Genomic DNA, 113,269 nt, shown 5'->3' with positions numbered 1-113,269 from the left:
GCGCTCACCGGAGAGGCGGCGGGCGATGAGCCAGCTGCCGCCAACTATCAGGAGGGCGAAGAGCAGGAGGCCGGCGCCTAGAAGGGTGACAATCCAGAGGCGGTCGGCTAGGCGGAGATTGCCGTTCAGGGAGATGTTCAGGGAGCCGACGGCGAAGGCGATGACGGCCGCGAAGATCGAGACGACCTCGATGGTGCGCAGCATCGAGTTGCGCACGGTGTCGGCCATTCCGGCGATGGAGTGCTCGTGGTGTTGTACGCGTTCGCGGTCGGCCGCAGCGCGGTGCGCTTCGGTGCGTCCGTTGAGGATCGCTTCGCGTTTGGTCAGATATTGGCCTTGCAGTAGCTCGTGGCTGACTCGCCAGCCGATCGCGGGCAGCAGTCGCAGGGCCGTGTCGATGCTGTTCAGCGCGGCATCGTGGGCGCCGCACAGGTATTGGCCGGTGGCGAGTCGGTAGTAGAAGATGTGGTTGTCGGGGTGCTCGGCCAGCGCTGCTTCGGCGTGGGCGCGCAGTAGTTCGCCCTGGCCAGCGAAGGGAACGCCGACGGCAAGCCCGTTGAGCGCGATATCGGTTGCCGCGTAGCTCCGGTTGGCCGCGGTCCATGCGCGGTCGAACAAGCTGCGCGCGTACTCCTCGGTGAACCGGCGGCTGCCGAACGCCGCGAAGGCTTGCAGTGCGACGAAAAGTGGTGTCTCGCGGTGTGATCCGGCGGCCATGGTCAGCGGCGAGGACTGCAGGAACTGGTTGAGCTCGTCGAAGCAGAAGTTCGCGCGCAGCTTTCCCGCGTGATACAGCGTGGCGAAATAGGCTCGGCTGCACTCCTGGTCGTCGTTGGCGACGATGTCACGGGTCGCGTCGGCAACCTCGTCCAGCGACTCCACCGAGTCGCGGGTGATGAACGCGTAACCGAGAGCCCACTTTTCGCGTATCGCGGTGCGGCAGCCCGGCGCGACGTGCTCGCGGAGCCACCCCGCGCATTCGACAGCGGTCTGCAGGGTCGGTTCGGCCGCCATCCGGTGGTTCCAGTATCGGTCGGCACAGATGAAGTAGGGGTCGCTGCCGAAATCCACTGAGCTGACATCGAACTGCGGTTCCACCCCTTCGGCGATATACCGCCGCGCGTAGCGATCGCAGTCGCGGTCCAGCTGTCGCGAACCCGAGGTCGCAAGTGCCGCGAGTGCCTGTTCGACAACTACGTGATCCATCCGTGCCCCTACCTCCCGACGACCCCAGCGTGCCCGAGCTCACTGCCTACCACATCCGGACCATGATCGTCACGATGGCACACTGCTCGATATGCGGGTAGAGGTCGTCACAGCGGTGCACGCCGAGTATGCCCGCTACCTGCCAGCAGCGTGGCGGTCACTGCGGGCGCAAACCCATCCGGACTGGCACTGGCTGGTGCAGGTCGACGGCGACGCCGCGGCGGTGCGCGCGATGCTGATCGACTGCGGCGCCGCGGACGATCCACGAACCCGCCTGGCGTTCAACGGCACCCGCGAAGGCCCGGCCATCACCCGGAACGTCGCGCTCGGTCGCGCCGCCGCGGCCCTGATTCAGAATCTCGACGCCGACGATGAACTCGAACCGACAGCCTTGGCCGTACTCAGCGCCGCACTGCACCGGCACCCGTCCGCCGGTTTCGCCGTCGGCACGGCTAGCGACCTGCTGAATTCCGGTGAGCTGGTGGATGTTCCGATCTCGTTCGCGCCAGGCCTGCTCCCCCGAGGGGCACTGATCGACGCGTGGACGACCGACCGCTTACCTGTACACCCCGCCGGTGTGATGTGGCACCGCGACCTCCTGCTCGCCACCGGAGGCTGGGCGGCTATGCGCGGCATGGAAGATACGGGCCTGCTCATGTCCGCCTCTGCCTTGTCCCCCGGCGCGATCGTAGACTCCCGCACGTTGCGCTACCGCCGCCACCGCAACCAACGCTCCACTCAGACGTCGCTTTTCACAGGGGGGGGGGATCAGATTTCGCTGATTCGCCAGCGCGCCGCGACACTTCGAGCCGGACCCGGCTGGTTCGGTCTACTCCCCCAGCGATGAGTGACATGACTGCGGCGATTGCCGAGCGAGGCTCTCGATGGTGTGCCATAGGACGGCGCAACTCGGCCCCGGTGTCCGAAAGGGGTACCGGGGCCGAGGGTTTCGGGCGTTACTGGACGGAGAATTGGCGGGCCAGGGCCCAGATCACCAGGACGTCGATGGCGATGATGACCAGGGCCCAGAACGGGTAGATGGGGGCGAAGAGGAAGTTGTCGAGAATGCTGATCGAGGCCATCACGATGCCGGCCAGGTAGCCCCAGGTTTTGCCGGTGACGATGCCGAAGCCGGCGATCAGCATCAGGACGGCGATTACCAGGTGGATCCAACCCCATGCGGAGACGTCGACGAGGAAGACCTGGTCTTTGGTGACGACGAAGATATCGCGGCCGGCGATGGCGGCTATCGCGGACAGCAGATGCAGTAGGCCGGTGATGAGGATGAGGACGCCGGCGAAGATGGTCATGTCATTGAGCACGGGGCCGGGCCGGGCGGGACCGGGACTGGTCATAACACACACTCCTTCCGAAACGCGTGGCACACCTTTCGGCCCAACGTAGCCCGTGAACAGGCGAAATCGGCGCAGATCGGCGGGCGGGTCACCGGGTCGTGACGACCCCCGGTCCGGGTCCGGCAAACGTGTCGCGCCTCGTTCATCCGGTGGTGCCCGCTCGCCGCGGGGCACGAGCAGTTCGCAAGCAAACAATGAGCGATCTCGCGCGGCGCGCCAGCACCGATGTGGCTGTTCGCGCGATCGTGACGCAGAATAGGGGCCGCACGCGATGGCTCCCGGCGTATCTCGCCTCGGTGACACGCATCGCAGCGACACAAGGTGTTGTGCTGCACGGACTTGTCACCCCCAAGGAGTAGTGTCCGGGGGAGAGAAAATCCGTCACGGCAGCGGGCTCGGGAAAGGTGTGGAGGCAGGATGAAACTGATCGATCGGGTATCGGCCATCAACTGGAATCGGGTGCCCGACGAAAAGGATGCCGAGGTCTGGGACCGGCTGACCGGCAACTTCTGGCTGCCCGAGAAGGTTCCGGTGTCCAACGACATCCCCTCGTGGGGCACGTTGACCCCGGATGAGAAGCAGCTGACCATGCGGGTCTTCACCGGCCTCACGCTGCTGGACACCATCCAGGGCACGGTCGGCGCGGTGAGCCTGATCCCGGACGCGCTCACTCCGCACGAGGAGGCGGTGTACACCAACATCGCGTTCATGGAGTCGGTGCACGCCAAGAGCTACAGCTCGATCTTCTCCACGCTGTGCTCCACGCGTGAGATCGACGACGCGTTCCGCTGGTCGGAGGAAAACCGCAACCTGCAGCGCAAAGCAGAGATCGTGCTGGACTACTACAACGGCGACGATCCGCTCAAGCGCAAGGTGGCCTCGACGCTGCTGGAGAGCTTCCTCTTCTACTCCGGCTTCTACCTGCCGATGTACTGGTCCTCGCGGGCCAAGCTCACCAATACCGCGGACCTGATCCGGCTGATCATCCGCGACGAGGCCGTGCACGGCTACTACATCGGCTACAAGTACCAGAAGGGCCTGGAGCTGGTCAGCCAGGCCGAGCGCGAGGAGCTGAAGAACTACACCTTCGAGCTGCTGTTCGAGCTGTACGACAACGAGGTCGAGTACACCCAGGACCTCTACGACGAGGTCGGCCTCACCGAGGACGTCAAGAAGTTCCTGCGCTACAACGCGAACAAGGCGCTGATGAACCTCGGCTACGAGGGCCTGTTCCCGAAGGACGAGACCGAGGTGAATCCGGCCATCCTGTCGGCGCTTTCGCCGAACGCGGACGAGAACCACGACTTCTTCTCCGGGTCGGGTTCGAGCTATGTGATCGGCAAGGCCGTGAACACCGAAGACGAAGACTGGGAGTTCTGAGCGACTCACCCGGTGACAACGGCGGCGGATTCTTCCGCCGCCGTTTCGCGTCCCGGGATGGTGCGCGGCGACGCTTGCGTTGACACCGGCGACAACGTTTAGCGTGGCCGTGACGGTCGCTCGGAGGAGGTCGGATGCTGATCGGTGAGCTGGCGCAACAGGCCGGAACGAGTACCCGCACCCTGCGGTACTACGAGCAGCACGGGCTGGTGCGGGCGCGACGCTCCACCAACGGGTATCGCGTCTACGACGAGACGGAACTGCCGGTGGTCCGGAAGATTCGGACGCTGCTAGAGGACGGTTTCGACCTCGACGACATCCGCCCGTTCGTCACCTGCCTGCGGGCGGGCAGCAGCTCCGGTGACGGTTGCCCGGACTCGGTCGCGGTGCTGCGGCGCAAGCTCGACGAGGTGGACGAGGCGCTCACCAGGCTGACCGCGCTGCAGGCGGAACTCCGGCATCGGCTGGCCGGTGCCGAGCCTGCCTGCGAATTCGGGTAACCACCTGTCCGGCAACCGGTTTCGATAGACCGGTGGCGCGATCGTCCGCTGCCCACGTCACCCGAGGAACGCTCGATGAAGTTTGCGATCAGTTACAGCGCACCGTATTACGGAGCAGACCCCGACCGGATCATCGCCTTCGCCAAGCACGCCGAAGCCTGTGGATTCGAAGGGCTGTATCTCCCGGACCACATCGCGTTGTATCCCGGCGCGAAGGTCGGCAATTTCGAGATGCCCCCCACCCTGCCCTACCCCGATCCACTCGACTGCCTGAGCTTCGTCGCCGCGGCCACAGACCGGATCCTGCTCGGCACAGGCGTACTACTGCTGCCGTATCGGCACCCGGTGGTCTTGGCCAAACGGCTCGCGACCATCGATGTGCTGTCCCGCGGCCGCATGCGGTTGCTGACCGTCGGCCTCGGCACCTTGCCCGGCGAAGCCACCGCGACAGGAGTCGACTTCGCCACCCGCGGCCGACGAACCGACGAGGCGATCGATGTGCTGCGACTGCTGTGGTCCGGCGGCGCGGACGGCGTCAGCTTCGACGGCGAGTTCTTCACCTTCGACTCACTGGTCAGTTTCCCGAAACCCCATGGGGTGCCCCAGTTACCGATCCACATCGGCGGCTCCAGTCGCGCCGCCGCCCGAAGGGCCGGCCGACGCGGCGACGGCTACTTCCCCGGCGGCATGCTAGGCCCCCTCGAACGCGCCGGCCAACTAGACCTCGCCAAAGCGGAAGCCATTGCCGCAGCCCGAGATCCGGCGGCACTCGAGTACACAAGGTGGGGTTCGATCGACATGCCCGCCGAACGCGTCGAAGGGCTCGCCGCCGAGGGCGTGACCCGAATCGTCATCGGCAGCATCGATCCCGAGCACCTATTCGACGAAATGTCCCGCTTCGCCGAACGTTTCGACCTCGGCACCTAACCAGCCACCACCCGATCTCGGGCAAAACCAGACCAAGCGACAGATAGGTCAACTCCGCATACCTGCTTCTTCTTTCACATACCCCTCAACGGTACCCGGCTTTCTCTGCCGCGGCCTGGCATGGGCAACGCGTAGGTCCCAGCGTGAGGACTGGCTGTGGTCCCGTTGAGGGATCTTCCGCAATCGAGGTGAGTCAAAGGTCGTCCTCGATCATCGACGTGAGTCAAAAGGTTGCTTTACAAGGTCTTTTGGCGACCATATGACTCACGTCGATGGGGGCTCTCACCTGCGTGGCGGCCCGGCCGGTCGCGCCGAGCTCGGCGGCTAGCGCGGGAGCACCGGCGACCTCGTTAATGGCTGCGGTCAACGCCCGCTCGCAGCCTCGGGCGCGCTCCGGTCGGAGTGCACCCGCCGCCCCGGGGCCGTCGAGGTGTTCGGCCTTCCAGGCCGTCGCGGCTCCCGCGAATGCGCGGTCAATGCGTGTGGGTGCCGTACAGCGTGGCCGCGCGGTGCCCGGCACTCCCCTCCGAGTGCCGGGGCAGAGCACTGTCCGCGGCGAGACACTTTCGGTCGCCATTTCATGCCCTCGACGACTTGCAAATAAGCCCTTTCCGAAAAGGAATTGCCATTCTGGATTGTTCCTGTTGCGGTGCGGCACTGGGTAATTCGGCAATTTCGTGCACAACCATTACAGTCAGCTGATTGTATGAGCACGGAGGCCGATTGGGGTCGGCTTTCACACGACCAGTGCAATATCGCAGCGAAACAGTGGAACATTCCAGAACTGAGCTCGCCAGCATTTCTGGAATGTTCCACGGTTGCTGCCACCTATGCGTTCCATTACTGACCACCTCTTCAGCAACCCTTCGGAGATGCAGCCATGACGACTGGTTCGACCCTTCCGCGCAGGCTACTGGCCCGCGAGCTCCGCAACGCCCGTGCGGCCGCGCGTATGAGCTCGGAAGCCGCGCGGAATCAGATCGGTGTCAGCAAACAAACATTCTGGCGCATGGAGAACGGAATCCCGACCCGGTTGAACCCGTTGTTCGTCAAGCGGTTATGCGAAATCTACGGGGTATCGGCCGAACTGACGCAGGTACTGCTGACGCTCGTCGAAGAGACGAGGGACAAAGGGTGGTGGCATGCGTTCGACGATGCTATCCCCAAGAGCTTCGAGCTGTTCCTCGGATTGGAGGACGCGGCGCACCGGATTATTTCTTATCAGACAACGTTCCTGCCCGGAATGTTGCAAACCAACGAGTACCGCCGCGCGATGCTGTGGCTCGAGAACCCGAGCAGGCCGAAATCGAATGTCGAGACGACGATCGATATCGTGACCCTGCGACGGGCTCGACTTTTCAGTGATGCCAATCCACTGACACTGGATGTTTTCCTCGACGAGTCGGCGCTACGCCGCTCGACCGGAAACTCGGGAGTCATGGCCAGCCAGTTGACGCATCTCGCCGAAACCGCACAGCGACAGAATGTTTCGGTGCGTGTGGTGCCGACTTCGGCAGGCACCTATCAGGCTCTGACGTTCGGCACCTTCGTCCTACTCGAGTTTCCCCCGCATCCCACCACGCATCTGACAGAGCCACCGGTGGTCTACGTCCAAGGCTTCACCGACGATCTATATTTGGAGCGTCCCGAGGAGATTTCGGCGTACCGATCCGCGCACACCGACCTCGAACGCCTGGCATTGACCGAGGCCGACAGCCACGCTCTCATCCTCGATATAGCAAAGGAGTTCGGCGTATGACCATCGATATAACTCACGCACGATGGTTCAGGTGCACACGCGGTGGTGGTTCGGCGGTCGTCCACGACAGTCTCATCCGCCCATAGACATACCGACCGTACGAGGCCCCCACTGCCGGTGGGGGCCTCGTACGCTATTTCGAACTACTTGTCGCCGTTGGGCTTCCGTAAAATATGCAGAATCTGCGCGACATCGGACTTGATGTAGCCGACATCCGACTCCATAGACTCCAGCCGAGTCCCCATGCGCTCTTGCTGAGCTTCCATAGACCCTTGCCGAGTCTCCATAGACCCTTGCCGGGTCTCCATCGACTCCTGCCGAGACAGCAGGTTACCGATGTCGATACTCATCGATATCAACCGGGACGCAACCGAGCGCCCGTCCAAATCGCCGATACGGCTGTCCAAGACACCGATACGGCTGTCCAAGACGCCGATGCTGGCGCGAATCTCACCCAGGCTGGCGTGGACGGCGTCGAACTTCTCCTCGAATCCGGTCACTGTGACAGTATCGCGCGTGATTTGCTGATCCCGCCACCGTTCTAGCTCATGCACACGATATTCCAAAGACTTCCCGCTGCTGCTCATGGGTCGAGCCCTCCCCTCGTCCGCTACCGCATCGAAAAATACGACCGGATCATATCTTCGGGCACCGACACCTAATCGCTTCGGCGAGATCGGGTTTCACACCGTGGGTGCTCGACGCACGGCATCGGCGATGGTTTCGTGACCGTCGGCGGCGAGTCCGGAGTACACGCCGTCGATGTCGGCGGCGGGGCGATTTTGGCTGAGCTTGAACTTGGCCTCGATGCGGGTGATCGCCAGTTCGACTCCGACGATCGCCCGCAGCTGACCCGAGATGAACTGTGCCGGCGCGTCGTCGACGGACCACGGTTGCGGGCGCCCCGACTCGTGCTTTTCGGTCAGGTCACGGACGAGCCGTTCGACCCAGGCTGGGTCGTCGTGCACGGTGAGCCGTCCGTAGACGTGCGCGGTGACGTAGTTCCAGGTGGGGACCACCCGCCCGTGTTCGGCCTTGCTCGGATACCAGGCCGGGGAAACGTAGGCGTCCGGACCGCGCACGATGACCAGTGCGTCACCGAGCGCAGTCCGCCGCCACTGATCGTTGTTGCGGGCGAGGTGACCGCGAAGCGTCTGCGCGCCAGCGTCGTAGACGAACGGCAGCATGGTGGCGACCATGCCGTCCGCCGTCGCGGTGATCAGATCGGCGGCGCCGTGCCGGCTGAGCAGGTCGTTGACGGCCTGCTCATCGGCAGCGAAATGTGCGGGGACGTACATGCTTTCCAGCATTGCCTGCCGCACCGACGTTCACCAGTACCACTTGGTCGACGTTCACCAGTGCCACTTCAGTGGAACCACTACTGGTCAGTGGCCGACTACGACCAGCACGAACTGCTGGGTCGGGTTGTTCTGAGCAGTGCGGCTCACTACGCCGTAGTCCTTCTCGGCGTATTCATGGGCATCCACGTAGCGGTTGTTGGAGGCCTGCTGGATCGTGTACTTGCCTGCGCCGATGGAATTGATGTGCCACACCTGGGTGGGGTTGTTCTGGGCGGGGCGGGTGACCAGGTGGTAGTCGAGGGACTCGATCTCGTGGGCGTCGAGGTAGCGATGGCTGCTCACTTGCTGCACGGTGCCGGTCCCGGTGCCGCTCTGATCCCAGTGGATGCGCCACTGCTGGCTGGCGTCGCCCTGCTTCGGCCGGGTGACCACGTTGTAGTCGTGCGAGCCGTCGGCCCACGCGTCCACGTAGCGGCCACTGGACACCTGCTGGATCGTGACGATGTCGTCCGGCTGCGCGGCGTTCGCGGTGGCGGGAACAGCGACAATGCCGGCGACGGTCACAGTTCCGAAGAACAGTCCCGCGGCGGCGCGGCTGATGAAGTGTGTCAAAGTCGAATCCCTCTGGTGAAAGTTGTTGCGTTGCTTGTCTGAACCAATGTTCGAGCAAACGCGACCACTCCATAAGGCACCCTTGGGAGGTAGCTGAGCCGCAACGGGGTGCGGAAATCACCCCCGAGGGTGGTACCTCCGGTCAGCCGATGGCGGCTAGATATTCGCCGTAGAAGAGCATCAGCCCGACGGCGGAGGCGATGCCTGCCAGCAACCAGAAGCGGATGATGACGGTGGTTTCGGCCCAGTTGCTGAGTTCGAAATGGTGGTGGAAGGGGGCCAGTTTGAACAGTCGGTTGCCGGTGGTGCGGAAGACGACGATCTGGAGCAGGACGGAGAGGATCTCGGCGAAGAAGAGCGCGCCGACTACCGCGGTGAGCAGTTCGGTGCGGGTGGTGATGGACAGCCCGGCGAGCATTCCGCCGAGGGCCAGCGAACCGGTGTCGCCCATGAATATCTTGGCCGGTGCCGCGTTCCACCACAGGAATCCCATGCAGGCGCCCGCGCCCGCGGCGCAGACCACCGCGAGGTCGAGTGGATCGCGGACGTCGTAGCAGCCGGCGTTCGGGGTGGCCGCACAGGAATTGGTGTACTGCCAGAAGGTGATGATCACGTAGGCGCCGAGCGCGAAGCTCATCGATCCGGCGGCGAGCCCGTCGAGGCCGTCGGTGATGTTCGCCGCGTTGGACCAGGCCACCACCAGGAAACTGACCACGAGCAGGAACCCGACCAGCCCGAACGACACGGTCTCCACATCACGCACGTAGGACATGTGCCGACTGCCCGGCGTCAGCCCGGTGCTGTCCGGAAACCGCAACGCGAGCACCCCGAAGACGACCGCGGCGGCAAGCTGGCCGATGTACTTGCCGGTCGCGGTCAACCCTAGGTTGCGTCGCTTGTGGATCTTGATGAAGTCGTCGAGGAAACCCACCACACCCAGCGCGGTGGCCAAGCCGAGCACGAGCAGCCCCGACACGGAAATCCCCTCCGCATCGTGGCGGATGCCGATCAGGTGCGCGCCGAGATACCCCGCCCACATACCGATCAGGATCGCGATGCCACCCATCTGCGGCGTGCCGCGCTTGGCCTGGTGGCTGGCCGGTCCCTCGGCCCGGATTTCCTGCCCGATCTTCAGCCTGGTCATCACCTTGATCAGCAAGGGTGTCAAGGTGATCGAGACCGCCAGCGCGATCATCGCCGAGTACAAAATCTGTCTCATGCGCCCCTCATGCGGCCGTCAACGGAAAAGTCGAGTAATTGAAACATCAACGCACGGGCACCTTTTCACTGCCCGGCCTGGTCGATACCCGACGCACGCTCGTGCCGCTGCCGTCCACCGAACCCCGCCGTCGTCCCTCGCGAATCGCTCCGACGTTAGCAAGTCGAACGGATTTATGCGGACTCCTGAAGGTGAACTAAACGGCTCCCCTCAGATACCGAGGACCAGCTTGGCGGTGGTGAAGTAGATGATCAGGCCGGTGGCGTCGACGAGGGTGGTGACCATGGGCGCGGACACCACCGCGGGGTCGATGCGCAACTTCTTGGCGAGCAACGGCATGGTGCCGCCGATGGTCGCGGCCCAGCCACAGATCAGCACCAGGGTGATGCCGACGACCACCGCGACACGCGGACCGACGAACAGCCCGCCGATCACCAATCCCGCTGCGGCGAGCATGGATCCGAGCACCAGACCGACCCGGCATTCGCGCCAGATCACCTTGAAAAGGTCGGTCACCCGCACCTCGCCGACGGCGAGCGCACGCACACAGGAGGTGGCGGCCTGCGCCCCCGCGTTGCCGCCCGCGCCGATGAGCAGCGGAATGAACAGCGCGAGGTGCGCGGCCTGCTGCAGCGTGCCCTCGAACATGTCGGTGACGCTGACGGTGAGCGTCGCGGCGAACAGCAACAGCAGCAACCACATCGCGCGATAGCGGGCCAGCTGGAACACGCCCGCGGCCATGTAGTGGCCCTCCCACGGCGCCGAACCCGCCTGCCTGGCCACGTCCTCGCTGTCCGCGGCCTCGATGACCTCGACGGCGTCGTCGATGGTGAGCAGGCCGACGAGCCGATTCTCGCTGTCCACCACGGGCATGTTGAGGTCGTTGGTCTCGCGCATCAGCCGAGCCGCCTTCTCGGCGGAATCGGTGGCGCGGGCGCAGGCCGGTTCGGTGACGACCAGTTCGGCGATCATCGTGTCCGGCTTGCTGAGCACCAGCTCGCGCAGTTCGACGATGCCGGTCAGTCGCCTGCCCGCGTCGACGACGGGCAGCGTGTAGACGGTTTCGGCGGTGGCGCCCTTGGCGCGCACCATGGTCAGCGCCTCGGCGACGGTCAGGTTCTGTGGCAGCGCGACGACCTCGGGGGTCATGTACTGGCCCGCCGAACCCTCCGGGTAGCCGAGCAGCGCGGCGGTCATCCGCCGCTCGCGCGGGCTCAGCCCGGCGAGCACCTTCTTGGCGACCTTCGCGGGCGCCTCCCGCAGCATGCGGGCGCGGTCGTCGGGCGCCATGCCCTCGATCAGGTCGCGGAAGCTCTGGTCCCGCAGGCCCTGCAGGATCTGCTGCTGGTCGACCGGTTCGAGCTCTTCGAAGACGGCCAGCGCCAGGTCCTTGTCGAGCAGCCGGAACGCTATCCCGGCCTGGACGGCGTCCATCCGGGCGAGCTGGTCGGCGATGACGTGCGGCGGGTGATTGTCGAGCCAGGCGAGTGCGGCGTCGACGCGGTGGCTGTCGGCGATGTCCTGCAGTGACTCGGACAGCGTCGGACGTACTTCGATGACATCGGTCTGCGACATGGGGTGTCCTCAGCGATATGCGTGAGTGAATGGGAGCGCGAGATTCACACCGCGGGCGCCCGCCCCAACCGTCGCTGACTACTCAGGAGTGCGAAGGGGCGACGCCGCGCGGCCTTCGACTGGGAGGTTCGCTGCGCATGCAACCCCACCTCCTTCTCGTCGCTGCCGCAGACCTGACTCGCCTGCACCATCAGTGAAACGTTGATCGGATGCGAAAGCATCCCTGTGCAGAATACAGGCAATCGGTTGAAGTGTTGACCATGAACGATCGCGCTGGTCAGTCGACCAGCGTGGCTGTGACAGCCGCCTCCGCATCGGGCCAAGCCCGCACATGGCACAGCCAGTCGGGAGCCTGCTCCGATTGCGCGCCGAACAGGTAGAGATGCGGCACCAGATCGCGCAGCGCGTAATGCACATCGATCCGGTCGTCGATCATGTGCGTGATGCCGAGTTCGGCGCAGTGGCCTGCCTTGTCCGCGCGCTTGCGGCAGAAGCGCAGGTTGTCGCGCGGGATCCCGGTGCGGTCGTAGAAGTCGTGGTGGTCGAGCCATTGCCGGGTACGCTGTTCGATCCGCTCCCCGCATTTGGAGATCACCCACGCTCTGCCCTCGAACAGCTGGACCAGCCGGGGCAGCACGTCGAAAGCGTTGGGGCTGGGCGGGGTTCGCAATGCCTCGGTGAGTCCGCCGGAGAGGAATACCGTGTCCGCGGCACCGGCCCGCAAGGCCGCCCCCTGGATGACCCGGCCGAAATCGACGCCGAGTCTTGGTTGTCTATCTATCGTCATTTCCGTCCAAGCATGACTCGGACAGCCGTGTCGAGGCGAGCGAATTTCCTTCCCGCGCAGCGGGTCAGATCGGCGGCATCGGGTCGTACTGGATGAGGCGGCGCACCTCTTCGGCGCGCTCGGCGCTTGCCAGCCGCCGAACCAGGTGCAGTGCCATGTCGATGCCCGCGGAGACGCCCGCCGAGGTGATGATGTCGCCGTCGTCGACATATCGCTGCTCGGCGTCGACCTGGATGGTGGGGTCGAGTTCGGCCAGCCGATCGAGTGACTTCCAGTGCGTGGTCGCCGGCCGCCCGGCCAGCAGGCCCGCCGATGCGAGGACCAGCGAGCCGGTGCACACGCTGGCGATCAGCGGTGTCGTTGCGCGTTGCGCCCGGGTCCAGGTCAGCATCGCCTCGTCGTCGATCATCGGCCGGGTGCCCCGGCCGCCGGGGAAGATCAGCACGTCGCGGCGCGGCGCGGTGTCGAACGAGTACTCCGCCTCGATCGTCAGGCCCTTCGCGCACTTGATCGGCCCGCCGTCCATGGAGAACGTGAACGCCGTATAGCCGTCGTCGGGGTAGTACTGCGTCCAGAAGGCGAGCACCTCCCACGGGCCGACCGCGTCGAGTTCTTCCACTCCGGGGAACAGCAGCAGACCGATGGTGCGCGTCATATATCTCCTCACGCCTGACGTACTCGCGGGCCGGAGTCTCGTATAAACGGTAACGGTCCGTGCGGGCGGCAACCCATTCCGATCTCACCCACCGTTTGCCATGCAAGCCATGACGCGCTCAGGGCTCTCTCGTACTTCAAGTTTGGTTCCCGCCCAGCAGACGGACCGGTCATCACGACCTCCAGCCGGAAATCCATTGCTATCACGCCTTATGGACCTCCGTATCGCCTACCTCGCCTCAATTGCACGGCCCATAACGTTATCTCCGGACAGGTGACGCAGCGGTTAGCTACAAGTTAGCCTGTTGCATGACCAAAATACTGGCATTCACCTCACCGGCAAGAGGACACCTGTATCCGATCGCGCCGGTCCTGGCGGAGCTGGTATCGCGCGGCCACGACGTGACCGTGCTGACGCTGCCCGGCAGCGAGGAGGCCTTGGAGCCGTTCGGTATCACGGTGCGCGAACTACCGCCGGTGCTCGCGCGCGACACCCTCGACGACTGGGCGACCACCTCGCGGATCGCGACCCTGCGCGCGACGCTTCGCGCGCTGATCGCCCGCATCCCGGACGAAATCCAGGCCTTGCGCAGCGCGATCATCGCCGAACGACCGGACGCGCTGCTGATCGACATCACCGCACCCGGCGCCAACATCCTCGCCGCGGCCAGCGGACTGCCGTGGGCGTCGTGGGCACCGGCGCTGCTGCCGATCCCCTCCCATGACGCGCCGCCCTTCGGCCCCGGACTGCGGCCGCGCGCCGACCTGCTCGGCCGAACCCGCGACAAGAGCCTGCGCTGGTTCCTCGATCGCCGCTGGAACGAGGTGCTGCCGCAGCTCAATCACATGCGCCAGTACTACGGGCTCGACCTGCTCGACAACACCGTCGACTACCTCCGGCAGCCGCCGCTGATGCTCAACTTCACCGCACCACCGTTCGACGATCCGCGCGGCGACTGGCCGCCCTCGGTCCATCAGATCGGGCCGGGCCTGTGGGCGCCGGACGCCGAGCCGCCCGCGTGGCTGAACGAGATCGATCGGCCGCTGGCGCTGGTGACCTGTTCGACCGAATTCCAAGACGACGGCAAGCTCGCGCAGGCCGCGATGGACGCGCTGGCCGACAGCGGGCTGTACACGGTCGTCACCTCGGGGGCGATCGACCCGGGCACGTTCACGGTCCCGCAGAACGCGCGGGTCGAGCAGTTCGTGCCGCATCAGCTGCTCCTGGACCGAACCGCCGTCGTCGTCTCGCACGGCGGCATGGGGATCACCCAAAAGGCCTTGGCCGCAGGCGTTCCGGTGTGCGTGGTGCCGTTCGGCCGCGGCCAGTCCGAGGTCGCGCGGCGCGTGGTCAGCAACGAGGCGGGCAGCTGGGTGTCCGCGAAACGGCTCACCGTCGCCACCCTGCGTGCCGGTATCGACACGGCGATGGCCTGCCGCGCCGGCGCGGGCGCGGTTGCCGCCGGATTCGCCGCGGCAGGTGGCACACTGCGCGGCGCCGAGCTGCTGGAAAGGCATTTCGCCGGGCATCCGGTCGGGCACGCGGCCAAGACCGGTGCCACGCCGATCCATAGTTCGCATCCCTATCCGACCAATGAGGTCGCACCGGAGATCACCCCGGGCGAGCCGGACCCGATCGTCCTCCCGCCCAACGACTCGCCGCCCAACGACGACCGCTATTGGACCACCTGGCAACGCCGCGATCGCTGACCTATTCGGCCGGGCACACCTGAAAAGTGTGTGCGCCGTGCGAGTTCGGCGCGGTACGGTCCGGCGATGAACGACTACTTCGGCGAGCGTGTAGCGGCCAGGTACGACGAGTCGTACGCGGAACTGTTCGAGCCGGAGGTCGTCGGACCGATGGTCGAGTTGCTCGTCCGGCTCGCGGACGGTGGCCAGGCCTTGGAGCTCGGCATCGGCACCGGTCGCGTCGCCTTACCGCTGGCGCGCCGCGGCGTCCCGGTGCACGGCATCGACCTGTCGCCCGCGATGGTCACCCGGCTGCGCGCCAAACCCGACAGCGCCGCGATCGGCGTGACAATCGGCGACTTCGCCACGACCCGGGTGAACGGCCCGTTCTCCGTCGCCTACCTGGTCTTCAACACCATCATGAATCTGACGACGCAGGCCGAGCAGGTCGCCTGTTTCGCCAATGTCGCCGCCCATCTCGAACCGAGCGGCTGCTTCGTCATCGAGGTCGGCGTGCCCGACCTGCGCAGCCTGCCACCCGGCCAGACCATGGTCCCGTTGCACGACAGCCCGACCAGCTGGGCATTCGACCGCTACGACGTCGCCACCCAGCAGCTGAGCTCGAACTACCTCGAGATCGTCGACGGCCGAGGGGAATACCGATCGATCCCGTTCCGCTACGTGTGGCCCGCCGAGCTCGACCTGATGGCCCAGCTCGCCGGGCTACGGCTGCGCGATCGCTGGAGTGGTTGGACGGGCGAACCTTTCACCACTGAGAGCCGCAAGCACGTCTCCCTCTGGGAGAAGCCCAGCACGGGATGATTGACTAGGTTTGCGGCAAACAACGAAGGAGAAATCTGTGCGCTTCGGCATCTTCATTCCGCAGGGCTGGCGGCTCGACCTGGTCGGCATCGACCCGGCGGACCAGTGGCGGGTGATGCGGGATCTCGCGCAACGCGCGGATGCCAGTGACACCTGGGAGTCCCTGTGGGTGTACGACCACTTTCACACCGTTCCGGTGCCGACCGAGGAGGCCACGCACGAGGCGTGGACCCTCATGTCGGCGTTCGCGGCGTCCACCTCGCGGATCCGGCTCGGGCAGATGTGCACCGCGATGAGCTACCGCAATCCGGCCTACCTGGCGAAGGTCGCGGCCACCGTCGACCTGATCTCCGGCGGCCGGGTCGAGATGGGCATCGGCGGCGGCTGGTACGAACACGAATGGCGCGCATACGGTTACGGCTTCCCGGGGGCGGGCGAGCGGCTGGCTCGGCTCGACGAGGGCGTGCAGATCTTCCGGCAGGCGTGGACCACCGGCAAGGCCACGCTGGACGGCAAGCACTACCAGGTCGACGAGGCCATCGTGCGGCCACTTCCGTTGCAGGACGGTGGGATTCCGCTGTGGGTCGCGGGTGGCGGCGAGAAAAAGACACTGAAGATCGCGGCGAAGTACGCCCAGTACACCAACTTCAGCGGCGCGCCGGACGAATTCGCGGCCAAGTCCGAAATCCTGCGCGCGCACTGCGCCGACGTCGGCACCGATTTCGACGCCATCGTGCGCTCCTCGAACTTCAACGCGGTGATCGCGGCCACCGAAGCCGAAGTGGAGGAACGACTTTCCGCGGTCCAGGCGAAACTGGCCTCGGTGATAGGCGATGACCAGGCAAAGACCTACGTAGACAACATGTTTCGCCCGTCTTTCGCGGTAGGCACCCCGGAACAGATCATCGAACGCCTGCTCCCCATCCGTGATCTCGGCCTCGGCTACGCCATCTTCAACTTCCCCGAATCCGCCTACGACACCTCCGGCATCGAACTCTTCGAGCGCGAGGTAGCCCCCGCTCTGGCCTGAGTATTCGAACACGGGGAGCCGTTGCCGCGACGGCCCCCGTGTTCGCTCGACCGGTCAGGTCAGTGCGGCCCGGCTGCCCAGCGCGCGGTCGCGCTAGTCCTCGGCCGCCGGGTCCGGGCGGTCAGCCCTCGGCGCGACGCTGCTGACGAAGCGAGATCCGGTTGCCGTCCGGATCTACCGCTTCGACCCGGACGCCGAACGGATAGTCCTCCGGTTCGGACTGCGTGAATGTCACGCCTCGTTCGCGAAGCACCTCGAAATCCCTTCTCAGGTCATCGAATTCGAGAATAATCGGACCGGGAGCCACATCCGCGGGCGCCGCGACCGGCTGCCCTGCGGACGGCGCATGTGACCACAGGATGATCTGGACCGTGCTACCGGGAACACCGACGGTCACAAACCGTCCATCCGGCCCCGCGTAGTCGACATGCTTCTCCATGCCGAGCGCTTCGGTGTAGAACGCCAGTGCCCGGTCTTGATCGGTCACATAGATCGTCACGTACATGATGTTGGTCAGCACCGCTGTTCTCCACTCTCATTGTCGCCCAGACGACCTCGGCATGTCCGGGTCGTCACCTATCTGACGGGAGCAGACGGGAGAAGGTAACAACGAGACACGAAAACCTCAGTGCAGCCATGGCACTGAGGTTTTCGCGGTAAGACCTAGGTGATCCCTACAGCATGCAGGAGACGCAACCCTCGACTTCGGTTCCCTCCAGCGCCATTTGGCGCAGGCGGATGTAGTAGAGGGTTTTGATGCCCTTGCGCCAGGCGTAGATCTGGGCGCGGTTGAGGTCGCGGGTGGAGGCGGTGTCCTTGAAGAACAGCGTCAGCGACAGGCCCTGGTCCACGTGCTGGGTGGCGGCGGCGTAGGTGTCGATGATCTTCTCGTAGCCGATTTCGTAAGCGTCGTCGTAGTACTCGAGGTTGTCGTTGTCCAGGTAGGGGGCCGGGTAGTAGACGCGGCCGATCTTGCCTTCTTTACGGATCTCGATCTTCGACGCCACCGGGTGGATGGAGCTGGTGGAATGGTTGATGTAGGAGATCGAGCCGGTCGGCGGGACAGCCTGCAGGTTCTGGTTGTAGATGCCGTGCTCCATGACCGAGGCCTTGAGCTCGAGCCAGTCGTCCCTGGTCGGGATCTTCACCCCGGCGTCGGCGAAAAGCTGGGCCACCCGTTCGGTTTTCGGCTCCCACGCCTGTTCGGTGTACTTGTCGAAGTACTCACCGCTGGCGTACTTGGACTCGGGGAAGCCACCGAAGTAGCTGCCGCGCTCCTTCGCGATCAGGTTGGACGCCCGAATCGCGTGGTAGACGACGGTGTAGAAGTAGATGTTGGTGAAGTCGATGCCCTCTTCGGACCCGTAGTGCACCCGCTCGCGGGCCAGGTACCCGTGCAGGTTCATCTGGCCGAGGCCGATCGCGTGCGATTCGTTGTTGCCCTGCTCGATCGAGGGCACCGAGTAGATGTGCGTCTGATCGGAGACGGCGGTGAGCGCCCGGATGGACGTCTCGATGGTCTGCGCGAAGTCGGGTGAGTCCATCGCCTTGGCGATATTGAGCGACCCGAGGTTGCACGAGATGTCCTTGCCGACCTTGGCGTAGGACAGGTCGTCGTTGAACACCGACGGCGTCGACACCTGCAGGATCTCCGAGCACAGGTTCGAGTGGGTGATCTTGCCCGCGATCGGGTTGGCCCGGTTCACCGTGTCCTCGAACATGATGTACGGGTAACCGGATTCGAACTGCAGCTCGGCGATGGTCTGGAAGAACTCGCGCGCCTTGATCTTCGACTTGCGGATCCGCTTGTCGTCGACCATCTCGTAGTACTTCTCGGTGACGTCGATATCGGCGAACGGCTTGCCGTAGATGCGTTCCACGTCGTACGGCGAGAACAGGTACATGTCCTCGTTCTTCTTCGCCAGCTCGAAGGTGATGTCGGGGATCACCACGCCGAGCGAGAGGGTCTTGATGCGGATCTTCTCGTCCGCGTTCTCCCGCTTGGTGTCCAGGAACCGGTAGATGTCCGGGTGGTGCGCGTGCAGGTACACCGCGCCCGCGCCCTGCCGCGCGCCGAGCTGATTGGCGTAGGAGAACGAGTCCTCCAGCAGCTTCATGATCGGGATGACGCCCGAGCTCTGGTTCTCGATCTGCTTGATCGGCGCGCCGTGCTCGCGAATGTTGCTGAGCAGCAGCGCGACCCCGCCGCCGCGCTTGGACAGCTGCAGCGCGGAGTTGATGGAGCGCCCGATGGACTCCATGTTGTCCTCGATGCGCAGCAGGAAGCAGGACACCGGCTCGCCGCGCTGCTTCTTGCCCGAGTTGAGGAAGGTCGGGGTGGCGGGCTGGAAGCGGCCGTCGATGATCTCGTCGACCAGCTTGCCCGCGAGCACCTCGTCGCCGGCGGCGAGGGTGAGCGCGACCATGCAGACGCGGTCCTCGAACCGCTCCAGGTAGCGCTTGCCGTCGAAGGTCTTGAGCGTGTACGAGGTGTAGTACTTGAACGCGCCGAGGAAGGTGGGGAACCGGAACTTCTTGGCGTAGGCCTGCTTGAACAGCTGCTTGATGAAGCCGCGGCTGTACTGCTCGAGCACCTCGGGCTCGTAGTACTTCTCGTCGACCAGGTAGTCCAGCTTCTCGTCCAGGTTGTGGAAGAAGACGGTGTTCTGGTTGACGTGCTGCAGGAAGTACTGGTGCGCGGCCTCACGGTCCTTGTCGAACTGGATCTCACCGTTCGGGCCGTACAGGTTCAGCATCGCGTTGAGGGCGTGGTAGTCCATGACCTCGCCGGCCTCCGCACCGCGGCCCGATGACTGCTCTAAGCGAGCCGTTTTTCCGGCCGGTGCTGTCGTTGTTGTTGCCAAAACAATCCCAATCCCTCTCGGACGCGCTCGACGTCCTCGGCGGTTCCCATGAGTTCGAAGCGATACAGGTACGGCACCCCGCATTTACGCGAGATCAGGTCTCCCGCATAGCAGTAGGTATCGCCGAAGTTCGTGTTTCCCGCCGCGACCACCCCGCGCAGCAGAGCACGGTTGTGCGGATCGTTGAGGAACTTGGCGACTTGCCGCGGCACGAAATCCTTGTCGGATCTGTTCCCACCCAGGACGTGCCGACCGCCCCCGTAAGTAGGGACGATCAGCACGAAGGGTTCGTCGACGCGCAGCGAATCGGCGGTGTGCAGTGGAATGCGAGTTGCCGGGAGGCCCAGCTTCTCGACGAAGCGATGCGTGTTCTCCGAGGCGCTGGAGAAGTAGACGAGCGCGGCCTGTTCGGACACGGTCACCCTCTCCTCTCGGAGGAACGAAAAGTGGAAGCGGTCAGGCCGCCACGGTGGCGAGCGACTTGATGCGGTCGGGACGGAAGCCGGACCAGTGGTCCTCACCGGCCACGACGACCGGGGCCTGCAGGTAGCCGAGGGCCATGACGTAGTCACGCGCCTCGTCGTTCTCGGAGATGTCGATCACCTCGTAGTCCACCCCGACCTTGTCGAGGGCCTTGTAGGTGGCATTGCACTGGACGCAAGCGGGCTTGGTGTACACGGTGACGGTCATTGGTATCCCTCTTCTCCTTGTGCCTGATCCACAGCCTGTGATCCGTATGCCGATCGTTCGAGCGACCTAGCGATGCACGTTCCGACCTTGCTGCGCAAACTCCTGGATCTGGACTCGAATCCCCTGCTCAGCCCCTTCGGGCTGGTGCTCGCAGAGCGGGGTGCCTTGCCGTCTTCCAGTACCGAAGACACTACACCTAGTGGCCGACAGATTCATCCAACACGACATGTTGCGAGTCACATTGATGAAATTCTAAGGCGGTAAGTACCTGGACGCTCGATTCGCAACCCGACACGACCGTGGTGCAGATCACAATTTCGTACCGCAGCTGATTTCCAGCAAACTCCCCGATCAGACGAAGAGGGTCACCTCCAACACCTGGAGATGACCCTCGGGAAGACCGGACATGAAGCTTACACGGCGGCGTATTCGCCCCGAGTGGCCTGGACCAGCTCATGCACGGTGGCGGCCAGCTCGGTGAGCGCCTCGGCATCCTCGCGCGGGTGCGTCGCGCCGAACCGCGCGCCGATCGTGGCGAAGTGCAGGTGGGCGGATTCCACCACGCGCGCGCCTGCCACACCGAGCGACTTGACCGCGTCGCCGTGTGCCCATTGCGCGGCGTTCGGGCTGATCGACGCGCTGACCACGGCGGTCGGCTTGGCCTTGATGGCGCCGGCGCCGTACGGACGGGAGGCCCAGTCGATGGCGTTCTTCAACACGCCGGGCAGGGTGCCGTTGTATTCGGGGGTCACCACGAGCAGGCCGTCGGCGGCGGCGACGGCGTCGCGCAGGGCTTGCGCCGCGGCGGGTACCGCGCCCTCGACATCGAGGTCTTCGTTGTAGAAAGGAATATCGGCGAGGCCTTCATAGATGGTGACCTCGACGCCTTCGGCAGCCGTCTGCACGGCGGTCTCGGCGAGCTGCCGGTTGATCGAAGCCGCACGGAGGCTTCCGACGAGAGCGAGGATGCGGGTCTTGCCGATGGCTTCGCCATACGCCAAAGGCGCTGTATCAATGATGTGCTCGCTGCGCTCGCTCATTGCGACTCCTGGTGTACTGAGTGTGTGGTGTCCGAACTTTCACTGATGACTAACCGGACCGTGGTCCGATTACTTCCCGCGGAGAATGCGTGCCTGCTGTGAGCTCCCCCACATCGGATCCGCCCCTGTCCGGGGCGCGTCCGCTGCTCGGCATCGGACCACCCGAACCAGGCACGGCCGGACCGCCCGAACGCGCCGACGCGGCGCGCAACCGGCAGCTGCTGCTGGACGCCGCGCAACAGCTGGTACGCGAGCAAGGCGTCGACAGCCTCACCATGGACGCGCTGGCCAAGCGGGCCGGGGTCGGCAAGGGCACGGTCTTCCGGCGGTTCGGCAACCGGTCCGGATTGCTGATGGCGTTGCTCGACCACTCCGAGCGCAAGACGCAGGAGGCGTTCATGTTCGGGCCGCCGCCGCTGGGGCCCGGTGCGGCGCCGGTAGAGCGGCTCGTCGCGTTCGGTCGCGCGCGACTGCTCGATATCGATGTAGAGGGCGAGCTGTATCGCGCCGCGGAGGTCGGCAACGCGGCCGACCGTTACTCGGGTGCGCCGTACATGTTGCTCAAGGCGCACGTGTCGATGTTGCTGCGGCAGGCGAGCATGCCCGGCGACATCCCATTGGTCGCCGACAGTCTGCTCGGCGCGCTCAGCGCCGCGCTCGTCATGCATCAGATGCGCGCACTGGGCTACAGCCGCGATCAGATCGGGGACAATTGGGAAGCGGTCGTTCGACGCGTTGTCTCGGCGTGAATGAACAGTAAAGTGGGCTGCCATGCGGAACCTGCGCGAACAGATCATCACCGAGTTGGGCGTTCAACCGAGCATCGAGCCGAAGGACGAGGTCCGGCGCCGGATCGATTTCCTGAAGGACTACCTGAACGCCACTCCCGCAAAGGGTTTCGTGCTCGGCATCAGCGGCGGCCAGGACAGCTCGCTGACCGGCCGATTGTGCCAGCTGGCCGCGGCAGAGCTGCGAGCGGACGGGGCGGACGCCACGTTCATCGCCGTGCGTCTGCCCTATGGCGTGCAGTCCGACGAGGCCGACGCGCGGGCCGCGCTGCGCTTCATCCAGCCGGATAAGACGGTGTCGGTGAATGTGCGGCCGAGCGCCAACGCGGCCGCGGGCGAGGTGGCCTCCGCGCTGAAGATCGACAAGCTCCGGGATTTCGTGCGCGGCAATATCAAGGCGCGCGAGCGCATGGTGATCCAGTACGCGCTCGCCGGTCAGGAGAACATGCTCGTGGTCGGCACCGACCACGCGGCCGAGGCGGTCACCGGCTTCTTCACCAAGTACGGCGACGGCGGCGTCGATCTCACCCCGCTGACCGGTCTCACCAAGCATCAGGGTGCCGCGCTGCTGCGGGAATTGGGTGCGCCGGAAAATCTTTGGTCGAAGGTACCGACCGCCGACCTGGAAGACGACCGGCCGTCACTGCCTGACGAGGAAGCGCTCGGCCTGACCTACCGCGAAATCGACGACTACCTCGAGGGTAAGGACGTCACGCCCGAGGTGGCCGAGCGGATCGAATCGATCTACCTCAACACGCGGCACAAGCGGGCCGTTCCGGTAACACCACTCGACACCTGGTGGCGCGACTGACCTTAAGTGAGGGCGGGCACGTGGCCGCCCTCACCCAAGTCGTCGCTATCGCCGACCGCTGACGTCGCTACTCGTGTGTTGGGCTTTCCGCGGTGCGGGCGGTGCCGGGCGGGTCATCGCTGGCGGCATAGGTCTGCATCGCGTTGGCGATCGCGCCCGTGTTGTCCATCAACGCCTTGTCGCTGATGTTGGTGGTGGTGTCGCAGGACCGGTGATAGCAGGAATCGTAGGGGCGGCCCGCCTGGCCGCCGAACCACTGCTGTTCCTGACTGGTCTTGATACCCTCGGCGCCGGTGAACAAGCCGCCGACCGCGATTCCGGCCCGCATGAACGCGCCGTAGTCCGAGCGGCCGTCGAGCGCCGCGCGGTTGTGCCGCAGGCCCTTGGCGTCGAAGTACCGGTTGAAGTCCTGCTCGATCTGGGCGGAACCGGCCGGGCCCTGGCTGCCGTTGTAGATCTTGTAGGCGTAGTTCGGCGAGCCGATCATGTCGAAATTGAGGTAGAGCTCGAGCTTGTCGCGGTTGGCCGCGGACAGATTCGCCACGTAGTACTTGGAGCCGACCAGGCCGAGTTCCTCGGCGCCCCACCAGGCGAAGCGCACCTTGTTCTTCGGTGGGGTCGTTGCCATCTGCAAGGCGACCTCGAGCAGACCCGCGCTGCCGGAACCGTTGTCGTTGATGCCCGGCCCGGCGCGCACCGAGTCCAGGTGCGCCCCGGCCATCACGACCTTGTCCGGGTTGCCCTGCGGAGACTCCGCCAGGATGTTGTAGGTGGTGGCGGGGAGCGCCTCCGTGTCGGTCTTGAGCCGGACGACCGTATTCGCTGTGGCCGCAAGGTCTTTGCCGACGGCGAAGCTGGTGGCGACCACCGGCACGGTGATGCCGGTCTCGTCGAGTGGCTCGGCGAAAGTGTCGGTGCGGCCGGGCTGGCCCGCATTGAAGATGATCACCCCGGAAGCCCCTGCGGCCTGGGCGTTTCGGGCCTTGTCGGCGGACGTACAGGTGCCGCGCTGCAGTAGCGCGATATTCCCGCGGGTGAACCCGGCGAAGTCCGCGGCCTCGCAGCCGGAGGTGGAGGCGTTCGCCGACGAGCCGGGCGACAAGGCGAGATCGACGCCCTGGACCGTCGCCTTCGTCTCGCCCGAGCCCGAGTAGGTCAACGTGGTGAAGTCACCGAGCTGGCTACGGTCGGTCGGAGTTGCCTTATACGCCGTGTGAGCGGACGAGACCCGCTCCAAGACCGCCGTCGTCCGTTCCCGGAAGGACTGGAAGGTGAACGGCTGCAAGGTGACCTGGTAGCCCACGCGACGTAGCTCGCCGGCCACATAGTCGCGGGAGGCGTCGTAGCCTGCGGTGCCCGCGGCGCGGGTGCGGCCGTTGGCATTGGCGATCGACTGGAACTTTTCCAGATGCTGCTTGACGGCGGGCGCCTTGATCGAGTCGGCCAGTCGCCCTGGCGGCGGACTTGGGTCGGCATACGCGGATCCCGCGATGGCGAGGGATAGCGCGAGAGGCAGCGCGGCGGCGGTCGCGATGACGCGACCGGCGGTGGCACTGCGGAAGATTCGGGGCATAGTCAGCTCCTCCACAGGGACGGATAAATCCCGATGGATCGGAGGTTAAAGTGGCGTGTCGCCTGGATGAAACCCCAGTTGTTGTGGGGAAATGCGTTGCCGGGGTTGGCAATCCGCCCGCACACTCAGCGTTTCCGATCACGGATCAGCGGGCAGCCGGTCGCCACAACGAGATTCGGCGCGGCACCTCGACTACTCCGCCGTCACCTCCGCGAGGCGGCGGGACAGGAAGCGGCGCACCTGCTCGTTGGACGTGCGGTCCAGCGCGATGCGGTAGTGCGTAGCGGCTTCCGGGTAGCGGCCGGCCCGCCTGAGCAGGTCGGCGCGGGTCGCGGCGACGAGATGCGCACCGGCCAAGCGCGGATGGTCGGCGATCTCGTCGAGGGCGGCCAGGCCGCTGGCGAAGCCGCGCAGGAACCCGACGGCGATCGCGCGATTCACCAGGATGACGGGCGAGTCGGAATAGGCGCGCAGTTCGTCGTAGCCGGAAACTATTGCGGCCCAGTCCGTTTGCTCCCAGGTGGGCGCGATCGCATGGGCGCCTGCGATCCGCGCCTGCGCCAGGTACGGGCCGGTGCCCGCCGCGGCGGCCGAGATCAGGCAGCGCAGACCCGCCTCGATCTGCGCCCGATTCCACTCGGCGCGATCCTGCTCCTCGATCGGCACCAATTCTCCTTCCGCACTTCGCCGTTGGGCGCGGCGACTGTCGTTGAGCAGCATCAGTGCCAGTAATGATCGCGCCTCCGGCGCATCGGGCAGCAGCGCGCACAGCAACTTGCCGAGCCGAATCGCCTCGTCGCACAGCTCATCCCGAACGGCGGTCGGACCCGAGGTGGCGAAATACCCTTCGGTGAAGACCAAATAGATGCATGCCAGCACCGCGGGGAGTCGCTCCGGCAACAGCGGCGCCGGCGGCACCCGCAGCGGAATACCCGCCTGGCGGATCTTCGCCTTCGCTCGGGTAAGGCGTTGGGCCACTGTATGTTCCGGTTGCAGAAAGGCCCTGGCGATCTCCGACGTCCGTAATCCGCACACCAACCGGAGCGTCAGCGCGACCTGGGACTCCGGCGACAACGCCGGATGGCAGCAGGTGAAGATCATCCGCAGTTGGTCGTCCGCTACCGGCGACATGTCGATCTCCTCGCTCGGCCCGGTCAGCAGGACGGCGTCCTGCTCCTTGCTGTTTCTGGCCGACTCGCGCCGCAGTCGGTCCAGCGCGCGATTGCGCGCCGCGGTGGTGATCCAGGCCCCCGGGTTCGCGGGCATGCCGCGATCCGGCCAGCTGCGCAACGCGTCGGCGAACGCCTCCTGCACCGCGTCCTCGGCCAGCCCGAGGTCGCCGACCATCCTGGCGACCGTGGCCAGGGCCCGGCCGAATTCGGCGCGATAGATGCCGTCGAACGCGATGGCCGGGCCCGGCACGGTCAGAAGCCGAGGTCGACGATGCGCCGAAGCTCCGAACGTCCCTGCGGGCCCCGCGGGATCTGGGCCGCGATCTCGGTGGCCTCGGCCGGGCTCGCCGCCGTGAAAACGTAGAGTCCGTCGACCACCTCGGCGCCCTCGGTGAACGGCCCGTCGGTGAGCAGCAGCTGCCCGTCCCGCACGCGCACCATGGTCGCGGTGTCGGGCGGCTGCAACGCCCCGCCGCCGCGGATCGCCTCGCCGACCTTCTCCGCGAACTGCCCGTGTTCGGTCGCCATCGCGGCCCACTCCGGACTGTCCGGCGCGAGCAAGTTGGCCGGCGACTCCCACAGCAGCGCGAGCCACCAGTCCGCGCCGGGCACGCCGGGCGGCGCCCACATCGCCATCGGGCGCACTTCGATCGTGCCGTTCTCGGCCGCCGGAATCCGGCGGGCCAGCTGGATGGCCTCGTCCAGATCCTGCGCGTCGAACACGTAATAACCGGTGACCACCTCGGCCTGCTCGGTGAACGGCCCGTCGGTGATCAACGTCTGGTCGCCGCTGCGCCGGACATTGATCGCGGTGGCCGCCGGGAACAGCGCCGCGCCGCCCGAGATCGCCGCGCCGGCCGCCGCCTGGAAGGCCGCGTACCGCTCGACCCCCGCCTTGAACTCCGGACTCTCCGGCGCCGGTGTCTGCCCGCTGCCCACAATCGTCGCCAAGTAGTGCATGGTCGCCAACCTTCCTCGAATGGAAGAGCCTGATGCCCTTCCCTACTCAGACGACGAACACCGCGCGGGGTTCTCTACGCGCCGCGAAATTATTTCTACTCTCGGCAGGCCGGGACCGTGTGCCGATCAGCCACCGGCGAAGGGTGGGAGCACGTCGACCCTCGGCGTCAACGCCATCCGCGGGTCGCGGGTCAGCTCGTCGCCGACCAGATACGCACACACAGACAGCATCTTGTCCAGGCCCGGTCCGTACGACGCTGCCAGCGACGAGCGCAGGTCGCCGACGGTGGCACCGGCCGGCAGGTCGAGGGTCTCGCGGTCCTTGCCGACGGCGTCGGCGATGGCGGCGAAGTAGCGGATCTCAACCACCGATGGCTCCCATCGTGCGTTCCGGCGGGACGAAGCCCTCGATGTCGATGCCGTGGCCCGCCCACTTGTTCCACATCGCACCGCGCCACAGCGTGGCCAGTTCGGCGTCGTCGGCGCCGGAGCGCAGCACCTGACGCAGGTCGTATTCCTGGTCGCTGAACAGGCAGGAGCGCAGCATGCCGTCGGCGGTGAGGCGGGTGCGGTCGCAGGTGTCGCAGAACTTGCGGGTGACCGAGGCGATGATGCCGACGGTCGCGGGGCCGCCGTCGACCAGCCATTTCTCGGCCGGAGCCGAGGGATCGTCGCGGCCCGCCGCGGTGAGCTGGAAGCGGGTGCCGAGCACGTCGAGCAGTTCGGCGGCGGTGACCATGTTGGCGCGGGCCCATTCGTGGTCGGCGTCGAGCGGCATCTCCTCGATGAACCGCAGCGAGCACGCCTCGTCCAGGCACCATTGCAGCAGATCCGCCGCACCGGACAGGGTTCCGCGCATGAGGACGGCGTTCACCTTGACCGGGGCCAATCCGGCGTCGCGGGCGGCGCGAATGCCTGCCAGCGCCGAGCCGAGCCGGTCGCGCCGGGTCAGCTCGGCGTATCCGGCCCGGTCCACGGTGTCCAGCGAGACGTTCACCCGGCTCAGTCCGGCGGCGGCCAGCGCCTTGGCGCGATGCTCGAGTCCGATGCCGTTGGTGGTCATCGCCAACGGCGTGCCCGGCACCTGTTCATGACAGCCGGCGATGATCTGTTCTAGATCGCGCCGCATCAACGGCTCGCCGCCGGTGAACCGGACCTCCGCCACCCCGAGCTCGCGCACCGCCAGCGTCACCAGGCGCACGATTTCCGCGGCGGTGAGCAGTTCATCGTGCGGTATCGCGGGCAGCCCCTCCTCGGGCATGCAGTACGTGCAGCGCAACGAGCACTTCTCGGTGATGGAGACGCGCAAATCGCGGGCCACCCGCCCGAATCGGTCGAGCAGGAACGGCGTATCGGGGCGTCCGTCGAGCGAGGGCCGCCCGGAACGCACGGCAGGAATCCCCATCTCGACCAGAGTCACCTGTCCATTATGACCTTCGTCCGTCGTTGGTCAGTCGCGGAAGGTACGGAATAGCGCACCGCGCGCGCCGCGAGATTGTGAGGTTCACACAAGCCAGACGGCCGATTGACCTTGATCAGCGGACGTTAGGCTGGCGCACATGAACCCTCGGCCCGCCAGCGTCTCGGCCCGGCCTGTCGACGACTACCGAGACAGCATCGAACAGCTGTTGCGGCCGCTCGCCGCGCGCACGATAGAAACCGTCTCGGTGCCCGAGGCACTCGGCAGGCAGCTCGCCGAGGACCTCCGCTCCCCCGTCGATCTGCCGGTGTTCCGCAACTCGGCGATGGACGGCTACGCGGTGCGCGCCGCGTCCGTGGTGGTCGCGCCGGTGACGCTGCGGCTGGCCGGTGTCGTCGCGGCGGGCAATGCCGGACAGACACCGCTGCCGCCCGGCGCCGCGATCAAGGTGATGACCGGCGCGCCGATCCCGCCCGGCGCGGACTGTGTGGTCCCGGTGGAGGACGTGCACGCCGGCAACGGCACCGTGACCATCGAACGCGGCCGCAGCGCAGGCGAATTCGTGCGTGAGGCGGGCACCGATGTACGGGCCGGTGAGCTGCTCGTACCCGCGGGCAGCACGCTCGAGCCACGGCACATCGCGGCGCTCGCGGCGGTCGGATTGCCGGCCGTGCCGGTGTTCCGCGCGGTCCGGGCCGCGGTCATCACGACCGGCGACGAACTCGTGCCCGCGGGCAGCACGCTGCGGCCAGGCCAGATCTACAACTCCAACGGCATCGCGCTGGCCGCCGCGCTCACCGCGAACGGGGTCAGCGTCGTCTCGGTCGCGCACAGCACCGACGATCCCGGCCAGTTCCGCGAGGTGCTGGCCGACGCGACCCGATCCGCCGATGTGGTGTTCACCTCCGGCGGGGTGTCCAAAGGCGACTTCGAGGTGGTCAAGGACGTCCTCGGACCGCTCGGCGGCACGTTCGGCTCGGTCGCCATGCAGCCGGGTGGGCCGCAGGGCCTGACCGTTGTCGACGGGGTGCCGGTGCTCAGCTTTCCCGGCAATCCGGTCAGCACCATGGTGTCGTTCGAGGTGTTCGCCCGGCCGATCCTGCGTGCCCTCGCCGGGCTGCCGCAGGTCGCCAGCTACGAGCTGCCGCTACGCAACGAAGTGGCACGCTCGCCGCACGGCAAGCGACAGTTCTTGCGCGGCAAGTTGATTCGCGCCACGCGCGGCGATCTTCCTGCGCTGCACCGGCATCCGGAGGCGGTGGAGGTGGTGTCCGGCCCCGGGTCTCATCTCGTCGCGAGCATGGCGTCGGCGGACGTGCTGATCGATATTCCCGCCGAGGTCACCGCGCTACCCGCAGGTGCCGTCGTCCGTGTGTGGTCGCTGTGAACCGCCTTGTACCAGGAGTTTTCGATGAGTGAGTTGTCCCATGTGGACGGCGAGGGCCGGGCCCGCATGGTCGATGTCAGCGCCAAGTCCGACACCACCCGCATCGCGGTGGCCGGCGGAGAGCTGCTGACCACCGCCGAGGTGATCGCGCTGGTGCGGGCCGACGACATGCCCAAGGCCGACGTGCTGTCCACCGCACGGATCGCGGGCATCGCCGGGGCGAAGAAGACCTCGGAGCTGATCCCGCTGTGCCATCAGCTCGCGCTGTCTTCGGTGAAGGTCGAATTCGGCTTCACCGAGTCCACCATCACCATCGAGGCCACCGCGAAGACCAAGGGGCCCACCGGCGTCGAGATGGAAGCGCTGACCGCGGTCGCGGTCGCCGGGTTGACGCTGCACGACATGGTGAAGGCGGTCGATCCGGCGGCGACGCTCAACGGGGTGCGGCTGCTCACCAAAGAGGGTGGCAAGCACGGGCATTGGGTGCGGCCCGAGTCCGGCGGACACACTGACGGTCACCATGCCGGCGCCGCAACGGAATACGCACCGAGTGGGCCCGACGCAGTCTCCGAGGTAAACGAATCAGTGGCGAGTGACGCGAATAACGCGGCACCGGCGCCCATTTCGGAAGGACGCTCCGCGGTTGTCCTGGTCGCCTCGACCGGGGCGGCGGCGGGCACCCGGGTCGACACCACCGGTCCCGTCCTCACGGAATGGCTTGCCGGTCTGGGCTTTTCGGTACGCGGACCACTGGTCTACGCGGACGCCGACATCACCGTCGGCCTGGCCGACGCGCTGCGCTTCGAACCAGCGCTGGTGATCAGCACCGGCGGCACCGGCGCCTCCCCCACCGACGCCACCCCTGAGGCCACCCTCGCCGTGCTGACCAGGGAACTGCCCGGCGTCGCCGAGGCGATCCGCCAGCGCGGCACCGCGAAGTTCCCCCTGGCGGCCCTGAGCCGCGGCGTGGCCGGGCTGGCCGGACGGTCGGTGGTCGTGAACCTGCCGGGCTCCCCGGGCGGCGTCAAGGACGGCATGGCGGTACTCGAACCGCTGCTGGAACATCTGCTCGCGCAAGTAGCCGGAGGCGGAAGCCATGACAACCACTGAACCCACCGCCCGGCTGGCCCGGATCAGCGACCAGCCGCTCGATGCCGCCGCGGTCGAGGCCGCCGTGACCGGACCGCACTACGGCGCGGTCGTGGTCTTCACCGGCAAGGTCCGCGACCACGACGGCGGACAGGCCGTTTCCGCGCTGGAGTACTCGGCGCACCCTGAGGCCGAGCGCTTCCTGCGCAAGGTCTGTGCCGAGCTGGCCGAATCAGCGGGCCTGCCGGTCGCGGCCGTGCATCGAATCGGCGCGTTGACCGTCGGTGACGACGCGATCGTCGTCGCGGTCGCCGCCGCCCACCGCGCCGAGGCGTTCACCGCCTGCGCGGCCCTGGTGGACCGGATCAAGCACGAGGTGCCGATCTGGAAAAGACAGCTGTTCGCCGACGGGTTATCCGAATGGGTGAACGCCTGCGGTTAACCGATCTGTGACAAGAACCCCATGACGAATCAACACGCCGGAGATAGCGTTTCCGCACACGCAGTTCGGCGGAGGCGCGGGAGGACGCGATGGGTACCGATCAGGTTTTGCTGCACCGATTCGTCATCTCTCAGCTCAGTGCGGCCGGTCTCGATCGCGATCGGCTGATCCGCGAGACCGGGCTGCCCGAGTGGACCATGGCCGGTGACGACGTGCACCTGCCGAGCCACACCTTCTCCCGGCTGTGGGAGATCGGCGAACACGGGCTCGGCGATCCGGACGTCGCGCTGAACGTGGCGCGGCGCTACCAACTGCCCACTCTCGGCCTGTACGACTACCTGTTCTCCACCGCGCCTACCCTCGGCGCGGGCCTGGCGACCTGCGGGCCGTACGTCACCGCCGTCACCACCAATCACCGCTTCGACCTGGTCACTGAGCGCGACGGCGAAGTGACGCTCTACCTCGACATGATCAGGGGCGAAGGCCGCGGTCGTGACCTCACCCAACTGTGGGGGCTGGCGGCCGTGCTCAGCCGGGCGAGGCGGGTGGTCCGCGAGCCGGTTGTTCCGCTGCGGATTTCACTGCGTCAATCGGCGCCGGCCAAGGTGGCGACTTTCATCGAGGTTTTCGGCACCGCCGCGATCGAATTCGACGCACCGGTGGACGCCATGGTGTTTCGCGCCAGCGACATGGATCTGCCGCTGACCACCAGCGATCCGGTCCTCGCCGCGATACTGCAGCCGCTGGCCGAGGCATTGCCGCCACCGCCACCGCTGGCCACCGCCTGGCCGGAGCGGGTCGCGGCCGCGTTGGCCGACGCGCTGGAAACCGGCGATACCTCGCTCGATCGGGTGGCACGCAGGCTGGCCACCAGTCCGCGCACGCTGCAGCGCCGTTTGATGGAGGCGGGCACCACGTGGCGGCGGGAACTGGATCGGGCCCGCACGGCCCGGCTCAGCAAGGCCACCTCCGGCGGTCCGCTGAGCCGATCGCGACAGGCCGAACTGCTCGGCTACTCCGACGCGGGCTCGATGCGCCGCGCGGCCCGGCGCTGGACGGCCGCGCCCCGCGGACAGCAGGCGGCCCGCTTCGACTGAGGCGTCACGATCTGAGGAAACGCGCCACGACGCCCCAGAACGTGGTGTCCTCGATCGTGCGGAAATTCCAGCCGTTGGCAATGGCATGTGACTCGGCCACAATGCCGGGAACGTCGAAGTCGTAGCGCGTGGCGGTGCCCTTGGCCTCCAGCGCTTCGATCACGTACGCGGTGGCGCTCTCCAGCGAATCTGACACGGAAAACTCCCATCGGTCGCAGAACGAATCGTTTCGGATATGAATCGGTGCGCCGACCCGACACCACGCGCGGCATGCTCGCACCATTGCGCACGTGCCGACGCGGCGGGCACCAGGACAGTCTCATGTCCTCCCGACCCCGCCGCTAGCACCGAACGCGCCAGATTCGGGCCGAACGCGCCAAACTCAGGGGACGGCAGGAGGCGGAGCCGACGGGGTGGGTGAGCTCGGGACGGCAGGAGGCGCAGCCGACGGGGTGGGTGAGCTCGGGACGGCAGGAGGCGCAGCCGACGGGGTGGGTGAACTTAGGGGACGGCAGGAGGCGCAGCCGACGGGGTGGGTGGGTTCAGTGCGGCGTGTAGCGCCACACGCCGAGCATGGATTGCGGGTCGAGCGGGGCCTCGTCGAGGTGCACGGTGTCCTGCAGCCGTTTCGTTGCCATCTCGGCGTCCAGGCCCGCGCCGATCAGCACCAGCTGGGTGGTGCGGGATTCGCCGCGTGCCCAGTTCGCCGGCTCGAAGACGAGGTGGCGGCCGACCACGTGCAGCACGAACTTGCGGCGCTCGTCCGCGACGGCGAAGGCCGCGAAACCCTTGGCGCGGAACAGGCCGGGCGGCGGGTCCTCCAGGAAGCCGACCAAGCCGCGCGGATCCAGCGGCTGCTCGCTGGTGAAGGAGACGCTGAGGTAGTCGTCGTGCAGATGACGGTGCTCGGTGTGGTCGTGATCGTGCGTGTCGAGCAGCTCGTCGAAGCTCAATTGCTCGGCGAGCCTAGGGGTTTCGCGCAACGGTTCGTCGAACAGCAGGCCGGGATCGAGCCGCCCGTGCGTGGTCGCGTACACCGGCACCTGCCCGATCAGCTCCGCGATGTCCTGTCGCAACGCGCTCAGCTGCGCGGCGGGCACTCGGTCGGCCTTGTTGACCACCACCAGATCCGCCAGCCGCAGATGCGTGGTCAGCTCGGGGTGGCGCGCGCTGCTCGCCCCGAACTGCTCGGCATCGACCACCTCGACCAGGCCGCCGTAGCGGATGCGCGGATTGTCGCTGCCCACCACCATCCGGATGAGGTTGCGCGGCTCGGCGAGGCCGCTCGCCTCCACCACGATCACGTCGATCTTGGCGCGCGGTTGCGCGAGCCGGGTGAACAGCTCATCCAATTCACTGACGTCGACGGCGCAGCAGACGCAGCCGTTGCCGAGCGAGACCATCGCGTCGACCTGTCCGGCGACCAACATCGAGTCGATATTGATCGCGCCGAAGTCGTTGACGACCACGCCGATTCGAGTGCCTCGGCTGTTGCGCAACAGGTGGTTGAGCAGCGTAGTTTTCCCGGAACCGAGAAACCCCGCGACGATCACCACAGGAATCCGGTCAGCCACGCCGACCACCATACTGGGCGGCGCAAGGGCCCCCGAAAGCCGGACGTCACCCTCGGCGAGGGTGACGTCCGGCCGTGCGATGGTGCTATTTGGCGGGGGCGATGAACTTGGCCGCCAACGCGTAGGCGAGGTTGATCATCTCCGCGGTGACCAGGTTGTTGTCCACGCCGAGGGACTTGGCCAGCGGCATCAGCAGGGTCAGGACCATGTCCATGATCTCGCGGACGGACGACATGTCACTGGACTCGCCCGGCACGGTCGGCTTGGTGCCCGGCGCTGTCTGCGACTGCTGGGTAGTGCCCGGCCAGGCCGAGGTGTCGGGGCCGGTTTGTGCCGGAGGCGTGAAGGGTGACGACTGGCCTTGCGGTGCCGCCTGGACCTGGGGCGCGCCCTGAACCTGCGGCGCCTGGGCCTGGGGTGCCGCCTGGGCCTGGGGTGCCATCGCGCCCGCAGGCGGCTCGGTCGACGCCGGATAAGGCTGGAACTGCGGCATTTTCGACTGGAGCTGTGGCGCGGCTTGCGGCGCCGCGCCCGCCGGCGGTTCAGTCGACGCCGGATACGGCTGCAGCGGCGAATTCAGCGGCGCCTGCACCTGCGGCTCGGTCAGCGCCTGCGGTGCCGCCGCACCCGCCGGCGCTTCAGTCGAGGCCGGATGCTGCTGCAACGGCGCCGAATTCGGCTGGACCTGCGGCGCTGCCGGCGCCTGCGGCCCGGCCGCCGCCGGGTCGGCCGCCGCCGGATGCTGCTGCGGCATGGGCGCCGCGGCGGGCCGCTCGCCCGTCACATTCGGTGTCACCGATTGCGGCCCGAGCAGATAACCCACCAGCCCGGTGGTGATGGTGACGGCATGCTTCAGCTGACCTTCTTTACTCTCCAATACCGCGGCATCCTCGGCGTTGGCACCGTTACCCATCTCGACGAACACGTCAGGCACGGCGGTGAGCGCGGGCCCGGCGATGTCCTTGCGCGGCATCAGACCGTCCGCGCTCGCGTACTTCGCCGGAACGAACCCGGCCCCCAGGTAGGCGTCGCGCATCGCGGTCGACGCGGCCAGACCCGCATTGGACTGGATCGCGTTGATCGTCGCGTCGGGGATCGGCAGCTCGGGCACGATCAGGTGAAAGCCACGCTGGTCGGCGGGCGCACTGTCGGCGTGAATGCTCACCGCGACGGCAGCACCGGACTCGTTGGCAGCCCTGGCGCGGTCATCGATGCAACCGCCCCAGCCCTGGTCGTCCTGGCGACTCAACTTCACCTGCGCGCCGAACTGCTCCAGCGCGGTCTTCACCAACTGCGCAACATTCCAATTGATGGTGTGCTCGGGCACGCCGTTCACGGTGACCATGCCGGTGGTCTGGCAGTCCTTCGTGCCGCCGCGACCGTCGCTGACCTGCTTGGCGACGTTCTCGGCGTGCCCGGAACCCTGATGGCCGGGATCGAGGAACACGGTCTTGCCCGCGAGCTTGGTGGTCAGGTCCGGCGGTGCCGGATCTGCCGTTGCGGTGACCGGGACGAAACCGGACAGCGTCACCGTGACCGCGGCCGTGACGGCGGAACAGATTCCGGCCCTGATGATGCTTGGCTGCTTCATGTTCGGTCGGTGCCCCGGGACAGGGCACCCCTCCCTTCCCATTAGTAACACCAAACCCAGTGGTTCACTCTCGCAACGCGAGCACCAGCATAGCAACCCCAGTTATCCAACCGTTACCGCTGCGGCGGCGTGTTCGCGGGCAATCAGGCGCCGCGTGGCAGGCCGCGCAGCGACCGCAGGGCATAGTGCACCCGCGTCTTCACCGTGCCGACCGGAACCCCGATGTCGTCGGCCACCTCCTGATAGGCGCGATCTCGCAGGATCACCTCGACCACGGCCTCGCGCTGCGGGCCGGGCAGTCGGGCCAGCAGCTCCGCGACCAGCAGCCCGTCCACCAGGCGGTCCGAGAAATCGGGATGCGCGTAGCGGACGTCGCTGAGCTCGCCGACCTCGTCCCAGCCGGTGTCCCCCGGCCGGGCGGCTCGCGCGCGCACCGTGTCGATGATGACGTTGCGCAGGATCGCCAGCAGCCAGGTCCGCACGCTGCCCTTGGCGCTGTCGAAGAACGCGCACGAGCGCCACGCCCTGAGCAATGACTCCTGCACCGCCTGCTCGGCCAGTCCGCTATCGCCCAGCGCACGCAGCGCCCGCCAATGCAGCAACGCCCGGTCGGTCGCCAGCACCGCAGCTAGCCCGGCGTCGGTGCACAGTCCCGCGCAGTGCGCGCCGCACGACGTCGACCGCCGCACCATCCGGACGGACTCGAGCCGAGCACATGTCATACCTCGGATATCGCGGCGCGCCAGGCCGATGACAACATCGTGCGCGATTTGATAATGCATCCGCACAAGAAATGTGGAATGCAGCACATTCCGCCAAGACGTCTGGTAAATCTTGGCCCCGGAGATTTGGGGATCTCCCAGGTCAGCCGCTGCGCGGCGGTTGCAGCACGATTCAAGGGAGAACATCGCCATGCGCGCAAGCACGCTCCTCATCGCCGGCGCCATGACGTCCGCGGTAACCCTGCTCGGAGCCGGAACGGCGGCGGCCGAACCCGCGAACGCCATGCCGTCGGACGGCGTCTACCTGGTGGGCGTCGACATCTTCCCCGGCGTCTGGGAGGCGCCGGGCACACCCGACCCGGCCGCCGGCTGCGATTGGCGCAGGCTGTGGAAGGTGGCGGGCGACAACACCGATATGAACTACATCATCGGCAACAACTTCACCCGCCTCAGCCCGGTCCGCGTGGAGATCAAGCCGACCGATGTCGGCTTCAAGACCACCAACTGCGGGCCGTGGCGGCTGCTGCCTCCGCCGCCGCGCACGGGATCGTTCGGCGGCTGACGCCGATGCCTCGCTAGGGTCAGGCCCATGACGAGGACCAAGATTCTGATCACCGGCGCGAGCGCGGGTCTGGGTGCCGCGATGGCACGCGACTTCGCGAGCAAGGGCCGCGACCTCGCGCTGTGCGCGCGGCGACTGACCGCGCTCGAGGCGCTGCGCGATGAACTCGTCGCGGCCCATCCCGGCATCACCGTCGCGGTCCGCGCGCTCGACGTCGACGAGCACGCGGCGGTACCCCGGGTCTTCGGCGAGCTGCGCGATGAGCTCGGCGGCCTGGACCGGGTCATCGTCAACGCAGGTCTCGGCAAGGGCGCGGTTATCGGCAGCGGCCGGGCCGGCGCCAATATCGCCACGGCGACAACGAATTTCGTCAGCGCCCTCGCGCAGGCCGAGGCGGCGCTGGAGATCTTCCGCGCGCAACACGCCGGGCATCTGGTGCTGGTGTCCTCGATGAGCGCGGTGCGCGGGCTGCCGGGCAAGAAGGCCGCATACTCGGCGAGCAAGGCGGGTCTGGCCGCGCTCGGGCAGGCGCTCAGCACCGAATTGGCGAAATCGCCGATCGCGGTCACCACGCTGCTGCCCGGGTTCATCGCCACCGACATGGCCGCCAAGTCGGGCGATACGCGCTTGGTGGCGCCGCTGGACAAGGGCGTCGCCGCGATGGTCGGCGCGATCGAGAAGGAGCAGCGGCGGGCCTGCGTCCCGGCGTGGCCGTGGCGCGCGCTCGACGTGTTGCTGCCACGCCTGCCGGGCGCGGTGGTTTCCCGCATCAGCTGAATCCGCGCGTTGGACGAAATAACGTGTCGCGCGCCACATTATCGGATGCCAAGAGTTAACCAAATGTCTGAATTTATGTTTCTTTAACGCATTCCACTTGTATTTGACGTTTCCCTAACAGCCCCTGTTACATCCTCGAAATAAATTGCGACGACCCTTTGCAGAGGTTCGTATTGATGGGCCGCGCCGACTCGTGCTCCCCGAAGTGCCGACGGTGCTCCTGCTGAGGAAAGTGTTCACAAAGTATGAGGGTCAAGAAGTTCGCTGCCGCGTCCACACTGGTCATCGCGGCTGTCGGGATCACTAGCGGCACCGCCTACGCAGAGCCCGCCGCGCCGGCTCCCGCCCCGGGGTCGACCGTGCAGACCGACATTCTGCCCGGTATCCACTACACGGCGAACGTGGTCGACAAATCGGTTGTGCTGAAGACCGAGGCCGGGTCGTTGACGACACAGGGCACGCAATTCCAGGTTCTGGATAATCAAGGACATCTGGTTGCTGGTATGCCGCTGACCTATCTCAAAGACGGCATGGAATGGCCCATTGCGGCCCAGATCGACGGCAACACCGCCACTTTCACCCCGAGCACCGACGTGGCGGACGCGCACCCCGCCGCGATGCTGAAGCCGGTGGACGCGAAAGACGTCGCCGGTGTCGACTTCAATACCGCGCTGAGCACGGCCGCCACCCAGTTCGGCCTGGCGACCGCCATCGGCACGCTGGTCGGCACCATTGTCGGTGGCGCACTCGGCTGTGTCGCGGGTGCCATCATCGGCGCACCGCTGGTCGTTCCGACGTTCTTCGCCGGTCCGATCGGCCTGTGCATCGCGGGCGCGGGCGTCGGCATCGCCCTCGGCGCGGCGGCGGGCATGATCCTGCTCGGCGTTCCGGTCGGCATCGCCAGCGCGGTCCAGTTCTTCAGCTCCGTCTACGGGTAAACAGCACCACATACCGCCGAGGCCCGGCAGGTGACGCTTCGTCGCCTGCCGGGCCTCGTCGTCGTTGCCCGACCCCTGTTTGCCGCCCCACCGCGCACGGGAATACTTCTGCGATGAAGGTCGTTGAGTTGATCGAGGGCATTGCGCGCCGATGATCGAAGCTGTACTCTCGGCGACGTCTTCTCCTTGTGGATGTAGGTAGTTCTCCCACAAGAATTTCGAGATCCCCCCTTTTCCGACCCGGTCAACAGAGCCGTTCCGGAATACCTCCGAGGATCCCTGCCCGCGACGTGCACCATGCCGTCGCATTCACGGCCGTTCGCCGTACCCACACTCACTTCCCAGAAGGAAATCCCATGAACACCAACACAATCAACGAAACATTCACCGGTGACCCAGCGGCCGAACAGCACTCCACCCGCACCGTCACCGGCATCCTCGACCTGCACGACAATCGCGGCACCCTGCGCCTCGACGGCTACCTGCCCGGACCGCGCGACCTCGCCGTGCCGCAACGACTGATCCGCGAACACCGCCTGCGTCGCGGCGACTTCCTCACCGGCACAACACAATCCGCAGGCACCAACGGAAAACCCGCGCCGCTGCTCACCGTCGGCACCGTCAACGGACAGCAGCCGGACAAGATCCGGCACCGGCCCACCTTCGCCGACCTGGTCCCGATCTACCCCAACGAACGCCTCCGCCTGGAGACCGAACAGCACGCCATGACCACCCGCGTGACCGACCTCGTCATGCCGATCGGCAAGGGCCAGCGCGCCCTCATCGTCGCGCCCCCGAAGGCCGGTAAAACCTCTGTGCTGCAGGCTATCTCGCACGGCATCGCGAAGAACCACCCAGAATGCGAGCTCATGCTGGTGCTGGTCGGCGAGCGTCCAGAGGAGGTCACCGACCTCACCAGGGCGGTGCCCGCCGACGTCGCCGCGGCCACCTTCGACCAGCCCGCCCGCGAACACATCGCGGTCGCCGAACTGGCCATCGAACACGCCAAACGCCTCGTCGAAATGGGCCGCGACGTGGTGGTCCTGCTCGACTCGCTGACCCGCCTCGCTCGCGCCTACAACCTGGCCAGTCCGGGCTCCGGCCGCGTGCTGTCCGGCGGCGTCGAGGCCTCCGCCCTCGCCCCGCCCAAGCGCTTTCTCGGCGCCGCCCGCAATATCGAGAACGGCGGCTCGCTCACCATCATCGCCACCACGCTGGTGGAGACCGGCTCGCTGGCCGACACGGTGATCTTCGAGGAGTACAAGGGCACCGGCAACGCCGAGCTCAAGCTGGACCGCTGCGCCGCGAATCGCCGGGTCTTCCCCGCCGTCGATATCGGCCGGTCCAGCACTCGCAAGGACGAGCTGCTGCTCACACCCGACGAGCTCGCCGCCACCCATACCCTGCGCAAGACCCTCGCCACCCTGGACAACCAGCAGGCCCTCGACCTGCTGCTGGAAGGCCTGCGCAAGTCCGAGACGAACGCCGAGTTCCTCGCGCCGATGCGTGCCGGGCGCGGCTGAGCGGGTTTTCGCCCCGATACGGCAATGGCGTAAACCCGCCAGAGCCGCGACCGGGTCGCTGCTGAACTTGGCCAGGTGTCCACAGTTCTCATCGCCCCCGCCCCGGCACCCGCCCGCAGCGCACTGACCGGCTGGCTCGCCGTCGTCTCGGTGACGATCGCCATCTTCTCGATCGTCACCACCGAAATCCTGCCGATCGGCCTGCTCACCTCGATCGGCGCCGACTTCACCATCTCCGACGGCATGGCCGGGCTGATGATGACCATGCCGGGACTGATCGCCGCCGTCACCGCGCCGGTGGCGACCGTCGCCACCGGTCGGATCGATCGCCGAATCATGCTGTGCCTGTTCATGTTTCTGCTCGTAGCTGCCAACGCGCTGATGGCGGTCGCGCCTGCATACTGGGTCGTGCTGGCGTCCAGGGTCCTGATCGGCATCACCATCGGCGGGTTCTGGTCCATCGCGGCTGGATTGGCCGAACGCCTGGTGCCCGCGACTTCGGCGAGCCGGGCCAATGCGGTGATCTTCTCCTCGGTGCCGCTCGGCTCCGTGCTCGGCGTGCCCGCTGGCACCCTGCTCGGCGAAATCGCGGGCTGGCGAATGGTATTCGTGGTGGTCGGCGCGCTCTCGGCGGTGGTGCTCGGCATGCTGGCGGCGTTCCTGCCGCCGCTGCCCGCTCATACCGTCACCCGAGTGGCGGTGCTGCGCGGACTGCTTCGCGGGATCAATGTCCGATTCGCCTTGCTGGCAACGTTTCTCGTCGTACTCGCGCAGTTCGGTGCCTACACTTATGTGACACCGTTCCTCGAACAGGTCACCCACATCGGGCCGGGCATGATCACGCTGCTGCTCCTGATCTATGGTGTCGCAGGCATTCTCGGCAATTTCCTGGGCGGTGCCACGATCGTGCGGCGACCGCACACCGCCTTCGCGGGCGCTGCGGCCTTGATGGCGAGCGCGATGCTGTTGCTGCCCGTCTTCGGCCGGTGGGAGGCGGGCGCACTGGTGTTGCTGTTCGTCTGGGGCATCGGATACGGGGCGGTGCCGGTGTCCAGCCAGGGCTGGTTCGCCAAGGCGGCGCCGAACGCGCCCGAGGCGGCCTCGGTGCTGTTCACCGCCGCGTTCCAGGCGACATTCTCGCTCGGCGCGCTGGTCGGCGGTCTAGTGGTGGACCGGGGCTCGCCCGCCACCGTGATGCTGCTCGGCGGCGGCATTGCGGCGCTGGTGATCGTCGCGGTGGCCACCCATGCCGCACAGCGTCGCAGCTGGCCCGATCGGTAAGCGTTACCTCGCGGGTAATCGACCAGCCGCGACACATCGGGCAGGATCGCGATCATGATCGATGAGCCGGGTACCAAGCTGTTCCACCAGACCATGCCGTTCACAGAGCGGCTCGGCATCGAGGTGCTCGAGCACGGCTCCGGGCTGGTGCGCAGCCGCATCGCCTGGGACGAATCGCTCTGCACCCTCGGCGGCGCGCTGCACGGCGGCGTGCTGATGTCGCTGGCGGACGCGACCGGCGCGGTGTGCGCCTACCTGAATCTGCCGGAGGGTAAGGCGGGTACCACCACGGTCGAATCGAAGACCAACTTCGTCAGGGCGGTCCGCTCCGGCTATGCCACGGCCTCGTCGACGCCGCTGCACGCGGGGCGCACGTTCATCGTGGTGGAGACCGAAATCCGGGACGACGCAGGCAAGCTCGTCGCGAAGGTGACCCAGACCCAAGCCGTGCTGTAGGCCGCTAACGCCGTCGACGGCGGCCCACCACCGGCAAAAGCCTGCCCTGGCAACGGTTCTCGTTGCCGGGACGGGCTTTCTCGTACTCGGCTACTCAGCCGAAGAGGACGAGACCCAACGCCGCGATGAAGACGACCTGAACTACGGTGCGCAGCGGCAGCGGCATGGTCTTGATGCCGAGCTCCGCCTTTGCCGCGCGAATGTTGGCCGGGAACAACAAGAGCAGCAGCACGATCAGCAAAGCCGCGGCGAGCTTCGCGGTGGCCGGGATGAGCAGGCCGCCCGCGCCCGCCAGCTCGAAGACGCCGGTGAGGGTGACCAGCGCGGCCGGGTTCGGCAGTTTCGGCGGCACCATCGCCACCAATGCCTCCCGGCGCGGCGACAGGAAGTGGGCGCTGGCGGTGAGGACGAACATGACGGCCAGGCCGAGCGTGACGGCGTGCGGCCAGGAGTTCAGCCACTCGGGTCCGGCCAGCCAGCCGATGAGCCGGGCCAATGCGGTGACGACGGCGAGTACAACCAGCGGGGCCATCAGGGTCTCCTACGTTTTCCGACGATCAATCTTGACACTGGAAAGATTAGAGCCGGCCCGCAAACTTGTCAATGACTAGATTCTCGGGCACTATCGATCCATGGCGAAAAGCGGTTATCACCACGGGGATCTGCGGGCGACCATCCTGGCCGCGGCGGCCGACCAGATCGCGAGCGACGGCATCGACGCGATCTCGCTGCGCGAGCTGGCCCGCCGCGCGGGCGTCTCGCACGCGGCACCCGCACACCACTTCGGCGACCGGGCCGGCGTGCTGACCGCGCTGGCCATCGAGGGCTTCGAGTTGCTCACCGCGGAACTGACGCGGGCCGGTGCCGGCTTCCGCGACGTCGCCGTCGCCTACATCCGGTTCGCGCGGGAACACCCCGGGCATTTCGACGTGATGTTCCGGCACAGCCTGTTACGTGCCGACGATCCGCGCCTGGACGAGGCCCGGCGCCGGTCCGCGGGCGCGCTGCGCTCCGGCGTGTCCGGCATCCACCCCGGCAACGTCGAACAGCAGCAGGCCACACAGTTGGCCGCCTGGTCGCTGGTGCACGGTTTCGCCGCGCTGTGGCGCGAAGGGGCACTGGATAATTCGAGCCTGGCCGCCGACACCGACCCCGAAGTCCTTGCTCGTCGTATGCTCGCCACCGTGCACTTCGACTGACCGGCAAACTCCACCGTCCGACAGCAAATCCCGGACAACGCGAGCAACCTCCGCGCGTGTACGGCACAGTGGGGCACCAGGATTGCGGAAAGGAGTTGGCGCCACCACCGGTGGCCGCCGTCGACACCATGGACATCCATGCCTACCCGACCGAGTGCACCACTCCGGTGACGCTCGCCGAAGCGGAACGCCTCACCGAGCGCTACCTGTCCTTCGACGACGACGCCGGACGCGGGATCACCAACCGGATCACCGAATTCGACAGCTGCTTCGTGGTCGTCGCCATCTTCGCCCCACCCCCGCCGACCGAAACCCGCACTCCGCCAAGCCCGCTGCCCATCGGCGGCACGGTGAGCACCATCGACAAGGCCAGCGGCGCCATCACCCTCTGGCCCACCTACCCGCCCGACCTGGTCGCCGAACATCACGCGGCGGCGGTGCGCACGGACCGGCTGATCATCGAGGAAACCTGGCCCGCGAGCAGCTGATCCCCACCCCACGCGGCGCGCGTCGCCACCCATGCCTCCCGAAGTGATGCAGATCTTCCAGCACTGGAAGCCCTGATCGCAGGTCCGCGTGTCACACTCTCGCACCCGGTCTCGTCATATCGGTGAAGAGCTGCCGAGGCGGCCGGGAGGCGGACTCTCGGTCCGGACGAGAGGGAACGATCATGACTGGGACGATTCTGGTTACCGGAGGCACCGGCACGCTGGGACAGCATGTGGTTCCGTTGCTGCTGGACGCGGGCGCGAAGGTACGGCTGTTGAGCCGTAATGCGCATGAGCCTGCGGCCGGCATCGAGTATGTGACCGGCGACCTGCTGACGGGCGACGGGGTGGCGGCGGCGGTCACCGGGGCCGACGTCGTGCTGCATCTCGCGGGCGGCCCGAAGGGCGATGAGGTGGCCACCGGGCATCTGGTGGACGCGGCGGCCCGGGCGGGGGCGCGGCACCTCGTGTACATCTCGGTCATCGCGGCGGACACGATTCCGCTCGGATACTTCAAAGCCAAGGCCGACGCGGAGCGGATCGTCGCCGAGTCGGGCGTGCCGTTCACGACGCTGCGAGCCGCGCAGTTCCATGATCTCGTGTTCAAGGCGGTGCGCTCGCTGGCAAAGCTGCCGGTGGTGCCGATTCCGGGCGGGGTGCGGCTGCAGCCGGTCGATTCGCGTGACGTCGCGGCTCGGCTCGTCGAGTTGACGCTGGACGAACCGGCCGGGCAGGTGCCGGATCTGGCCGGACCGACGGTGTACGGGCTGGCGGAGCTGGTGCGCGGCTACCTGCGGGCCAGCGGAAAGCGGCGGCCGCTGCTGCCGGTGCGGATGCCGGGCAAGGCGGGCAAGGTGTATCGGGCGGGCACGAACCTGACCTTCGATGGCACCGAACTCGGGCAGCGGACGTGGGAAGAGTTTTTGGCCGAGCAGCGGGGCTGAGGGCCGCCCCGAAGCCGTGCTGCCACAACCTCATCCGCAGGGGTGAGAGGGGTATCAGCCCGGAGAGTGAGGCCATGGGGCGCGCGGACAGTCCACACTGATGCTTGTGAGGCCTTTCAATGCGGTCACCCGCGCCGCGGGTGCCGTCGACGACGTGACGCGGCGGGTCACCGAACGGTGCGAGCGATTCCCGCTCGGCGTGGTCGATCTCGTGTTGACCTCGGTGATCACCATTGCCACGGTGCTGCCCGCCGTGCTCGCGGGCCAGCCGTGGTGGGTGCTGGGCTGTCGGCGATGGCCTCCGGGCCGGTGTTGTGGCGGCGGCGCGCGCCGCTCACCATCTTCCTTGTCGTCGGTCCGGCGATCACCGTGCTCGCCTGCCTGCACGCCATGCCCGAGCTGCCCTACGGCACCGTGGTCTGTGCGTACACCATCGCCGCGTACAGCCCGCCCGTGCGACGGCGCGGTGCCTTCCTGGCCGGCATTGCCGGCATCCTGCTGTCCCTGGTCATTCCCGACGAAAGCCCGGATTCCTATGCCTACGCGGCCATGTCCTTCCTCACCGCCTGGGCGCTCGGCACCGGTGTCCGAGCCAGGCGGGCGCAGATCGAGATGCTCGAGGAACGCGCCCGCAGGCTCGACGAGGAACGGGTTGCGGCGCTGGACCGGGAACGCCTGCGGATCGCCAGGGACATGCACGACATCGTCACGCACTCGGTGGGCGCGATGATCGTCCAAGCCGAGACCGGCCCGCTGTTCACCGGCACCGACCGCGCACGGGCGGACGACACCTTCGCGAGCATCGCGGAGACGGGCCGCGTTGCGGTGCAGCAACTTCGGCGCAGCCTCGAGACGTTGCGCGGCGAATCGGCCGACCCGCGACACCAACCCGGCATCGAGGCGATCGCCGACCTGGTCGAGCTGTCGCGCCAGGGTGGGCTCGCCGCGTCGCTGGATGAGAACGGACCACGGCGCGCGGTGTCCGACGATGTCGCCGTCACCGCCTATCGCTTGGTGCAGGAAGCGTTGACCAACACCAGGAAACATGCCCGTGCCACCGGCGTGCGGGTCTCGCTCGGCTGGTCGGATCAGCTACTGACGGTGCGGGTTTCCGATGACGGCGTGGGCCCGGCGCGCACGAAGCCCGGCGGGTACGGGCTGCTCGGGATGCGCGAACGGGTCACCGGCAGTGGCGGAACGCTGCGGCATGGCCCCTCGGGCAACGGTTTCGACGTTGCCGCCGAACTGCCACTCGGACAACGGGGTTGACCGTGCGCGTACTCGTCGTCGACGACCAGGATCTGTTCCGCGCCGCCTTCGGCCTGATCCTGGATGCCCAACCGGATATCACCGTGGTCGGCGAGGCCGCCGACGGGCTGGAAGCGATCGACAAAGCTCGTGCCCTGGCACCCGATGTGGTGGTCATGGACGTCAGAATGCCGCGCCTCGACGGCGTGGCCGCCACCTACCGCATCTGTGCCGAGGCCTCAGCGAAAGTGTTGGTGCTCACCATGTTCGACTTGGACGAGTATGTCTTCGATGCCCTGCGAGCCGGGGCAAGCGGGTTCCTGCTCAAGGATGTTCGCCGCGAGGAGCTGGTCGACGCGGTTCGCGTCGTTGCCAAGGGCGAGGCCTTGCTCGCTCCGACGGTGACCCGGCGCTTGATCGCCGAGCTCACCGAGCGCGGGCACCCGCGGCCCGAGCTCGCGCGCCGCCTCGACGAGCTGACCGAGCGAGAACGAGACACGTTGCGTCAGTTGGCACGTGGGCTCTCGAACGCCGAAGTCGCCGCAGCGCTGGTGGTCAGCGAGCACACGGTGAAGACCCATGTCAGCTCGGTGCTGGCGAAGCTCGGCCTGCGCGATCGGGTACAGGCGGTGGTGTTCGCGTACGAGGCGGGTCTGGTACAGCCGGGAGCCTCGGCGCCGCCGAGTTGATCCGCCGCACGAGCGAGGTCGAGCTCAGTCGTCGCGGCGATGTGCGGGACGGCTCGGACGCCGAATATCGAAGGGGTGAAACGCTTTCTGCTCGCCGCATCGGCGACCGTCATCTCCGCGCTGCTGTGGCATTTCGGCACCGGCCTGCGACCGCTGCCCGGCTTGGCCTTCCTTGCGCCGCTGCCGGTATTGCTGTTGGCGCCGCGAGTGTCCGCGGCGACGGCGTTCGCGGCGGGCGCCCTGTCGTGGCTGGGCGGCGAGCTCCAGATCTGGCCCTACTTCACCGAAACCCTCGAACAACCGGTTCCGGTGACGGTGCTGCTGCTCGGCGGAACGGCCCTGTTGTTCGGCGGGATCGTCACGGTGACGCGGGCGCTGCTGGTGCGCGGTCGACCCGGATTCGCGGTGGTCGCGCTGCCCGCCGGATGGGTGACGGTGGAATTCCTGCTCGCGGTGGCGGGCCCGTTCGGCGCGTGGTGGAGCATCGCCTACACCCAGGCCGATGTGCTGCCGGTGATTCAGACGACCTCGCTCACCGGTTCATGGGGTGTGACCTTTCTGATTCTGCTGGTGCCGTCGGCGGCAGCGGTGCTTGGCGCGCCGGAAGTTACTCGGGCACAACGCCTTCGAGTGGGCGGGGCGACCGCGGTGGTGCTGAGTGCGCTCGGCGCCTTCGGCGGCTGGCGGTTGGCCACGCCGCAGGAGAGTGCGACAGTGCGGGTCGGGCTGGTGGCGGTGACACAGCCGCCGGACTACGTTCCGGTCGAGTCCGCCGACGGCCGCGACATGGTGGCGCGGGTCGTCGGCGAGATCGAAAAAATGGCCGACCAGGGCGCGCAAGTAGTCGTGCTTCCGGAAAAGTCCTGGCGCGCTGACGATTCCACCATTGCGGCGCTGTCAGGGCCGCTGACGGAGGTAGCGACTCGACGCAACATCGACGTGGTCGCCGGACTGATCCACACCACCGGCGGCATCAGCTACAACGCCGCGATCGACTACCCCTCCGGCGTGCAGTACGCGAAGCACTACCTGATTCCCGGACTGGAGGACGAGCACCAGCCTGGCACACAGTGGCAGAGCGTTCCCGGCCAGCCCTGGGCCCTGGCGGTCTGCTTCGACCTGGACCATCCGGACCTCGTCCTGGCGAATCGGCGCCGCGGTGCGACGTTGCTGCTGGTTCCCGCCCTGGACTTCACCAACGACCACTGGCTGCACAGCCGGATGGCGGTCATGCGTAGCGTCGAATCCGGGATGGGTGTCGCACGAGCGGCGCAACTCGGCGAACTCGTGGCGAGCGATTCCCGCGGGCGCGTACTCGCTTCCGCGCCAACCGATATCACGGTGACCAGGGCCGTACTCGCGGAAATTCCGTTGACCTCGGGCAATACCGTGTACGCGCGATTCGGCAACTGGTTCGGATGGACCTGCGTTGTGCTGTTCGGCGCCGCGCTCGGCGGGACAGCGTGGCGACGACCGCCGGCCTGACCAACGGCGCTCGCCGCGCTGCCGGAGCGATCTCGGCGACGAGCAAGCGCTGCCCGGTTGCGGCACCGTTATCAATTCGTTATCATTTTGACATTCACGCACTTCATCGCAGGTCGTGACGCCCGTCCGGTGCGTACGCACCAGGACGTCACTGTTTGCGCCGATTGAAACGTGGGTATCGGTCTAATTCGTGCCAAGTCTCTGGTGTCAGGACCCGGAGGCAGGCCGAAACGAGGTCCGCTCGTCGGACTGGAGAGGACACGCACGTGACTGACGGGGACCCAGCGAAATTTCCACTACGGCGATCGGTCGCCGCCTCCGCGATGGGCAATGCCACCGAATGGTTCGACTACGGTGTGTACGCCGCAACGGCCACCTACCTGACCGACGCCTTCTTCCCTGGGAATCTCGGCACACTCGGCACCATGCTCGGCTTCGCCGTCTCGTTCCTGCTGCGCCCGCTCGGCGGCATGGTGTGGGGCCCGCTCGGCGACCGCATCGGCCGAAAGGCGGTGCTGGCCACCACGATTCTGCTGATGGCCGCGGCCACCGGCGCCATCGGCATCCTGCCGACCCATGCCCAGGTCGGCGTGCTCGCGCCGATTCTGCTCATTTCGCTGCGCGTCGTGCAGGGCTTCTCGACCGGGGGTGAATACGGCGGCGCCGCAACCTACCTGGCCGAATGCGCCAGCGACAAGCGACGCGGCTTCCTCGGCAGCTTCCTCGAATTCGGCACGCTCGCAGGCTTTGTCGGCGGATCCGCGACGGTGCTCGTCTGCCAGCTCGCCTTCGGCTCCGACGCGATGCACAGCTGGGGTTGGCGCATCCCGTTCCTGCTCGCCGTCCCTCTCGGCCTGGTCGGCTGGTACCTGCGCTCGAAGCTCGACGAGAGCCCGGTGTTCAGCGAGGTCGCCGAGGAGGACACCAAGCACCCGCCCGGCGGCCTCCGCGGCCTGCGCGAACTGGTCACCACGTACCGACGCGAGCTGCTCACGATGGCCGGCCTGGTCGTCGCCCTCAACGTCGTGAACTACACGCTGCTCACCTATCAGCCCACCTACCTGCAGAAAACCATCGGCATGGGCGAATCGACCGCCACCACGATGATGCTGATCGGCCAGACGGTGATGATGCTGGTGCTGCCGTTCTTCGGTCGACTGTCCGACCGGGTCGGCCGCCGGCCGATGTGGCTGTTCTCGCTGGTCGGCTTGGGCCTGCTCGCCATCCCGATGTATTGGCTGATGGGCCAGGGCACCGGGTGGGCGATCACCGGCTTCATCGTGCTCGGTCTGCTGTACGTCCCGCAGTTGTCGACGATCAGCTCCACCTTCCCCGCGATCTTCCCGACGCAGGTCCGCTACGCGGGCTTCGCGCTCGCCTACAACGTGTCCACCGCGGCCTTCGGCGGCACGGCCCCGCTGGTCAACGAGGCCGCGATCGAATGGACTGGCTGGTCGCTGTTCCCGGCCGCCTATATGGTCGGCGCCAGCCTCATCGGCCTCGTCGCCTGGTGCTTCCTGCGAGAGACCGCCGGAACGTCGCTGCGCGGCACGGAAGTCCCCGACGCGGGCGACGACCTCAGCTTGGACTCGCTGCTCCCCGGCAAGGCCGCCGTAGCCCCTTGACCGAGCCGTGTACGGGACACGACTGAGCGCCTCCGCCGTGTCCCGTGCACTATCGGCCGGTTCCGATTCCTGGGTTTAATTTCACCTGATTCGGGAATGGGTTGCGCTCGATAAATGCAGCACTCGATTAATTCCAATTCCGTTCCGGTGGGTTGACGAGGCGTGATCGCGAGTGACTTGCCTGGACTACCGGCGTCCTGCTCATTTCGAAGTATCGGCACTAACGTGTGGAACGTTTGCACAGCATGTACCACTTCGAAACGAGAAGGGGCTACACATATGATTGGCAAGATCGGAGCCGCGGCCGCCGCAGGGCTGACCGCGACACTATTGCTAACCGGCGCCGCCGGGGCGAATACATTCCAGACCGATCAATCGGTCGGCGGATTCACGGTGGCAAGTCAGACCGACAACGACCCAGCGTGCCCGGACGGCGAGAGTGGGACGGACGGCAGCAAGAAGGGCCAGTCCGGCACGACGCAGGAAGAAACCACCTCCGGTGCGCAGAACGGCGGAAACGGCGACAGCAAGCCGCCAGCCCTGCCGACCGGCCTCGATACCGGTAGCGCGACCGGCAAGACGACCGGCCAGACCGGCGACGGCGACACCACCTCGAGCGATCCGAAGAAGTGCAAGACCACGCCGAGCACGGGCGCTGATACGCCCAGCACGGGCATGGACACCCCGAGCACTGGCGGGACCGGCACGCCTAGCACCGGTGGAACCAATACTCCCAGCACCGGCGGGACCGGCACCCCGAGCACCGGTGGCACCAATACTCCCAGCACAGGCGGGACCAATACCCCCAGCACCGGCGGGACCGGCACCAACGGCGGTAAGAACGCTCCCGGCACGAGCTCCGACACCACCCCGCCTTCCGACACCGCACACAAGTCCCGCTGATCCTCCCCTCGGTGCACTTCTGCACCTGAACAGCCCATCAGCCGCCCGACGCAGGCATCAATCACCCGCGCCGCCGCCACCTCGGCGGCAACCGGCCCTCCCGCCGGTAAGGGTAAGCGTCGAAGCGAAATTGGCACTGTTCGGCGTCGTCGCCGCGCGACCGCTCGGCGACGACGCGCACCGGTTTCAGCTCCGCCCAGACGCGTTGAGCTGACCAAATCCTCCCCGTCGGGCCGCGCCGCCTGCTTTCTTCGGCGGTCTGCCGAACGCGGCACCGAAACGCCGGGCCGAAACGGACCAATTCCCCCACGTCAAGCCCATTGCGTACCGACCAGTTTTGCTCATTGTGATGTGAGCCACTAACGTGTTGAACGTTTGATCAGCATGTACGCATGTACCACTTCGACTAGAGAAGGGGCTACACATGAATCACATGAAGATCGCGAACCTGGCTGCCGCCGGGCTGACCGCATCACTACTGTTCGCCGGAGTCGCGGCAGCGGAGCAGCCACCCGCGCAGCCCGCACCGCCCGCCACTCAAGGCGGCGTGCAGGGCGGTGTGCAGGGCGGCGCCGGTGGCGCCCAGGGCGGCGCGCAAGGCGGCGTCGGCACCGGTGGCGCACAAGGTAACGCTCAGGGCGGTGCACAAGGCGGTGCCGGTGGCGCACAAGGTGGCGCTCAGGGCGGTGCACAAGGTGGCGCGGGCGCCGGTGGCGCACAAGGTGGCGCTCAGGGCGGTGCGCAAGGCGGCATCCCCGGAGCACCGAGCCTGCCGGATTTGGGCGGCCTGCCGGGCGCGAACATGATACCGAAGGGCCTACTGCCGACCGGCTGACAGCCACCGCCGTGGCATCGCGCAAGCGCGCGATGCCACGATTGAACAGCAAGTTGGTTCGCGCGAAAATGCCACCGGCAATCCGGAGTTCAGCTCCAGTGTGGCGGCCGCTATTCAATGGCGATATTGCGGCGTCGACGCGGACCCGAACTGTTCGGCGTCGTCGCCGAGTCCGATGCTCGGCGACGACACCCGGCGGCACCTCTCGGCCAACCCGTCGGAGGACCGTGCGGCGCCCCTGATGGCCTGTCTATCGAAGATCTGCGTCGCCCCGGTAAGTCGGGCATTTTTACGCAATGTGCCGAACCGCTAGCGGTTGATCGTTTGAACAAACCTGCACTCATGTACCACTTCGAGACGAGAAGGGGCTACACATGAAAATCCTGCTAGGAACCGCGGCCGCCGCAGGGCTGACCGCGACACTCTTGTTCGCCGGGGTTGCCGAAGCCAACGCGTTCCAGCCGCCGCCCGCTGCGGGTGCCCCGGCACCATCGTCGCCAGGCACGACCCCGCAAGGCGGCGCAGGCGCGGGTGGCGGCGCAGCTCAACAAGGCGGGCCGGGCGGTGGCGCAGCTCAACAAGGCGGCGCAGGCGGTGGCGCAGCTCAGCAAGGCGGCGCAGGCGCAGGCGGCGGCGCGGCCCAGCAGGGCGGCGCAGGCGCAGATGGCGGCGCAGCTCAGCAAGGTGGCACAGGCGGCGCGACCCAGCAAGGCGGCGCAGGCGCAGATGGCGGCGCAGCTCAGCAAGGTGGCACAGGCGGCGCGACCCAGCAAGGCGGCGCGGGCGCGGGTGGCGGGGCTCAGCAAGGCGGCGCAGGCGCGGGAACAGGAGATGGAGCGGGCGCAGGCACCGGAGGCAGCCCGGCCCCGCAAAGCGACCCGTTGAAATCGGGCGGTGCGGGTAGCCCAGCAGACTCCGGGCTGGCGGACAGGGTGGATAGGCTCACCCACAGCCTGAGCGAACTGAGCAACCTACTGGGCCAGTGACTCCTGCTGCGGCTTCACCGGCAACTCCCCCGGCGACGCCTTAGATCCACGGCATCTGGCCGCGACACACTGTGCGCACGCGGCCGACCGCAGTGAACTCCCGCAACACTTCCCCAGGAAGTGTTGCGGGAGTTCACTTTTAACGATGTTCTACAACGGCGTCACATAGGCGCCGGAGATGCCACCGTCCACCAAGAACTGCGATGCCGTGATGAACGAGGCGTCATCGCTGGCGAGAAACGCGACAGCGGCGGCGATCTCCTCGGGTTCGGCGAAGCGTCCCGTCGGGATATGCACCAGGCGGCGGGCGGCCCGCTCCGGATCCTTGGCGAACAGTTCCTGCAGCAGCGGCGTGTTCACCGGCCCGGGGCAGAGCGCGTTCACCCGGATGCCATTGCGGGCGAACTGAACTCCGAGTTCCCGGCTCATCGCGAGGACACCGCCCTTAGAGGCGGTGTAGGAGATCTGTGAGGTGGCCGCGCCCATCACCGCGACGAACGAGGCGGTGTTGATGACCGACCCCTTGCCACGCTCCAGCATGTGCTGGATCGCGTATTTGCTGCACAGGTACACCGAGGTCAGGTTGACCTCCTGGACTCGCCGCCACGCGTCGAGGCCGGTGGTGAGGATCGAATCATCTTCCGGCGGTGAGATTCCCGCGTTGTTGAAGGCGATATCGAGCCCGCCATAATTGTCGACCGCGGTCTGGAACAGTCCCTCGACCTGCGCCTCGTCGGTCACATCAACCTTGACGTACAAACCGCCGACCTCGGCGGCCGCCGCCGCGCCGGTGGTGGCGTCGATGTCGGCGACTACGACCTCCGCCCCCTCGGCGGCGAAGCGGCGGACCGTGGCGAGGCCGATGCCGCTCCCGCCGCCGGTAACGACGGCGACTCGATCCTGTAAGCGCTGCAAGGCATCTCCTGTCAGATTAGGGGGACGATAGGCCGACCGAGTCGGCCGTGGCGTGTTCAGCGTTCACCGCGTGGCGATGAAGACGTTCTTGGTTTCGGTGAACGCGAGTGCTGCGTCGGGGCCGAGTTCACGACCGAGGCCGGACTGCTTGAAGCCGCCGAACGGCGTCCAATACCGCACGGAGGAATGCGAATTCACCGAGAGGTTCCCGGCCTCGACGGCGCGGGAAACGCGGAGCGCCCGGCCGACATCGTTGGTCCAGATCGAGCCGGACAACCCGTACTCGGTGTCGTTGGCGATCTGGATGGCGTCGGCCTCGTCCTCGAACGGGAGCACCGCGACCACCGGGCCGAACACCTCCTCGGTGAGTACCCGATCGGTGGGCGCGTCCGGCAGCACAACCGTTGGCGGATACCAGAATCCGGGGCCGTCGGGCCGCTCGCCGGTGAACGCGACCTTGGTCGACGGCTCGATGTACGCGGCGACCCGCTCGCGATGCGCGGCGGAGATCAGCGGCCCCATCTCGGTGGATTCCAGCGTCGGATCACCCACCTTCACCCCGCGAACCGCAGGCTCCAGTAGCTCCAAGAACTTGTCGAAGACACTGCGCTGCACCAGGATTCGCGAACGCGCACAGCAATCCTGGCCGGCATTGTCGAACACACCGTACGGCGCGGTGGCCGCCGCCCGCTCCAGATCGGCATCGGCGAACACGATGTTGGCGCTCTTGCCGCCGAGCTCCAGCGTCACCCGCTTCACCTGCTGCGCGCAACCGGCCATGATCTGGGTGCCCACCTCGGTGGAACCGGTGAACACCACTTTGCGCACGGCGGGATGGGTCACGAACCGGTGCCCGACCACGGAACCCTTGCCTGGCAGGACCTGAAAGACGTGTTCCGGCAAGCCCGCTTCGAGCGCGAGCTCGCCGAGCCGGATCGCGGTCAACGGCGTCAATTCGGCGGGCTTGAGCACCACCGTGTTCCCCGCCGCCAACGCGGGCCCGAACCCCCACGCCGCGATCGGCATCGGAAAGTTCCACGGCACGATCACCCCGACCACGCCGAGCGGCTCGTGGAAGGTGATGTCGACACCGCCCGCCACCGGAATCTGGTTGCCGAGCAACCGTTCTGGGATACCGGCCGCATAGTGCAGCACGTCACGGACATTGCCCGCCTCCCAGCGCGCATTGCCGATAGTGTGCCCGGAGTTGGCGACCTCCAGCTGGGCCAGCCGCTCCAGATCCGCGTCGACGGCTTCGGCGAACCGGCGCAGCAGCCGGGCCCGGTCGCCGGGTGCCACCTCGCGCCACCCCGCCGCCGCCCGCTGTGCCCGCTCGATCGCGGCGTCGGTCTCGGCTTCGCCGACCAGGTCGACCCGCGCCACCACCTGCTCGGTCGCCGGGTTGACCACCTGCGCTGTCGTCACGAATTCCGCTCCCTTCGATAGTCTTCGGCCGCCACGACCAGCGCCCTGATCAACCGGCGGTCGACCGCGTCCACCTCCGGGTGCCATTGCACGCCGACGAGGAACGGGCCGTCCGGCGTTTCCGCCGCCTCGATCGTGCCGTCCGCCGCGTGCGCGGTAGCCACCAGTTCCGTGGCAAGCACGTCGATCGCCTGATGATGATGGCAGTTGGCCTTCACCTGTGCCCCCGCGATCTCCGCGACCTTGCTGCCGGCCACGGTCACCACCTCGGTGACGGTGAAGCCGCCGACGGTGCCCGAATGGTCGGCGTGCCCGACGAGGTCGGGCAGATGTTGACTCAGCGTGCCGCCCAACGCGACATTCACGACCTGCAGGCCGCGGCACACCGCGAGCACCGGCAGCGCCGCCGCCCGCGCCAGCGCGTACAGCTCGAACTCGGACTCGTCCCGATCGGGCCGGGTGTAGGTGAGCGCGTGCTCCGCCGCGCCGTATCGCGAAGGTGACACGTCGGCCCCGCCGGTCAGCACCAACCCGTCGAGCCGCGCCACCAGCTCCGGCCGGGCGACTCCGATCGGCGGCAGCAAAACCGGGATGCCGCCCGCCTCCACCACCATCTGGACGTAGCTGGCGGGCAGCACGGCACTGTCGACATTCCACGAGCCGAAACGCGCGGGCTCCAGATAGGTCGGCAGGCCGATCACGGGACGCGGCCCGGTATGCACAACTCCAGCGGGTAAAGCCTCAGAGTCGTTCGAATCCACGAATTCGCTCCCAGTCGGTGACGGCGGCGTCGAAGGCGTCCAGCTCGACCTTCGCCGCGTTGCGGTAGTGCTCCACTACATCATCACCGAACGCGGTCCGCGCCACCTTGCTGTCCCCGAAGAGCTGCGCGGCCTCGCGCAGCGTGCGCGGCACCCTCGGCCGCTCCGATCGATAGGCGTTGCCGGTGAACTCCGGCTCCAGCGGCAGCCGATGCTCGATGCCGTGCAGCCCGGCCGCGATGGCGGCGGCCACGGCGAGATAGGGATTCACGTCGCCGCCGGGCACCCGGTTCTCCAGCCGCAGCGACTGTCCGTGCCCGACCACGCGCAGCGCACAGGTCCGGTTGTCGCGGCCCCAGGCGACGGCGGTCGGCGCGAAGCTGCCCGGCACGAATCGCTTGTAGGAGTTGATGTTCGGCGCGAGCAGATAGGTGAACTCGCGCAGGCAGTCCAGCTGGCCCGCGACGAAATGCCGCATGAGCGGCGAGAATCCGTTGGCCTCGTCCCCGGCCAGCACGGCCTCGCCGGACTCACCGCGCAGGCTGAGGTGAATGTGGCACGAGTTACCTTCGCGCTCATTGTATTTCGCCATGAACGAGAGGCTGCGCCCCTCCTGGGCGGCGATTTCCTTCGCGCCGGTCTTGTAGATGCTGTGGTTGTCGCAGGTGGTCAGCGCCTCGTCGAAGCGGAAGGTGATCTCGTGCTGGCCGGGGTTGCACTCCCCCTTGGCGGACTCGACATACATTCCCGCACCGTCCATTTCGGTGCGGATGCGGCGCAGCAGCGGCTCGATGCGTCCGGTGCCGAGCAGCGAGTAGTCGACGTTGTACTGGTTGGCCGGGCGCAGGTCGCGATAGCCCGCCGACCACGCCGCCTCGTAACTGTCGTCGAACACCAGGAATTCGAGTTCGGTCCCGACGAACGCGCGCAGCCCCCGCTCGGCCAGCCGGTCCAGTTGCGCGCGCAGCACCTGCCGCGGCGACACCCCGACGGGCTCGCCCTCCGCCGATACCTTCTCGACATCGCACAGCACCAGCGCGGTGCCCGGCCACCACGGCAGCAGGCGCATCGTGGTCAGGTCCGGCCGCAGCACAAAGTCCCCATAGCCGGTGTCCCACGACGAGATCGCGTATCCGTCGACCGTCGCCATGTCCACGTCGACGGCGAGCAGATAATTGCACGCCTCGGTCGCGTGGTGCACCACCTCGTCCAGGAAATACTGTGCCGCGCAACGCTTTCCCTGTAAACGACCCTGCATGTCGGTCATCGCGACCAACACCGTATCGATCTCCCCGACCGCGACCAGTTCCCGCAACCGCGCCAGACTCAACATCCCGCTACGCATCCACAGCCCCTCTCGGCACCAATCGTGCCCACGCTAGAGCAAAAGCCGGACATTCGTGATCGGACACACAAACTTCAGCGCGGGCAGTCCGGGATGGGCACACCCGGCTCGACCGGGACGGTGGGGACGTACCGCGGCCGATCCACCGCCGCGGTGACCGGGCACATCCGGACCACCTCGGGGCCGGGGCCGGTGCGGTTGCCGCTGTTGTCGAAGATGAGCGGGCCGCCCGCGCCGGGTACCGCGGTCGCCGGGTCGGAGAAGCCGCTGATGGTGGTATTGACCTGACTGCGCTGCACCGGCGTGATCTTGGGCAGACCGCGCAGGGCGGTGGCGATCGTCGTCACCGCGTCGTAGGCATTCACCGCCCAGCCGTCGCCCACGTGCCCGACATCGAAACCCGCGTCGCGGAACGCGCTTTCGAACACGGCCCAGTTGGGGTTGCCCGGCCGTGGCCCGTCCGCCCCGGCCAGCAGCGTGCACAGCACCCGCACCCGCCCGTCGGCGAAGCTGCGCGACGCCAGCGCCTTCGTCCGGAGATCCTCCAGGTCGCGGTCCGACTCGGTGGACCGCAACCGGTTCGCGTCTTCGGTGCTCACCACCGTGATCGAGGATGCGGCACACTGACCGTTCTGGTAGACCTCGTCGAGGCTGTACATCAGCCTGCCCAGATCTCGGCCGCGGGCGGTGTAGGCGATCGTCACGTCCTTCGCGAGGGCGCACACCCGTTTCGCGGTCTGCGGCACGGTGCTCGGCTCGGTGGTGTCGAACTTGACCTCGAGCACATTGCCGCCGAACTGGCGTTGCAGCAACGGCACGGTGGTGCAGGTGTACGGGTCCGATCCGCCGATCGGCACCATGACGAAGTCCGGCCGCGTACTGACCACCGCGCCGATCTCGCGCACCTGCACGGCATTCCGGAACCCGATCCGGTAGTAGTAGTCCTTGCCGATGCCTTTCGGATAGGTGATGTCACTGTCGCAGCGGTCGAATTCGGGGTGGTCGTCGCGCGAGCCGCTCTGATCGAATCCCTCCGCGGTCACCGCGTCCGCGACCATCGGGATCTTCGCCGCGGCAAGCACTTCCGCGACCGCCGCGGTGGCCTGGTCGCTGACGCCGATCCCGGCGACCGCGACCACGTCGGCGCGGGCGGCCAGCGTGCGCGCCACGCCCACCGGATCGCCGTTGCCCCCGTAATCACCGATCTGGCCGACCACCAGCCTCATCGGATGCAGGCACCCGGTGCCGTTGGCCACCCGCTGACCGGCCGCCATGCCCTCCAGTTCGTGCAACGCCCTGCTGCCTGCCAGCTCATCGGTCATCGTCAGCAGCACACCGATGGTCGCCGAGGTGCCAGGGCAATGGTCGGCCGCCGTGCGGTTCTGCTCGTCGATGACGCGCATCACCGGCGCGAACGCGGGGAGCCCGAAAGCGTAAGCGCCCTCGGATAATCCGACACAGTGCTGGCCCGCCTGCCAGGCGTTTGTACTCGGGTTCCAGCCGTCGTTGCAGGTGACCAGGTGCTGCAGCGTCGTACGGGTGACGAAACCCGCGCCCGCGAGCACCAACAGCGTGACAACCACACCCAACCGCACCCAATCGGTCCATGGCCGCGGGAACGGCCGGTCGAGCTTGGGCACGATGCCTATCCGATACCGCGAGGCCACGATGGGTCTCCTTCCGCCGAGCGGGTTACTGGAATTGGTCCGCGAGCTTGCGATACCTGTTCGCGCGCAGGAGGAATGGCGACTTGTCCGCGGCGCCCTCTGCTAGCCGCTCGTAGCTGTGCGCGATCCGCGAACAGAGCGCCGACTTCTGTTCCGGCGCGGTTACCTGGATGTCGGATTCGAACGCGGGCACCAGGGCGACCAGCACCGCGATGTGCTCGTGCCGGGTGTGTGCTCGATCGGGCCCGTCGATCAGGTCGCTGTCGCGTCGGCGCGGGTCCGGCGTGGCGACGATGTCGTCGAAGAGCGCGAGCCAGTGCGGAGAAGGCAACTCCGGCAACAGATCCGCGAGTTCGTCGACGATCGCGTCGCGACCGTCCAGCAGGCGCGCGTAGTGCAGCCTGCTCGCCCGGTCCTCGGCGGCGACGCCGTCGGCCAGGTGCCGGAACACCCGATCCCAGTCCGGCCCCTGCCCGTCTCGTGCGGCGAGCGCTCGCAGGCCGAGCAGCCGCGCCAACTCCGGCAGCTTCTGCTCGCCGCCCGCGGCGGGCGGCGACCACAGCGACCGGGACTTGAACAACGGTGAATCATGTTCGACGCCCGCGGGCAGCAACGCGACCAAGCCGAGCGCCTCTCCCCTATTCCTGGCCGCCGACACCGTGACCAGCGCGTTCGCCAGCTCGCGCCGCACGCGATGGTGCACGCTCAGGCCACGGCCAAAGATCCGAAGCAGGTACTGCTCGACGGTGGTGTCGGACTCCGGGCCCGGGTCGCGCAGCAGTCCGTCGAGGTCGACGAGCAACTCTCGGTCCTGCTTGATTCGCCGCAGCAGGTAGTCCGTCGCCGCCGGATGGCCGCGGGTCAGGCGGTAGACAGCCGAACCGATGCTTTCCGCCCGGTAGGGGTCGACGTCTTTGGCCATCAGCCGGACATCGGTTTCGATCAGCTCGGAAATCCGCACCCGCGCACAGAATTGGCCGGCGGTCGCGATACCCGCCGCGTCCGGCAGCTCCGACCAGACCGTCGGCGCGGGCACCTGTCCGGCCAGCTCGTCCACCAGCGCACCGGAACTCGCGGTGATCAGCGTCAGCGGGTCGGGCAGTCGAACGCCGGTGGCCGCGATGGACTGCCGGACCCGCAGCAACGACCCGATGAACGATGCCGCGGCGGGCGCGTCGCCGTCGTCGATGAGCACCAACACGTTCGAGGTGCGGTGCTTGACCTTGGCCACGCTGTGGCGCAGGTCCGCGAGCAGCGCGCCCACCAGCACGTCGTCGACCCCGCGCCGGATGGCGGGGTCGGTGCTTTTCGCGTTGCTGCTCAGTCCGATCAACGCACGTTCCGGGTCGAGCCGCAGTCCCAGATCCTGGTGCCCGAACCACGCCGCCTTCGGCCCCCACGTGGCCTTGCCCAACAGCCGTCCTCGGGTCAATCGGCCGGCCACCGCGTCGGAGATCGAGGTGGTCATCGAGGGTGCGATCACGTCGACGCCGGGCAGTTTGATGTTGGCGGCCAGCGATCCGGCGATGGTGATCAGGTTTCGCACGAAACCGATCAGCGCCGCGCGACTTTGATACTGATTGAGCAGCGAGCGCAGCCTGGTCAGCTGCTCGTCCGGGCCGAGTCCGTCGAAATCCTCGGCGATGACGATCTGGGCGATGACCACCCTGGGGAACGCGACGGCATAGCCGGGAATGTCGACGCTGAGCCCGAGCATGACCGCGGCCAGCACCGTCCGCACGGGATTGTCGACCTCGAAGGGTCGCTCGAGCGGCCGAACCAGTACCGAGGGCGTGTGCCCTTGCCACGTGTCCAGTGCTTTGTTCAACATCGCGGTGCGTCCGGAGCCGCCGCAACCTTCCACTACCAGAACAGGTTTCGACGCCCCGTCCACATCGGTCGCGTGTACTTCGACCAACCGGTCGATCAGACTGAGCAATTCGGTGCGCCCCACAAACACCCGCATCGCCTCCTCGGCATAGCTACACCGTAGCAACTTCCTATCGATGCAACAAGCGGATTCTGCCCTGAGACAACATAATTAGGGGCCGGAACCGGACGGGTTGCCGGTATAGCCGCGTTTTGAACCGACCGACCTGGACGTTATTGCCCCGGGATTCGTGACGCGCGTACCAGTTTCGGGCCACGCGAGAATTGGCCCAGCGGCCCGAAATAGAACTTCGGGCAGGACGTTTCCCACGATTACACCGAGGGTGCAGCGGTGACATCGAGAGAGTTGTGGACAAGGTGAACCGTCGGTCGCGGGATGCTGTCCGGTTGCTGCTTTGCTCGGATCGGGCGGGCGAAGAGCATCCGGGCGACGACGCGAGCGAAGTCGAGATGACCGGCAATGGCGCTGCGCGAGAAGGCGAGTGACCAGACGGTTTCGGTGGCCGGCGGGGCGGGTGCACGGCCGGCGAAGCGGTCGGCGAGCCAGTCGATCATCACCGGGAGGGCGATGTATTGCAGCAGCAGGTGGGTGCTGAGGCGGTCGCGGAGGTAGCACACGTCGGCGCCCGCCGCGCGGTAGCGGTCGACGTGGGCGTCTACGTCGGCGACCGCGACGACCTCGTCGTAGACGCCCTGCAGGATGAGCATCGGCATGGTCGGGGTGCGGCGGCCGGGCTGGATGTCGCCGAGGACTCGCTGGAGTTCCGGTGCGGCCAGCAGTGCCGAAAGGCCGCCGCGACAGTGTTTGTCGAGGTCGCGGCGGGCGAAGCGGTACAGCAGTGGGAACGTCGCGGTGGTCTCGGTCTGCGCGAGCCAGCCGAGATAGCGCGCGTCCAGGTGGGTGCGCAGCAGGAGGTCGGGATAGGCGCGGGCCAGGCCCGCGGTGAAGACGGCGGCGAAGCCGGCGAACAATGAGCCGTTGAGGCGGACGAAGGCGGCGGCCGGGTCACCGACCGGCGAGGCGGCCACCGCGCCGACGATATCGAGTTCCGGAGCGTATTCGGCGGCCAGTTCCGCGGCCCACGCGGTGGCCAGGCCGCCGCCCGAATAGCCCCACAGCGCAACGGGAGTGGTCGCGGCGAGCCCGAGCGGTACGAACGCCAAGCCGGCGCGAATCGCGTCGAGCGCGCGGTAGCCCGGCTCGCGCGCCACCCCGAACCGGCCCCCGGTTCCGCCGTGATCGGGCACCGACACCGCCCAGCCACGGGCCAGCGCGCTGGCCACGAGCGGCAGCTCCAGTTGCGGAATCGACCCGGCCGCCCGCGCGCCGCGCCGAAGCGCGTAGGAAGGAAGGCATTTCGAGGCGACGGCGTCGATCGCGCACTGGAACGAGACGAGCGGGCGCGGTGCCGCGGGGTCGGCGCCCCACGGCAGCAGCACGGTGGTGACCGCGACCTCGGGGACGTTGTCCAGGTCGCAGGTCCGGTAGAGCAACTGCCAGGCCGAGATGCGCTGCGGCACCAGGCCGAACAACGCGATCTCGACCTCCCTCGTGCGGACGATGCTGCCGGGCGGCAGCTGCCCGAGCGCCTGCGGCGGTGCGTAGAACGGATCCGCCTCGGGCAGCATCGGATCAGTGGAGCGCGGCTCGACCAGTGGACCGGCGACGCCCGGCGCGGGGTCGGCACTCATGGTGGTCATCCTCTCGAAAGGCGTCCGGGATCGTCGCGTTATGTCCACCTTCAAGCTAGCGAACCTGCCGATGGGAAAGGAATTGTCGCGGAAGACAATTCGCACGCCGATCTTTCTTCATCGAATGCGGTGACTGCGCTCAGAGCGCGCCGGACAGGATCGGGCCGCGGCTGACGCCGTGCCATACCGCTGTCACTGCACACCGGAGAGAGAATGTCGGCGCGAAGTTGTTGTCCGAGACAAAGTTCTCGTCGATGTATCGGTTAGCTTGCCGCAAAACCTGTCGTTGGAAACAATCGGTTCATGTCCCTCGCCCTATCCCCGCCGACCGGCAACGCGCCCCTGGTCACCCGGCTGCGCACCCGCTGGCCGCAGATCTCCGAACGCATGCTCGCCGCAGGGCTCGGCGCCACCCCACCCGCCGCGGATCTGCCCGAGGGGCACTTCACCGCCGAGGTGCTGCCCGCGATCTACGCGTGTGGCCGGGCCGTACTGCAGGCCATCGGCGAGCAGCGCGAGTTCACCAAAGCGCAGGTCGCGGCGTTCGTCGTCCCGGTGGCGCAACGGCACGCGGAGGACCGGATTCCGCTGCCACTGCTGATCGAGGCCATCCACGGCTCCGCGCAATCGGTACTTCAGGAGGCGGTGGCGCTGGCCACGACGGCGGAGATGCACGACCTGAACGTCATCGGCGGTCGACTGCTCGACCTGCTGATGCACATCAATGTCACCGTCGTCGAGACCTACACCGAGGTCGAACAATCGATCTACAACGCCGAGCGCGAAGCCCGGCGCGCACTGTGCGCCGCGCTGCTCGGTGGGTTACCGGCCGAAGAGCTTGCCGCGCGGGCCGATACCGCGCTGGCCGAGCGATATACCGTGCTGGCCATCCACATTCGGCACGACGAGCAGCCGAGCACCGTGGCCACGCTGATCAGCAGACGGCGGATCAGGATCCTGCAGCGGGCGCTGGACGGTCTCACCGGCACCACCGCGCTGGCCACCTTCGACGGTTCGACCGGAATCGCGTTGCTGCCCAACGTGTCCGAATCAGGCCGCACCGAGCAGCGCTACGAACACCTGGCGGCGGAGCTCGCCGAGCAGTTCGGTGTCGCGGTGTTCGTGGCCGAATATCGTTCGGTCGCCAGGGAATCCGTGCCGGAGGCGGCGCGCGAGGCGACCGACCTCGCCGAACTGGCCCGCCTGCTCGGCAGGCCGCCGGGTGTCTATCTCCTCGATGATCTACTGCTCGAACACCAGCTCACCAGGCCCGGTCCGGCGCGGGAGCGACTGGTGCAGCGCATCGCGCCGATCCTGGCGAGCCCCCATTTGATCGATGCGTTGGACGCACACCTGCGCCATGGTTCGGATCGCAAGACGGCGGCCGCGGAGATCCACGTCCATCCCAATACGTTCAGCTATCGCCTGCGCCGCATCGCGGAACTCACCGGCATCGATCCGACCGAACCGCACGACTCCCGGCTGCTCGCGGCGGCGCTGACGATCCATCGCCTGTGCCCGGCGGCCGACGCGGATGCCGCGGTGCCGCCGGGTCACGGGTCGACTAGATGACGTGCCAGGCCTGCAACAGGTAGGTGATGTTGGCGGCAATGGACGTCACGACGTTCGCGAGATTCAACGCTGACGAACCCAGATCGATAATCGGCACCGAAATTCCTCCATCAGATGGGACTGCGAAATCCTCTCCAATGTAATGATCGCGGGAGGAGTTCGGGCCGTTCGATCGGCGGAATCGGCACGACATGACGCGCGGATTGTTCGCGAAATGATATGTCCAGCAGGGATTTCAACGTCTTCCCAAGAACCCCACCGATAATTCGGGCACTGGCCGTTGTGAGACAGTTCACCGGAATTTCCGCCACAGCAACCACAGAAACCACATATCGGAAGAAACGGTCGCGATGCCCCGCAGTGTCGACGGCGAGGGGATCGCCGCCCGTCGAGCCGTCGAGACGAACCGCGCGCACTACGACCCGGCCGGGCACGCCACGCCCGTCCCGATTGCCTCTTGCTTTCCGCAGATGCGGCAATAAACTACGGATCGTGTCGGATTTGCGGATCAGTGAAGTGGCGGTGCTGGCGGGTGTCAGCGACGACACCGTGCGGCGGTGGATCGATCAGGGCAAGCTCACCGCCATCCAGCTCGGCAACGGGCGCAAGGGCGTGCGCGGCCGGGAACTGGCCGAATTCCTGCAGGCCACCGCGGAGACCCCGGAGCGGGGCGGCACCGTGGCCGTGTCCGCCCGCAATCGGCTGCGCGGCATCGTCACGCGGGTAGTCAAGGACACCGTGATGGCGCAGGTCGAGATGCAGGCCGGGCCGTTCCGGCTGGTGTCGCTGCTGAGCCGGGAGTCGGTCGACGAGCTCGGGCTCGAGGTCGGCAGCGTCGCGGTGGCATCGGTCAAGTCGACACACGTCGTAGTCGAAATTCCGGAAAGTTGATGAGGTCGACAATGATTCGTTCGCTGAGCGTCACCGCCGTTGCCGGGGTGGCCGCGCTGACCCTGGCCGGCTGCGGCTCCGACGACAAGGCGGCGCCCACGGGCACCGACAAGGTCGGCGGCACCGTCACGGTGTTCGCCGCGGCCTCGCTGACCGAGACCTTCACCGAGCTCGGCAAGCAGTTCGAGGCCGCGCACCCCGGCGTCAAGGTGGTCTACAGCTTCGCCGCCAGTTCGGCGCTGGCCGAGCAGATCAACCAGGGCGCCCCGGCCGACGTCTTCGCCTCGGCCGCGCCGAAGAACATGCGGCAGGTGCAGGACAAGGGCGAGGTGACCGGCGCGCCGGTCACCTTCGTGCGCAACCGGCTGGAGATCGCGGTGCCCAAGGGCAACCCCGGCCACATCACCGGCCTGGCCGACTTCGGCAAGACGGAGCCGAAGATCGCGCTGTGCGCCGAACAGGTGCCGTGCGGTGCCGCCGCCAAGACGGTGTTCGACGTCGCGGGCGTCACCCCGCAGCCCGATACCCGCGAGGCCGACGTGAAGGCGGTGCTGACGAAGGTCAAGCTCGGTGAGGTCGATGCCGCGCTGGTGTACCGAACCGACGTGCGGTCCGCGGGTACGCAGGTGGAGGGCATCGACTTCCCCGAGGCAACCAAGGCGATCAACGACTACCCGGTCGCGCCGCTGGCGCACGCACCGAACGCGGCCGCGGCCGCGGCGTTCGTCGACTTCGTACGGTCCGAGCAGGCGAAGACGGTGTTCGCCAAGGCGGGATTCGACGCACCGTGACACGGGTGCCGCGGCGACGGGCAGCCCAGGGGCGGCGACCGCTCGTGCTGGTGCTGCCCGCGCTGTGCGCGCTGGCGTTTCTGCTCGTTCCGCTGGTAGGACTGCTGTGGCGGGCGCCGTGGCGCGGCCTGCCGAGTCGGCTGTTCAACGCCGAAGTCGGTCAGGCCCTTCGGCTTTCGTTGCAGTGTGCGAGTCTCGCGACGCTGCTCTGCTTGATCTTCGGGGTGCCGTTGGCGTGGTTGCTCGCGCGCGGCGAGGTGCCGGGACGCGGGGTGCTGCGGGCGCTGGTCACCGTGCCGCTGGTGCTGCCGCCCGTGGTCGGCGGTGTCGCGCTGTTGCTCGTGCTCGGCAGACGTGGGTTGTTCGGGCGGTATCTGTACGAATGGTTCGGTGTCTCACTGCCTTTCACGACGGCGGGCGTCGTTGTCGCGGAAGCGTTTGTGGCGATGCCGTTTCTGGTGATCTCGGTGGAAGGCGCACTGCGGGCGGCGGATCCGCGCTTCGAGGAGGCGGCGGCGACGCTGGGGGCGTCGCGGTGGCTGACCTTCCGGCGCGTGACGCTCCCCTCGGTACTGCCGGGTGTGGTCGCGGGCGGGGTGCTGTGCTGGGCACGGGCGCTCGGCGAATTCGGCGCCACGATCACGTTCGCGGGCAACTTCCCCGGGAAAACGACCACCATGCCGCTTGCGGTGTATCTGGCGCTCGAAGCCGATCCGGAGGACGCGATCGTGCTCAGCCTGGTGCTGCTCACGGTCTCGGTCGCCGTGCTCGTCGCCTTGCGCGAGCGGTGGATTCGGGGCGTGGTATGACTCTCGATGCCCAATTGCGGGTCACCCGAGGACAATTCGAGCTCGATCTGCGATTGTCCGTGGCGCAGGGCGAAGTCGTCGCCCTGCTCGGGCCCAACGGTGCGGGCAAGACCACCGCGCTGCGGACGCTGGCCGGGCTGACACCGCTCACCGACGGTGTGCTGCGGATCGACGAAAAGACTTGGGACGCACCGCCGAAGGTGTTCGTGCCCGCCGAGCACCGCGAGGTCGGCGTCGTCTTCCAGGACTACCTGCTGTTCGGCCATCTGAGCGCGCTGGACAATGTCGCGTTCGGCCTGCGTGCCAGAGGCCAGCGCCGCATCGCGGCCCGAGCCCGAGCCACCGAATGGCTGGACCGCGTCGGCCTCTCGGAGCACCTGCAGGCCAAACCGCGGGCCTTGTCCGGCGGTCAAGCCCAACGTGTCGCCCTCGCTCGCGCACTCGCCACCGACCCCGCGCTGCTGCTGCTCGACGAGCCGTTGGCCGCGCTCGACGCGAGTACCCGCCTGCGCGTGCGCTCCGACCTGGCCCACCACCTCGCCGACTATCCCGGCCACACCGTGCTGGTCACCCATGACCCGCTCGACGCCATGGTGCTGGCCGACCGCCTCGTCATCCTCGAAAATGGCGTCGTCGTCCAGGAAGGTTCCCCGAGCGAAGTCGCGCGCCGCCCCCGCTCGGACTACGTCGCGAATCTTGTCGGCCTCAACCTCTATCGCGGCATCGCCAGCGACACCACCGTCGAACTCGACACCGGCGGCACCCTCACCGCCGCCGAACCCGGCCACGGCGCGGTACACATCGCCTTCGCCCCCACCGCCGTCAGCCTGCACCCCGACCGCCCCACCGGCAGCCAGCGTAACGCCTGGCCGGTCACCATCGCCGGCATCGAACAACACGCCCACACCATCCGGCTCCGCCTCGACGGCACCCCACCCGTTCTCGCCGACGTCACCCCCACCACCGTCGCCGACCTCCGCCTCCGCCCAGGCCTGCAATTGTGGGCCGCGGTGAAAGCCACTGAAACACATACATATCCGGCGTAATCCACCCACCAGCACCCAACCACCAGCGCCCACGCTTACCCAACGAAATAAACTGTGTGCGAAGCTGATCGGCGTGTCACAGCCGTGACGGCCTGAGCCACAAAAACCTGTCGGTGGCCCGTGACAATCTTCCCGCCATGCCGAGCATCCGCCACGAAGCCCCTCTCGAATTGCTGCGCCACAACCCGGAATTGGCTGCCGCGCTGCTGGCGGATACCGGAATCCAACTACCCGTCGGGGCGACCGCCACGGCCAGCGACAGCAACCTCACCACCTGCGACCCACCCGAATTCCATGCCGACGCCGTGACGCTGCTACGCGGCATCGATGGCGGCAAGCTGGCCGTCATCACCGAATCCCAGTCGGCCCCACCGAAACGCCGTAAACGCAGGGCCTGGCCCGCCTATGTGGCAGTAGCCCAATCACAGCACGACTGCGATGCCGTCCTGGTCGTCATCGCCGCGACCGGAGCCACGGCCCGCGCCTGCCGCCGCACCATCCACACCGGCCACCCCGGATTCAGCCTCGCTCCCATCGTCATCGGCCCACACAACACCCCGGACCCCACGAACCCCGCCTTCGCGGGCGTCGCCCCCGAACTCACTGTCCTCGCCGCGCTCACCCATGCTCTCGACCTGACCGAGGACACCAACCGTCGCATGGTCCTCGATAAACTCGCCACCCTCGATCGCGAGACCCGCACGACCTACACTCGATTTGTCCAGCACGCCGCCCCGGACGCGGCCAGAAAAGCCCTGGAGGAGCTCATGGCCAGCCCTGACTACCGAGATGACTTCATCGATGGCTTCATCGCGGAAGGTGAGGCAATAGGCGAAGCGAGAGGCGAAGCGAAGATGCTGATGCGCGGCCTTGTCGCCCACGGATTTACGGTCCCAGACGATCTCCGCACCCGCATCCTCGCCTGCGCAGATATCGAACAGCTGGAAGCCTGGATGGACAAAACCGCCGTCGCCGATTCCCTGGAAGCGATCTTCGACAACTAGCCGAGCACGACAGGCCCGGCGGACCCGGCCCGTCTCGCGACACCCAGCTGCGAATCCGTGTTAACTTAGACGAGAATCGCAACTAACTTAGCTGATCGGAGAGGGCTATGAGGTCCGCCGTCATCGTCGATGTCGTTCGTACCCCGTCGGGCAAAGGGAAAGTCGGGGGTGGGTTGTCGGGGGTGCATCCGGCGACGTTGCTTGCCGGGGTGTTGGCCGAGTTGGTGGCGCGGAACGGGCTGGATCCGGCGGTGGTCGACGATGTGGTCGGCGGGTGCGTGACGCAGAGCGGGGAGCAGGCGTTCAACATCAGCCGGACGGCGGCGCTGGCTGCCGGGTTTCCGGAGTCGGTGCCCGCGACGACGGTGGATCGGCAGTGTGGGTCGAGTCAGCAGGCGGCGCATTTCGCGGCGCAGGGGGTGCTTTCGGGGGCCTATGACGTGGCGATCGCCTGCGGCGTGGAGTCGATGAGCCGGGCGCCGATGTTCTCGAACGCGCAGGGCAAGGATCCGAATCAGGGGCCGTTGGCGCATCGGTATCCGGAAGGGCTTGTGCAGCAAGGTATTGCGGCGGAGGTGATCAGCGCGCGGTGGAAGTTCGATCGCGCCGCGCTCGACGAGTTCGCCGCGCGCTCGCATCGGCTGGCCGCGGAAACGGCGGCGGCGGGCGGGTTCGCGAACGAGCTGGTCGCGGCGGGCACCCTGACCGCGGACGAGACCATCCGCCCGACAACGACCGCAGAAGGATTGGCGGGGCTGAAGGCCGCGTTCGTGGATGAGCGGTTCGTCGAACGGTTCCCGGAGATCGAATGGCTGATCACGCCGGGCAATTCGTCACCGCTCACCGACGGGGCCTCGGCCGCGTTGATCATGAGCGAGGAGGCGGCGAACAAGCTGGGCCTGCGTCCCCGCGCCCGGTTCCATGCGTTCTCGGTGGTCGGCGACGATCCGCTGCTCATGCTCACCGCCGTAATCCCGGCCACCCGCAAGGTGCTGGAACGAGCCGGGCTGAGCATCGACGACATCGACGCCTACGAGGTGAACGAGGCGTTCGCGCCGGTGCCGCTGGTGTGGCAGCGCGAGCTCGGCGCGGATCCGGCCAAGCTGAACCCGCGCGGCGGCGCGATTGCCCTCGGTCACCCACTCGGCGCCTCCGGCACCCGTATCCTGGCCACCATGGTCAATCATCTCGAGCAGACCGGCGGCCGCTACGCCCTGCAAACCATGTGTGAGGCAGGCGGATTGGCCAACGCCACCATTATCGAGCGCCTCGGATGACGCCCCTTCGCACTGTCGGGCAGAGCAACGGCCTGGCCATCGACAAGGCGCACCGATGACGGCGGCCCTGGCCGGCCTCGATCTCCCGGCGCTGCAACGGTATTTCGAGGCACACGTGCCGCAGACCGCCGGACCGCTGACCGCGGCCCTGCTGAAGGGCGGCAAATCCAACCTCACCTACCGCCTGAACGACGGAACGAACGACTGGGTGCTGCGCCGCCCACCGCTCGGCCCGCTCACCCCCACCGCACACGACATGGCCCGCGAATACCGCATCGTCGCGGCCCTGCGAGACACGAATGTGCCTGTCGCACAGGCGATCGCGTTGTGCGAGGACACCGAGGTGATCGGCGTGCCGTTCGCGGTGGTTTCCTTCGTCGACGGCCATGTCCTGCAAGACGGCGACCAGACCGCCGCCCTCGGCACCGAGCAGGCGCGCGCCTGCTCCAAAGCCCTCATCGACACCTTGGCCGCCCTGCACGCGGTGGACTACACCGCCGTCGGCCTCGCCGAATTCGGCCGCCCCGCCGGCTATCTCGCCCGTCAAGTCAAACGCTGGCGCGGCCAGTGGGACCGCGTCGCCACCCGCGAACTCGACGCCCTCGACCGGCTCACCGACGCCCTGCGCACCGCGCTGCCGGAACAAGCGGCCGAAACCATCGTGCACGGCGACTACCGCCTGGACAATACGATCGTCGACCGCGACGACTTCGGCACCATCGCGGCCGTAGTGGACTGGGAGATGGCCACCCTCGGCGACCCACTCGCCGATCTCGGCCTGCTCCAGGTCTATTGGGACGACCGCTGCGAGCCGGTGCTCGGCGTCCGGCACGCGCCGAGCGCCAACCCCGGCTTCCTGTCCGTCGACGAGATCGCCGACCGCTACGCCACCGCGACGGGTTACTCGCTGGACCATCTCTCCTTCTACCGCGCCCTCGGCTACTTCAAGCTGGCGGTCATCGCGGAGGGCATTCACCAGCGCTTCCTCGCGGGCAAGACGGTGGGCGACGGATTCGCCACCATCGGCGCGGCCGTGCCGCTGCTGCTCGACGCCGGGCTGGAGACGCTCGGATGACCGTCCGCAGCGCCCTGGTGACCGGCGGCTCGCGCGGCATCGGTGCCGAGGTGGCCCGCCGACTGGCACACGAGGGTTACCACCTGACCATCGCCGCCAGAACCAAGGACGTGCTCGCCGAAACCGCGACCCGACTGCACGACGAGACCGGCGTCGAGGTGAATCCCGTTGTCGCCCAGATGAACGACCTCGACCAGGTGCGCGCCCTCGTCCAAGCACACGCCGACCGCTTCGGCGGCATGCACGCCCTCGTACTCAGCGCGGGCACCGGCACCGCGGGAACCGTCGCCGACATGCCGGTGAAATCCTACGAGCGCATGCTCGACGTCAACTTCCGCGCACCCATCACTCTCATCCAGGCAGCACTCCCCCTGCTACGCAAGAGCGCACAGGACGATCCCCAGCGTGGCGCGAAAATCATTGCCCTCGCCTCCATTACGGGTGTCGCGGGCGAAGCGGGTCTCGCCGCATACGGCGCGACCAAGGCCGCGCTGATCTCGCTCTGCGAAACCATCTCGCTGGAGGAGTCCGCCAACGGCGTCAGCGCGACCGCCATCTCCCCCGGCTACGTGGACACCGACATGACCGCGTGGAAACGCGACGTCCTCGACCAGTCGGCCATGCTGACCACCGGCGACATCGCCGAGATGGTGCTCGCGATCACCCGTCTGTCCCGCAACGCGGTGGTGCCGAACATCGTCATCTCCCGCGCGGGAGATCAACTCTGGCGGGCCTAGCCGGCCGCCCCGACCACGTGATTTGAGCCTCAGCCGCCCATCGGGGCCCGTGCCCGGAGTTAGGCTCGAAACCCAAGTCCTGTCATGGGACGACTAGGGAAAGGGCCCTGATGGCGAAGGTCTTCTCGCATCTCGATGACGCACTACGCAAGTTCATCGGCGAGCAGTCGATGTTCTTCGTAGCGACCGCACCCGTCGACGGCGGACGGGTCAACCTGTCCCCCAAGGGTTATCGCGACACCTTCGCCGTGCTCGACGACCACACCGTCGCCTACCTCGACCTGTACGGCAGCGGCTCGGAAACCATCGCGCACCTGCGCGAAAACGGCCGCATCACCATCATGTTCTGCTCGTTCACCCGCACCTCGAAGATCCTGCGGCTCTTCGGCACCGGCCGCGTGGTGCGCCCCGACTCCGCCGAATTCGACGCCATGCGACCGCATTTCGGCCTGCAGCACCCCGGCCTGCGCGCCGCCATCGTCGTCAGCGTCGACCGGATCGCCGACTCCTGCGGTTACTCGGTCCCCTACCTCGAACTCATCGACGAACGCCCGGTGCTCGACGCGCTGCACCGGCGCCGCACCGACGATGATTTCGCCCGCCGCATCGCGGGCGACAACGCGACCAGCCTCGACGGCCTGCCCGCGCTCGAGCCGGACCACCCGCTGCCGTCGGCCATTCCCCGCTAGACACCGCCCGCATATCCCGCTCCGCCGGGTTCGCCCTGCGTATGCTCGCCCGCATGCGACTGAGCACCCGCAATCAAATGGACGGCACCGTCATCTCCGTCACCCGCGGCGAGGCCATGGCGGTGGTCCGGGTCCGGCTCGCGGGCGGTGACGAGATCACCTCCTCGATCACCCGCGACGCCGTCGACGACCTCCAACTCGCCGACGGCGTCCAGGTCAAGGTGCTGATCAAGTCCACCGAGGTCACCCTCGGCGTCGAATAGCCCGCCGGTTACCGAGCGGCAGGCAGCGGCGTCAGTTCCGCGAGTTCCTGCTGCACCAGCCGGTCGTGCGCGGCGGCCTCGGCCGCGGCCTTCTTCGGGCTCCAGTGCCCTGCCATCAGGAAGACGAACGGCAGGAACACGATCTGGGCGATGAGACAGATCCACCACCAGCGGGCCCACTGGTGCGGCGAATCGGCCTTGGCCTGCTGCACCTCGGTCGCGTGCGCGGCGAGGTAGGCCTGGTCGTCGGCGGGGATGGTGCCGACCGACTGGAGTTGCGCGCCCGCCTGCGCGAGCTTCGGGCCCACGGTGCCGAGGGCAGCGAGGTCGGCGGGCGGGATCTGCTGCACGGCGGTGAGCCGGGCGATCGCCTGATCGACCGGGATGCCGAACTTCTTGGCGACTTGCCCCACCGCCGCGAGCCCGGCGTTCCCGTCGGCCGGGTTCGCGGCGAGCGTCGCCTGCGTGGCCGGTTCGATGGCCTGCATCGTCGCGAGCTCCTCGGAGTATCGCGCGGTGAGCCCGAACGCCGTCTGGATCTCGGCCGGTGACGCGCCGGTCAGCTTGTTCAGCGCCGTCACTTGGGCAGTCTGGTCGTTCGGATTCTTGCTCAGCGCCGCCAGGATTTCCGGGCCGACCTGCTGAATCGTCGCCAGCTGCGGGCCGTACTTCGCTTGGATCTCCTGTAGCCGCGGACCGTAATTGACCAGCGGACCGGCCGCGTTCACCACCACGAGCAAGCCGAACAGCACGACGGTGACGACGCTGCGCAGCGTGCCGCCCCACACCGCGAGCCCCACCGCGGTCGCCGCCGGATTGCGCTCCTCGACGGTCTCGGTGAAGCTGGCCATCCAGGTCGAGTAGGCGATGCCGGTGCCGACGGCGATGATGACGAACACCCAGGCGAAGGTGTAGTAGCCGGTGTCCGGCTTGTCGGTGTAGCCGATGAACAGATACATGCCGACCACGCTGATCACCGCCCCGACGATCATGAACGGCTTGCGCACCTTGAGGAAGTCCGAGGCGATCCCGGCCAGCACCAGCGCTACCGCGTTAGCGGTCCAGTACCAGTTGCCGAGCGCGTTGGCCTTGGCCGGGCTGAAGCCGAAGTTCGTCGCCATATAGACGGGAAGGAAGGACACGATCGTATAGAAGAAGGCCAGGAACAGGCTGATGGCCAACGCCGAGCCGACGATGTTCAGCCGCAGCATCTGCCGCCACTGCCCCCGCTCCAGCTCGCCGACGTCGAGTCCGCGGGCTCGCGCCTCGATCAGCGCCCGATCGCGCAGTGACACCATGATCTGGTCGCGCAGTCGCGGGCTGAGTTCACGCAGGCCGATCAGCGCGATCACCGCGATGACGAGGCAGATCACCCCGCACAGCCGGTAGTGGTACTGCCAGTCCGGATGCGCGTCCAGCGAGCGGGTGGAGATCTGGGTGGTGACCAGGGCGCCGATGACCGGGCCGAGGGTCCAGAAGCCCATCGCGGAGGCCCGGCCGAGTTGCGGCGAGAAGTCCCTGATCAGCGCGGGCGTGGCCACCAGCACCGCGCCTTCGACGATGCTCACCACGACATAGACGAAGAGGTACTGCTCCTTCGTGGTGGTCGCGGGCACCGCGAACAGCGTCAGCAGCGAACAGATCAGCACGCCGTAGGCGACGATGTTCGCCCGGCCCCATCGGTCGAGCAGGCCGGCCAGGACCGAGGCGGCCGCGCCGAACGCGGCGCCGATGATGAAGATCCAGACGAAGTAGGCGAACGACAGGTGGAAATAGGCGATCAGCTCATTGCCCACCGCGCCGGTGACGAACAACTGGTAGTAGAGCCCGATCGACGCGATGACAACAACGGTCAGATACCAGGAGCGAGCGGGCGTATCGGGATAGTGCGGTAGCTTGCGCTGCCACAGGCCCGTGAGAATGGTGGGCGGTGCGGCGGTCTGGGTGGAACTCATGGTCGAGATGCCTTTCTAGCCACGGCATCTCGTCCGGCTCTACGTCGAGCCGGCACGAAGGACCGGGTGGCCACAGGCTAGTGATTGGCACCACCGGCCGCAGGCATTTCGCGACACGAGACCGAAACGTGTTCTAGTTCTAATTCGTGGGATGAAATACTCAGACGCTTGATCAGCGCACCGACATTCGAAATTGCGAAAACAATTTCATCCGGAACAAAAACGCAGATAAAGTCATGTAATTACATCGAACGAATGATCGCCCTGAAATAGCCCGGCGCCTACCGATTTTCGCGGTAGGCGCCGGTTACGTATTACAGGTAGGCACCGCACACGGGCCAGGCGCCGGGGCCCTGGGTGGCGAGCACGTTCTCCGCGACGCGGATCTGCTCGGCCCGGCTAGCGTTGCTCGGGCTGCCGGAGCCGCCGTTGGCGGTCCAGGTGCTCTGGGTGAACTGCAGACCGCCGGAGAAGCCGTTGCCGGTCTCGGTCCCCCAGTTGCCGCCGCTCTCGCACTGTGCGACGGCGTCCCAGTTGTTGGCCGACGCGGTGGCGGTGGACAGGCCGAAGGGGACGGCCACGAGGGCGCCCAGTGCGGCGGTGACGCCGAGGACGCGGGTGCTGAACTTGCGGTTATGCGACATGTAGGAATTCCTGCCTGCGCCCACCGGCACGGCACGTGCTCGCCGTGTCCCTGTCCCCAGGTAGGTCGGGGATCCTCGAACCGCGGGACAGGGTTACCGGCATTCAGCGGTTCGAGTTCGAGCCCGTCATCGATCGGGCTCCGGCGACGGTAGCGAAGAAGTCGCTGCGAATCACGCTTCGATCACGCCGGAACAACCTTGACCGGTGGTCGAGAGTTATCTCGTTTATGCATCTCGAGCAGGCAAAAGGAAACGACAAGCTGAACGGTAATTGTTACGTTATGTGCCCGAGATCACTGAGAAATTGTGTCTTCGGTCGCATGCCGGGCGTCTATCGTCCCACTCAGCGGGACGCGAATGAAAACTTCGCTGTGCACGCCTCGAATATTCGTCGAACCCGCACGATGAACGGGCCCGGCAATCTCCTACTTACCGTGCGCCCGCAGTTGATAAAGCCCCTCGGTCTCCGCGACGAGCACGCCGTCGGCATCGGTGACAGCGGCCCGCAAGGTGAAGTCCGACTTCCCTTTCGCGGCGGCCTCTTCGGTGATCCTGGCGATCTCGGCCGCGGGCAAGGTCGCTTCGGCCCGCACATCGGTCTTCGCGGCCTTGCGGAAGAACACGTGCAGATCCTTGACCAGCGGATAGAAGGCGGAGTTGTCGAACGTGGCGATCGCGATCGCGCCGCCGAGGATCTCCGCCACCGTGAACAGCACGCCCGCGTACATGGTGCCGAAGTGGTTGCCGTTGCCCTCGATCGGCACCGTCGTCGCCGCGAAGCCCGGCCGCACCTCGACCGCCGTCACCCCCATCCGGTGCGCGACCGGAATGGTGAATTCCAGTGCCCCGTTGACGATCTCCGCGAACGGCGGCGTCTCCACCTCGTCACTCATCCCGCACCATCCCTTCGCACCGGAGGCGACAAGCACCTCGTTTCCGCCGCCTCGGCCGATCGCCTCGAAGCGTAGTCCGTCCGATCGCAGACCCGGTGCGGCGCTGATCGTCTCGCACATGCCACGCCAAACCCACCGATGGTGCGTGAATCTCCCCCGCTACGGGCGCATACTGCACTGGATCGCCAGCCCATTCGGCGATTCCTGCTCCGTGGCGGCGAATCGCACCCATCACCAGACAGGCGAGGTGTGCAATGAGCAGCATGGACAAGGCAACGGTCGCCGTGGCGGCCCTGACGTTCGCCGCGTTATCGGCGGTTGCCGCGCCCGCGGCGAGCGCCGCACCGGTGTGCGGCGGTGCGGGCCAGCCGACGGTGGTGGCCGCGGCATTGCCCGGAGCGCTGGAGGGACTCACCGTCGACGCACGTGGCCGGGCCTATACAACAGACCTGGCGACCGGTCGGGTGTACCGGATCGACGCGCCGGGCGCCGCACCGGTCCCCATCGCGACCGTGCCGAGCGGCGGTGGCGGCGCGCTCACCTGGACACCCGACGACAAACTGCTGGTCGGCTATGGCGCGGACGCACGTTCTTTCGTCGGCGACACGCTGCGGCATGCCGGGATCATCGAGCTCGATCCGGACACCGGCGCGGTCCGCCCCTTCGCCGCGGGGCTCAGCGCCGCGAACGGCATGGATGTCGCGCAGGACGGAACCGTCTACGCCACCAACGATTTCGGCAACCTCGTCGGCCGTGTCTATCCGAACGGTGTGGTCCAAGCCGATTGGGCGTCCTTCCCGAGCGCGAACGGCGCCGTCCTCGGCAAGGACGACGAATACCTGTACGTCAGCAGGACATTCGCCAACCCGGGAGTGAGCCGGATCCCCATCGCCAACCCGGGCGCGCCCCAGTCACTGCTCGATCTCGGCGGCGGTGACACGCTCGCCGCGCCGGACGGCCTGACGCTGGACTCGCTGGACCGCCCGGTGGTCCCCTTCAATACGGCGGGCCAGGTCATCCGGATCGACGCACCGAACCAGTACTGCGTCCTCGGCGGCGGCAACCCGCTGACCAGCGTCCTCACCTACGGCCGAGGCACGACCGGCTTCTCGGCGGGCCGCCTCTTCGGCGCCACCTTCACCGGCGTGGTCTACGAAATCCCCGGCGGCTTCGACCCGAATGCCCGCACCGCGACCCCATAAGCCCTGCCACGCACCGCATTTCAAGTACCCGGCGTGGCCGACTGCGCGGAGACCGATCATGTCCGCGGCCTGCGGGCAGTCGCCCAGACCTGCCGCCGGACCGGCATGTTCCTCGGCGGTAAGCAGCGGTGCGCGGGACTGCCCTTGCGTTCGCGCTGCTGATCCGCCGATCATGACCGTGCCCGCGACATCTCGGATGCCATGGTTGACTATGGCTGCGGGTGACCGCCCTGGGCGTGATTGCCTGACCTGGGGCCGCGTCGCCGAGCACGGAACGGTCGTCCATGCGGCACATGGAGGTACGGATTGCGTTCGCGCACCAAGATCCTGATCGGGACCGCCTTTGTGGTGGCGATCGCGTTGGTGGCCGGCGGGATCCTGTTCGCGGTACGCGATACCGCGCGGGACGAGGCCACCCCGGTATGCCCGGGTGACGACGCCTCGTCCGCGCCCGGCTGGACGTCATCCAATACCGACGTGAATGCCGGGTTCGATCAGCATCCGTTCGTCGGCAACGGCTACCTCGGGCTGCGGGTGCCGCCGCGCGGCACAGGCTACGCGCTGACCGGCGAGGCGAGCGGCTGGCCGCTGTACACCCCCCGGTACGACGGGGCGTTCGTGGCCGGTCTGTACGGGCACACGCCGGGGCTGGCCGACGATCGTGAGGTCGCGGCGGCGCTGCCGAACTGGTCCGCGCTCACCGTCGGCGTCGGCGACGACACCTACTCCATGAACACACCGGCCGCTCAGATCACGAACTTCGCGCAGACCGGGTACCTGCGCTGCGGAATGGTGCGCACCGCACTCACCTGGACCAGCCGGGACGGCAAGGCCACCGATCTGGTGTACGACGTCGTCACGGATCGGGTCGATCAGCATGTGGGCGCGGTCCATCTCACGCTGGTCCCGCACTGGTCCGGTGAACTCGCCGTGACCGATCTGCTCGACGGCGCGGGCGCCCGCCGGATGACGCAGACCGAGGGCGGTGCGGGCGATGGGGCTATCCGGGTCGGCTTCCGCACCGACGGCACCGAAGTGGTCGGCGCGGTCGCGTCCGTGCTGAGCACCGGAGCCGCGCAGCGACCCGCTCCGGCGCGCGATCTCACCGTCAGCCAGCAGAACCGGCTGTCCGTGCGGGACGGAAGGGCTTATGAGGTAACCAAATTCGTCGGTGTCGACACCGCGCTCACCGCCCGGGATCCGGTGGCCGCGGCGCAGGACGCGGCGCAGCGGGCGGCACGTAAGGGCTGGCCGGAGCTGCTGGCGGGCACGGCGGCGCGATGGCGTGCGCTGTGGCGCGGCGACATCGAGATACCCGGCGGCGCCGACCTGCAGACGTGGGCCCGCGGCGCGCTCTACTCGCTGTACTCGAGCACGAATTCCCAACAGGACAACAGCATTTCGCCGGTCGGACTCAGCAGCGACAACTATGCGGGGGCGGTGTTCTGGGACGCGGACATCTGGATGTTCCCCGGCCTGCTCCAGCTGGCTCCCGAGCTCGCCAAATCCGTGGTGGACTACCGGTTCAAGACCTTGCCCGCCGCACAGGCCAACGCCCAACAGCTCGGCTACCGTGGCGCCTTCTATCCCTGGACCAGCGAAAGCCGGGGCGCCCTCGCGGAATGCCACAGCTGGGATCCGCCGCATTGCCTGACCCAGATCCATCTGCAGGGCGACATCTCCTTCGCGGCCTGGCAGTACTATCTGGCCACCGGCGACACCGACTACCTGCGCGGTCGCAGCTGGCCGATCATGCGGGCCCTGGCCGAATTCTGGGCCTCGCGCGTGACGCCCAATCCTGACGGCAGCTACTCGATCGACAATGTCGCGGGCCCTGATGAATACAGCAACGGTGTCAACGACGGGGTCTACACCAACGCGGTTGCCGCACTGGCACTGCGCAATGCGGCCCGGGCCGCCGAAATCCTCGGCCAGCCCGCGCCGCCCGAGTGGACCGCGATCGCCAACCACCTGCGCATGCCCTTCGACCCGGCACGGCAGATATTCGCCCAATACGACGGCTATCCCGGGACACCGATCAAACAGGCGGATACCGTGCTGCTGATCTATCCGCTGGAATGGCCTATGTCGCAAGGGGTTTCGTCCAACACGCTCGAATACTATGCCGAGCGCACCGATCCCGACGGCCCCGCGATGACCGACTCGGTGCATGCTATCGACGCCGCGGCGATCGGCACGCCGGGCTGCGCGACGGACACCTACCTGGAACGCGCGGTGCGGCCGTTCGAGCGCGCGCCGTTCGGGCAGTTCGCGGAGGCGCGCGGCAACAAGGCCGGTGTCAAGGACGCGCTGGCGGGTGCGCCTGCCTTCACCTTCGTCACCGCGGCGGGCGGATTCCTGCAGACGTTCACCAATGGTCTGCTCGGGTTGCGCCTGCGCGAGGACGAGGTTCGCATCGATCCGATGCTGCCGCCGGAACTGGGTGCCGGGCTGCACATTCGCGGCATGCATTGGCAGGGCAGGACTTTCGACGTCGAGATCGGGCTCGACGATACCCGGATCACGCTGAAAGATGGTGCGGCAATGCAGGTCCGGACCGCGACGGGCACGCAACTGGTCAGCCGCGACCAGCCACTGAGCGTCAAGACCCGGCGGCCGGACCTGACACCGACCGACAACATCGCCCGCTGCAAGTCGGTGTCCGCGAGTTCGGCCGAACCCGGTCGATACGCCGAGGCGGCGGTCGACGGCAGCATCGCCACCGGCTGGGCACCCGACGCCGACCGAGGCACCCTCACCGTCGACCTCGGCACGGAAACCCCTGTCGGCCGGATACTTCCGCACTGGTCGGATCCGGCGCCGACGGCACCTACCGTTTCGGTATCCCCGGACAACAAGACCTGGACCACCGTCACCGTCGACCAGGCGACCGGCGCCCTCACCAGTCCGATCTCCGCCCGCTATGTCCGGCTGGACATCTCGGTCGCGGACCCGACCATCCATCCAGGTCTGCGCGAACTCGACATCGCCGCCGCACCCCAATAGGCCGGACGGTCAGCGCTTCGCGTCCCCAGCCGAGTCCGCGCCGCGTCGGTACAGTGAGCGACGATGAACCCCGATCGTGCCAGCGAGCTTGCCGCGCAACGGGTCGCAGCCGTGCACGCGGACCCCGATCAGCGGTTGGCGCTGACGGCAAGCTGCTATCCGACGCACCTGAGTGCCTACGCGCGTGCCGAACTGACCTTTCTGCGATGGGAACTCACTCGCGGCGTCCTGCATCCGGTATCGGGCAGTCCGTGGTGGCGCGCGATCAACGATCGTCTCCTGCACGATCAACTGGAGGCCACACTGCTCGGCGACAGCGGCCGCGCGTCGACACCCGGCGCGCGACTGTGGCAGCGGTTTCTCGCCGCACCGTCACCGGTCAGCTGGTATCGGGCGCACAACCTCAGCATCGTCTCGGGCTACCTGGAGAACCAGCCGCTGGCCGAGGCCGAGCTGGATGTCGAACAGCTCATGATCAACGTGACGCTGGCCCGGGTCCTGTTCACCCACGCCCTGATCGAGTGCCCCGCCCTGGCCTTGGGCCGCTTCGCCCGGCTCGGCCCCCGCCTCGCCGATCCCCGTGCCAGTTCGGTCGGACTGTTCCTGGACCTGCGCAACGTCTTTCCGAGGCGATACCCGTTGCACGACTATTCGATCCACCAGTTGCTCGCCGACGAGGGCCGCGCCGCGCGTGCCATCGACTTCGGACTGATCCTGCCGAAACGCGTCCCGGTCTACACCTTCGCCGCGACCAGCCTCGACGAACCCCGAATCGCGACCCTCGTCGACGGCGACCTGTTCCGTTATGGCGGCCCAAGTGTCGACCCAACCCAGCTCGAGGCCGACGCACTCACCCGCGTAATCGCCGCCGCCACCCGCACCCGCGGCGACCGGCGGATCCGGGCCGAACGCGCCAGCTGAGACCGGATTCAGCGACGTCGACGCAGGTTTCCGCGGGCCGCGGGTCAGGGGAGGTTGTGGGCGTAGATGGCTAGGCGGACTCTGTTGTCGCAGGCGGTTTTGTTCATCAGGTTGGCTACGTGGGTTTTGATGGTGGTGATGCCTAGGTGGAGGTGGGTGGCTATTTCCTGGTTGCTGAGGCCTTCGCCGATGAGGGTGAGGACTTCGTGTTCGCGGGGGGTCAGGGGTGGGTGGGCGGGTGGGGTTTCGGGGGTGGGGCGGGTGGCGAGGGCGCGGTCGACCAAGCGGCGCATGAGGGTTGGTGAGAAGAGGAGGTCGCCGTCGGCGGTGCGGCGGATGGCGGTGAGCAGGTCGGCGGGGGCGGTGTCTTTGACCAGGTAGCCGGTGGCGCCTGCGGCCAAGGCCGGGAAGAGGTGGTCGTCGTCGTCGAAGGTGGTGAGTATCAGGACTTTTGCGTGCGGGCGGATGGCGACGATCTGTTCGGTCGCGGCGACGCCGTCCAGGCCTGGCATGCGCAGGTCCATCAGGATCAGGTCGGGGGACAGTTCCGCGTTCAGGCGGATGGCTTCGATGCCGTTGGCGGCCTCGCCGACCACCTCGAAATCGGGGATGGATTCGATGAGCATGCGCAGTCCCGCCCGGACCAGGCGCTGATCGTCGACCAGCAGTACGGTGATCATCGCGCGGCCCCCGCCGGTGTCTCGACGCCGGGTAGCCAGGCGTCGACCGCCCAGCCTTGCGCGGTCGCCCCGACGGCGAAGGTGCCGCCCGCGAGCTCGACTCGTTCCCGCATGCCGATGATGCCGTGACCGGCCGCGTTCGCACCGGAGACGGCGGCGCCGCTGCGGACGTGGACGGCGATCCCCGCGGTGCGGCGGACCACCCGGACCTCGACCGGCGTGCCGGGTTCGGCGTGTTTCATGACGTTGGTGAGCGATTCCTGCACCAGCCGCAGCAGGGTGAGCCTGCCGATGGCGTCGAGTCCGGTCAGATCCGGCGCGATATCGGTCTCGACGGTGAACCCGGCCACCTCGACTCGGCGTACCGCGGCCGAGAGTTCGGTTCGCACGGCGGCCGCGTCCACCAGCGCGACCTCGCCGAGCGCGGGATCGCGCAGTGCCGCCAGCAACCGGCGGATGTCGGCGAGCGCGTCGGCGGCGGTATCGCGGACATCGTCGAGCACCGCGTTCACCCGCGGATCCTGATCGGCGACGACGTGGCGGGCAATACCGACGCGCAACACGATCGAGGCCATGTGGTGCGCGATCAGGTCGTGCAGCTCCCGCGCCATGGCGCCGCGCTCGGCCGCCCTCGTGCGCGATTCGGCCTCGGCCCTTCGGGTTTCGGCGTCGGCCGCACGCGAATACAGGCTCGCCGCGAGATCGCGTTGACCGCGCAGATACAACCCGAGCAGCAACGGCACGCCGACATAGGTGCCCGCCTCGACCACGGTGGCCGCGCCCCACAGCGAGGCCTCGTGAATACCCCACCGGCCGAGCACGACGGCCAGCGCCCAGCACCCCGCCGCGAACGCCACCCGCCCGTTCTGCCGAGTGCGCATCGCCACCTCGACCAGGGCGACCGCACCGAGAAACGGGACCAACCCCGACAACCCCCACGCGGGCGTGCGGAACATCGGGACCGCGAGCATCGAGAGCGCCACCGAGACGGCCAGCGGCCACCGATCCCCCACCACGAACAGCCCGCTCGCGAGCATGGCAAGCAGCCAGTAACTCCATGGCACCCGGTACTGGCCGGGAAAGGTGCTCGCCACCAACAGCACCGGCACCAGCACCAGCGGTAGGCAGCGCACGACCAGCCGCACATCGTGCCGCAACCGGATCTCCATCACACGTCAACGGTAGGGGACCGCGAGTTCGTCGCGTCCGAGGGCATCGGCCGCTGCCACGTGCCGATAGCACGTCATGCCCGCTTCCACAAGGGTCCGCGGGCGGAGCGGACTCCCGTAAATGGCGACCCCGCGGACGATCTCTGCAACCCGTCGGCAATCAAAGCTGGATGGGACATCGATCGAAGGAGTAAACCGTGGTCTCAAGACGAGGCTTCCTCGCCGGACTCGCCGTAGTGCCGCTCGCCGCCGGATGCGCGGCCCGTTCGGGCGCGCCAGCCCACGGTTCCGCGACGAACACCTCGGCGACCAGGCCACTCCCGATTCCCCCGCTCGCCTCGTCCACGGTGGGCGCCGACGGCGTCCGCCGCTTCAACCTCGACATCCAGCAGGGCACGTCGGAGATGCTGCCCGGCAAGCACACGCCCACCTGGGGCTACAACGGCTCGATCCTCGGCCCGACGCTACGGGCGAAGCGCCACGAATCGGTCGCGTTCACCATTCGGAATTCGCTGCCAGAGCCGACCACGGTGCACTGGCACGGCATGCACCTGCCCGCCCGGTGCGACGGCGGCCCGCACCAGACGATCGACGTCGGCGGCAGCTGGGAGCCCGCGTGGACCATCGACCAGCAGGCCGCGATGCTCTGGTATCACCCGCATCCGCACGGCGCCACCGAAAAGCATGTCTACCGAGGACTTTCGGGGCTGTTCTTCGTCGACGACGAGAACACCGACACCCTGGATCTGCCGAAAGAGTACGGCGTCGATGATATTCCGCTCGTCATCCAGGACCGGCGCTTCACCGCGTCCGGCGCACTGGACGAATCCGATCCCACCGACGTCGGCCTGCTCGGCGACACCATCGTCGTCAACGGCATCGCGGGCGCGCATCTGGAGGTGCGCACCGACCGAGTTCGGTTGCGCGTACTCAACGGATCGTCGGGCCGGATCTACAACCTGGCCTTCGACGACCACCGCGCCTTCCAGCTCATCGCCACCGACGGCGGCCTGCTCGCGGCACCGGCAACGCTACGCAACATCCAGGTCAGCCCGGGCGAACGCGTCGAGCTGGTGGTCGAACTGCGCGCCGGCGAGCGAATCATGTTGCGCTCGTTGCCGATCGAGCAGCGCAGGGATATCGACCGCGCCGCCGCCTTCGGCTTCGACGACACCTTCGACATCCTGCTGCTCCGCGCGGGAAGCCTCGAACAGTCTGCGCCCGTTCCGGATTCGCTCAACAACATCCCCGCCCTAGTAGCACCGGGAACCGCTCCGGACTACACCTTCGAACTGAAGTGGTTCATGATCAACGGCCGCCGGATGGACATGAACCGGATCGACATGACCATCCCCGTCGACAGCACCCAGGTGTGGTCGGTGCGCAACAACGACAACTGGCCGCACAACTTCCACGTGCACGACGTCCAGTTCCAGGTGATCGACATCGATGGACAAGCCCCGCCACCCGCCCTCGCGGGCTGGAAGGACACCCTGTATACCGAGCCACAGTTCACCTACCGGCTCGCCATGCGTTTCGCGCAGCACAGCGACCCGACCTACCCCTACATGTTCCACTGCCACCTATTGCTGCACGAGGACCACGGCATGATGGGCCAATTCCTGGTGCTCGCCCCCGGCCAGCAGCCCGCACCGATGCGCATGGACATGCCAGGCATGGCGTCCATGCCTACCGAGGGTAAGCATCCCGGTCACCACGGCTGAGCCGCGCTACTTGGCGGCAGGCCGATTCCGGACGTCGCGGACGTAGGTGACAGCCTGCTTGCCCTCCCCGGGAGAACGCGTATCCGAATCGAAAAGCGTTGTCGCCGTGAATAATTCACCGAGCTTACTGTAACCGTAGGTGCGCGGGTCGAAGTCGGGACGCTGCTTGTTGATGATCGAGCCGACGCTGGACAGGGTCGCCCAGCCCGAGTCGTCGGAGGCCGCGTCGACCGCGTTGCGGAGCAGATTCATCAGCTTGGCGTCGCCCTTGAGCTGGTTGGCGGCGGGCCGCCGCGTCGGCGTCGGCGACTCATCCGTTGTGCCGGTGAGGTTTTCGGTATAGACGAACTTGTCGCAGGCGGCGACGAACGGCTTCGGCGTCTTGTGCTGACCGAATCCGTAGACGGTCAGCCCGGATTCGCGGATACGACTGGCCAACCGGGTGAAATCGCTGTCACTGGATACGATCACGAACCCGTCGAGGTTGCCGGTGTACAGCAGATCCATCGCGTCGATGATCATCGCCGAGTCGGTGGCGTTCTTGCCGGTGGTATAGCCGAACTGCTGGATCGGCTGGATCGACTGCGCGAGCAGCTGATCCTTCCAGCCCTTCAGGTTCGTACTGGTCCAGTCGCCATAGGCCCGTTTGACGTGTGCCGTCCCGTACTTGGCCACCTCGGCGAGCAGACCGTCGGCGATGCCGGGCTGCGCGTTGTCGGCATCGATCAGCACCGCAAGCCGTGTCGCGTTGTCGCTGCTCAAGCCATTCCCCGTTCGTCGGTCGACTACCGGACAAGGTCAGTCGCGTAGTGCCTGTTCGCGCAGCGTACTCAATGTTTTGGCGAGGATCCGGGAGACCTGCATCTGCGACACCCCCAACTGCGCGGCGATCTGATCCTGGGTCTTCGATTCGAAGAACCGCATGATCAGCACCTGGCGTTCGCGTTCCGGCAGCGCCGCGATGAGCGGTTTCACCGCGAGGTAGTCCTCGACGGTTTGGTACTCCGGCTCCTCGGCACCGAGGGTGTCCAGCGGCGAGCGCGGCGCGTTGTCGTCGTCGCTGTCCAGACCCACATCGATGGAGGAGGTCTGGTAGGCGTTGCGGGCGATCAGGGCCTGGGTGACCTCGACGAGGTCGGCGCCGAGCTCGTCGGCGATCTCACGCGCCTTGGGCATCCGGCCGAGCCGCTGCGCGAGCGTCTCGATGGCCGGCGCGATGGTCTGCTGAATCTCCTTGAGCCGCCGCGGAACTCGCACCGACCAGGTGTAGTCGCGGAAGTGCCTGCGCACCTCACCCATGATGGTCGGCACCGCGAACGCGAGGAACGGCGAGCCGTGCGACGCGTCGAAGCGATCCACCGCGGCCACCATGCCGACGCGGGCGATCTGCAGCAGGTCGTCGAAGTTCTCGCCGCGCCCGGTGAACTTGCGCGCGATGTGCTCGGCCAGCGGCAGGCAGCGGCTGATCAGCTCTTCGCGCACGGCCGCGCGCCGCGGATCGTCCGCATCGAGCTCGCTCAGCTCGCGGAACAGCGGCTCGATATTGTCGTAGCTGTCCCCACCACGTCTGCGCGGCTCATGGCCTACGCCGGACGTCGTTGCCTCATTGTTCATCGAGGTCGCCCCGGGCCCAGACGAAGTCCACGACAGTCGGGTAGCCGGAAACGGCGGCATCGAACGGCGCCCTGGACGCGGTGACCGATTCGGTCAGGGTCTGCACGATGTGCCAGCCGAAACTGCCTGTCCCGACCTCGGTTTCGGAGACGCCCACCGCGCGGATATTGGCGTTGAGCACGCCTTCGCGATAGGAGAACGCGCAATCGATCGTCGAGCCCGGTGCCGCGTCCTGCATCAGCACGGTCGCGATCTCGTCGAGCGCGAGGCGGATATCGGTCACCTCGTCGAGCCCGAAATCGGCGATCAGCAGCACGGTCTCGGCGAGCGCGCGCAGCATCGTCAGCTGCTCCGGTGACGCGGGCACCGTGACGGCGACCGTGGTTGTCCCCGTCACGGATTCGGATACCCGTTCACTCATTCCGCCACCACCTCATTTACGTGCGCGTGTCCGATCGACGGGTCAGCCTACCCGGACCGTGCCGGGCCCTGCAGCGGGCACACCTGTGCCGCCGCGCCGCCGTTCGGTGACGGCGCGGCGCAGCGAGTTGTTACTTCTCGATATTCTCGAAATCGAACTGGCCGTTCCAGGTGAGTTCGGCCTTCTTCACCTTCTCCCCCAGCCCCGCGGTGGCGATGTAATCGAGCACCGGAATGTCGGCCATGTCCCGGAACAGCAGGCCCTGCGCCTGGCCGACCAGCTTGTAGGACTCCTCCGGCGACGACGCGGCCAGCGCGGCGTCGATGAGTTTGTCGAATTCGGGGTTGGCGTAGTCGACGTTGTTGGTGCCCGCGCCGGTGTAGTACTCGGCGGTGAGGAACTGCAGCATCGTCGGATAGTCGCCCTGCCAGCCGTAGCGGAACGCCTTACCGATGGTCCGCGCGGTGATCGAGGTCCTGACGTCCTTGAACGTCGGGTACGGCGCGGCGATGGCGTCGATGCCGAGGGTGTTCTTGATGCTGTTGGCCACCGCCTCGATCCAGGCCTGATGGCCGCCGTCGGAGTTATAGGCGATCTCGTAACGCCCCGACCACGGCGAGATGGCGTCGGCCTGGGCCCACACCTTCTTGGCCTCCTCCGGGTTGTACTTCAGTACCTCGGAGCCGGGCAGATTCCCGTTGAAGCCGGGCAGCGTGATCGCGGTGAAGTCGCGCGACGGCACCCTGGTGCCGTGGAAGATGTTCTCGCAGATCTGCTCCCGGTTGATCGCCATCGAGAGTGCCTTGCGGCGCAGCACGCCCTCCGCACCCCCGAGGTGCGGGATGTTGGTCTGGCTGCTGATGTGCTGGTTCTGCGCGGTCGGCTTGGTGATCGCGCGATCGCCGAGGTCCTTCTTGTAGGACGACACCGCGCTGTCCGGGATCGTGTCGAGGGTGTCGAGGTTGCCCGCGAGCAGGTCAGCGTAGGCGGTGTCGGACGATTGGTACATCACGAAGCGCAGGCCCTTGTTCTTGGCCGGGCGCGCGCCCTTGTAGTCCGGGTTCGGCACCAGATCGACCTTGACGTTGTGTTCCCACGCTCCCGTGCGCGCGAGCTTGTACGGGCCGTTGCCGATGGGGTTCTCGCCGAACGCCTTGATGTCCTTGAACGCCGCCTCCGGCAGCGGGTAGAACGGGGTGAAGCCGAGCGCGAGTTCGAAGTCGATCGAGGGGCTCTTCAGCGCGATGGTGAAGGTGCGGTCGTCGATCACCTTCAGGCCCGACATCGTCTGTGCCGTCGGCTTTTCCGCCGCCACCTCGTCGTAGCCGGCAATGTTGGCGAAGACGTAGCCCTGCAGCTGCGTGTTGCTGCCGAGTGCGGCGTAGTTCCACGCGTCGACGTACGACTTCGCCGTTACGGTGGTGCCGTCGGAGAACTTCCAGTCCGGCTTGATGGTGATCTTGTAGTTCTTCCGGTCCGTCGTTTCGATCGACTGCGCCATGTCGTCATGGGCCACGCCGTTGGCGTCGTAGTACTTGAGTCCGGCGAAGAGCCGGTCGATGATGCGGCTGCCGTTGTTGTCGTTGTTGTTGGCAGGCAGCAACGGGTTCTGCGGCTCCGTGATATTGGTCGTGACGATGCCCGCGTCGGCGCTGTCGTCCGACGAGCACGCGGCCAATCCGAGGCTCGTGGCCAGTAATACCGCCGCCGTCAACGCACCGGCTCTTGTGAATCTCACTGCGTTCTCCCCAGGTCGAGAAGGGGCAGAACCCGCGACACGCGTGAGGTCACCAGCGCTTGCCGACACGATCTGCCTTGAATGTCCTCGGACAGTAGCGATTCCACCGAGCGTTGTCATTCGATCGGCGGCTCCCGGCCGTTGTCGGCTTTGTCCGGACCGTCGACTGCCTGGTAAATGGCGGCGCGGACCTGCTCGCGCAGCCACGTGTGCGCCCGATCGCCGTCGTAGCGCTGGTGCCAGGCCACGATCACCGGGATCGATATCGGCTCCAGCGGGAGCGGCACCAGGCGCAGGCCGAGTTCGGCCGCCGCCGCGCCGGACATCCGCGCCGGCACGGTCGTCACCAGATCGCCGCGCCGGACGAACCGCAGCGCCGCGGCGACCGTCGGCACGGTGGCGACCACCCGCCGGGTCAGGCCGCGCGCGGACAGGAGATCATCGATCGGATCGTGCAGGCGCCCCCGCCGCGACACCGTGATGTGTTCCGCGCCAACGTAATTCTCCAGGGTGCAGGCGCTCGCCGGATGGTCGGCGGGCACCGCGACCACGAGACGGTCGCTCGCCATGACGTCGTGCCGAATGTCGGCCGACACAGGCAGATTCGACCCGATCTCGAGATCGACGTGACCGTGGCGCAGCTCATCGGTATCGGCGTCCGCTTCGGCCAGCAGGCGCAGCCGGACGCCGGGTGCCTGCGCGCGGACCGCCGCGAGCAGGTCGGGTCCGATCGTATTGACCACGGCGTCATGCCCTTTCAGCGTGAACGTCCGATCGAGCGTGGTCAGGTCGAGATCGTCTTCGGAAGACAGCACCAGCTGCGCCTGCTGAACCAGCGCGTGCACCTGTGCGCGCACCGCGAGCGCGCGCGGCGTCGGCGTCATCGTCCGGCCGGTGCGGACCAGGATCTCGTCACCCATCACCCGCCGGATCCGCCCGAGCGCGCGGCTCACGGCGGGTGCGGTGAGGTGCAGCCGATCCGCCGCGCCCGCGACGCTGCCCTCCTCCAGCAGCGCGTCCAGCGCGGTCAGCAGGTTCAAATCCAATTGCATGAGAGTAATTCTATTACTTACTGGAATGCATTTGACGACAGCGGTCGCGGTTTCTAGCGTTGCGGTAGCAACTCACGAAAACACTTCTCCCGATTTCTCTTTCGAACAGGATCATCATGTCGACCTTGCTGAATACCGAGGCGGACCGAGAACTACTGAACGCGGCGGTTACCGCTGTCCGGGCCGCGGGGGCACACCTCCGCGAGCGCTTTGTGCCGAGCACCGAGTTGGACGATCTCGCTGCCGTACTCGCCGCTATCCGCGCCACCGATGCGGAATCGCTGCCGTTCCTGCGCGAGCCGCTGCTGGCGGCCAGGCCTGGTGCCAGGCGGATCGACGACGAAGGGGCAGCGGGCGACCTGCCCGCGGGCGAATGGTGGGCCGCCGACCCGGTGGAGGGCAACATCAACTACATCCACGGCATGGCGGACTGGGCGGTGACCGCCACCCTGGTGCGCGACAACCAGCCGGTGCTGACCGCCGTGCATCTCCCGCTGCTGGACGAAACCTTCACCGCGGTGCGCGCCGGTGGCGCGTTCCGCAACGGTGTCCCGTTGCACACCTCCGCCAAGACACAACTCGATGCCGCCCTCGTCGGCACCGGGCAGGCGAAGCCGGGCGAGGATCGAAATACCTTCCGCCGCATCGGGGAATCGGTCACCGCCATGCTCGACGCCGCACTCGTCACCAAGGTGTCGGTTCCGGCGACACTGCAGCTGATCCAGGTGGCCGCCGGACGCTCGGACGTGTTCTGGCAGTACAGCGACGTCCGCGCGGGACTGCTGCCCGGCGCACTGCTGGTGAGCGAGGCGGGCGGCACGGTCACCGACATGCACGGCAACCCATGGCAGCTGAGCAGCCCGGACTTCCTCGCGGCCGCTCCCGGAGTGCACGCGGCGGCTCAGCACGTCCTCGCCGCCATTCACTGACCGAAACCCTTTGTCTCACAACCATTGAGGAGCACGCCATGAGCATCATCGGAATCCTTGGATCCGGCCGGGTAGCGACCGGGCTGGCGAACAAGCTGGCCGGCGCCGGTCACGACGTCCTCGTCGGAACCAGGAATGTCGACGCACTGAACTGGACAGGCACCCCGGTCACCATCACCGATTACGAGTCAGCCGCCCGACGTGCGCAGATCGTCATCAACGCCACCCCGGGCGACGGTGCGGTCGACCGACTCGGCGCGTTGTCCGCCGCATTGGACGGCAAGATCCTCATCGATGTCTCGAACTCCCACAATCCCAGCGGATCCGAGCACAGCCTCGCCGAACTCCTCCAAGCGGCCCTGCCCGCGACTCGAATCGTGAAGACGCTCAACACCATGTTCTTCACCGTCATGACCGACCCGCACAGCCTGCGCGTGCCGCCCACCGCGTTCCTCTCCGGCAACGACGATTCCGCGAAAGCAGTGGTCACCGCGCTGCTCACCGATCTCGACTGGCCCGCCGAGTGGATCGAAGACCTCGGCGACCTCGGCACCGCCCGCGGCACGGAAGCCTTGATGCTGCTTGTCCCTTCGCTCATTCGGAACCGCGGCTTCGCACCCTTCGCCTTGACCATCGCGGCCTGAATGCCCTGTGCCCTTATCGATTCGGCACAAATAAATTCGCCGGATTTCGTTGCGCGGAATTCGCGGAATCGATCACCGGACGCGGGCCGCGGAGTGAGAATGGAGGTGGCCTGATCCGGCTTCACGGGGACGTATCGGCTGTCGTGGCCGACCGAACATGTGGGGAAACACGATGAAAGTCAAAGGATTTGCCACCGCCCTTCTCGCAGTAGGGGCCACCGGAATCACCGCGGGCGTCGTCGGCGCCCAACCACTAACGGAGCCATCGGCCGAGGTCAGCGTGTCCAGCGTTGATCATGGAGTCGGATACACCACGGCAACCGACGGCAGCGGGGTGCGCACCACCGTCGACGCCGGTGTCTTCGCGCTGACCAGCGATGCCGCCGCGGTCACCCTGACCGACGGCGTCGGCACTGTCATCGCGACGCTACCCACCTCCTTCACCGCCAACGGCCAGACCTTCAGCCTGCGGCCACAGCTCAGCGACACCGGGCGCACCCTGACGATGACGCCCGTCAGTGCCCCGGAAATCAGCTCGCACCTGGCACAACTCGTCGACCAGCAAGACGACACCGTGGCCCGCAAGCAGTACAACGCGGGCATCGGCGCCCTGATCGGTGCGGGCATCGGCGCGGTGATCGGCTTCTTCCTCGGCGGCGTCGGCGCGCTGGTCACCATTCCGATCGGCGCGGGCATCGGCGCCCTGATCGGTTACTCCACACCGTGATTCGCTGAACCTCGGCTGACGCGGGCACCCGCAGACTGTCCGCGTCAGCCGAGCACGCGCCCGGTGAAACTGAGCACGTCGCGATACCTGCGCGCCCGATCCACGTACCGCCCTCGGCGCGCTCCCCAGTTCTCGCCGTGCACGAATGTTCCCGACGTAGGGCACCGGAACGGGGGCAACCGCGCGAGGATGGTCGGATGACCGACCACGTTCTCGCGATCGACCTCGGTAAAACCGGCTGCCGCGGTTCCTTGCGGCTCGACGGACGCGAGGCGCGATCCGCCGACGGGCCCGGCGCACCCGGCCTCGCCAACGCGGGCGGCGTCGTGGCGGCGGATAACGCGATTCGCGCGGTGGTCGCGCGGTTGGCGCTGGCCGACACCACCTTCACCCTGTTCGTCGGTGCCGCGGGTGCCGCCGCCGCGCCGGACGCGGCCGAACTCCTCGCGCGGCAGCTGGCCGATATCCCCGGCGCGCGATCGGTCGCCGTCACCTCCGACGCCGTCACCGCGCACGCCGGAGCACTCGGCGGCGCGCCCGGCGTGGTGCTGGCCGCCGGGACCGGCGCCGTGGCCACCGCGGTCGACACAGCGGGACGATTCACCAGGACCGACGGCTGGGGTCCGCTGCTCGGCGACGAGGGCGGCGGTGCCTGGATCGGAACCGAGGGACTGCGCGCCGCGCTGCGCTCCTTCGACGGGCGCGGCGCCCATACCGAGCTCGCCGCGAAAGCCGCCGAGCAGTACGGTGTGCGGCTCGACGAACTACCGAAACACCTTGGCCAGCACGAGAATCCGGCCCTGCTCGCGGCCCGCTTCGCCCCCGTTGTCGCCGCGGCCGCCGCGACCGACGACATTGCGGCCGCCATCATGACGGCCGCGGGCCGCGCGCTCGCGCGCACCGTCCTTGCCACGATCGACCGGTCCGGCATCACGCCGCCGGTGCCCTACGCGATCACCGGCGGACTGGCCAACCTCGGCCCGGCGCTGCTCGATCCGCTCGACGCGGCGATAGCGCGGGTGATCGATCGCCGGACCGCGCATGGCGGCCCGATCGACGGTGCCGCGCTACTCGCCGTCGACCCGAACACGGTGCTGGAGGCATTGGTGGTGCGAATCACGTGACACTCATTGACAGAACTCAAGTCGACCCTGACACTTACTTTCAATCCGCCAGTCGCGTCACCGAGGAGCTGCGATGAACGCACTCAACGTCGCCGTCATCGTCGTCTACCTCGTCGTTGTCGCGTGGATCGGCCTGCGCCTTTCCGGCAAACAGAAGTCGAGCACCGACTACTTCGTCGGCGAAGGCAAGATGCCGTGGTGGACGGTGTGCTTCTCGGTCGTGGCGACCGAGACCAGCGTGCTCACGGTCATCTCGGTGCCCGGCGGCGCGTACACCGACCAGGCCTTCGGCAATGTCGAGCTGGCCATCGGATACATCATCGGCCGCACCGTCGTGGCGACCGCGCTGATCCCGCTGTACAAACGCGGCGGCTTCGTCAGCGCCTACCAGTATCTCGAGCTGCGCTTCGGCCGCTATCTGCAGGGTGTCGCCTCGGTGACGTTCGTGTTCACCCGGCTGCTCGCCGAGGGCGTGCGGCTGTTCGCCTCCGCCATCCCGATCAAGCTGCTGCTCGCCGAGTTCGGCCTCGACCTCGGCTACGACATCATCATCATCGTGCTGACGCTGCTGACCGTCGTGTACACCTACCTCGGCGGCATCAAGGCGGTCATCTGGACCGACGCGCTGCAGATGGGCCTGTACCTGTCCGGCGCGATCATCGCGATCGGGGTGCTCACCGGTCATGTCGGGACCAAGGGCTGGTCGGACGCGCTGCACAACGGCAAGTTCCACATCTTCGATACCGACTTCGGCCTGGCACACGTGCTCACCAGCACCTTCGCCCTGCCGACGGCGATCGTCGGCGGCGCGATCTTCGCGATGGCCTCGCACGGCTCCGATCAGCTGATCGTGCAGCGCATCCTGTCGACGCGGACGCTGCGCGACAGCCAGAAGGCGATGATCGGCTCCGGCATCTTCGTCGCCATCCAGTTCGCCGCGTTCTCGCTGGTCGGCGCGCTGCTGTGGTCGTACAACGGCGGGAAGTCGCCCAAGGAGCTCGGCCTGGCCACCGCCGACAACCTGTACCCGAACTTCATCCTGCACGGGTTGCCGGTGGTGATCTCCGGGCTGCTGGTCGCGGGCATCCTCGGCGCCGCCATGGGATCGCTGTCCTCCGCGCTGAACTCGATGGCGAACTCGACCGTCGCCGACATCATCCGCAGTTTCTCCCGCCGCGAGATCTCCGATGACGCGCTGCTGAAGCTGGCGCGCTACATGACACTCGTCTGGGCGGTGCTGATGGCGCTGTTCGCGATGGGCTTCAGCGCGACCACCGGCAACGTGTACCTCACCGCGCTGACGATCGCCGGGTACACCTACGGCGCGCTGCTCGGCGCGTTCCTGCTCGGTCGACTCGTCAAGCGCGCCAACCAGTTCGACGCGGTGCTGGCGTTCGTGGTGACGGTGATCGTGATGACCTTCGTGGTGCGGGTCATCAAGATCGATGTGACCGTCGCGGGGAAGGTAACCCAGAAGGGCATCGCCGCGCAGTGGCTGGTGCCGATCGGTGTGCTCGTCACGCTGGTCGTCGGCGGAGTATCGAGCCTGTTCCATCCGGCGCCCGCGCCGACCCCGCCGGAGCCGGTCGAGGCGGTGGCCTAGTGCGCGTCATCGGATTGATGTCCGGCACATCGCACGATGCGATCGATGCGGTCGGCGCGGATATTCAGCTGCGGGACAGCACTATTCACGTCGAGGTGATCGGGCAGCTGAGCCGCGCCTACCCCGATCGGCTGCGCGCCGAACTCATCGCCGCGCTACCGCCCGGCACGGTCGACCTGGCCACGGTATGCCGGCTCGATACCGCGATCGGACAGGAATTCGCGGCCGCCGCCGATGCCGCGGCGCGCGAGTTCTTCGACGGCACAGCCGATCTCGTCGCATCGCACGGTCAGACCGTCTATCACTGGGTGGCCAACGGAAAGGTTTACGGCACACTGCAACTCGGCCAACCGTCCTGGATCGCGGAGCTGACCAGACTGCCGGTCGTCAGCGATTTCCGCTCCCGCGACATCGCCGCGGGCGGGCAGGGTGCGCCGCTCGTTGCGCTGTTCGACCTGCTGTGGCTCGCGGGGCGGCCAGGACGCTCGGCCGCGCTCAATATCGGCGGCATCGCCAACGCGACCGTCACCGGCACCACCCCCGTCGCCTTCGACACCGGCCCGGGCAACGCGCTGATCGACGCGGCCGTCGAACTGGCGACCGGCGGTACCGAACACTTCGACCGTGACGGCCTGCGCGCCGCGCGAGGAACGGTCGACGAGGGGCTGCTCAAAGCGCTGCTCGCCGAAAACTACTACCGGGCGGCACCGCCCAAGACGACCGGCAAGGAGCTGTTCAACCGCGCCTACGTCGAGCGAGTGTTGCCGGACTACCCGCTCACCGCGGACGATATCGTCGCCACCATGACCGCCCTGACCGCACAGACCATCGCCGACGCAATGGCGCCGTTCGAGCCGGACGAAGTGATCGTGTCCGGCGGCGGGACCCGAAATCCGACGTTGATGGGCATGCTCGGCCGGCGATTGGGTACCGCGACCCTATGCACCTCCGACGAGCTCGGGCTGCCGTCGGCCGCCAAGGAGGCCGCGGCGTTCGCCGTGCTCGGTTTCCTCACGATGCACGGGCTCCCCGGTAGTCATGCGGCGTGCACCGGAGCGTCGCGGGCGACGGTGCTCGGTTCCATCACCCCTGGCGCGGGCCGGCTCACGCTACCCGAAACGCCAAGCGCGGCACCGCGACAGCTCAGGCTGGTGAGCCATGTCCGAGGGTGACGACGTTCGCACTCGCTTACTCGGGGCGATTCCGCGGCTCACCCCGACCGGGCTGCGGGTCGCCCAGGTAATCCGCGACGACCCGGCCGCCGCCGCGCAATTGACCGTCAGCGAGCTCGCCGAGCGCGCCTCGACCAGCACGTCTGCGGTCGTCCGGCTGTCCAAAGCCCTTGGCTACGAAGGCTATCCGCAGCTGCGGCTGGCACTGGCGGCCACCAGCAAGGACGACGGCTCGCCGGTGTTCGCGACCGACATCGCCGTCGACGACCCGCTGTCGAAGGTGCTGCACAAGCTCACCGCCTTCGAGACCGAGGGCATGGTGGCCACCGCGGACCTCGCCGATCCGGCGACCATGGCCGCGGTCGTCGACGCCCTGGTGCACGCGCGGCGCATCGAGCTCATCGGGATCGGCGCGTCCGGGCTGGTCGCGATGGACATGGCTCAGAAGCTGACCCGCATCGGAATGTGGTGTGTCGCTTGCACATCGGAGGACGACGCGCTGGTCCAGGCCAGCCTGCTCGAGGCCGACGACGTGATCATCGCATTCTCTCATTCCGGCGAAACCGCCGCGATCGTCGACGCCGTCGACCGCGCCGACGGCAGGCAGACGACCACCGTCGCGGTCACGGCGGGCGCACAGTCCAGGCTGGCGCGGTCGGCGGCACACACGGTGCTGGTGGCCGGTCGCGAGGACGGTTTCCGTTCCGCCGCCATGGCGAGCCGGATGAGCCAGCTGCTCATCGTCGACGCGCTGTATATCGGAGTCCTGCAACGCACACCTTCGGCCGCGATCGCGCTGCGCCGAACCTATGACGCCGTGGCGGATCGCCGGATCTCGCGCGGCGCGCGGAAGGCGACATGACCGCTCCACTCGTTCGACCGGCATTGCCCTATGACCCAGGAGGCGATATGAGCGAGCTCAGCACTTTGACGACCGAGGAAGCGAATCCGCGGACATCCGCGCTCGACTCCATGTCGGTCGAGGAGTTGTTGCGCACCATGAACTCCGAGGATGCGGGCATCGCTTCCGCTGTCGCACAGGCGATTCCAGAGATCACGAGGGCCGTCGACCTGATCGTCGCCGCGCGCAGGCACGGCGGCCGGTTGATCTACGTCGGCGCGGGAACCAGCGGCAGGCTCGGCGTGCTCGACGCGGTCGAGTGCCCGCCAACCTTCGGCACCGCGCCGGACGAGGTGATCGGAATCATCGCGGGCGGCCCGGTCGCCTTCGCGCACGCGGTCGAAGGGGCCGAGGACGACCCGGCCCGCGCCGTCGACGACCTCTCCGATATCGACCTGACCGCCGACGATGTGATCGTGGCGCTGGCGGCGAGCGGCCGGACCCCCTACGCGATCGGCGCCTTGCGGCACGGCCGATCCATCGGTGCCGCCACCGTCGGCGTCTCCTGCAATCGCCACGCCGAGCTGAGCGAGCACGCCGACGTCGGCATCGAAATCGAAACGGGCCCTGAGATATTGACCGGCTCCACGCGCCTGAAGGCGGGCACGGCGCAGAAGATGGTGTGCAACATGCTGTCGACCGCGACCATGGTGCAGTCCGGCAAGGTCTACGGCAACCGCATGGTGGACCTGAAGCCCACCAACGCCAAGCTCGTTGACCGGTCCCGTCGGATCATCGCCGATGCCACCGGCGTCGACTACGCCACCGCGGCCGCGCTGCTCGACGCCGCCGACGGCCACCCGAAGACCGCGATCGTCATGCAGCTGGCCGGCGTCGACGTGGCGGCGGCCAGGAAGCTGCTGGCCGGTGCCGGTGGATTCGTCGGGGCCGCCGTCCGCGGTGGCAACTGAGCGGTGCGGCCGGCGACTTGCTCGACGTCGCCTCCGGCTCGCGCGCCGATCTCGCCGGTACGGTGCAGTCATGCCCTTCGTGATCGATGGCCCGATGACGTGCTACCTGATGCCCGACGACCACGCGGAAGCCGAACAACGGTTCCTGGAGCTGGTCGCGGCGCCGGGCGAAACCTGGCTCATCGCCTACGGTTTCACCCTGACCGACGCCGCCGACAACCTGATCGCCGCGCACAACCGCGGCGTACCACTACACCTCTACCTGGATCACACCCAGTCCTCGGGCCCTACGCAGAAGCCGATCGTGCAGCGGCTGGTGGACGCCGGAGTGGAGGTCACCATCGGCACCAGCACCAGCGGCCGCAAGTACATCTGCCACACCAAGGGACTCGTGGTGGACACCCCGAGCGGCCCGCAATGCTGGGAGGGCTCGGTCAACTTCAGCGCCACCGGTTGGCTGCAGGTCAACACCGCGATGAATTTCGGCGCGCAGGTCTGGCGCGACCATTTCGTCGCCCAGTTCAACACCCTGCGCCACTACGCTTGGACCGAGGAACGCGAATTACAGCTCATGCCCGCACCCCCGGCCGACTTCGGCGACGAGTCCATTCCGATGCTCCCGCTCTCCGTCTGAAGGCCGGACAGTCTCACCGATCCGATCTCACCGACCCGGAGGGGTTTCCACGATGGGCAGCAAAACCGCAGCGCGCCTAGCACTTTCCGCCTTGGCCGCCGTCGCGTGCTGCGCCGGATGTGGCACCGGCGAGAAGTCCGACGACACGCAACCCATCGCGTGGGGCTCCTGCCCGCCGACCTATGGCACCGCCGTGCAATGCGCGACCATCGACGTGCCACTCGACTGGAATGATCCGGGCGGCAAGAAGATTCAGGTCGGCGTCAATCGGCTTCCCGCCAGCGACCCGGCGCGCAAGATCGGGGATCTGGTGTTCAACCCGGGCGGGCCCGGTGGCGCGGGCACGGAGATCGTGGCCGCCGAAGGTGCCAAGTCCGGCCTGTTCCCGGCGAGCATCCGGCAGCGCTTCGACCTGATCGGGTTCGATCCGCGCGGGGTCGGCACCAGTCGGCCGTCCATTCATTGCGATCCCGACCTCGCCAACCGGCCGCCGAACCAATTCCCGGGCAGCCAGCAGGAATTCGACAACCTGGTAGCGGCGAATCGGGCATTCGGCGAGTCCTGCCGGCACCTGACCGGTGATCTGCTCGACCATGTCGACACCGTGCACGTCGCCCGCGATCTGGAGGTGCTGCGCCAACGCCTCGGCGGCGCGCCACTGAACTACCTCGGCCTGTCCTACGGCACCGAGATCGGCGCGGAGTACGCCCGCCTCTTCCCCGACAAGAGCCGCACGCTGGCGCTGGACGGAGCTCTCGTCCATTCGCAACCGGCGGGCACCATGAGCTACTACGAATCCATCGCCTTCGAAGACAGCTGGAACCGCTTCGCACAGTGGTGCCGATCAGCCACCGAATGTGTACTGCGCGAACAGGATCCGTCCAAGATCCTGGACGATTTGGTCACCAGGGCGAGTCAACAGCCGCTGCCCGCCACGGGCTGCCAGAGCTCCGGCGCGTGCCGAAACGGGTTCGACGCCTTCGACCTGCTGACCAGCATCCAGGGCCAGCTGATCTTCAAGGACCCCATCCCAGGTTTCGGCACCGAGGGCTGGCCCGGCCTGGCCGCCGCGCTCGACCAGGCCCGCAACGGTGATGCGAGCGCGCTGGCGCCGCCGGTGCAAACCGCCGAGAGCAACCACGCCGATCTCGCCGTCGGCTGCGCGGATTTCAAGGCGGACTTCGATACCTACCCCGCATTGCAGGCCCAGCAGACGCTGCTCGGCACCATCGCACCGCACACCCGCGGCGTCAGCCAGTCCTACGGCTACGTCGCGCGCTGCCAGGGCTGGCCCGCCGAATTCAGCAATCCCCCACGGGAAACCAGCGCCAAGCCCACCATCACGCCGCTGCTGGTCAACGCCACCCACGACCCGTCGACGTCCTACGGCTGGGCGCAGCTGATGCTCACCCAGATGCCGGGAGCCGTCCTGGTGACCCGCGATGGTGATGGACACACCTCGTTCCTGCACCCGGGCCGAACGCAAGACACCATCGCCCGCTATCTCATCGACGGCATCGCACCCGCCATGGGCCTGGTGCTGCCCGACTAGCCGTCAGTCTTTCGGCCAGTGCCGATCCAGGAAGTCTGCGATGAGCGGTGCCATGTCGGGGAGCTTTTCCTCGAGGGCGAAGTGGCCGGTGTCGAAGATGTGCAGTTCGGCATCGGGGACGTCGTAGAGATAAGCGTGCGCGCCGGGTTCCGGGAAGAAGGGGTCGTTGCGACCCCAGAGGATCAGGGTCGGCGGGGTGGCGGTGCGCAGCCATTCCTGCCACTGCGGATATCGAGCGACGTTGGAGTGGTAGTCGAAGGCCAGCGCGACCTGGGCTTCCTTGCGACCGGGCAGATCGAGGAAGTGCTGGTCGAGAGTCCAGCCGTCCGGCGCGAGCAGGTCGGGGTCGAAGACGCCGTGCTCGTACTGGCCGCGGGTGCCGGGCAGGGTGAGCAGGTCGCGGATGGCGGGCTCGGCGGCAGGCTGGTCTGGACGTAAGGCGACGAAGTCACGGGCCCCGTCGGAAAGACCCTCCTCGTAGGCGTTTCCGTTCTGTACCACCAGCCCGGCCACCCACTCGGGGTGCCTGGTCGCGATGCGGAAACCGACCGGCGCGCCGAAATCGAAGGCGTACAGGAAGAACCGGGTGAGCTCCAGCTGCTCCAGGAATCCTTCGACGATGTCGGCCAGCCGGTCGAAGGAATAGGTGAACGACTCGGGCGCTTCGGTGTGCCCGAAGCCCGGATAGTCGGCCGCGATGAGCCGGTAGCTGCCGCCGAGCGCGTCGATCAGCCGACGGAACTGGTGTGACGCGGACGGAAACCCGTGCAGCAGGAGCAGAACCGGTGCGTCGTCGGGACCGGCCTGCCGGTAGAACACCCCGAACCCCATCGACCGCGGCGAACTTGTGCTCGACCCGAGGTAAATCATTAACCGGCATCGCTGCCCCTTCTCCTGATAGCCCAATCCGGCGCCGCAGCGCCGGGACTGGTGAAACCACCGGGAGTACGCGGGCATTCCCCAAGACCCCAGCCGCATCTATACCGAACTCCGGCTGGGGCCGGTCGCCAGATCTACTACAGCTATGCCGAACCCACCGCGACCCTGTTCAAGGTGAAAGTGCCCAGATCTGTCTTCTTGTGGTCTGTGGTCGTATTGCTGACGTTGGCCGTAAAACTGATCGGCTTGTTGTTCGCATCGCACAGCACCGTCGACACGATGGCGTCGAGGGTGCTGCCGTCGCCGATAAGCTGCGTTCCGCTCCATTTTGTCAGCACATTCTTCGCGTCCACCGTGAATTGGCCGAGCCAGACCACCGGCTCCGACCCCGCTTTGGTGTATTTCGTCTCCCCGAAGCTGATCAGACCGTTGAATCCGGTCACCAGCGTATTGTGCTCGCCCCCTTTCCATCCCCCGTCGTAGGAGTTGCGATCAGGTACAGCCGCACAGGTAGCCGCATGTGCGGCAGGCGCGACCGCGACCAGCATGCCCACCCCGAACACGCCAGCCAACACCAGCACCAAGCCCTTGACGGACGGCAAAATATTTCCAGGTAGCACCTTTTCGAATCCCTTCCATTTCTGGTAGCCGAGGTAACCGACCAGCCAGTATTGCAAGAGAATTCCCGCGCACCGGCGCGGGCACGCGGAGAAATCAACCGCACAATCCGATTTACGTCTCCGGTGACGAATTTTCTCGCTGCGCGCGGGCCCGGCGTTTACCCTCATGCATTGCTTGAACGCGAGCGATGGGAATGGTGTGCCCTTCCTCGACGAGACCGACGGGCAGCGTTTGCGGTTCGGGCATATCGTCGGCCCACGGGTCTCGATCGCCGAGCTGGCCCGGTGCCGAGCGGACGGTGAAATCGCGAGGAGTGATGTTGTCGAGGTCGGACCAGCCGACCGGAAACGACACCGTGGTACCCGGCCGGATTCGCGGACTGTAGGCGGCGACGACCGTCGCGCCGCCCGCGCGGGTGGAGTCGAGGAAGACGCGCCCAGCACGGTCCTCGACGATGAAGGCGGTGGTGGCGAGCTCCGGATCGAGGCGCTCGGCCCGCGCCGCGACCGCGCGGGTCGCCGCGGCGACGTCCTCGATGGCGAGGCCGGGTACCAGCGGCACGAAGACGTGCACACCCTTGGCGCCACTGGTTTTCACCGCACCGGCGAGGCCGTCGTTGGCGAGCGCCTCGCGGATCAGCTTCGCGGCAAGCACGGCCTGACGGAACGGCTGATCCGGCGGCGGGTCGATATCGAGGATCAAATGCGTCGGGCCCTGGCCGCGATCGGCGAGCAGCAGCGTCGGGTGGTACTCGACCGCGCGCTGGTTGCCGAACCACACCAGCGTCCGGACGTCGTTGCCAAGCGCGTAGGTCACCTCGCGGTGCGAGCTCTCGGCCCACACCGTCACCCGGGGCACCCAGTCCGGGGTGTACTTGGGCAGGTTCTTCTGCATGAACGGTTCCTGCCCCGGCCGGACCCGTTTCACCGACAGCGGGCGATCCCGCAATTGCCGAACCAGCCGCTCGCCGACGGCCTCGAGGTAGTCGACCAGATGGCGCTTGGTCGCCTCGGCACCGTCGAACAGCGGCTTGTCGAGATTGGTCAGCGTTACCCCGGCGCGGACCTCTGCACTGCCCATCGGCTCACCTTGCCCGTCGCGCACAGCGCGGTCAACCCGGGTGTTTTACCGGCGGCAGCGCAGCAAGCGCATCGACCATGGTGCGGTGGCGCCCGTTTTCGTCGCGGCCGAGCCGCGGCCAGCCCATGCCGTCCGGACCGCACAGCTGGGTCCACACCGCGCGGGTCCGGTCGAGCAGTTCGCGCTGTTCGTCGTCGTCGAGCGCCCAGAGGAAATCGGCGGGAAAGCAGGCAGCACCGAGCCAGGCCATCGGGTCGAGCTTGGCCGCGGGGGCATACCCGTACGGCATGACGCTCAGATGCAGGTGCGGGCCGGTGGATCCGCCATTGTTGCCGACGTAGGCGATCAGCTGCCCCGCCTCGACGCGGTCACCGACCGCCAGTCCGGTGGCGCCCGCGTCCCACATGTGCCCGTATTCGCTCACCCCGCCGCCGTCCGCGGCCGGATGGTCGATAACGATCCACTCGCCGTACCCCGCGGCGGCGCCGAGATATAGCACCGTGCCGCCCGCGCACGCGTAGATCGGCGTCCCGTCGGGCGCCGGAAAGTCCTGCCCGGTGTGGAAACCGTCCTCGCGCGGGCCGAACGGCGAACCGATGGTCAGTGTTTCTCGGGCGATGGGCCAGTATCGGGTCATGAGTGCCCTCCTCTCCGATCGGATATCGGGAGGAGGGCACCGAACGTGCGGGTTCGGTCCGCTCAGCGGGCCGTGATGGTGGTGGGCAGGGCGGCGAAGCCGCGGGTGTTGGAGGCGTGGACGCGGCGCACGCCGTCCGGGTCGATGTCGTAGTCGGCGACGTTGGCGACGATCTCCTCGAGTGCGACGCGCATCTGCGACTGGGCGAGATTGACGCCGAGGCAGTGGTGGCGACCGCTGCCGAAGACCAGCGACGCACTGGTGTCGCGGTCCAGGTCGAACGTGTCGGGGTCCGGGAAAACCGCGGGGTCGCGATTGGCCGACCCGATCACCAAGAGCATGCGCGCTCCGGCCGGAACCGTCACCCCGTGCAGCTCGAACTGCTCGGTCGCCGTGCGCAGCGTGGTCTGCGTCGACGGTTCGTAGCGCATCGCCTCGGCGATCCACTCGTCGATCTGGCCGTTGAACGCCTTGCGACGCTGGTCGGGGTGCTGCCACGCGGCGTGCCACAGGTTGCCCATGGTCAGCATGGTGGTCTCGATGCCTGCGCCGACGAGCAGGATGAGCACCCCCACGATCTCCTCCGGGGTGAGCCGATCGTCGCCGTCCGCCGCCTCGAGCAGGCCGGAGAGCAGGTCGTCGCGCCGGTCCTGGCTGCGCTTGATGGTCAGATCGGTGTAGTAGCCGATGACCGCGCCGATCGCCTGCACCGCCTCGGGGCGCAGGTCGGTGGATTCCTCGTCGTTGTACATGATCTCCATGCCGAGCTTGCGGAGCATGTCCCGGTCGGCCTCGGGTACGCCGACCAATTCGGCGATCACCTCGGTCGGAAATGGGCCCGCGAATTCGGACATCAGATCGAAGCTGCCGCGCTCGAGCAGGGGCGCCAGCAGCCCGCGAGCGATCTCCCGCAACCGGGGCGCCAACCCCTGCACCCGGCGCTGGGTGAAGGCCCGCGCGACCAGCCCACGCAGCCGGGTATGCCGCGGCGGATCCATCGCGACGAAGGAGAACATCTGCTCCGCCTGCGGCCCCCAGAACGCCGGTTCCATCCGGATGGACCCGTTCGCGTTCGAGAAACGATCCGAATCCCTTAGTGCGGCAAGGACATCCGCGTGCCGGGAGAGCGCCCAGAAATCGTCGGTATCGTTGCGGTAGACCGGCGCCTCAGTTCGCAGCGTGGCGTAGTACGGGTATGGGTCGCGGTGTACGTCAAAATCGTAAGGGCTGTACTGCAGTGGCATGGCGGAGCCTTCCGGTCGGTGCGACGTCACCATCGCTACCGGTTCGCAACTCGAGCTGACATGATGACAATAGTCGAGATGAATTGAGGGCGTTGTGAACTCGGAACCGGCAGCCGCGAAGATCGATGTGTCGAAACCGCATCCGGCGCGCCGGTACGACTACTGGCTGGGCGGCAAGGACAATTTCCCGGCCGACCGGGAGTCCGCCGACGTGGTGGCCGAGGCATTTCCCACCGTTCGCCTCGCCGCGCTGGAGAATCGCAGCTTCCTGCGCCGCGCGGTGGCCTACCTGGCCGACGAGGGCGTCCGGCAGTTCCTCGATATCGGGGCCGGCCTGCCCACCGCGGGCAACGTGCACGAGATCGCGCAGAGTATCGCCCCCGAATCGCGCGTCGTCTACGTGGACAACGACCCGATCGTGCTGGTGCACGCTCGCGAACTGCTGAACAGTTCACCAGAGGGCGCTACGGCTTATCTCGACGCGGACATCCGCGATCCCGACCGCATCCTCGACCACCCCGACCTGACCCGGGTCCTCGACATGAACCAGCCCGTCGCGCTGATGCTGGTGGCCATCATGCACTTCATGACCGACGACGACGGACCCTACGAACTGGTGCGCAAGCTGTGCGACGCGCTGCCCTCGGGCAGCTACCTGGTGATGACCCATGCCACCAGCGATCATCTCTCCGCCGACGAACTCGCCGAGACGAACGCGGCCAACCTGCGCAGCGGCGTTCCGTTCCGGTTACGCACCACCGAGGAATTCACCCGCTTCTTCACCGACTTCGACCTGGTCTCCCCCGGCATCGGCTCGGTGATGACGTGGCGGCCCGGCGAGTGGCGACCCCATCCGAGGCCGGAGGCCGTTTCCATGCTCGGCGCGGTGGCCCGCATCCCGTGAGCACCTGCGGGTTATTGGTCAGGCTGTATTGATCCGAATCAGGCGTCGCCGCATGGCCACGCGAGACATCTCGGCGTGGCGCAGCGCGGTCCGCAGGCCGCTGCGGCCGGGTGGGCGTCCGGTTTCGTCGATTACTTTGTCGCCGTGGAACTTTCGTTCCGAGGCGGTTTCCGGGGCATCGTCGGACGTTGCGGTCAGCAGGCTGTCCGGCAGCGCCAGTTTATGAATGGTGCGCAGGGTCAGCAGATATTGGTGGAGCAGTGTCCCGCTGGTGTAGGGCAGGTCGTACTTTTCGCAGAGCGCCCTTACCCGCAGCGCGATCTCGGCGTACCGATTGCTCGGCAGGTCGGGGAACAGATGGTGTTCGATCTGGTAGCAGAGGTTCCCGCTGAGGAAGGCCAGCATCGGGCCCGCGTCGAAATTCGCGGTGCCGAGCATCTGCCGCAGATACCACTCCCCCTTGGTTTCGTCCGCCACCACCGCCGGCTCGAATTTCTCTGCGCCATCAGGGAAGTGGCCGCAGAAGATCACCACGTAGGCCCACAGGTTGCGCAGCACATTCGCGCTCGCGTCCGCGGCAAGGGTGCGCCGCCAGCGCCGCCCGCTCATCGCGGGGAAGAGCAGATAGTCCTTGCCCGCCTGCCTGATGATCTTCCCGAGCAGCGCCTTGGTCTGCGCGGCCTTCTGCACCGCGCCCGCCGCGCGATCGCGTTCGGAATACAGACCGTGCAGCGCGATGCCCCACTCGAAGGTGGCCGCCAGCAACAGGTTTCGCAGCGGCTGCAGAAGATGCCCCGGCTTCCACCGTTCGTCGCGAGTCACCCGCATGACACCGAAGCCGATGTCATCGTCCATGCCGAGCACGTTCGTGTAGATGTGGTGGCGATAGTTGTGCGAATAGCGCCACTGCGCCGACACACCGGCCATGTCCCACTCCCAGGTGCTGGAGTGGACCTCCGGGTCGTTCATCCAATCCCACTGACCGTGGCAGACGTTGTGGCCGATTTCCATGTTCTCGATGCTCTTCGCCAGCGCCAGACCGGCGGTCCCGGCGAGCCAGCCGGCGCGGCCGCGGCTGAGCCCGATCGTCAGCCGGGCCGCGGCATCGAGGGCACGCTGGAACGTGATCGTGCGGCGGATGTAGGTCGCGTCGCTGGCACCACGCCGCGCCTGAATGTCGCTCCGGATCGCATCCAACTCGAGCCCGAGCGCCTCGACATCCCCCGCACTCAGGTGCGCATAGGCCGTGACGTCACTAATTGCCATTCTTGGTGCCCTCGAGTTCCGTCACAGCGCGTGTCTACAGCGTAGGCGTACATCGTTGAACGCATACTCTGGATGACGAGGTACCGGCAAGACCTGGATGCTCGACTGCGGCGCCGAGATCGTGTCCGCCCACCTGCCGCTCGCTGCCACCGACCCGCTGACAGCACCAATTGCGTTTCGTCACAAGCGATTTCCGCAGGCTGGCGGTGGCCTATCAGTCGAGCGTGACGAGTACACATTCGTCCAGGTCGGCGCGCATCGCCCGCTCCAGCAGCGGTTCGTAGGGAATTGCCTGATACACAGCGTCGAGTCCCATCTTCAAACCATAGGACTCAGCAGGATGTCGGTGGCTCATGGCAGTGTCAGCCGCTGTGACTGCTTCAACTGATGACGACACCTGGGTTCATGATCATGGACTGTGTTTCCCGACCTTGATCGCGATCAACGAACCGGGGGCGGCGTGAACACCATGACCGGTGGCCTCGGGTGGATGTACGGCAGGGATCTGCCGCTGCTCAGCCTCACCTTCGCGCGTCAGATCAACGCCCGAGAGCTCTTGGCGCGGATGGGCGTTGACCAAAACACCGTGGCGGTGCGCGAGCCGGATGACTTCCATAATGAGCTGGGCGACCTTCTCAATGTAGACGGCGGATATGTGGTCAGCGCAGGGCATTACCGAAGCTGGGCCTGGGCGTGGGAGCACGGCAGTTGGAAATGCGTCGAAGACCGCGCCCTGTTGCTGCGGGCCTCGATCGGAACCGCGGCACTGGTGCTGCACACCCACGAGAAACCGGGAGTGGTGTTCCAGTACGCCGAGGAAGGCCGCCTCGTCACCGGACTCGACACCACGAACGACTTCGCACAGACAGGCAGCGATCCGCACCGCTTCGACACCGAGATCCAGGCCCTCGGCGCCCGACCCGAAGAACGCGAATACGGCCCCTTGGGGCCGGACGAAATGTTCTACAGGCTTGCGGAAAACCTCGGCATCGGGCTGCCGCTGGACGACCTCAACGACCGCCCCGTCCTCAGCGGCCGCCTCCTGCCCCCGGCCTCGCGATAGCTGCCGAGTCACCCAACAGTCGTGGCCTCGGTGGGGAGTGGTTCGTGGAGGTCGGCACGCAGGCCGTCGAGGGAGATGCGCAGCAGTCGGTGCCACATGTGCGGGCGGCACCGGTCGGTGATCTGGACGGCGTGGCCCAGCGAGACCAGCAGGAGCAGTAGGTCGTCGGTGGTCACGCCGGGACGCAGCAGGTCTTCGGCGCGGGTGCACAGTTGCTCGATGACGAGGCGAAGCCGCCCGAGGCCGTCGGGGTCGGGCACCGGCACGGCCAAGGCGAAGTGCTCCATGATCGCGCGGTGGTGTGCGTAGCCGGTCAGCGCCTGCTGGTAGAAGTCGGTCAGTGCGGCCCAGGGATCCTCGGCGTCAGCAGCCGCCGTGCGCGCGGATTCCGCCCAGCTCGTGAAGTCCTTGCGCAACACCGTCTGTACGAGATCTTCCTTTTTCGGGAAGTGCCGGTACAGGGTGCCCATGCCCACCTGGCTGCGGCGGGCGATCTCGCGGACGTCCACCGCGCTGCCCTGCTCGGCCAGTACAGCCGAAGCGGCCTCGATGATCGCCTCGCGGTTGCGGATCGCGTCTACCCGGGGCGCGCGGCGTCGACTTTCGGTCATGCGACCCCGATCCGTCCACGGCCGCCACCCGCCGAGCCGAGGTCCCCGACATCAACAACTGGAACGCCCGAATCATCGCCGAGGTCCGGGCGAACGCCGGGTATGCGCCGTGGAGTACCGAAGCCGAATTCGCTGCGGGCCGCCCGGTCCCACCCCGAATCCCCGGCCTCTACGACGAGCACCCGGGCATGCCGCTCATCCTGGTGCACCACACCGGAGCCAAGTCCGGACGTGCACGGATCAGCCCGTTGTTCTATCAACCGGTCGGCGACAATTGGGCCGTCTTCGCCACCCACGGTGGCAGTCCGCGCAATCCGGCGTGGTACGGCAACCTCACGACGAATCCGCAGATCACCGTCGAGACCGGCACCGAAACAGTGCCTGCCCTAGCCCGAGTCGCCGAAGGTGCTGAGCGCGAACAGATCTGGGCGAAAGAGATAACGCTCGTCCCGAAGTTCGCCGAGTTCGAAGCGGCCGCAGGCCGGCAGATCCCGGTCGTCGTGCTGGAGCGAGCCCTCGGGAACAAGGTTCGCCGCTGACGCGGCCGACCTCATGGGTAGTCGGTATTTCGCGAGCGTCGATTGCTTCGGCAAGGCGTTGCGGTCGCCGCCTCCTCGAGTTTTCGTAGTGCGTGTTCAGAGTCGGATCCCGGCTCGGCTTGGTAGATCCACAGCTGTAGCTCGGGATCATCAGGAAAGGGCATCACATGCTGATAGAGCGTGAGCTTGCCTGCTACCGGATGGTGAAAGTGTTTGACGGCGCTGCCTTTTCGATGGATGCCGTGGCGGGCCCATAGCTGACGGAATTTGTCGCTGCGCAGCGACAGTTCCCCGATCAGTTCGATCATCTGCGGCCGGTGCGGTCGGGGCCCGGCGGCAGCCCGCAGCGTCGCGACGGTGCATTGGGCGAGTTGGTCGGGGTCGGCGACGAAGCGGGTCACCGTATCGTCGAGGAAGGCCATCCGTGCCAGGTTGTCCCGCAGCGGTAGTCCGTCGTAAAGGGCATCGGCGGGGGCGTTGCGGGCGGTGACCTCCAGCCAGGGGGTGACGAGCATCGCCGGGGTGGTGATGTGCTGGAGCAGACCGGCTAGTGCGCGATGAGTGGTCCCATGAGCGTGGTCGGTTGTCCACTGGGGTCGGCCGGGAGCAGCGAGAGCACGCAGATAGGTGTGGGCGTCGTAGTCGAGCTCGGGCCGATGTTCGCTTCCCTCACCCTCTGCGCGAGACGTCCATGTCCAACGCCCACGCCCGCCGCCTGGCCACCACCAACGGCGCCCCTCCGCATCCTGACCGCCTCATTCCATCTTACGGAGACACCATGCCCATCCAACGTCTCAACCACGCCGTTCTCTACGTCCGCGACGTCGAGCGGAGCGCCGAGTTCTACCGCGCCGTTCTCGGATTCCGCCCTGTCTTCACCCTCCGCGATGCCGCGTTCCTGCAAGCCGAAGGATCCACGAACGACCACGATCTCGGATTGATTCAACCGGTCGGTCAACCCGACCACTCTGCGGCAGGACAGCGCACCGTCGGGCTATACCACTTGGCCTGGGAAGCGGAAACCCTGGCAGAGCTCCGTCAACTCAGAGGCAAACTGGCCGGTGCGGGCGCGCTGGTGAGCGAGATGGATCACGGCACTACGAAATCGCTGTACGCGAAGGACCCGGGCGGACTCGAATTCGAGGTCTGTTGGCTGGTACCGGCGGCACTGATCGCAGTCGACGACCATCAGCGGGTCGGTGACGCTCTCGACTTGGACGCCGACATCCGAAGGTACGGCGCCGATACCCGTAGCGGTGTCGGTGTGTCCAGCCCTGCGGAGAATTGATCTCGATTCACATCGCATCGGGTTCCGACGGTAGCGCGAAAAGCAAAGGTGTTGTTGCCCTTCAGGATTGGGCCAGACGGCCCTCGGCCAAGGCGACGAGTGTGTCGACGGTCGGCGGGAGGGCCTTCGACAAGATCGAGCGCATGATCGGGCGCAGAATAAAGGCGGTCGGGCCGTCCACGGTGATGTCGAAGGTGACTTTCGAGCCGCCCTCGACAACTTCGATGCTGTGGACCCAGTCCATGCGGCCACGCATGGGGAGGTGGAATCGGTCCGTATAGCGCTGCGGGCGAACGCATTCGATGATCTCCCAAGTGCGTTCGGGCTGCCCCTTCAGACGTACCCGGCCGCGGCCGCCCGGTTCGAACGTGCCGTCGATCGATTCGATCGCGTCGTCCCAGCGGGGGCGGCCGGCGATGTCGGCAAAGAGTTCCCAGACGGCTCCCGGGGCTGCGGTTGTCGTGCGGGTGACGGTGATGACCTTCACGTCAGTTCCTTCCGGTGCGTGTTCACGAGGTCAGCTGAACACCCACCCCGGTTGTACATATGTATTAGACATTTGTACTATACTTCGGATGGCGTTAATGAGTCAACAGATCGGATTCCAGACCGGTGCCTTCCTTCGATTTCCGTGCGGCCGGCCGAGTAAGACGACAACGCACTCGTAGCACGACCAAGGTTGTACTACCGAGTTACTTCGCGCTGTTGTGGTGCTTCGAGGGCGTACTCGTCGGCCGAGAGAGTCTGCTGGGACAGAGACGGATGAACGGCACCGGACCGGCGGTCCGCCACCTGGACGATGCGATTCGATGGCATGTGCAGGAGTGGGCGAAACGGTGGCCCGGACTACGTCAGCAGATAAAGGAGCATGTCAGGGATCTGGACGATCATCATTCGCTCACGAGCTTTGTGGAGTTGGCTGCTGCGGTATTACACGACTTCCCAGAGGTTGCCGTGCTGCGCGACCAGCTTGCTCATGAACGGTAATCGGCGGTATCGGATGTTCAGCGCCACAACCGATCTCGTCGGCCCAAAACGACCGCGTAGCGGCATGTGAGTGCGAGGACGTGTGTCGGTCTATCGGGATACGATGCGGTGCAATGCTGCTAAGGAGCCAGCAGGCCAACCACGTGTCCGGAGGAAAGCTCGAGCCGTGTCCAGCCCAGCCTTCGGTACCGACCACGTGCAGGCGATGCGCCCGAAGATCAGTCTGCTACGCGAGCTCGGTGCGGTCGACATGCTGGAACGGCGACGCGAGAATCGCCGTTTAGCCGAGCGTTACCCATATCGTCGCCTCAGTTTGGGACCAGGTACAGCTCTACCGGACGAATACCCGCCCGGTCTGCGCGCCCGCTACGAAACGTGCGACCATCCGACCTTCGGTGACCTGAGTTTCCACCCCTCCAACGACTTTCGCGTTCGAGAGCCGATCGACACCTTCGGAGAGATCGCTGGCGCCGGCGATTTCATCGAGATCGGCCAAGTCGGCGAGGAATTCATCCTGCTCGACCTCGACACCGGAGCAGTCTCGATCTACGACTACCTCTACTTCCGTCACAACATGGACAGCGGTTTCGTGGTGAGCTGCGAGACCGTCCCCGAGTTCGTCGACACCGTCGCCTTGGGTCCGCGCTACCCCGACATCCACGGTCCCCGCAAGACATGGCGCACCCGATGGTGGAGGACGGATCCGTGGTATGTGTATCTCCGCGAGGTCGGGATGGTTCCACCCCCCAGACTCCGCCGGTAGCGGATACGGAAATCGGCTAGTAGCGGACGGTCGCGAGATCAACTGTGGGCCGCGCGGCTTGTCGTCGATCGAACGCCCGCACGATCTGCCGTACACCACGCGTGCCTACCGAGCGCTACGCCGCTGAACAGCCACCCGACGACCCAAGCCCGGCGATGTCATCGGAACACCGCATAATCGGCTTTTTAAGCCCGTTGGAAGACCCTGTCAGCCAACCAATCGGGGCGATTGGCTAACGCGCGCGCAGCGGCAGAGTGCGTTTGTCTTCGCAGTAACCAAACGTGAACCAGACAGCGCGTCCCGTTGCCTGGTTCTGTTCGGTGACACAGGATGCGGTTCAGCTCTGTCGGCAGTTCAGACCGTCAGGGGGTGTTGCCAATTCGGTGAGGTACTTCAGTACGGACGTGTCGACGCAACTCGATCCACTGATCAGGAAGACGCCGTGCTGTTTGCCCTCAGAGGTGACCAGCGGGCTGCCCAGTTGGCGAGCGAGTGTCTGGTTGCCCTCGTATGCGGCGGCCGGGTCGCCGGTCGCGGCGACGACAACGATTGGTGGCAAACCGGACGGAGTGAATGTGTGTGGTGTGCTGGTGGACGGGGTCGGCCAGAAGGCGCACTTGTCGAGCGGGGCATGTCCGGCGAAGTGACCGTCGTCGAGGAACGGCGCGGCGGCGAACATCCTCTGTTGCACAGCCGCCACCGCAGCGCGATCGGTGGTTCTGGGTCCGTCCAGACACAGGACGGCATTCTGCAAGGTTGTGTCCAGCTTGGCTTGCATGCCGTTGGCAGTTTCGAGGAGGATGTCGCCGCGGTCGGACTTCAGCTGTCGCAGTCCGGTTGTGATGGTCGGCCACCCGGTTGGGGCATAGAGCTCGGCCACGACCGCGGTCAAGGCGTCGCTGTAGGTCAACGTCCGCTCACCAACCGGAACCGGTTGCCCGATCAGCGGATTCAGCAGTGTGCGGAATACATGTGAAGCCTTGCTCGGATCGGTTCCGAGCGGGCAGTCGGTGTGCTGGGTGCAGTCCCGGGCGTAGGTGTCGAACCCTTGTTGCAGGCTGGCGTAGTACTTGACCATATCGACCACCGGGCCGTCCAGCGGTTCGCCGCTGTCGAGGACCATGGCCCGCAGATGCTGCGGGAAGGCTTCGGCGTAGGCCGCGCCGAGCCGGGTGCCGTAGGAGTAGCCCACATACGTCAGCTTGTCGTCGCCGAGCGCGGCACGAATGACATCGAGATCCCGGGCGGCCTCCCGGGTGCCGACGTGGCCGAGTAACTCCGTGCCCGACCGCTGAACGCACTTGGCGACGTAGTCACGATTTTGTCGTTCGGCTGCGTCGACACCGGCTGGCGACCAATCGGTTTCGAAATCATCCGGGCGCATCACCTCAGCCTCCGACGGCGTCAGGCATTCGACCTCGGGTGTGGATGCGCCCGACCCTCGCGGGTCGAAACCGACGGCATCGAATCGGTCGCCGAGTGCGGTTCTACCCAACGCTGCGGCTTTACCCAGTCCCAGACCACCCGGACCGCCCGGGTTGAACACAGCCGACCCGATCCGGCTACCTCGCGCGCGGGCACGCGAGGTAGCGATCTGTGCTGTATTCCCATCGGGCTTGTCGTAGTCAATGGGCACCAGCACGCGAGCACACTCGATCTCAGGGCCCACCGTGTCCGCGCCGGAGAATCCCGAACACGACCCCCACGTGATGTGCTGATCATAGAACGCAGCCAACCCGCGATCAGTGCTCGTGCTGTCGCATCCGATACCGCCAGTCATCACAGCAGCAACTGATACAGCCGCACCGACCAGCCTGGCCGCCCGTTTCCTCGCCAGATTCACAGCTCCCAACGGTACGGTCCCGGCGGCTACCGTCGGAACCGTGCAGACCCCAGGGTCCTGGGTAGTGCTACCACTACCCAGATGTGGTGCAGCACAACAAATCTTACTAACCGATCACGGCCATGGTCATCCAATCGATCTGGTCAAGTGGATGCATACGGTCTCATCGACGTAAGACGGTCCAAGCAGACGCCGAGTTGCTCCGCGCTTGCTTCTGCCCCGAGACTGCCCGATATACCAGGTGACGAACAAGCGCAATTCGGCATGAGCGTGCGTTCGGTCGGCCGGGGTCCGCCACCGGAACCGACCCATAAGCGGCTACTTAACACTGGCGGTAGGACCTGATCCCGGCCAGGATCGGGTCCAGGTGCCCGGTGAGATGCTCGGTAATCGGCTGCCCATCTGCGTCATTGGTGTGGCTCTCACATGGCTTGCTTCTTACCGGGCACCGTGCCGGGAATGGCTTAAGAGGGGTTTGCCCAAAGCTCGAAGTAGCGGTGCCTT

At 67.0% G+C, this 113,269-nt stretch carries 111 protein-coding genes and 1 pseudogene (1 of these 112 cut by a window edge); 61 read left to right on the top strand and 51 right to left on the bottom strand.

Annotation, left to right across the window (positions count from 1 at the left end):
- Positions 1-1,206, bottom strand: partial view of a hypothetical protein gene (locus ACIBCN_RS14485; RefSeq protein WP_396992014.1) — the 5' portion only. It extends 9 nt beyond the left edge of the window; only the first 1,206 of its 1,215 coding nucleotides appear in the window; its start codon is at positions 1,204-1,206; its stop codon lies off the left edge, out of view.
- Between the two features lie 91 nt (positions 1,207-1,297).
- Between ACIBCN_RS14485 and ACIBCN_RS14480 the strand changes: the two genes are divergently transcribed.
- A complete protein-coding gene (locus tag ACIBCN_RS14480) occupies positions 1,298-2,053 on the top strand; it encodes a glycosyltransferase family 2 protein (protein WP_396992013.1) in 756 nt (251 codons plus the stop codon).
- 109 nt (positions 2,054-2,162) lie between these two features.
- Here the strand turns inward: ACIBCN_RS14480 and ACIBCN_RS14475 are convergent, their stop codons facing one another.
- A complete protein-coding gene (locus tag ACIBCN_RS14475) occupies positions 2,163-2,561 on the bottom strand; it encodes a hypothetical protein (protein WP_396992012.1) in 399 nt (132 codons plus the stop codon).
- Between the two features lie 417 nt (positions 2,562-2,978).
- Between ACIBCN_RS14475 and nrdF the strand changes: the two genes are divergently transcribed.
- The 4 genes from nrdF (at position 2,979) to ACIBCN_RS14455 (ending at position 7,127) form a co-directional block, all read left to right on the top strand.
- The gene (nrdF, locus tag ACIBCN_RS14470) at positions 2,979-3,941 is read left to right on the top strand and encodes a class 1b ribonucleoside-diphosphate reductase subunit beta (RefSeq protein WP_396992011.1); all 963 of its coding nucleotides are present in this window, start codon (positions 2,979-2,981) and stop codon (positions 3,939-3,941) included.
- A 134-nt stretch (positions 3,942-4,075) separates the two neighbouring features.
- Positions 4,076-4,441, top strand: coding sequence for a MerR family transcriptional regulator (locus ACIBCN_RS14465; protein WP_396992010.1), 366 nt, complete (start codon positions 4,076-4,078; stop codon positions 4,439-4,441).
- Positions 4,442-4,516: 75 nt separating this feature from the next.
- Entirely contained in the window at positions 4,517-5,368 is an 852-nt protein-coding gene (locus ACIBCN_RS14460; protein WP_396992009.1) for a TIGR03619 family F420-dependent LLM class oxidoreductase, read from the top strand.
- 880 nt (positions 5,369-6,248) lie between these two features.
- On the top strand, positions 6,249-7,127 hold the full coding sequence (locus ACIBCN_RS14455) for a helix-turn-helix domain-containing protein (protein ID WP_396992008.1): 879 nt from the start codon (positions 6,249-6,251) through the stop codon (positions 7,125-7,127).
- Positions 7,128-7,270: 143 nt separating this feature from the next.
- Here the strand turns inward: ACIBCN_RS14455 and ACIBCN_RS14450 are convergent, their stop codons facing one another.
- From ACIBCN_RS14450 to ACIBCN_RS14420, 7 genes are all read right to left on the bottom strand, one after another.
- The gene (locus tag ACIBCN_RS14450) at positions 7,271-7,714 is read right to left on the bottom strand and encodes a hypothetical protein (protein WP_396992007.1); all 444 of its coding nucleotides are present in this window, start codon (positions 7,712-7,714) and stop codon (positions 7,271-7,273) included.
- Between the two features lie 96 nt (positions 7,715-7,810).
- Entirely contained in the window at positions 7,811-8,425 is a 615-nt protein-coding gene (locus tag ACIBCN_RS14445) for an FMN-binding negative transcriptional regulator (RefSeq protein WP_396992006.1), read from the bottom strand.
- Between the two features lie 87 nt (positions 8,426-8,512).
- Complete coding sequence (locus ACIBCN_RS14440) at positions 8,513-9,040, bottom strand: RICIN domain-containing protein (RefSeq protein ID WP_396992005.1); 528 nt, start codon at positions 9,038-9,040, stop codon at positions 8,513-8,515.
- A gap of 142 nt (positions 9,041-9,182) precedes the next feature.
- Positions 9,183-10,259, bottom strand: coding sequence for a phospho-N-acetylmuramoyl-pentapeptide-transferase (mraY, locus tag ACIBCN_RS14435; protein WP_396992004.1), 1,077 nt, complete (start codon positions 10,257-10,259; stop codon positions 9,183-9,185).
- Between the two features lie 210 nt (positions 10,260-10,469).
- Positions 10,470-11,834 (bottom strand): magnesium transporter, encoded by a 1,365-nt coding sequence (gene mgtE / locus ACIBCN_RS14430; protein WP_396992003.1) that lies wholly within the window; start codon positions 11,832-11,834, stop codon positions 10,470-10,472.
- Positions 11,835-12,111: 277 nt separating this feature from the next.
- Positions 12,112-12,621 carry a hypothetical protein gene (locus ACIBCN_RS14425; RefSeq protein ID WP_396992002.1) on the bottom strand — a complete coding sequence of 170 codons (510 nt, stop codon included), beginning with the start codon at positions 12,619-12,621 and terminating at the stop codon, positions 12,112-12,114.
- Between the two features lie 64 nt (positions 12,622-12,685).
- Positions 12,686-13,276: a DJ-1/PfpI family protein gene (locus ACIBCN_RS14420; RefSeq protein ID WP_396992001.1), complete on the bottom strand. Its 591-nt coding sequence runs from the start codon at positions 13,274-13,276 to the stop codon at positions 12,686-12,688.
- Positions 13,277-13,584: 308 nt separating this feature from the next.
- Here ACIBCN_RS14420 and ACIBCN_RS14415 point away from each other — a divergent pair, with 308 nt between their 5' ends.
- The 3 genes from ACIBCN_RS14415 (at position 13,585) to ACIBCN_RS14405 (ending at position 16,816) form a co-directional block, all read left to right on the top strand.
- Positions 13,585-14,985 (top strand): glycosyltransferase, encoded by a 1,401-nt coding sequence (locus ACIBCN_RS14415; protein WP_396992000.1) that lies wholly within the window; start codon positions 13,585-13,587, stop codon positions 14,983-14,985.
- A 66-nt stretch (positions 14,986-15,051) separates the two neighbouring features.
- Entirely contained in the window at positions 15,052-15,786 is a 735-nt protein-coding gene (locus tag ACIBCN_RS14410) for a class I SAM-dependent DNA methyltransferase (RefSeq protein ID WP_396991999.1), read from the top strand.
- Between the two features lie 37 nt (positions 15,787-15,823).
- Positions 15,824-16,816, top strand: a complete 993-nt coding sequence (locus tag ACIBCN_RS14405) for an LLM class F420-dependent oxidoreductase (protein ID WP_396991998.1) — start codon at positions 15,824-15,826, stop codon at positions 16,814-16,816.
- 121 nt (positions 16,817-16,937) lie between these two features.
- Here ACIBCN_RS14405 and ACIBCN_RS14400 read toward each other — a convergent pair whose 3' ends face one another.
- The 5 genes from ACIBCN_RS14400 to ACIBCN_RS14380 form a co-directional block, all read right to left on the bottom strand.
- A complete protein-coding gene (locus ACIBCN_RS14400; protein WP_396991997.1) occupies positions 16,938-17,336 on the bottom strand; it encodes a VOC family protein in 399 nt (132 codons plus the stop codon).
- A gap of 154 nt (positions 17,337-17,490) precedes the next feature.
- Positions 17,491-19,596: a class 1b ribonucleoside-diphosphate reductase subunit alpha gene (gene nrdE, locus ACIBCN_RS14395; RefSeq protein ID WP_396991996.1), complete on the bottom strand. Its 2,106-nt coding sequence runs from the start codon at positions 19,594-19,596 to the stop codon at positions 17,491-17,493.
- Between the two features lie 38 nt (positions 19,597-19,634).
- Complete coding sequence (gene nrdI / locus ACIBCN_RS14390; RefSeq protein WP_396991995.1) at positions 19,635-20,102, bottom strand: class Ib ribonucleoside-diphosphate reductase assembly flavoprotein NrdI; 468 nt, start codon at positions 20,100-20,102, stop codon at positions 19,635-19,637.
- A gap of 34 nt (positions 20,103-20,136) precedes the next feature.
- Positions 20,137-20,370: a glutaredoxin-like protein NrdH gene (nrdH, locus tag ACIBCN_RS14385; RefSeq protein WP_150407919.1), complete on the bottom strand. Its 234-nt coding sequence runs from the start codon at positions 20,368-20,370 to the stop codon at positions 20,137-20,139.
- 413 nt (positions 20,371-20,783) lie between these two features.
- Positions 20,784-21,353, bottom strand: a complete 570-nt coding sequence (locus ACIBCN_RS14380) for an NAD(P)H-dependent oxidoreductase (protein ID WP_396992562.1) — start codon at positions 21,351-21,353, stop codon at positions 20,784-20,786.
- 200 nt (positions 21,354-21,553) lie between these two features.
- Here ACIBCN_RS14380 and ACIBCN_RS14375 point away from each other — a divergent pair, with 200 nt between their 5' ends.
- Together ACIBCN_RS14375 and nadE are read left to right on the top strand one after the other, a co-directional pair.
- Positions 21,554-22,159: a TetR/AcrR family transcriptional regulator gene (locus tag ACIBCN_RS14375; protein ID WP_396992561.1), complete on the top strand. Its 606-nt coding sequence runs from the start codon at positions 21,554-21,556 to the stop codon at positions 22,157-22,159.
- A 22-nt stretch (positions 22,160-22,181) separates the two neighbouring features.
- Positions 22,182-23,009: an ammonia-dependent NAD(+) synthetase gene (gene nadE / locus ACIBCN_RS14370; RefSeq protein WP_396991994.1), complete on the top strand. Its 828-nt coding sequence runs from the start codon at positions 22,182-22,184 to the stop codon at positions 23,007-23,009.
- Positions 23,010-23,076: 67 nt separating this feature from the next.
- Here nadE and ACIBCN_RS14365 read toward each other — a convergent pair whose 3' ends face one another.
- The 5 genes from ACIBCN_RS14365 to moaA form a co-directional block, all read right to left on the bottom strand.
- The gene (locus tag ACIBCN_RS14365) at positions 23,077-24,582 is read right to left on the bottom strand and encodes a M28 family metallopeptidase (RefSeq protein ID WP_396991993.1); all 1,506 of its coding nucleotides are present in this window, start codon (positions 24,580-24,582) and stop codon (positions 23,077-23,079) included.
- A 192-nt stretch (positions 24,583-24,774) separates the two neighbouring features.
- Complete coding sequence (locus tag ACIBCN_RS14360; RefSeq protein WP_396991992.1) at positions 24,775-26,004, bottom strand: RNA polymerase sigma factor; 1,230 nt, start codon at positions 26,002-26,004, stop codon at positions 24,775-24,777.
- Between the two features lie 2 nt (positions 26,005-26,006).
- The gene (locus tag ACIBCN_RS14355) at positions 26,007-26,714 is read right to left on the bottom strand and encodes a YciI family protein (RefSeq protein WP_396991991.1); all 708 of its coding nucleotides are present in this window, start codon (positions 26,712-26,714) and stop codon (positions 26,007-26,009) included.
- Between the two features lie 126 nt (positions 26,715-26,840).
- On the bottom strand, positions 26,841-27,083 hold the full coding sequence (locus ACIBCN_RS14350) for a MoaD/ThiS family protein (RefSeq protein WP_396991990.1): 243 nt from the start codon (positions 27,081-27,083) through the stop codon (positions 26,841-26,843).
- Positions 27,076-28,134: a GTP 3',8-cyclase MoaA gene (gene moaA / locus ACIBCN_RS14345; protein WP_396991989.1), complete on the bottom strand. Its 1,059-nt coding sequence runs from the start codon at positions 28,132-28,134 to the stop codon at positions 27,076-27,078. Before moaA ends, ACIBCN_RS14350 begins: the two co-directional genes overlap by 8 nt.
- 139 nt (positions 28,135-28,273) lie before the next feature.
- On the opposite strand from moaA, the gene glp reads away from it, so the two are divergent.
- The 4 genes from glp (at position 28,274) to ACIBCN_RS14325 (ending at position 32,149) form a co-directional block, all read left to right on the top strand.
- Entirely contained in the window at positions 28,274-29,521 is a 1,248-nt protein-coding gene (gene glp / locus ACIBCN_RS14340) for a gephyrin-like molybdotransferase Glp (RefSeq protein WP_396991988.1), read from the top strand.
- A gap of 24 nt (positions 29,522-29,545) precedes the next feature.
- Positions 29,546-30,631, top strand: coding sequence for a bifunctional molybdenum cofactor biosynthesis protein MoaC/MoaB (moaCB, locus tag ACIBCN_RS14335; protein WP_396991987.1), 1,086 nt, complete (start codon positions 29,546-29,548; stop codon positions 30,629-30,631).
- Entirely contained in the window at positions 30,618-31,052 is a 435-nt protein-coding gene (locus tag ACIBCN_RS14330; protein ID WP_396991986.1) for a molybdenum cofactor biosynthesis protein MoaE, read from the top strand. The genes moaCB and ACIBCN_RS14330 overlap by 14 nt, the downstream gene beginning before the upstream one ends.
- An 89-nt stretch (positions 31,053-31,141) precedes the next feature.
- The gene (locus tag ACIBCN_RS14325) at positions 31,142-32,149 is read left to right on the top strand and encodes an AraC family transcriptional regulator ligand-binding domain-containing protein (protein ID WP_396991985.1); all 1,008 of its coding nucleotides are present in this window, start codon (positions 31,142-31,144) and stop codon (positions 32,147-32,149) included.
- A 4-nt stretch (positions 32,150-32,153) separates the two neighbouring features.
- Here the strand turns inward: ACIBCN_RS14325 and ACIBCN_RS14320 are convergent, their stop codons facing one another.
- The 4 genes from ACIBCN_RS14320 to ACIBCN_RS14305 all read right to left on the bottom strand — a co-directional run bounded on the left by ACIBCN_RS14320 (position 32,154) and on the right by ACIBCN_RS14305 (position 36,096).
- Positions 32,154-32,345 (bottom strand): hypothetical protein, encoded by a 192-nt coding sequence (locus ACIBCN_RS14320; protein ID WP_396991984.1) that lies wholly within the window; start codon positions 32,343-32,345, stop codon positions 32,154-32,156.
- Positions 32,346-32,691: 346 nt separating this feature from the next.
- Positions 32,692-33,735, bottom strand: a complete 1,044-nt coding sequence (locus ACIBCN_RS14315) for a CobW family GTP-binding protein (RefSeq protein ID WP_396991983.1) — start codon at positions 33,733-33,735, stop codon at positions 32,692-32,694.
- 73 nt (positions 33,736-33,808) lie between these two features.
- Positions 33,809-35,314 carry an N-acetylmuramoyl-L-alanine amidase gene (locus tag ACIBCN_RS14310; protein ID WP_396991982.1) on the bottom strand — a complete coding sequence of 502 codons (1,506 nt, stop codon included), beginning with the start codon at positions 35,312-35,314 and terminating at the stop codon, positions 33,809-33,811.
- 143 nt (positions 35,315-35,457) lie between these two features.
- Positions 35,458-36,096 carry a sigma-70 family RNA polymerase sigma factor gene (locus tag ACIBCN_RS14305; protein ID WP_396991981.1) on the bottom strand — a complete coding sequence of 213 codons (639 nt, stop codon included), beginning with the start codon at positions 36,094-36,096 and terminating at the stop codon, positions 35,458-35,460.
- Between the two features lie 130 nt (positions 36,097-36,226).
- Here ACIBCN_RS14305 and ACIBCN_RS14300 point away from each other — a divergent pair, with 130 nt between their 5' ends.
- The 6 genes from ACIBCN_RS14300 (at position 36,227) to ACIBCN_RS14275 (ending at position 41,573) form a co-directional block, all read left to right on the top strand.
- Positions 36,227-36,598 (top strand): hypothetical protein, encoded by a 372-nt coding sequence (locus ACIBCN_RS14300; RefSeq protein ID WP_396991980.1) that lies wholly within the window; start codon positions 36,227-36,229, stop codon positions 36,596-36,598.
- 27 nt (positions 36,599-36,625) lie between these two features.
- Entirely contained in the window at positions 36,626-37,375 is a 750-nt protein-coding gene (locus tag ACIBCN_RS14295; protein WP_396991979.1) for an SDR family oxidoreductase, read from the top strand.
- Positions 37,376-37,620: 245 nt separating this feature from the next.
- Positions 37,621-38,313, top strand: coding sequence for a hypothetical protein (locus ACIBCN_RS14290; protein WP_396991978.1), 693 nt, complete (start codon positions 37,621-37,623; stop codon positions 38,311-38,313).
- Between the two features lie 356 nt (positions 38,314-38,669).
- Complete coding sequence (locus ACIBCN_RS14285; RefSeq protein ID WP_396991977.1) at positions 38,670-39,836, top strand: transcription termination factor Rho, short form; 1,167 nt, start codon at positions 38,670-38,672, stop codon at positions 39,834-39,836.
- A 75-nt stretch (positions 39,837-39,911) separates the two neighbouring features.
- Entirely contained in the window at positions 39,912-41,117 is a 1,206-nt protein-coding gene (locus ACIBCN_RS14280) for an MFS transporter (RefSeq protein WP_396991976.1), read from the top strand.
- A 54-nt stretch (positions 41,118-41,171) separates the two neighbouring features.
- Positions 41,172-41,573: a PaaI family thioesterase gene (locus tag ACIBCN_RS14275; protein ID WP_396991975.1), complete on the top strand. Its 402-nt coding sequence runs from the start codon at positions 41,172-41,174 to the stop codon at positions 41,571-41,573.
- A 94-nt stretch (positions 41,574-41,667) separates the two neighbouring features.
- On the opposite strand, the gene ACIBCN_RS14270 is transcribed toward ACIBCN_RS14275, so the two are convergent.
- Positions 41,668-42,105: a hypothetical protein gene (locus ACIBCN_RS14270; protein ID WP_396991974.1), complete on the bottom strand. Its 438-nt coding sequence runs from the start codon at positions 42,103-42,105 to the stop codon at positions 41,668-41,670.
- Positions 42,106-42,205: 100 nt separating this feature from the next.
- On the opposite strand from ACIBCN_RS14270, the gene ACIBCN_RS14265 reads away from it, so the two are divergent.
- The 10 genes from ACIBCN_RS14265 to ACIBCN_RS14220 all read left to right on the top strand — a co-directional run bounded on the left by ACIBCN_RS14265 (position 42,206) and on the right by ACIBCN_RS14220 (position 51,874).
- Positions 42,206-42,772 (top strand): TetR/AcrR family transcriptional regulator, encoded by a 567-nt coding sequence (locus tag ACIBCN_RS14265; protein ID WP_396991973.1) that lies wholly within the window; start codon positions 42,206-42,208, stop codon positions 42,770-42,772.
- A 56-nt stretch (positions 42,773-42,828) separates the two neighbouring features.
- Complete coding sequence (locus ACIBCN_RS14260) at positions 42,829-43,260, top strand: hypothetical protein (RefSeq protein WP_396991972.1); 432 nt, start codon at positions 42,829-42,831, stop codon at positions 43,258-43,260.
- A 182-nt stretch (positions 43,261-43,442) separates the two neighbouring features.
- Positions 43,443-44,204, top strand: coding sequence for an SDR family oxidoreductase (locus ACIBCN_RS14255; protein ID WP_396991971.1), 762 nt, complete (start codon positions 43,443-43,445; stop codon positions 44,202-44,204).
- A gap of 294 nt (positions 44,205-44,498) precedes the next feature.
- Positions 44,499-45,473: a sensor histidine kinase gene (locus ACIBCN_RS14250; protein WP_396991970.1), complete on the top strand. Its 975-nt coding sequence runs from the start codon at positions 44,499-44,501 to the stop codon at positions 45,471-45,473.
- Entirely contained in the window at positions 45,470-46,141 is a 672-nt protein-coding gene (locus ACIBCN_RS14245) for a response regulator (protein WP_396991969.1), read from the top strand. The genes ACIBCN_RS14250 and ACIBCN_RS14245 overlap by 4 nt, the downstream gene beginning before the upstream one ends.
- A gap of 75 nt (positions 46,142-46,216) precedes the next feature.
- Positions 46,217-47,626 (top strand): nitrilase-related carbon-nitrogen hydrolase, encoded by a 1,410-nt coding sequence (locus tag ACIBCN_RS14240; RefSeq protein WP_396991968.1) that lies wholly within the window; start codon positions 46,217-46,219, stop codon positions 47,624-47,626.
- Positions 47,627-47,892: 266 nt separating this feature from the next.
- Entirely contained in the window at positions 47,893-49,251 is a 1,359-nt protein-coding gene (locus ACIBCN_RS14235) for an MFS transporter (RefSeq protein ID WP_396991967.1), read from the top strand.
- 279 nt (positions 49,252-49,530) lie between these two features.
- Positions 49,531-50,154 carry a hypothetical protein gene (locus ACIBCN_RS14230; RefSeq protein WP_396991966.1) on the top strand — a complete coding sequence of 208 codons (624 nt, stop codon included), beginning with the start codon at positions 49,531-49,533 and terminating at the stop codon, positions 50,152-50,154.
- Between the two features lie 424 nt (positions 50,155-50,578).
- Positions 50,579-50,989, top strand: coding sequence for a hypothetical protein (locus ACIBCN_RS14225; RefSeq protein ID WP_396991965.1), 411 nt, complete (start codon positions 50,579-50,581; stop codon positions 50,987-50,989).
- A gap of 438 nt (positions 50,990-51,427) precedes the next feature.
- Positions 51,428-51,874, top strand: a complete 447-nt coding sequence (locus tag ACIBCN_RS14220; protein ID WP_396991964.1) for a hypothetical protein — start codon at positions 51,428-51,430, stop codon at positions 51,872-51,874.
- A 251-nt stretch (positions 51,875-52,125) separates the two neighbouring features.
- Here the strand turns inward: ACIBCN_RS14220 and ACIBCN_RS14215 are convergent, their stop codons facing one another.
- The 7 genes from ACIBCN_RS14215 to ACIBCN_RS14185 form a co-directional block, all read right to left on the bottom strand.
- The gene (locus tag ACIBCN_RS14215; protein ID WP_396992560.1) at positions 52,126-52,905 is read right to left on the bottom strand and encodes a 3-oxoacyl-ACP reductase; all 780 of its coding nucleotides are present in this window, start codon (positions 52,903-52,905) and stop codon (positions 52,126-52,128) included.
- 48 nt (positions 52,906-52,953) lie between these two features.
- Positions 52,954-54,315: an aldehyde dehydrogenase family protein gene (locus ACIBCN_RS14210; RefSeq protein WP_396991963.1), complete on the bottom strand. Its 1,362-nt coding sequence runs from the start codon at positions 54,313-54,315 to the stop codon at positions 52,954-52,956.
- The gene (locus ACIBCN_RS14205) at positions 54,312-55,076 is read right to left on the bottom strand and encodes a gamma-glutamyl-gamma-aminobutyrate hydrolase family protein (RefSeq protein ID WP_396991962.1); all 765 of its coding nucleotides are present in this window, start codon (positions 55,074-55,076) and stop codon (positions 54,312-54,314) included. The genes ACIBCN_RS14210 and ACIBCN_RS14205 overlap by 4 nt, the downstream gene beginning before the upstream one ends.
- Entirely contained in the window at positions 55,057-56,421 is a 1,365-nt protein-coding gene (locus ACIBCN_RS14200; RefSeq protein WP_396991961.1) for a glutamine synthetase family protein, read from the bottom strand. Before ACIBCN_RS14200 ends, ACIBCN_RS14205 begins: the two co-directional genes overlap by 20 nt.
- 74 nt (positions 56,422-56,495) lie before the next feature.
- On the bottom strand, positions 56,496-58,088 hold the full coding sequence (locus tag ACIBCN_RS14195; RefSeq protein WP_396991960.1) for an ABC transporter substrate-binding protein: 1,593 nt from the start codon (positions 58,086-58,088) through the stop codon (positions 56,496-56,498).
- Positions 58,089-58,113: 25 nt separating this feature from the next.
- The gene (locus tag ACIBCN_RS14190; RefSeq protein WP_396991959.1) at positions 58,114-60,054 is read right to left on the bottom strand and encodes a hypothetical protein; all 1,941 of its coding nucleotides are present in this window, start codon (positions 60,052-60,054) and stop codon (positions 58,114-58,116) included.
- A gap of 236 nt (positions 60,055-60,290) precedes the next feature.
- Positions 60,291-61,670, bottom strand: a complete 1,380-nt coding sequence (locus tag ACIBCN_RS14185; RefSeq protein ID WP_396991958.1) for a lipase family protein — start codon at positions 61,668-61,670, stop codon at positions 60,291-60,293.
- A 303-nt stretch (positions 61,671-61,973) separates the two neighbouring features.
- Between ACIBCN_RS14185 and ACIBCN_RS14180 the strand changes: the two genes are divergently transcribed.
- From ACIBCN_RS14180 to ACIBCN_RS14130, 11 genes are all read left to right on the top strand, one after another.
- On the top strand, positions 61,974-63,242 hold the full coding sequence (locus ACIBCN_RS14180; RefSeq protein ID WP_396991957.1) for a PucR family transcriptional regulator: 1,269 nt from the start codon (positions 61,974-61,976) through the stop codon (positions 63,240-63,242).
- Positions 63,243-63,734: 492 nt separating this feature from the next.
- A complete protein-coding gene (locus tag ACIBCN_RS14175) occupies positions 63,735-64,133 on the top strand; it encodes a molybdopterin-binding protein (RefSeq protein ID WP_396991956.1) in 399 nt (132 codons plus the stop codon).
- Positions 64,134-64,144: 11 nt separating this feature from the next.
- The gene (gene modA, locus ACIBCN_RS14170) at positions 64,145-64,924 is read left to right on the top strand and encodes a molybdate ABC transporter substrate-binding protein (protein ID WP_396991955.1); all 780 of its coding nucleotides are present in this window, start codon (positions 64,145-64,147) and stop codon (positions 64,922-64,924) included.
- Positions 64,921-65,733 (top strand): molybdate ABC transporter permease subunit, encoded by an 813-nt coding sequence (gene modB / locus ACIBCN_RS14165; RefSeq protein ID WP_396991954.1) that lies wholly within the window; start codon positions 64,921-64,923, stop codon positions 65,731-65,733. Before modA ends, modB begins: the two co-directional genes overlap by 4 nt.
- The gene (locus ACIBCN_RS14160) at positions 65,730-66,779 is read left to right on the top strand and encodes an ABC transporter ATP-binding protein (RefSeq protein WP_396991952.1); all 1,050 of its coding nucleotides are present in this window, start codon (positions 65,730-65,732) and stop codon (positions 66,777-66,779) included. Before modB ends, ACIBCN_RS14160 begins: the two co-directional genes overlap by 4 nt.
- Before the next feature lie 137 nt (positions 66,780-66,916).
- A complete protein-coding gene (locus ACIBCN_RS14155) occupies positions 66,917-67,783 on the top strand; it encodes a hypothetical protein (RefSeq protein ID WP_396991951.1) in 867 nt (288 codons plus the stop codon).
- Between the two features lie 107 nt (positions 67,784-67,890).
- Entirely contained in the window at positions 67,891-69,060 is a 1,170-nt protein-coding gene (locus tag ACIBCN_RS14150) for a thiolase family protein (RefSeq protein ID WP_396991950.1), read from the top strand.
- A 55-nt stretch (positions 69,061-69,115) separates the two neighbouring features.
- The gene (locus ACIBCN_RS14145; RefSeq protein WP_396991949.1) at positions 69,116-70,135 is read left to right on the top strand and encodes a phosphotransferase family protein; all 1,020 of its coding nucleotides are present in this window, start codon (positions 69,116-69,118) and stop codon (positions 70,133-70,135) included.
- A complete protein-coding gene (locus tag ACIBCN_RS14140) occupies positions 70,132-70,872 on the top strand; it encodes an SDR family NAD(P)-dependent oxidoreductase (protein ID WP_396991948.1) in 741 nt (246 codons plus the stop codon). The genes ACIBCN_RS14145 and ACIBCN_RS14140 overlap by 4 nt, the downstream gene beginning before the upstream one ends.
- Positions 70,873-70,982: 110 nt before the next feature.
- Positions 70,983-71,561, top strand: a complete 579-nt coding sequence (locus tag ACIBCN_RS14135; protein ID WP_396991947.1) for a pyridoxamine 5'-phosphate oxidase family protein — start codon at positions 70,983-70,985, stop codon at positions 71,559-71,561.
- Positions 71,562-71,614: 53 nt separating this feature from the next.
- The gene (locus tag ACIBCN_RS14130; RefSeq protein ID WP_396969087.1) at positions 71,615-71,824 is read left to right on the top strand and encodes a molybdopterin-binding protein; all 210 of its coding nucleotides are present in this window, start codon (positions 71,615-71,617) and stop codon (positions 71,822-71,824) included.
- An 8-nt stretch (positions 71,825-71,832) separates the two neighbouring features.
- Here the strand turns inward: ACIBCN_RS14130 and ACIBCN_RS14125 are convergent, their stop codons facing one another.
- From ACIBCN_RS14125 to ACIBCN_RS14115, 3 genes and pseudogenes are all read right to left on the bottom strand, one after another.
- Positions 71,833-73,779: an MFS transporter gene (locus tag ACIBCN_RS14125; RefSeq protein WP_396991946.1), complete on the bottom strand. Its 1,947-nt coding sequence runs from the start codon at positions 73,777-73,779 to the stop codon at positions 71,833-71,835.
- Positions 73,780-74,096: 317 nt separating this feature from the next.
- Positions 74,097-74,423, bottom strand: a pseudogene (locus ACIBCN_RS14120) (transglycosylase family protein); the annotation flags it as partial.
- A 425-nt stretch (positions 74,424-74,848) separates the two neighbouring features.
- Positions 74,849-75,316 (bottom strand): PaaI family thioesterase, encoded by a 468-nt coding sequence (locus ACIBCN_RS14115; protein ID WP_396991945.1) that lies wholly within the window; start codon positions 75,314-75,316, stop codon positions 74,849-74,851.
- 254 nt (positions 75,317-75,570) lie between these two features.
- Here ACIBCN_RS14115 and ACIBCN_RS14110 point away from each other — a divergent pair, with 254 nt between their 5' ends.
- From ACIBCN_RS14110 to ACIBCN_RS14100, 3 genes are all read left to right on the top strand, one after another.
- Complete coding sequence (locus ACIBCN_RS14110; protein ID WP_396991944.1) at positions 75,571-76,518, top strand: SMP-30/gluconolactonase/LRE family protein; 948 nt, start codon at positions 75,571-75,573, stop codon at positions 76,516-76,518.
- A gap of 306 nt (positions 76,519-76,824) precedes the next feature.
- The gene (locus tag ACIBCN_RS14105; protein ID WP_396991943.1) at positions 76,825-79,524 is read left to right on the top strand and encodes a discoidin domain-containing protein; all 2,700 of its coding nucleotides are present in this window, start codon (positions 76,825-76,827) and stop codon (positions 79,522-79,524) included.
- A 63-nt stretch (positions 79,525-79,587) separates the two neighbouring features.
- Positions 79,588-80,445 (top strand): hypothetical protein, encoded by an 858-nt coding sequence (locus tag ACIBCN_RS14100; RefSeq protein WP_396991942.1) that lies wholly within the window; start codon positions 79,588-79,590, stop codon positions 80,443-80,445.
- A gap of 44 nt (positions 80,446-80,489) precedes the next feature.
- Here ACIBCN_RS14100 and ACIBCN_RS14095 read toward each other — a convergent pair whose 3' ends face one another.
- Entirely contained in the window at positions 80,490-81,125 is a 636-nt protein-coding gene (locus tag ACIBCN_RS14095) for a response regulator (RefSeq protein ID WP_396991941.1), read from the bottom strand.
- Positions 81,122-82,294, bottom strand: a complete 1,173-nt coding sequence (locus ACIBCN_RS14090) for a sensor histidine kinase (protein WP_396992559.1) — start codon at positions 82,292-82,294, stop codon at positions 81,122-81,124. Before ACIBCN_RS14090 ends, ACIBCN_RS14095 begins: the two co-directional genes overlap by 4 nt.
- 197 nt (positions 82,295-82,491) lie before the next feature.
- Here ACIBCN_RS14090 and ACIBCN_RS14085 point away from each other — a divergent pair, with 197 nt between their 5' ends.
- Complete coding sequence (locus ACIBCN_RS14085; protein WP_396991940.1) at positions 82,492-84,018, top strand: multicopper oxidase family protein; 1,527 nt, start codon at positions 82,492-82,494, stop codon at positions 84,016-84,018.
- A gap of 6 nt (positions 84,019-84,024) precedes the next feature.
- On the opposite strand, the gene ACIBCN_RS14080 is transcribed toward ACIBCN_RS14085, so the two are convergent.
- The 5 genes from ACIBCN_RS14080 to ACIBCN_RS14060 form a co-directional block, all read right to left on the bottom strand.
- Positions 84,025-84,780 (bottom strand): NYN domain-containing protein, encoded by a 756-nt coding sequence (locus ACIBCN_RS14080; RefSeq protein WP_396991939.1) that lies wholly within the window; start codon positions 84,778-84,780, stop codon positions 84,025-84,027.
- A 36-nt stretch (positions 84,781-84,816) separates the two neighbouring features.
- On the bottom strand, positions 84,817-85,632 hold the full coding sequence (locus ACIBCN_RS14075; protein ID WP_396991938.1) for an RNA polymerase sigma factor SigF: 816 nt from the start codon (positions 85,630-85,632) through the stop codon (positions 84,817-84,819).
- Complete coding sequence (locus ACIBCN_RS14070) at positions 85,622-86,053, bottom strand: anti-sigma factor (RefSeq protein ID WP_396991937.1); 432 nt, start codon at positions 86,051-86,053, stop codon at positions 85,622-85,624. The genes ACIBCN_RS14075 and ACIBCN_RS14070 overlap by 11 nt, the downstream gene beginning before the upstream one ends.
- A 130-nt stretch (positions 86,054-86,183) precedes the next feature.
- Entirely contained in the window at positions 86,184-87,791 is a 1,608-nt protein-coding gene (locus ACIBCN_RS14065; RefSeq protein ID WP_396991936.1) for an ABC transporter substrate-binding protein, read from the bottom strand.
- 116 nt (positions 87,792-87,907) lie between these two features.
- Positions 87,908-88,843: a LysR family transcriptional regulator gene (locus ACIBCN_RS14060; protein ID WP_396991935.1), complete on the bottom strand. Its 936-nt coding sequence runs from the start codon at positions 88,841-88,843 to the stop codon at positions 87,908-87,910.
- 116 nt (positions 88,844-88,959) lie between these two features.
- Here ACIBCN_RS14060 and ACIBCN_RS14055 point away from each other — a divergent pair, with 116 nt between their 5' ends.
- The 10 genes from ACIBCN_RS14055 to ACIBCN_RS14010 all read left to right on the top strand — a co-directional run bounded on the left by ACIBCN_RS14055 (position 88,960) and on the right by ACIBCN_RS14010 (position 99,040).
- Positions 88,960-89,772 (top strand): inositol monophosphatase family protein, encoded by an 813-nt coding sequence (locus ACIBCN_RS14055; protein ID WP_396991934.1) that lies wholly within the window; start codon positions 88,960-88,962, stop codon positions 89,770-89,772.
- Positions 89,773-89,810: 38 nt separating this feature from the next.
- Complete coding sequence (locus ACIBCN_RS14050; RefSeq protein ID WP_396991933.1) at positions 89,811-90,416, top strand: NADPH-dependent F420 reductase; 606 nt, start codon at positions 89,811-89,813, stop codon at positions 90,414-90,416.
- A 172-nt stretch (positions 90,417-90,588) separates the two neighbouring features.
- Positions 90,589-91,143 (top strand): hypothetical protein, encoded by a 555-nt coding sequence (locus ACIBCN_RS14045; protein WP_396991932.1) that lies wholly within the window; start codon positions 90,589-90,591, stop codon positions 91,141-91,143.
- 197 nt (positions 91,144-91,340) lie between these two features.
- Positions 91,341-92,267 (top strand): BadF/BadG/BcrA/BcrD ATPase family protein, encoded by a 927-nt coding sequence (locus tag ACIBCN_RS14040; protein ID WP_396991931.1) that lies wholly within the window; start codon positions 91,341-91,343, stop codon positions 92,265-92,267.
- A 73-nt stretch (positions 92,268-92,340) separates the two neighbouring features.
- Positions 92,341-93,870 (top strand): sodium:solute symporter, encoded by a 1,530-nt coding sequence (locus tag ACIBCN_RS14035; RefSeq protein WP_396991930.1) that lies wholly within the window; start codon positions 92,341-92,343, stop codon positions 93,868-93,870.
- On the top strand, positions 93,870-95,042 hold the full coding sequence (locus ACIBCN_RS14030; protein WP_396991929.1) for an anhydro-N-acetylmuramic acid kinase: 1,173 nt from the start codon (positions 93,870-93,872) through the stop codon (positions 95,040-95,042). The genes ACIBCN_RS14035 and ACIBCN_RS14030 overlap by 1 nt, the downstream gene beginning before the upstream one ends.
- On the top strand, positions 95,029-95,904 hold the full coding sequence (locus ACIBCN_RS14025; protein WP_396991928.1) for a MurR/RpiR family transcriptional regulator: 876 nt from the start codon (positions 95,029-95,031) through the stop codon (positions 95,902-95,904). The genes ACIBCN_RS14030 and ACIBCN_RS14025 overlap by 14 nt, the downstream gene beginning before the upstream one ends.
- Before the next feature lie 47 nt (positions 95,905-95,951).
- The gene (gene murQ / locus ACIBCN_RS14020; RefSeq protein WP_396991927.1) at positions 95,952-96,854 is read left to right on the top strand and encodes an N-acetylmuramic acid 6-phosphate etherase; all 903 of its coding nucleotides are present in this window, start codon (positions 95,952-95,954) and stop codon (positions 96,852-96,854) included.
- Positions 96,855-96,924: 70 nt separating this feature from the next.
- On the top strand, positions 96,925-97,488 hold the full coding sequence (locus ACIBCN_RS14015) for a phospholipase D-like domain-containing protein (protein WP_396991926.1): 564 nt from the start codon (positions 96,925-96,927) through the stop codon (positions 97,486-97,488).
- A gap of 52 nt (positions 97,489-97,540) precedes the next feature.
- Entirely contained in the window at positions 97,541-99,040 is a 1,500-nt protein-coding gene (locus ACIBCN_RS14010; protein ID WP_396991925.1) for an alpha/beta hydrolase, read from the top strand.
- 3 nt (positions 99,041-99,043) lie between these two features.
- On the opposite strand, the gene ACIBCN_RS14005 is transcribed toward ACIBCN_RS14010, so the two are convergent.
- The 5 genes from ACIBCN_RS14005 to ACIBCN_RS13985 form a co-directional block, all read right to left on the bottom strand.
- Positions 99,044-99,871 carry an alpha/beta fold hydrolase gene (locus ACIBCN_RS14005; protein WP_396991924.1) on the bottom strand — a complete coding sequence of 276 codons (828 nt, stop codon included), beginning with the start codon at positions 99,869-99,871 and terminating at the stop codon, positions 99,044-99,046.
- Positions 99,872-100,062: 191 nt separating this feature from the next.
- On the bottom strand, positions 100,063-100,596 hold the full coding sequence (locus ACIBCN_RS14000; RefSeq protein WP_396991923.1) for a hypothetical protein: 534 nt from the start codon (positions 100,594-100,596) through the stop codon (positions 100,063-100,065).
- Between the two features lie 55 nt (positions 100,597-100,651).
- Positions 100,652-101,620 (bottom strand): DNA polymerase domain-containing protein, encoded by a 969-nt coding sequence (locus ACIBCN_RS13995; RefSeq protein WP_396991922.1) that lies wholly within the window; start codon positions 101,618-101,620, stop codon positions 100,652-100,654.
- Between the two features lie 31 nt (positions 101,621-101,651).
- On the bottom strand, positions 101,652-102,257 hold the full coding sequence (locus ACIBCN_RS13990) for a M23 family metallopeptidase (protein WP_396991921.1): 606 nt from the start codon (positions 102,255-102,257) through the stop codon (positions 101,652-101,654).
- Positions 102,258-102,319: 62 nt separating this feature from the next.
- Positions 102,320-103,501, bottom strand: a complete 1,182-nt coding sequence (locus ACIBCN_RS13985) for a cytochrome P450 (RefSeq protein ID WP_396991920.1) — start codon at positions 103,499-103,501, stop codon at positions 102,320-102,322.
- A 94-nt stretch (positions 103,502-103,595) separates the two neighbouring features.
- Here ACIBCN_RS13985 and ACIBCN_RS13980 point away from each other — a divergent pair, with 94 nt between their 5' ends.
- On the top strand, positions 103,596-104,405 hold the full coding sequence (locus ACIBCN_RS13980; protein ID WP_396991919.1) for an SAM-dependent methyltransferase: 810 nt from the start codon (positions 103,596-103,598) through the stop codon (positions 104,403-104,405).
- An 18-nt stretch (positions 104,406-104,423) separates the two neighbouring features.
- Here the strand turns inward: ACIBCN_RS13980 and ACIBCN_RS13975 are convergent, their stop codons facing one another.
- Positions 104,424-105,671: a fatty acid desaturase family protein gene (locus tag ACIBCN_RS13975; protein WP_396991918.1), complete on the bottom strand. Its 1,248-nt coding sequence runs from the start codon at positions 105,669-105,671 to the stop codon at positions 104,424-104,426.
- Between the two features lie 469 nt (positions 105,672-106,140).
- Between ACIBCN_RS13975 and ACIBCN_RS13970 the strand changes: the two genes are divergently transcribed.
- On the top strand, positions 106,141-106,734 hold the full coding sequence (locus tag ACIBCN_RS13970; protein ID WP_396992558.1) for a DUF6461 domain-containing protein: 594 nt from the start codon (positions 106,141-106,143) through the stop codon (positions 106,732-106,734).
- 8 nt (positions 106,735-106,742) lie between these two features.
- Here ACIBCN_RS13970 and ACIBCN_RS13965 read toward each other — a convergent pair whose 3' ends face one another.
- The gene (locus ACIBCN_RS13965; RefSeq protein WP_396991917.1) at positions 106,743-107,345 is read right to left on the bottom strand and encodes a TetR/AcrR family transcriptional regulator; all 603 of its coding nucleotides are present in this window, start codon (positions 107,343-107,345) and stop codon (positions 106,743-106,745) included.
- A 188-nt stretch (positions 107,346-107,533) separates the two neighbouring features.
- Between ACIBCN_RS13965 and ACIBCN_RS13960 the strand changes: the two genes are divergently transcribed.
- The gene (locus tag ACIBCN_RS13960; protein WP_396991916.1) at positions 107,534-107,884 is read left to right on the top strand and encodes a nitroreductase family deazaflavin-dependent oxidoreductase; all 351 of its coding nucleotides are present in this window, start codon (positions 107,534-107,536) and stop codon (positions 107,882-107,884) included.
- Between the two features lie 11 nt (positions 107,885-107,895).
- On the opposite strand, the gene ACIBCN_RS13955 is transcribed toward ACIBCN_RS13960, so the two are convergent.
- A complete protein-coding gene (locus tag ACIBCN_RS13955; protein WP_396992557.1) occupies positions 107,896-108,507 on the bottom strand; it encodes a hypothetical protein in 612 nt (203 codons plus the stop codon).
- A gap of 155 nt (positions 108,508-108,662) precedes the next feature.
- Here ACIBCN_RS13955 and ACIBCN_RS13950 point away from each other — a divergent pair, with 155 nt between their 5' ends.
- Positions 108,663-109,172 carry a VOC family protein gene (locus ACIBCN_RS13950; RefSeq protein WP_396991915.1) on the top strand — a complete coding sequence of 170 codons (510 nt, stop codon included), beginning with the start codon at positions 108,663-108,665 and terminating at the stop codon, positions 109,170-109,172.
- A gap of 61 nt (positions 109,173-109,233) precedes the next feature.
- Here ACIBCN_RS13950 and ACIBCN_RS13945 read toward each other — a convergent pair whose 3' ends face one another.
- Positions 109,234-109,659, bottom strand: a complete 426-nt coding sequence (locus ACIBCN_RS13945) for an SRPBCC family protein (RefSeq protein WP_396991914.1) — start codon at positions 109,657-109,659, stop codon at positions 109,234-109,236.
- A 275-nt stretch (positions 109,660-109,934) separates the two neighbouring features.
- On the opposite strand from ACIBCN_RS13945, the gene ACIBCN_RS13940 reads away from it, so the two are divergent.
- On the top strand, positions 109,935-110,159 hold the full coding sequence (locus ACIBCN_RS13940) for a hypothetical protein (RefSeq protein WP_396991913.1): 225 nt from the start codon (positions 109,935-109,937) through the stop codon (positions 110,157-110,159).
- 166 nt (positions 110,160-110,325) lie between these two features.
- Positions 110,326-110,922 (top strand): hypothetical protein, encoded by a 597-nt coding sequence (locus tag ACIBCN_RS13935; protein ID WP_396991912.1) that lies wholly within the window; start codon positions 110,326-110,328, stop codon positions 110,920-110,922.
- Between the two features lie 337 nt (positions 110,923-111,259).
- Here the strand turns inward: ACIBCN_RS13935 and ACIBCN_RS13930 are convergent, their stop codons facing one another.
- Positions 111,260-112,702 carry an alpha/beta hydrolase gene (locus ACIBCN_RS13930; protein WP_396991911.1) on the bottom strand — a complete coding sequence of 481 codons (1,443 nt, stop codon included), beginning with the start codon at positions 112,700-112,702 and terminating at the stop codon, positions 111,260-111,262.
- Positions 112,703-113,269 lie beyond the last annotated feature (567 nt).

Origin of the sequence: Nocardia sp. NPDC051052 (assembly GCF_044456045.1) — a bacterium.
In the GTDB taxonomy this organism is placed as follows: Bacteria; Actinomycetota; Actinomycetes; order Mycobacteriales; family Mycobacteriaceae; genus Nocardia.
Note: the sequence above shows the minus strand (reverse complement) of the source record. Positions and strands in the feature narration are given on the sequence as shown.

Bases quoted from the DNA above. Each gene is read 5' to 3' on its own strand.
- ACIBCN_RS14480 (WP_396992013.1), top strand. From the start codon at position 1,298: ATGCGGGTAGAGGTCGTCACAGCGGTGCACGCCGAGTATGCCCGCTAC.
- ACIBCN_RS14475 (WP_396992012.1), bottom strand. From the start codon at position 2,561: ATGACCAGTCCCGGTCCCGCCCGGCCCGGCCCCGTGCTCAATGACATG.
- nrdF (WP_396992011.1), top strand. From the start codon at position 2,979: ATGAAACTGATCGATCGGGTATCGGCCATCAACTGGAATCGGGTGCCC.
- ACIBCN_RS14465 (WP_396992010.1), top strand. From the start codon at position 4,076: ATGCTGATCGGTGAGCTGGCGCAACAGGCCGGAACGAGTACCCGCACC.
- ACIBCN_RS14460 (WP_396992009.1), top strand. From the start codon at position 4,517: ATGAAGTTTGCGATCAGTTACAGCGCACCGTATTACGGAGCAGACCCC.
- ACIBCN_RS14455 (WP_396992008.1), top strand. From the start codon at position 6,249: ATGACGACTGGTTCGACCCTTCCGCGCAGGCTACTGGCCCGCGAGCTC.
- ACIBCN_RS14450 (WP_396992007.1), bottom strand. From the start codon at position 7,714: ATGAGCAGCAGCGGGAAGTCTTTGGAATATCGTGTGCATGAGCTAGAA.
- ACIBCN_RS14445 (WP_396992006.1), bottom strand. From the start codon at position 8,425: ATGTACGTCCCCGCACATTTCGCTGCCGATGAGCAGGCCGTCAACGAC.
- mraY (WP_396992004.1), bottom strand. From the start codon at position 10,259: ATGAGACAGATTTTGTACTCGGCGATGATCGCGCTGGCGGTCTCGATC.
- mgtE (WP_396992003.1), bottom strand. From the start codon at position 11,834: ATGTCGCAGACCGATGTCATCGAAGTACGTCCGACGCTGTCCGAGTCA.
- ACIBCN_RS14425 (WP_396992002.1), bottom strand. From the start codon at position 12,621: ATGACGATAGATAGACAACCAAGACTCGGCGTCGATTTCGGCCGGGTC.
- ACIBCN_RS14420 (WP_396992001.1), bottom strand. From the start codon at position 13,276: ATGACGCGCACCATCGGTCTGCTGCTGTTCCCCGGAGTGGAAGAACTC.
- ACIBCN_RS14415 (WP_396992000.1), top strand. From the start codon at position 13,585: ATGACCAAAATACTGGCATTCACCTCACCGGCAAGAGGACACCTGTAT.
- ACIBCN_RS14410 (WP_396991999.1), top strand. From the start codon at position 15,052: ATGAACGACTACTTCGGCGAGCGTGTAGCGGCCAGGTACGACGAGTCG.
- nrdE (WP_396991996.1), bottom strand. From the start codon at position 19,596: ATGGACTACCACGCCCTCAACGCGATGCTGAACCTGTACGGCCCGAAC.
- nrdH (WP_150407919.1), bottom strand. From the start codon at position 20,370: ATGACCGTCACCGTGTACACCAAGCCCGCTTGCGTCCAGTGCAATGCC.
- nadE (WP_396991994.1), top strand. From the start codon at position 22,182: ATGCGGAACCTGCGCGAACAGATCATCACCGAGTTGGGCGTTCAACCG.
- ACIBCN_RS14365 (WP_396991993.1), bottom strand. From the start codon at position 24,582: ATGCCCCGAATCTTCCGCAGTGCCACCGCCGGTCGCGTCATCGCGACC.
- ACIBCN_RS14355 (WP_396991991.1), bottom strand. From the start codon at position 26,714: ATGCACTACTTGGCGACGATTGTGGGCAGCGGGCAGACACCGGCGCCG.
- glp (WP_396991988.1), top strand. From the start codon at position 28,274: ATGAACCCTCGGCCCGCCAGCGTCTCGGCCCGGCCTGTCGACGACTAC.
- moaCB (WP_396991987.1), top strand. From the start codon at position 29,546: ATGAGTGAGTTGTCCCATGTGGACGGCGAGGGCCGGGCCCGCATGGTC.
- ACIBCN_RS14330 (WP_396991986.1), top strand. From the start codon at position 30,618: ATGACAACCACTGAACCCACCGCCCGGCTGGCCCGGATCAGCGACCAG.
- ACIBCN_RS14325 (WP_396991985.1), top strand. From the start codon at position 31,142: ATGGGTACCGATCAGGTTTTGCTGCACCGATTCGTCATCTCTCAGCTC.
- ACIBCN_RS14315 (WP_396991983.1), bottom strand. From the start codon at position 33,735: ATGGTGGTCGGCGTGGCTGACCGGATTCCTGTGGTGATCGTCGCGGGG.
- ACIBCN_RS14310 (WP_396991982.1), bottom strand. From the start codon at position 35,314: ATGAAGCAGCCAAGCATCATCAGGGCCGGAATCTGTTCCGCCGTCACG.
- ACIBCN_RS14305 (WP_396991981.1), bottom strand. From the start codon at position 36,096: ATGCATTATCAAATCGCGCACGATGTTGTCATCGGCCTGGCGCGCCGC.
- ACIBCN_RS14300 (WP_396991980.1), top strand. From the start codon at position 36,227: ATGCGCGCAAGCACGCTCCTCATCGCCGGCGCCATGACGTCCGCGGTA.
- ACIBCN_RS14295 (WP_396991979.1), top strand. From the start codon at position 36,626: ATGACGAGGACCAAGATTCTGATCACCGGCGCGAGCGCGGGTCTGGGT.
- ACIBCN_RS14290 (WP_396991978.1), top strand. From the start codon at position 37,621: ATGAGGGTCAAGAAGTTCGCTGCCGCGTCCACACTGGTCATCGCGGCT.
- ACIBCN_RS14285 (WP_396991977.1), top strand. From the start codon at position 38,670: ATGAACACCAACACAATCAACGAAACATTCACCGGTGACCCAGCGGCC.
- ACIBCN_RS14275 (WP_396991975.1), top strand. From the start codon at position 41,172: ATGATCGATGAGCCGGGTACCAAGCTGTTCCACCAGACCATGCCGTTC.
- ACIBCN_RS14270 (WP_396991974.1), bottom strand. From the start codon at position 42,105: ATGGCCCCGCTGGTTGTACTCGCCGTCGTCACCGCATTGGCCCGGCTC.
- ACIBCN_RS14265 (WP_396991973.1), top strand. From the start codon at position 42,206: ATGGCGAAAAGCGGTTATCACCACGGGGATCTGCGGGCGACCATCCTG.
- ACIBCN_RS14255 (WP_396991971.1), top strand. From the start codon at position 43,443: ATGACTGGGACGATTCTGGTTACCGGAGGCACCGGCACGCTGGGACAG.
- ACIBCN_RS14250 (WP_396991970.1), top strand. From the start codon at position 44,499: ATGGCCTCCGGGCCGGTGTTGTGGCGGCGGCGCGCGCCGCTCACCATC.
- ACIBCN_RS14230 (WP_396991966.1), top strand. From the start codon at position 49,531: ATGATTGGCAAGATCGGAGCCGCGGCCGCCGCAGGGCTGACCGCGACA.
- ACIBCN_RS14225 (WP_396991965.1), top strand. From the start codon at position 50,579: ATGAATCACATGAAGATCGCGAACCTGGCTGCCGCCGGGCTGACCGCA.
- ACIBCN_RS14200 (WP_396991961.1), bottom strand. From the start codon at position 56,421: ATGCGTAGCGGGATGTTGAGTCTGGCGCGGTTGCGGGAACTGGTCGCG.
- ACIBCN_RS14190 (WP_396991959.1), bottom strand. From the start codon at position 60,054: ATGCGGGTGTTTGTGGGGCGCACCGAATTGCTCAGTCTGATCGACCGG.
- ACIBCN_RS14185 (WP_396991958.1), bottom strand. From the start codon at position 61,670: ATGAGTGCCGACCCCGCGCCGGGCGTCGCCGGTCCACTGGTCGAGCCG.
- ACIBCN_RS14180 (WP_396991957.1), top strand. From the start codon at position 61,974: ATGTCCCTCGCCCTATCCCCGCCGACCGGCAACGCGCCCCTGGTCACC.
- modA (WP_396991955.1), top strand. From the start codon at position 64,145: ATGATTCGTTCGCTGAGCGTCACCGCCGTTGCCGGGGTGGCCGCGCTG.
- ACIBCN_RS14160 (WP_396991952.1), top strand. From the start codon at position 65,730: ATGACTCTCGATGCCCAATTGCGGGTCACCCGAGGACAATTCGAGCTC.
- ACIBCN_RS14155 (WP_396991951.1), top strand. From the start codon at position 66,917: ATGCCGAGCATCCGCCACGAAGCCCCTCTCGAATTGCTGCGCCACAAC.
- ACIBCN_RS14150 (WP_396991950.1), top strand. From the start codon at position 67,891: ATGAGGTCCGCCGTCATCGTCGATGTCGTTCGTACCCCGTCGGGCAAA.
- ACIBCN_RS14145 (WP_396991949.1), top strand. From the start codon at position 69,116: ATGACGGCGGCCCTGGCCGGCCTCGATCTCCCGGCGCTGCAACGGTAT.
- ACIBCN_RS14140 (WP_396991948.1), top strand. From the start codon at position 70,132: ATGACCGTCCGCAGCGCCCTGGTGACCGGCGGCTCGCGCGGCATCGGT.
- ACIBCN_RS14135 (WP_396991947.1), top strand. From the start codon at position 70,983: ATGGCGAAGGTCTTCTCGCATCTCGATGACGCACTACGCAAGTTCATC.
- ACIBCN_RS14130 (WP_396969087.1), top strand. From the start codon at position 71,615: ATGCGACTGAGCACCCGCAATCAAATGGACGGCACCGTCATCTCCGTC.
- ACIBCN_RS14125 (WP_396991946.1), bottom strand. From the start codon at position 73,779: ATGAGTTCCACCCAGACCGCCGCACCGCCCACCATTCTCACGGGCCTG.
- ACIBCN_RS14115 (WP_396991945.1), bottom strand. From the start codon at position 75,316: ATGAGTGACGAGGTGGAGACGCCGCCGTTCGCGGAGATCGTCAACGGG.
- ACIBCN_RS14110 (WP_396991944.1), top strand. From the start codon at position 75,571: ATGAGCAGCATGGACAAGGCAACGGTCGCCGTGGCGGCCCTGACGTTC.
- ACIBCN_RS14100 (WP_396991942.1), top strand. From the start codon at position 79,588: ATGAACCCCGATCGTGCCAGCGAGCTTGCCGCGCAACGGGTCGCAGCC.
- ACIBCN_RS14095 (WP_396991941.1), bottom strand. From the start codon at position 81,125: ATGATCACCGTACTGCTGGTCGACGATCAGCGCCTGGTCCGGGCGGGA.
- ACIBCN_RS14090 (WP_396992559.1), bottom strand. From the start codon at position 82,294: ATGGAGATCCGGTTGCGGCACGATGTGCGGCTGGTCGTGCGCTGCCTA.
- ACIBCN_RS14075 (WP_396991938.1), bottom strand. From the start codon at position 85,632: ATGAACAATGAGGCAACGACGTCCGGCGTAGGCCATGAGCCGCGCAGA.
- ACIBCN_RS14070 (WP_396991937.1), bottom strand. From the start codon at position 86,053: ATGAGTGAACGGGTATCCGAATCCGTGACGGGGACAACCACGGTCGCC.
- ACIBCN_RS14060 (WP_396991935.1), bottom strand. From the start codon at position 88,843: ATGCAATTGGATTTGAACCTGCTGACCGCGCTGGACGCGCTGCTGGAG.
- ACIBCN_RS14055 (WP_396991934.1), top strand. From the start codon at position 88,960: ATGTCGACCTTGCTGAATACCGAGGCGGACCGAGAACTACTGAACGCG.
- ACIBCN_RS14050 (WP_396991933.1), top strand. From the start codon at position 89,811: ATGAGCATCATCGGAATCCTTGGATCCGGCCGGGTAGCGACCGGGCTG.
- ACIBCN_RS14045 (WP_396991932.1), top strand. From the start codon at position 90,589: ATGAAAGTCAAAGGATTTGCCACCGCCCTTCTCGCAGTAGGGGCCACC.
- ACIBCN_RS14040 (WP_396991931.1), top strand. From the start codon at position 91,341: ATGACCGACCACGTTCTCGCGATCGACCTCGGTAAAACCGGCTGCCGC.
- ACIBCN_RS14035 (WP_396991930.1), top strand. From the start codon at position 92,341: ATGAACGCACTCAACGTCGCCGTCATCGTCGTCTACCTCGTCGTTGTC.
- ACIBCN_RS14025 (WP_396991928.1), top strand. From the start codon at position 95,029: ATGTCCGAGGGTGACGACGTTCGCACTCGCTTACTCGGGGCGATTCCG.
- murQ (WP_396991927.1), top strand. From the start codon at position 95,952: ATGAGCGAGCTCAGCACTTTGACGACCGAGGAAGCGAATCCGCGGACA.
- ACIBCN_RS14015 (WP_396991926.1), top strand. From the start codon at position 96,925: ATGCCCTTCGTGATCGATGGCCCGATGACGTGCTACCTGATGCCCGAC.
- ACIBCN_RS14010 (WP_396991925.1), top strand. From the start codon at position 97,541: ATGGGCAGCAAAACCGCAGCGCGCCTAGCACTTTCCGCCTTGGCCGCC.
- ACIBCN_RS14005 (WP_396991924.1), bottom strand. From the start codon at position 99,871: ATGGGGTTCGGGGTGTTCTACCGGCAGGCCGGTCCCGACGACGCACCG.
- ACIBCN_RS13995 (WP_396991922.1), bottom strand. From the start codon at position 101,620: ATGGGCAGTGCAGAGGTCCGCGCCGGGGTAACGCTGACCAATCTCGAC.
- ACIBCN_RS13990 (WP_396991921.1), bottom strand. From the start codon at position 102,257: ATGACCCGATACTGGCCCATCGCCCGAGAAACACTGACCATCGGTTCG.
- ACIBCN_RS13985 (WP_396991920.1), bottom strand. From the start codon at position 103,501: ATGCCACTGCAGTACAGCCCTTACGATTTTGACGTACACCGCGACCCA.
- ACIBCN_RS13975 (WP_396991918.1), bottom strand. From the start codon at position 105,671: ATGGCAATTAGTGACGTCACGGCCTATGCGCACCTGAGTGCGGGGGAT.
- ACIBCN_RS13970 (WP_396992558.1), top strand. From the start codon at position 106,141: ATGACCGGTGGCCTCGGGTGGATGTACGGCAGGGATCTGCCGCTGCTC.
- ACIBCN_RS13965 (WP_396991917.1), bottom strand. From the start codon at position 107,345: ATGACCGAAAGTCGACGCCGCGCGCCCCGGGTAGACGCGATCCGCAAC.
- ACIBCN_RS13960 (WP_396991916.1), top strand. From the start codon at position 107,534: ATGCCGCTCATCCTGGTGCACCACACCGGAGCCAAGTCCGGACGTGCA.
- ACIBCN_RS13950 (WP_396991915.1), top strand. From the start codon at position 108,663: ATGCCCATCCAACGTCTCAACCACGCCGTTCTCTACGTCCGCGACGTC.
- ACIBCN_RS13940 (WP_396991913.1), top strand. From the start codon at position 109,935: ATGAACGGCACCGGACCGGCGGTCCGCCACCTGGACGATGCGATTCGA.
- ACIBCN_RS13930 (WP_396991911.1), bottom strand. From the start codon at position 112,702: ATGACTGGCGGTATCGGATGCGACAGCACGAGCACTGATCGCGGGTTG.